This window comes from Novosphingobium sp. (assembly GCF_040079535.1).
Taxonomy (GTDB): Bacteria; Pseudomonadota; Alphaproteobacteria; order Sphingomonadales; family Sphingomonadaceae; genus Novosphingobium.
The window spans coordinates 1-90597 of the sequence record NZ_JBEBKB010000008.1; the positions used below are offsets into that span (position 1 = coordinate 1).

87 protein-coding genes and 3 tRNA genes are annotated in these 90597 nt (G+C 60.6%); 52 read left to right on the forward strand and 38 right to left on the reverse strand.

The features are described 5' to 3' along the window. Positions 1-144: 144 nt before the first annotated feature. On the forward strand, positions 145-1503 hold the full coding sequence (locus tag ABL914_RS04190) for a methyltransferase family protein (RefSeq protein ID WP_391561906.1): 1359 nt from the start codon (positions 145-147) through the stop codon (positions 1501-1503). Here the strand turns inward: ABL914_RS04190 and ABL914_RS04195 are convergent. The 4 genes from ABL914_RS04195 to ABL914_RS04210 form a co-directional block, all read right to left on the reverse strand. Next, the gene (locus ABL914_RS04195; protein WP_391561907.1) at positions 1500-1799 is read right to left on the reverse strand and encodes a putative quinol monooxygenase; all 300 of its coding nucleotides are present in this window, start codon (positions 1797-1799) and stop codon (positions 1500-1502) included. The genes ABL914_RS04190 and ABL914_RS04195 overlap by 4 nt on opposite strands. Further along, entirely contained in the window at positions 1800-3170 is a 1371-nt protein-coding gene (locus ABL914_RS04200) for a glutamate--cysteine ligase (protein WP_391561908.1), read from the reverse strand. 51 nt (positions 3171-3221) lie between these two features. Beyond that, on the reverse strand, positions 3222-5108 hold the full coding sequence (locus tag ABL914_RS04205) for a proprotein convertase P-domain-containing protein (RefSeq protein WP_391561909.1): 1887 nt from the start codon (positions 5106-5108) through the stop codon (positions 3222-3224). Between the two features lie 119 nt (positions 5109-5227). After that, complete coding sequence (locus ABL914_RS04210) at positions 5228-5986, reverse strand: 16S rRNA (uracil(1498)-N(3))-methyltransferase (protein WP_391561910.1); 759 nt, start codon at positions 5984-5986, stop codon at positions 5228-5230. Positions 5987-6030: 44 nt separating this feature from the next. Here ABL914_RS04210 and ubiA point away from each other — a divergent pair, with 44 nt between their 5' ends. The 3 genes from ubiA to ABL914_RS04225 are packed head-to-tail and all read left to right on the forward strand — an operon-like array spanning position 6031 to position 7989. Further along, on the forward strand, positions 6031-6939 hold the full coding sequence (ubiA, locus tag ABL914_RS04215; protein WP_391561911.1) for a 4-hydroxybenzoate octaprenyltransferase: 909 nt from the start codon (positions 6031-6033) through the stop codon (positions 6937-6939). Then, complete coding sequence (locus ABL914_RS04220; RefSeq protein WP_391561912.1) at positions 6932-7381, forward strand: COG3650 family protein; 450 nt, start codon at positions 6932-6934, stop codon at positions 7379-7381. Before ubiA ends, ABL914_RS04220 begins: the two co-directional genes overlap by 8 nt. 2 nt (positions 7382-7383) lie before the next feature. Continuing rightward, positions 7384-7989: an SOS response-associated peptidase gene (locus ABL914_RS04225; protein ID WP_391561913.1), complete on the forward strand. Its 606-nt coding sequence runs from the start codon at positions 7384-7386 to the stop codon at positions 7987-7989. On the opposite strand, the gene ABL914_RS04230 is transcribed toward ABL914_RS04225, so the two are convergent. Beyond that, entirely contained in the window at positions 7986-8789 is an 804-nt protein-coding gene (locus tag ABL914_RS04230) for an inositol monophosphatase family protein (RefSeq protein ID WP_391561914.1), read from the reverse strand. The two genes, ABL914_RS04225 and ABL914_RS04230, sit on opposite strands and share 4 nt — an antisense overlap. Further along, positions 8786-10024, reverse strand: coding sequence for a bifunctional glutamate N-acetyltransferase/amino-acid acetyltransferase ArgJ (gene argJ / locus ABL914_RS04235; RefSeq protein WP_391561915.1), 1239 nt, complete (start codon positions 10022-10024; stop codon positions 8786-8788). The genes ABL914_RS04230 and argJ overlap by 4 nt, the downstream gene beginning before the upstream one ends. A 97-nt stretch (positions 10025-10121) precedes the next feature. Here argJ and ABL914_RS04240 point away from each other — a divergent pair, with 97 nt between their 5' ends. After that, positions 10122-10880: an energy transducer TonB gene (locus ABL914_RS04240; RefSeq protein ID WP_391561916.1), complete on the forward strand. Its 759-nt coding sequence runs from the start codon at positions 10122-10124 to the stop codon at positions 10878-10880. Here ABL914_RS04240 and ABL914_RS04245 read toward each other — a convergent pair whose 3' ends face one another. The 3 genes from ABL914_RS04245 to ABL914_RS04255 form a co-directional block, all read right to left on the reverse strand. After that, on the reverse strand, positions 10881-11759 hold the full coding sequence (locus ABL914_RS04245; RefSeq protein ID WP_391561917.1) for a hypothetical protein: 879 nt from the start codon (positions 11757-11759) through the stop codon (positions 10881-10883). It lies immediately after the preceding gene. A gap of 29 nt (positions 11760-11788) precedes the next feature. Beyond that, positions 11789-12589 carry a 23S rRNA (guanosine(2251)-2'-O)-methyltransferase RlmB gene (rlmB, locus tag ABL914_RS04250; protein WP_391561918.1) on the reverse strand — a complete coding sequence of 267 codons (801 nt, stop codon included), beginning with the start codon at positions 12587-12589 and terminating at the stop codon, positions 11789-11791. A gap of 69 nt (positions 12590-12658) precedes the next feature. Next, a tRNA-Tyr gene (locus ABL914_RS04255) sits at positions 12659-12744 on the reverse strand. Positions 12745-12905: 161 nt separating this feature from the next. Here ABL914_RS04255 and ABL914_RS04260 point away from each other — a divergent pair. Genes ABL914_RS04260 through ABL914_RS04270 form a run of 3 tightly spaced genes read left to right on the forward strand, consistent with a single transcriptional unit; the run spans position 12906 to position 15555 of the window. Continuing rightward, positions 12906-14033, forward strand: coding sequence for a beta-ketoacyl-ACP synthase III (locus ABL914_RS04260; RefSeq protein ID WP_391561919.1), 1128 nt, complete (start codon positions 12906-12908; stop codon positions 14031-14033). Next, complete coding sequence (locus ABL914_RS04265) at positions 14033-14782, forward strand: phosphatidylserine decarboxylase (protein ID WP_391561920.1); 750 nt, start codon at positions 14033-14035, stop codon at positions 14780-14782. Before ABL914_RS04260 ends, ABL914_RS04265 begins: the two co-directional genes overlap by 1 nt. A gap of 41 nt (positions 14783-14823) precedes the next feature. Further along, positions 14824-15555: a CDP-alcohol phosphatidyltransferase family protein gene (locus ABL914_RS04270; RefSeq protein ID WP_391561988.1), complete on the forward strand. Its 732-nt coding sequence runs from the start codon at positions 14824-14826 to the stop codon at positions 15553-15555. Here the strand turns inward: ABL914_RS04270 and ABL914_RS04275 are convergent. Beyond that, positions 15512-15757: a hypothetical protein gene (locus ABL914_RS04275; protein WP_391561921.1), complete on the reverse strand. Its 246-nt coding sequence runs from the start codon at positions 15755-15757 to the stop codon at positions 15512-15514. The two genes, ABL914_RS04270 and ABL914_RS04275, sit on opposite strands and share 44 nt — an antisense overlap. Positions 15758-16080: 323 nt before the next feature. Between ABL914_RS04275 and rpsB the strand changes: the two genes are divergently transcribed. The 12 genes from rpsB (at position 16081) to rpmE (ending at position 27600) form a co-directional block, all read left to right on the forward strand. Then, positions 16081-16974: a 30S ribosomal protein S2 gene (gene rpsB, locus ABL914_RS04280; protein ID WP_391561922.1), complete on the forward strand. Its 894-nt coding sequence runs from the start codon at positions 16081-16083 to the stop codon at positions 16972-16974. Positions 16975-17049: 75 nt separating this feature from the next. Further along, positions 17050-17994 (forward strand): translation elongation factor Ts, encoded by a 945-nt coding sequence (tsf, locus tag ABL914_RS04285; protein ID WP_391561923.1) that lies wholly within the window; start codon positions 17050-17052, stop codon positions 17992-17994. A gap of 139 nt (positions 17995-18133) precedes the next feature. Next, positions 18134-18853, forward strand: a complete 720-nt coding sequence (pyrH, locus tag ABL914_RS04290; RefSeq protein ID WP_391561924.1) for a UMP kinase — start codon at positions 18134-18136, stop codon at positions 18851-18853. 4 nt (positions 18854-18857) lie between these two features. Continuing rightward, a complete protein-coding gene (gene frr / locus ABL914_RS04295; RefSeq protein ID WP_391561925.1) occupies positions 18858-19415 on the forward strand; it encodes a ribosome recycling factor in 558 nt (185 codons plus the stop codon). 44 nt (positions 19416-19459) lie between these two features. Beyond that, positions 19460-20104, forward strand: coding sequence for a polyprenyl diphosphate synthase (gene uppS, locus ABL914_RS04300; protein ID WP_391561989.1), 645 nt, complete (start codon positions 19460-19462; stop codon positions 20102-20104). Continuing rightward, entirely contained in the window at positions 20091-20810 is a 720-nt protein-coding gene (locus ABL914_RS04305) for a phosphatidate cytidylyltransferase (protein ID WP_391561926.1), read from the forward strand. Before uppS ends, ABL914_RS04305 begins: the two co-directional genes overlap by 14 nt. A 9-nt stretch (positions 20811-20819) precedes the next feature. After that, entirely contained in the window at positions 20820-21974 is a 1155-nt protein-coding gene (gene dxr / locus ABL914_RS04310; protein WP_391561990.1) for a 1-deoxy-D-xylulose-5-phosphate reductoisomerase, read from the forward strand. 1 nt (position 21975) lies between these two features. Then, entirely contained in the window at positions 21976-23082 is a 1107-nt protein-coding gene (locus tag ABL914_RS04315) for a M50 family metallopeptidase (RefSeq protein WP_391561927.1), read from the forward strand. Positions 23083-23355: 273 nt separating this feature from the next. Beyond that, the gene (bamA, locus tag ABL914_RS04320) at positions 23356-25986 is read left to right on the forward strand and encodes an outer membrane protein assembly factor BamA (RefSeq protein WP_391561991.1); all 2631 of its coding nucleotides are present in this window, start codon (positions 23356-23358) and stop codon (positions 25984-25986) included. Further along, the gene (locus tag ABL914_RS04325; RefSeq protein WP_391561928.1) at positions 25986-26756 is read left to right on the forward strand and encodes an OmpH family outer membrane protein; all 771 of its coding nucleotides are present in this window, start codon (positions 25986-25988) and stop codon (positions 26754-26756) included. Before bamA ends, ABL914_RS04325 begins: the two co-directional genes overlap by 1 nt. Before the next feature lie 20 nt (positions 26757-26776). Next, a complete protein-coding gene (gene fabZ, locus ABL914_RS04330; protein WP_391561929.1) occupies positions 26777-27250 on the forward strand; it encodes a 3-hydroxyacyl-ACP dehydratase FabZ in 474 nt (157 codons plus the stop codon). Between the two features lie 122 nt (positions 27251-27372). Beyond that, positions 27373-27600: a 50S ribosomal protein L31 gene (rpmE, locus tag ABL914_RS04335; RefSeq protein WP_391561930.1), complete on the forward strand. Its 228-nt coding sequence runs from the start codon at positions 27373-27375 to the stop codon at positions 27598-27600. 89 nt (positions 27601-27689) lie between these two features. Here the strand turns inward: rpmE and ABL914_RS04340 are convergent, their stop codons facing one another. Next, entirely contained in the window at positions 27690-28019 is a 330-nt protein-coding gene (locus tag ABL914_RS04340) for a PilZ domain-containing protein (RefSeq protein ID WP_391561931.1), read from the reverse strand. 204 nt (positions 28020-28223) lie between these two features. Here ABL914_RS04340 and ABL914_RS04345 point away from each other — a divergent pair. From ABL914_RS04345 to ABL914_RS04385, 9 genes are all read left to right on the forward strand, one after another. Further along, positions 28224-28300 (forward strand) — tRNA-His (locus ABL914_RS04345). 84 nt (positions 28301-28384) lie between these two features. Beyond that, the gene (gene ccmC / locus ABL914_RS04350) at positions 28385-29116 is read left to right on the forward strand and encodes a heme ABC transporter permease CcmC (RefSeq protein ID WP_391561932.1); all 732 of its coding nucleotides are present in this window, start codon (positions 28385-28387) and stop codon (positions 29114-29116) included. Next, the gene (locus ABL914_RS04355) at positions 29109-29249 is read left to right on the forward strand and encodes a hypothetical protein (RefSeq protein ID WP_391561933.1); all 141 of its coding nucleotides are present in this window, start codon (positions 29109-29111) and stop codon (positions 29247-29249) included. The genes ccmC and ABL914_RS04355 overlap by 8 nt, the downstream gene beginning before the upstream one ends. Further along, positions 29246-29704: a cytochrome c maturation protein CcmE gene (ccmE, locus tag ABL914_RS04360; RefSeq protein ID WP_391561934.1), complete on the forward strand. Its 459-nt coding sequence runs from the start codon at positions 29246-29248 to the stop codon at positions 29702-29704. The genes ABL914_RS04355 and ccmE overlap by 4 nt, the downstream gene beginning before the upstream one ends. Next, positions 29701-31644 (forward strand): heme lyase CcmF/NrfE family subunit, encoded by a 1944-nt coding sequence (locus ABL914_RS04365; protein ID WP_391561935.1) that lies wholly within the window; start codon positions 29701-29703, stop codon positions 31642-31644. Before ccmE ends, ABL914_RS04365 begins: the two co-directional genes overlap by 4 nt. Beyond that, positions 31641-32198 (forward strand): redoxin family protein, encoded by a 558-nt coding sequence (locus ABL914_RS04370; RefSeq protein WP_391561936.1) that lies wholly within the window; start codon positions 31641-31643, stop codon positions 32196-32198. Before ABL914_RS04365 ends, ABL914_RS04370 begins: the two co-directional genes overlap by 4 nt. Beyond that, entirely contained in the window at positions 32195-32602 is a 408-nt protein-coding gene (locus tag ABL914_RS04375; protein WP_391561937.1) for a cytochrome c-type biogenesis protein CcmH, read from the forward strand. Before ABL914_RS04370 ends, ABL914_RS04375 begins: the two co-directional genes overlap by 4 nt. Beyond that, positions 32602-33249 (forward strand): tetratricopeptide repeat protein, encoded by a 648-nt coding sequence (locus ABL914_RS04380; protein ID WP_391561938.1) that lies wholly within the window; start codon positions 32602-32604, stop codon positions 33247-33249. Before ABL914_RS04375 ends, ABL914_RS04380 begins: the two co-directional genes overlap by 1 nt. Positions 33250-33333: 84 nt before the next feature. Beyond that, complete coding sequence (locus ABL914_RS04385) at positions 33334-35310, forward strand: potassium transporter Kup (RefSeq protein WP_391561939.1); 1977 nt, start codon at positions 33334-33336, stop codon at positions 35308-35310. On the opposite strand, the gene ABL914_RS04390 is transcribed toward ABL914_RS04385, so the two are convergent. The 8 genes from ABL914_RS04390 to ABL914_RS04425 form a co-directional block, all read right to left on the reverse strand. Continuing rightward, complete coding sequence (locus ABL914_RS04390) at positions 35307-36452, reverse strand: pyridoxal phosphate-dependent aminotransferase (RefSeq protein WP_391561940.1); 1146 nt, start codon at positions 36450-36452, stop codon at positions 35307-35309. The two genes, ABL914_RS04385 and ABL914_RS04390, sit on opposite strands and share 4 nt — an antisense overlap. Before the next feature lie 86 nt (positions 36453-36538). Then, positions 36539-37126, reverse strand: coding sequence for a urate hydroxylase PuuD (locus ABL914_RS04395; RefSeq protein WP_391561941.1), 588 nt, complete (start codon positions 37124-37126; stop codon positions 36539-36541). A gap of 120 nt (positions 37127-37246) precedes the next feature. Further along, the gene (locus ABL914_RS04400; RefSeq protein WP_391561942.1) at positions 37247-37915 is read right to left on the reverse strand and encodes an inner membrane-spanning protein YciB; all 669 of its coding nucleotides are present in this window, start codon (positions 37913-37915) and stop codon (positions 37247-37249) included. Beyond that, positions 37915-38838, reverse strand: a complete 924-nt coding sequence (gene ftsY / locus ABL914_RS04405; RefSeq protein ID WP_391561943.1) for a signal recognition particle-docking protein FtsY — start codon at positions 38836-38838, stop codon at positions 37915-37917. The genes ABL914_RS04400 and ftsY overlap by 1 nt, the downstream gene beginning before the upstream one ends. After that, entirely contained in the window at positions 38835-40007 is a 1173-nt protein-coding gene (locus tag ABL914_RS04410) for a MiaB/RimO family radical SAM methylthiotransferase (protein WP_391561944.1), read from the reverse strand. Before ABL914_RS04410 ends, ftsY begins: the two co-directional genes overlap by 4 nt. Beyond that, entirely contained in the window at positions 40004-40822 is an 819-nt protein-coding gene (gene dapF / locus ABL914_RS04415) for a diaminopimelate epimerase (RefSeq protein WP_391561945.1), read from the reverse strand. Before dapF ends, ABL914_RS04410 begins: the two co-directional genes overlap by 4 nt. A gap of 39 nt (positions 40823-40861) precedes the next feature. Beyond that, on the reverse strand, positions 40862-42490 hold the full coding sequence (locus ABL914_RS04420) for a putative bifunctional diguanylate cyclase/phosphodiesterase (RefSeq protein ID WP_391561946.1): 1629 nt from the start codon (positions 42488-42490) through the stop codon (positions 40862-40864). 57 nt (positions 42491-42547) lie between these two features. Further along, the gene (locus ABL914_RS04425; RefSeq protein WP_391561947.1) at positions 42548-43492 is read right to left on the reverse strand and encodes an isopenicillin N synthase family dioxygenase; all 945 of its coding nucleotides are present in this window, start codon (positions 43490-43492) and stop codon (positions 42548-42550) included. A 62-nt stretch (positions 43493-43554) separates the two neighbouring features. Here ABL914_RS04425 and ABL914_RS04430 point away from each other — a divergent pair, with 62 nt between their 5' ends. Continuing rightward, on the forward strand, positions 43555-43974 hold the full coding sequence (locus tag ABL914_RS04430) for an EVE domain-containing protein (protein WP_391561948.1): 420 nt from the start codon (positions 43555-43557) through the stop codon (positions 43972-43974). 23 nt (positions 43975-43997) lie between these two features. Here ABL914_RS04430 and ABL914_RS04435 read toward each other — a convergent pair whose 3' ends face one another. Further along, positions 43998-45668, reverse strand: coding sequence for a thiamine pyrophosphate-binding protein (locus ABL914_RS04435; RefSeq protein ID WP_391561949.1), 1671 nt, complete (start codon positions 45666-45668; stop codon positions 43998-44000). A 147-nt stretch (positions 45669-45815) separates the two neighbouring features. On the opposite strand from ABL914_RS04435, the gene ABL914_RS04440 reads away from it, so the two are divergent. Next, entirely contained in the window at positions 45816-46007 is a 192-nt protein-coding gene (locus tag ABL914_RS04440) for a hypothetical protein (protein ID WP_391561950.1), read from the forward strand. Here the strand turns inward: ABL914_RS04440 and ABL914_RS04445 are convergent. After that, entirely contained in the window at positions 46004-47314 is a 1311-nt protein-coding gene (locus tag ABL914_RS04445; RefSeq protein ID WP_391561951.1) for an MFS transporter, read from the reverse strand. The genes ABL914_RS04440 and ABL914_RS04445 overlap by 4 nt on opposite strands. 110 nt (positions 47315-47424) lie before the next feature. Between ABL914_RS04445 and pgsA the strand changes: the two genes are divergently transcribed. Then, a complete protein-coding gene (gene pgsA, locus ABL914_RS04450) occupies positions 47425-48018 on the forward strand; it encodes a CDP-diacylglycerol--glycerol-3-phosphate 3-phosphatidyltransferase (RefSeq protein ID WP_391561952.1) in 594 nt (197 codons plus the stop codon). Between the two features lie 10 nt (positions 48019-48028). On the opposite strand, the gene ABL914_RS04455 is transcribed toward pgsA, so the two are convergent. From ABL914_RS04455 to rnd, 3 genes are read right to left on the reverse strand one after another with little or no spacing between them, the layout of a single operon-like run. Next, on the reverse strand, positions 48029-48463 hold the full coding sequence (locus ABL914_RS04455; protein WP_391561953.1) for an ester cyclase: 435 nt from the start codon (positions 48461-48463) through the stop codon (positions 48029-48031). Between the two features lie 10 nt (positions 48464-48473). Beyond that, the gene (locus ABL914_RS04460; RefSeq protein ID WP_391561954.1) at positions 48474-49370 is read right to left on the reverse strand and encodes a hydrogen peroxide-inducible genes activator; all 897 of its coding nucleotides are present in this window, start codon (positions 49368-49370) and stop codon (positions 48474-48476) included. A gap of 50 nt (positions 49371-49420) precedes the next feature. Then, positions 49421-50632: a ribonuclease D gene (rnd, locus tag ABL914_RS04465; RefSeq protein ID WP_391561955.1), complete on the reverse strand. Its 1212-nt coding sequence runs from the start codon at positions 50630-50632 to the stop codon at positions 49421-49423. 116 nt (positions 50633-50748) lie between these two features. On the opposite strand from rnd, the gene aspS reads away from it, so the two are divergent. The 5 genes from aspS to mltG all read left to right on the forward strand — a co-directional run bounded on the left by aspS (position 50749) and on the right by mltG (position 56103). Next, complete coding sequence (gene aspS / locus ABL914_RS04470; RefSeq protein WP_391561956.1) at positions 50749-52536, forward strand: aspartate--tRNA ligase; 1788 nt, start codon at positions 50749-50751, stop codon at positions 52534-52536. A gap of 42 nt (positions 52537-52578) precedes the next feature. Then, positions 52579-53391, forward strand: coding sequence for a hypothetical protein (locus tag ABL914_RS04475; RefSeq protein WP_391561957.1), 813 nt, complete (start codon positions 52579-52581; stop codon positions 53389-53391). Positions 53392-53496: 105 nt separating this feature from the next. Beyond that, positions 53497-53733: an acyl carrier protein gene (locus tag ABL914_RS04480; RefSeq protein ID WP_292973230.1), complete on the forward strand. Its 237-nt coding sequence runs from the start codon at positions 53497-53499 to the stop codon at positions 53731-53733. Positions 53734-53866: 133 nt separating this feature from the next. After that, positions 53867-55126, forward strand: a complete 1260-nt coding sequence (gene fabF, locus ABL914_RS04485; protein WP_391561958.1) for a beta-ketoacyl-ACP synthase II — start codon at positions 53867-53869, stop codon at positions 55124-55126. After that, a complete protein-coding gene (gene mltG / locus ABL914_RS04490; protein ID WP_391561959.1) occupies positions 55126-56103 on the forward strand; it encodes an endolytic transglycosylase MltG in 978 nt (325 codons plus the stop codon). The genes fabF and mltG overlap by 1 nt, the downstream gene beginning before the upstream one ends. A gap of 30 nt (positions 56104-56133) precedes the next feature. On the opposite strand, the gene ABL914_RS04495 is transcribed toward mltG, so the two are convergent. Continuing rightward, a complete protein-coding gene (locus ABL914_RS04495) occupies positions 56134-58104 on the reverse strand; it encodes an alkyl/aryl-sulfatase (RefSeq protein ID WP_391561960.1) in 1971 nt (656 codons plus the stop codon). A gap of 159 nt (positions 58105-58263) precedes the next feature. On the opposite strand from ABL914_RS04495, the gene ABL914_RS04500 reads away from it, so the two are divergent. From ABL914_RS04500 to ABL914_RS04510, 3 genes are all read left to right on the forward strand, one after another. Then, positions 58264-58812: a peroxiredoxin gene (locus ABL914_RS04500; RefSeq protein ID WP_391561961.1), complete on the forward strand. Its 549-nt coding sequence runs from the start codon at positions 58264-58266 to the stop codon at positions 58810-58812. A 78-nt stretch (positions 58813-58890) separates the two neighbouring features. Further along, entirely contained in the window at positions 58891-59379 is a 489-nt protein-coding gene (locus ABL914_RS04505; protein ID WP_391561962.1) for a 2'-5' RNA ligase family protein, read from the forward strand. Positions 59380-59444: 65 nt separating this feature from the next. Beyond that, positions 59445-59521, forward strand: a tRNA-Met gene (locus ABL914_RS04510). A gap of 14 nt (positions 59522-59535) precedes the next feature. Here the strand turns inward: ABL914_RS04510 and ABL914_RS04515 are convergent. From ABL914_RS04515 to ABL914_RS04545, 7 genes are all read right to left on the reverse strand, one after another. Continuing rightward, positions 59536-61146 (reverse strand): DHA2 family efflux MFS transporter permease subunit, encoded by a 1611-nt coding sequence (locus ABL914_RS04515; protein ID WP_391561963.1) that lies wholly within the window; start codon positions 61144-61146, stop codon positions 59536-59538. Positions 61147-61282: 136 nt separating this feature from the next. After that, positions 61283-62452 carry an MFS transporter gene (locus ABL914_RS04520; RefSeq protein ID WP_391561964.1) on the reverse strand — a complete coding sequence of 390 codons (1170 nt, stop codon included), beginning with the start codon at positions 62450-62452 and terminating at the stop codon, positions 61283-61285. Continuing rightward, positions 62449-63954: a choline-sulfatase gene (gene betC, locus ABL914_RS04525; protein ID WP_391561965.1), complete on the reverse strand. Its 1506-nt coding sequence runs from the start codon at positions 63952-63954 to the stop codon at positions 62449-62451. The genes ABL914_RS04520 and betC overlap by 4 nt, the downstream gene beginning before the upstream one ends. 34 nt (positions 63955-63988) lie before the next feature. Then, positions 63989-64768: an enoyl-CoA hydratase-related protein gene (locus tag ABL914_RS04530; RefSeq protein ID WP_391561966.1), complete on the reverse strand. Its 780-nt coding sequence runs from the start codon at positions 64766-64768 to the stop codon at positions 63989-63991. Then, positions 64765-66939: an acetate--CoA ligase family protein gene (locus ABL914_RS04535; protein ID WP_391561967.1), complete on the reverse strand. Its 2175-nt coding sequence runs from the start codon at positions 66937-66939 to the stop codon at positions 64765-64767. Before ABL914_RS04535 ends, ABL914_RS04530 begins: the two co-directional genes overlap by 4 nt. Next, positions 66860-68011 carry an acyl-CoA dehydrogenase family protein gene (locus ABL914_RS04540; RefSeq protein WP_391561968.1) on the reverse strand — a complete coding sequence of 384 codons (1152 nt, stop codon included), beginning with the start codon at positions 68009-68011 and terminating at the stop codon, positions 66860-66862. The genes ABL914_RS04535 and ABL914_RS04540 overlap by 80 nt, the downstream gene beginning before the upstream one ends. A 12-nt stretch (positions 68012-68023) precedes the next feature. After that, the gene (locus ABL914_RS04545) at positions 68024-68593 is read right to left on the reverse strand and encodes a thioesterase family protein (RefSeq protein ID WP_391561969.1); all 570 of its coding nucleotides are present in this window, start codon (positions 68591-68593) and stop codon (positions 68024-68026) included. Positions 68594-68910: 317 nt separating this feature from the next. Here ABL914_RS04545 and ABL914_RS04550 point away from each other — a divergent pair, with 317 nt between their 5' ends. Both ABL914_RS04550 and ABL914_RS04555 read left to right on the forward strand, forming a co-directional pair. Next, positions 68911-71433, forward strand: a complete 2523-nt coding sequence (locus ABL914_RS04550; RefSeq protein WP_391561970.1) for a TonB-dependent receptor — start codon at positions 68911-68913, stop codon at positions 71431-71433. Between the two features lie 167 nt (positions 71434-71600). Then, positions 71601-73580 carry a tetratricopeptide repeat-containing sulfotransferase family protein gene (locus ABL914_RS04555; protein WP_391561971.1) on the forward strand — a complete coding sequence of 660 codons (1980 nt, stop codon included), beginning with the start codon at positions 71601-71603 and terminating at the stop codon, positions 73578-73580. On the opposite strand, the gene ABL914_RS04560 is transcribed toward ABL914_RS04555, so the two are convergent. The 4 genes from ABL914_RS04560 to ABL914_RS04575 are packed head-to-tail and all read right to left on the reverse strand — an operon-like array spanning position 73581 to position 78457. Then, entirely contained in the window at positions 73581-74642 is a 1062-nt protein-coding gene (locus tag ABL914_RS04560; RefSeq protein WP_391561972.1) for an alpha/beta fold hydrolase, read from the reverse strand. Then, on the reverse strand, positions 74639-76048 hold the full coding sequence (locus ABL914_RS04565; RefSeq protein ID WP_391561973.1) for a purine-cytosine permease family protein: 1410 nt from the start codon (positions 76046-76048) through the stop codon (positions 74639-74641). The genes ABL914_RS04560 and ABL914_RS04565 overlap by 4 nt, the downstream gene beginning before the upstream one ends. A gap of 38 nt (positions 76049-76086) precedes the next feature. After that, entirely contained in the window at positions 76087-77565 is a 1479-nt protein-coding gene (locus ABL914_RS04570; RefSeq protein ID WP_391561974.1) for a carnitine 3-dehydrogenase, read from the reverse strand. 1 nt (position 77566) lies between these two features. After that, entirely contained in the window at positions 77567-78457 is an 891-nt protein-coding gene (locus tag ABL914_RS04575) for a 3-keto-5-aminohexanoate cleavage protein (RefSeq protein ID WP_391561975.1), read from the reverse strand. 105 nt (positions 78458-78562) lie between these two features. Here ABL914_RS04575 and ABL914_RS04580 point away from each other — a divergent pair, with 105 nt between their 5' ends. The 6 genes from ABL914_RS04580 (at position 78563) to ABL914_RS04605 (ending at position 83856) form a co-directional block, all read left to right on the forward strand. Then, the gene (locus ABL914_RS04580) at positions 78563-79498 is read left to right on the forward strand and encodes a GlxA family transcriptional regulator (protein ID WP_391561976.1); all 936 of its coding nucleotides are present in this window, start codon (positions 78563-78565) and stop codon (positions 79496-79498) included. A 9-nt stretch (positions 79499-79507) separates the two neighbouring features. Further along, entirely contained in the window at positions 79508-80407 is a 900-nt protein-coding gene (locus ABL914_RS04585) for a homocysteine S-methyltransferase family protein (RefSeq protein ID WP_391561977.1), read from the forward strand. Positions 80408-80436: 29 nt separating this feature from the next. Then, the gene (locus tag ABL914_RS04590; protein ID WP_391561978.1) at positions 80437-81519 is read left to right on the forward strand and encodes a CaiB/BaiF CoA transferase family protein; all 1083 of its coding nucleotides are present in this window, start codon (positions 80437-80439) and stop codon (positions 81517-81519) included. Between the two features lie 72 nt (positions 81520-81591). Then, positions 81592-82392 (forward strand): outer membrane protein assembly factor BamD, encoded by an 801-nt coding sequence (locus tag ABL914_RS04595; RefSeq protein WP_391561979.1) that lies wholly within the window; start codon positions 81592-81594, stop codon positions 82390-82392. Positions 82393-82452: 60 nt separating this feature from the next. Continuing rightward, on the forward strand, positions 82453-83346 hold the full coding sequence (locus tag ABL914_RS04600) for a D-2-hydroxyacid dehydrogenase (protein WP_391561980.1): 894 nt from the start codon (positions 82453-82455) through the stop codon (positions 83344-83346). 66 nt (positions 83347-83412) lie between these two features. Beyond that, on the forward strand, positions 83413-83856 hold the full coding sequence (locus ABL914_RS04605; RefSeq protein WP_391561981.1) for an RrF2 family transcriptional regulator: 444 nt from the start codon (positions 83413-83415) through the stop codon (positions 83854-83856). Here ABL914_RS04605 and ABL914_RS04610 read toward each other — a convergent pair. Then, positions 83816-84910: a glycosyltransferase family 4 protein gene (locus ABL914_RS04610; RefSeq protein ID WP_391561982.1), complete on the reverse strand. Its 1095-nt coding sequence runs from the start codon at positions 84908-84910 to the stop codon at positions 83816-83818. The two genes, ABL914_RS04605 and ABL914_RS04610, sit on opposite strands and share 41 nt — an antisense overlap. Continuing rightward, a complete protein-coding gene (locus ABL914_RS04615) occupies positions 84907-85785 on the reverse strand; it encodes a UDP-2,3-diacylglucosamine diphosphatase (RefSeq protein WP_391561983.1) in 879 nt (292 codons plus the stop codon). The genes ABL914_RS04610 and ABL914_RS04615 overlap by 4 nt, the downstream gene beginning before the upstream one ends. Before the next feature lie 149 nt (positions 85786-85934). On the opposite strand from ABL914_RS04615, the gene recN reads away from it, so the two are divergent. The 4 genes from recN to ligA form a co-directional block, all read left to right on the forward strand. Beyond that, positions 85935-87599, forward strand: coding sequence for a DNA repair protein RecN (gene recN, locus ABL914_RS04620; protein WP_391561984.1), 1665 nt, complete (start codon positions 85935-85937; stop codon positions 87597-87599). Continuing rightward, positions 87596-87982, forward strand: a complete 387-nt coding sequence (locus ABL914_RS04625) for a putative quinol monooxygenase (protein WP_391561985.1) — start codon at positions 87596-87598, stop codon at positions 87980-87982. The genes recN and ABL914_RS04625 overlap by 4 nt, the downstream gene beginning before the upstream one ends. After that, positions 87979-88665 carry a GNAT family N-acetyltransferase gene (locus ABL914_RS04630; protein WP_391561986.1) on the forward strand — a complete coding sequence of 229 codons (687 nt, stop codon included), beginning with the start codon at positions 87979-87981 and terminating at the stop codon, positions 88663-88665. Before ABL914_RS04625 ends, ABL914_RS04630 begins: the two co-directional genes overlap by 4 nt. Before the next feature lie 9 nt (positions 88666-88674). After that, the coding region (gene ligA / locus ABL914_RS04635) for an NAD-dependent DNA ligase LigA (protein ID WP_391561987.1) at positions 88675-90597 on the forward strand (1923 nt) is incomplete at its 3' end.

Here is a 90597-nt window from a genome sequence, read left to right on the forward strand (position 1 = left end):
CCTGTGGGCAGCGTTGCGGCCCTTGCAGGGGCAATCAGCCCCTGCTGCGCACCGCGCCTCGCCACAGGGTTCCACAACTCAATCAGGATGGTACAATGTCATGTCTTCACGCTCTAACCACTGTTCGGCTATGGCCCGGTGGTCATGACACCGAGCCAAACCCTGTCCGCACCGCGGCCAACCAGCGACGTTTCCGCAATAACCGGCCTGCTTGGGTTGGCCGCGCTGTCTTGCTGGATACTGATCTGCCACTTCTGGCCCGATCTGGTGCGCAGCTTCGATCTGCCTAGCCGTCCAGAGCGGTTGACCGGGCCAAATGCCGCACTGACAGGTTTGATCGTGTGTGCCGCACCGATGGTGCTGTGGGAAGTGTTGGTCTGCAAGGTTCATCGCCGGGCATCGACCGGGATCGATTGGGATAGTCCGCGCCCCTTGGCCAGTGTGATCGATGTTTCGGTCACCAAGCTGGCGGGGCTGTGGGCTACCTGGGCATTGATCGGCGCGCTCTATGCAATGGCGCGGTGGTATTGGCATCCGCCCTACCTGATTTCGATGCAGGTGCTGGGCAGCGCAATTGTGCCAATGTTCCTGTTTTCAATCCCTTATGTGTTGTGGCTTGACCGTGTTCTGAAAGAGCCGCGCGATGGTTGCTGGCATTTTGGCGCGATGCTGGTCGGGCGTGAGGCATATGATCCTGAGAAGGTCTGGATCCATCTGCGCGCCTGGGCCGTGAAGGGCTTTTTCACAGCCTTCATGATCATGATTGTGCCGGGCGGTTTCCAGAACCTGGTAGAGCCCGATTGGTCAAGCCTGTATCTTTCCTCGTCCGGCCTGCTTAGCCCGGTTGGCGTGGCGACACTGCTGATCACGCTGATGTTCGTGATCGATGAGCAGATCGGCACAGTCGGCTATATCCTGACGGTCAAGCCGCTTGATGCGCATATCCGCTCGGCCAATCCCTATCTTGCTGGCTGGTTGGCCGCGCTGATGTGTTATCCGCCGTTCCAGCAGATGAGCCCTGGTGATCGGCCGCTGTTCTATCAGCATGACAGCCTTAGATTTGGCGATGAAAACTGGGCCCACATCTTGCCCCAGATTCCGGTGCTGCAATGGTTCTGGGCCGGCTTGCTGATAGTGCTGACTGCGATTTATGCCTGGGCAACAATGGCCTTCGGTATCCGGTTCTCAAACCTGACCTACCGCGGAGTTCTGACCAACGGCCCATACAAATACACCCGCCATCCAGCCTATCTTGCGAAGAATGTTTTCTGGTGGTGTGCGGGCATGCCCTTTGTGGTCAATCCGTATTCATTGCTGGAATCAGTCCGCAACGCGTTCTTGCTGGGCTGCGTTAGCGCGATTTATTTCTGGCGCGCCAAGACAGAGGAAAAGCACCTGCTGGCCGAAGACCCCAAGTACCGGGAATATTCTGACTGGATGGACCAACACGGGCTGATCACCAGCCGGCTCAACCGGGCCTGGGCGGCACTGAAGCGGCGCTAAAGCGGAACCCCTGCGTCTGCATCATAGACCATGATCTCGCGCTCACTCAGCCCAAGTGCCGTGCGGTCGCGCTGCCACTGCGCCATGTGCGGCATCTGCATGTGGGCATCCAGCTGCTTGCGGCTTTGCCATAGTTCACTGACCCGGATCAGGCCCGGATCAAGCACGTCTTCGCCATAATTGTACTGCACACAGCCCTGTTCGGCGCGGGTCGCTTCGATCACCTTGCGCATAACGGGGCGGGCGTCATCCATCCGCTCGGCCGGAAAGCGGAACTGGCCAACAACGACAATCATCTAGAAGCTTTCTTCATAGACCCGGGCAATATCGCCGCCCCATTCGCCGTGATATTTATCGAGCAGGCGCTGGGCCGGAACCTTGCCGGTGCGGACAATTTCGTCGAGCGGGTTCAGGAATCCGGCTTCGGTATCGCCCATCGAATTCTGCCGATTGCGCGAATTTAACCCGGCGCGGCTGATCGCCAGCACATCGGCGGCGATGTCTTTCAGTGTGCCGCCGCCCGGGATTGGCGCATCCAGCCCCAGCCGCGGCACCGCCGCGCGCAAGGCTTCGCGACCTTCCATGTCCCAGCCTTTGACCAGATTCCAGGCCGCATCCAGCGCTTGCTGATCATAAAGCAGCCCGACCCAAAATGCCGGCAACGCGCAGATCTTGTTCCACGGACCGCCATCGGCGCCGCGCATTTCAAGAAAGCTTTTGAGCCGCACTTCCGGAAACGCGGTGGACAGATGATCGATCCAATCGCTTTCGATTGGCAGCTCACCGGGGAGGGCGGGGAGTTTACCTTGCAGAAAATCGCGAAAGCTTTGCCCAGCGGCATCGATATATTTGCCGTCACGGAACACAAAATACATCGGCACGTCGAGCATATATTCGACATACCGATCATAGCTGAACCCGTCTTCAAAGACGAACCCCAGCATGCCGGTGCGGTGCGGATCGGTATCGGTCCAGATGTGGCTGCGGTATGAAAGGAAGCCATTGGGCTTGCTCTCGGTAAATGGTGAATTGGCAAACAGCGCTGTGGCAAGCGGCTGTAGCGCAAGCGAGGTGCGGAATTTCTGCACCATGTCAGCCTCGCTGCTGTAATCAAGATTGACCTGGATCGTGCAGGTCCGAAGCATCATATCGAGGCCCATCGAACCCACCCGCGGCATATGCCGCAGCATGATCGCATAGCGGCCCTTGGGCATGATCGGCAGTTCATCGCGGGTCTTGTCGGGCCACATGCCCAAACCTAGAAAACCCTTGCCGGTCTTGCCGCCGATTGCCTTGACCTGATCCAAGTGGCGGCCGGTTTCGGCGCAGGTCTGGTGCAGGGTTTCCAGCGGCGCGCCTGAAAGTTCCAGCTGACCGGCCGGTTCAAGGCTGACGGCGCCATCGCTACCGCTTAACGCAATAACGTTGCCGCCTTCGATTATCGGTTCCCAACCGTACTGGGTCAATGAATTCAGCATATCGCGAATCCCGCCCGGCTCTTCATAACTGGGGGCATGGTGATCGCCGGTACAATAGACCAGCTTTTCATGCTCAGTGCCGATCCGCCACCGTTCCGGCGGTTTTTCGCCCTTGATCATCGGGGCGATCAATTGATCGCGATTCTCGATTATGGGATCGTTGCGATTTGAAACTTGTCTCGTGCTCATGGCCGAGAGGTATCGTTTTGCAGGCGCTTTCGCCAACGAAATTTTCGGATGCTAGTTGATAGTAACGGTATAGGTCAGAACCACGCTGGAACCAGCGTTCAGCGATGGCGCGCTGCCCGAAATGGTGCTGCCGCTGATCGATCCGCCAACCGGATCGCTTTCGTCCGCGCCGGCGGCGTTGTCATCTTCAAGCGTCGCAGCGCCGCCGCAGCTGGTGCCCGATCGCATGCTGCCAGCCACAAAGCTTACATTTCCAGGCAGGCTGTCGCTCAGCGCAATCGTGCTGGCGCTGGAGCTACCATCGTTGGTGATGGTCAAGCAGTAGCGCATGCTGGCTCCAGGCATTGCCTTGGGATTGGTGGTTCCGTTGACCGGGTCGGTAAGGACGGTGCTCATCTTGGTTACGTTGACGTTGGGCACTGGCCGGCACAGGGTGATATCGTGGATCGAAATGGCTTGTGCGCCGGGATTACTTGGGGCCAGCGAATGATTGCCATACTGGATCACGATCTGGTCGACCGGGCTGGTGAAGGTCACCACCACGTTGCCGTTGGCCTGGGGATCGCTGGATGTGCCATCGCCAAAGGCGCTGTTGCCGATCACATAATTGGAGATCCCGTTGGTCAGCGTGGGGATCACAGCTACGCCGTTCAAGTACCCGGTAACGGTGACTTTGTCGGCGAACTGGCCGGCTCCATAGTCGACATCAAACAGGCGAAATTGTGCACCCTGTGCCGCCGTTCCCAGCGAGATTGTGGTGGTCACTACCTGACTGGTGTTGGTCATATCGACGAGCTGGGCCAACGAGAACTGAGCTGGCGAATAGCCGCCTGCAATCACGGACTGCCGGGTTGGTGATTGCCCGCCCAAGGCGCTGTCATTGAGGAAGACTCCTGGGTTGGTGATCCCAAAATTTACGGTGCCGATCCCGGTCAGCGTGTAACTGTTGGAAGTAGCCCCGGCGTTCCATGAAACGCTGTCCCAGTCGAACACGGAGGTGCCAGCGGCGCAGGTCAGTGTCGGTGCACTTCCGGCGGTGCGAGTGGCATTGGCGGTGAAGGTCGCAGTTGCCCGATCATCCTCTCCGTTGACCCCGTTGTTCGGCGTTGAATCGCTATCGACGACCGATGAGCTATAGACTTCGGCCGTATTGGTAACGCTCGTCCCGTTGCTGGCGGTTACGATCGCGGTGATCGTCAGCGATGCATTTGCGCCGATTCCCAAGCTGCCGACTGTCCAGTCTCCGGTGGAGGAATTGTAGCTTCCTGCTGTGGCGGTTGCGCTCACAAACGACAGTCCGCTGGGCAGTGCATCGCGGACTACCACGCTCGCTGGATCGATCGAACTTGCCGAATTGGCGACGGTCAGTGTGTAAGTTACGGTTGAGCCGGCAGCCGGAGCCGTGTTGCTGAGCGACATCGCCAGCGAAAGATCGGCAAAGGTGGTGCCGGTGATGTAAAGATCGGACCGGGTGAAAGTGCCGGTATCAGCGACGGCGCCATCGCAGATTGTCAGCGTCCAGGTTCCTGCCGATGTCTGGCCATTGAAGGCGGAAAGCGGGCTGCTTGGCTGGAATGAGTGTGCGTAGGGGGGAACCGCTGCAACCGAATCATTGCTGAAGGAATTGTGGTTGGTGATCGATTGGAATGCCGCATCGTTGAACAGATCAGACAGATTGTCGCCGTCGCCGGCGGTAAAGTTCATCAGCGAAACCACTGTGCCGGCCGGAGAGGTCAGGGTCACATCCAGATCGGCGCGAAACGTATGGCCAAGCGCTACGCCGATATCCACATCGGTGATGATAAGGTTTCCGGTCACGTTGAAAGTGCGGATCAGCGGCGCGCCGCCGCAGGTCAGATCATCAATCGCACCGCTGACCGAATTGGTGTACTGGTTGGTTACGGCCAGCGCAGCTGTACCCGTGCTGCTTAGCACCATGGCGATAAGCCAAACCAGCGCGCGCGCAATGCAGCGGACCATGCGAGACGGAGCGGCGAAGTTCATCCCGTCCTTTTGCCGCAGTCATGGCTAAGGCAGGGTTGCCGGGGGGCTAAGTGCTAGTCCCTGGTTTTCGTCCAATCGCCGCAGGTTGCCATCCATAATGCAGTTCCCGCAATCGCAGCGGTTTCACCGCGCAGAATTCGCGGGCCAAGGGTAATCGCGTGGGCATGGGACACGGCGCGAATGGCGGTGCGCTCAGCCGCGTCAAAGCCGCCTTCGGGGCCAGTGAGGAGGGCGGCCGGGCCGGGATTTGCGGCGAAGCGCTGCACGGCAGGATCGCCGCCGCTTTCATCAGCAAAGAACAGCGCGCAGGCCGGGTCCCAGTGTTTCAGCATGGCGTCCAGTCTGATCGGCGCGGCGATCTGGGGAAGCGCGGTGCGGGCACATTGTTCGGCGGCCTCGATCAGGATCGCGCGGGCACGGTCAAGGTTGAGCTTGTCCGCCACGCAGCGCCGGGTCAACACCGGCTGGATGGTCCGCACACCCAGTTCGCAGGCCTTTTCCAGCACCAGATCGAACCGATCCTTCTTGAGCAGCGCCGCGCACAATGTGAAATCGGGCACCTGTTCGCGCGGGCGCAGCAATGCCTCGCAAGTAACCTGCACTTCGCGCTTGCCAGCATCGACTACCCGCGCGGCCCATTCACCGGTCAGATCATCGCACAGCACCACTGCATCGCCCGCGGCGATCCGCATGACGCGCGAGAGGTAGTGCGCTTGCGGTCCCTCAATCGTCAGCTGCGCGCCAGCGGCAAGCTCTTGGGCAACAAACAGTCGCGGTGTACTCTTGGGCGGCCAGGCGGGGGTGGCGGGCATGGATATGCTCTAGCGGAATTTCACCGCGCGGCTAGATAGCGAATATGTCTGCACCCGTCGAAATCGTTCCCGATACCGAACATAAAGGACTTGTCGCTGCCTTGCCGCAGCCGCTGCGCGATTATGCCCAGCTGGCCCGGTTTGACCGGCCGATCGGCTGGTGGCTGCTGTTCTGGCCGTGCGCCTGGGGCCTGCTGCTGGCCGGCGGGCAGGGGCAGTGGGCGCTGCTGGCATGGCTGCTGCTCGGCTCCATCGCGATGCGCGGGGCGGGGTGTGTCTATAACGATATCGTCGATGCCGATCTGGACCGGCAGGTTGCGCGCACTGCGCTGCGCCCTGTCGCCAGTGACCGGGTCAGCAAGCGCGCGGCGTGGGGCTGGCTGGTGCTGCTGTGCCTGATCGGGCTGGTGGTCCTACTGCAATTGCGCTGGCAGGCGCAACTGGTGGCGCTGGGCAGTCTGGCCTTGGTGGCGGCCTATCCGTTCATGAAGCGGATCATGGGCTTTCCGCAGGCCTGGCTGGGGCTGGTGTTCACCTGGGGCGTTCCAGTCGGCTGGGTGGCTTTGCGCAGTGACCGGCTGGATGTGATGGCCGCGCTTTATGCCGGGGCAGTGCTGTGGTGCGTGGGCTATGACACGATCTATGCCTGCCAGGACCGCGAGGACGATGCCATGGTCGGGATAGGATCAAGCGCGCTGACTTTGGGCAAGCACCTGCGCGCCGGGGTGGCGGGGTTCTATGCCGGAGCCGTTGCGCTGTGGGCGCTGGCGGTCTGGCTGCTGCGGCCCGATCCACTGGCGCTGCTTGCGCTTTTGCCCGGTGCGGCGCACCTTGGCTGGCAGGTTTTGACGCTGGAGGATGGCGATGCCGATAATGCCCTTGCGCGGTTCCGTTCCAACCGCTCGCTTGGCCTGCTGGTCGCGGCGGCCTGCTGGGTGGTTGGCAATGCGTAGCGCGGTGCTGGCCGGGTTGGTCTTGTTGGCGGGGTGCGACCGCACGGCAAGCGTGCCTGTTGTTGAAGCAACCAGTGATGCAGCCACCGTGCTGGCTTCGCAAGTCGCCGAAGTGACCGCCAAGCCTAGCAGTTTGGTTGTGCCACCTACTCTTAGCGTCCTGCCAAGGCACGCTTTTGGTACTGAGCCCTTCTGGTCATTCGAGATTCGTCCGGACACGTTGCGATATTCAACCCCTGAGGTGATGGACATCGAACTGAAGGCGAACTTGGAGCAGAAGGACGGTATTTTTCGCTTTACGGCGGTGCTTCAGGGCAAGCCGATCGTGCTCAAAATCGAAGCTGGCGAGTGCAGCGATGGGATGAGTGACAATCTCTATCCCTACAAGGCTGAGTTTACTTGGAGAGGTAAGACCGAGCGCGGCTGTGCAAAGCTGACCTAGCAATGTGCAACCTCTACCGCATGACCAAAGGCACCGCCGAGGTGGCCAAGCTATTCGAAGTCGAGCCCGATCTTGCGGCCAACTACGCGGCTGAAGTCTATCCCGGATATCCCGGGCTGGTGATGGCCAATGGCCGGGCGCAGTCGATGAGCTGGGGGTTCCCGCTGGTGCTGAAAGGCAAACAGGGCCAGCCGCTCAAGCCCAAGCCTGTTACCAATGCCCGCGATGACAAACTGCAAACGGGCTTCTGGCGTGACAGCTTTGTCCACCGCCGCTGTCTGATCCCGGTGACGCAGTGGGCTGAGCCACAGGGCGCTGCCGGGCAGATGACCCGCAGCTGGTATTCGCTGCCAGACCGCGAGGTGATTGCGGTCGCCGGGCTATGGCGCAGCACTGCCGAATGGGGCCCGTGCTACACCATGGTTATGGCCGATAGCTCGCCCCAGATGGCCCAGGTGCATGATCGGATGCCGGTTATTCTTGAGCCCGGCGAATGGGACCAATGGGTGAGCGGATCGGCCGATGATGTGCTGGCGCTGGTCCGAACCTGGCCCGGGCCGCTGATTGCCGATCACACTGCGGATCGTTGGGTAACGGGCAGGCCCTAAACCGCCGCCAACCTGAAGGCCAGTTCCTCCCACAACTGCGGGCTGGCCGCGCCGATCAACCCCGGCAGGTGTGCTTCATCTACCCGGTAGGCCCGCCCATCGGGCCGCGCCGCCATGCCGCCGGCTTCATTCACAAACAGCACGCCGGCAGCATGATCCCAGGCCAAAGTGCGTTCAAAGATCGAGCAATCGTTCACCCCCAGCACCAGCCGGGGATATTGTTCTGCGGCGCAGCGCGGAATATCGGTGAGGGTATAGTGCGGGGCGATATGGTCCTTCATTGCCTGGCGTTTTGCAGGGTCCATGAAGACCAGGCTGATCGCGGCGATGGGCGGCTGTGCTCCGGTGGTTTGTGCCGTAATCCGATCTTCGCCGATGAACGCGCCAGCGCCGTGGTGGGCGTGGGCCAACCGCCCGCTCAGCGGATCATAGATCCACCCGGCCACCGTCTCCCCGGCTTGCGATAGCGCAACCATAACCCCGAACGGCGGCTTTCCGGCGGCATAATTGTTGGTTCCGTCGATCGGATCGATGATCCAGCACAGCGCGTCGCCCAGCCGGTTTAGCAGGGCAGGATCGGCATGGGCGGCTTCCTCGCCCACGATTGCCGCTTCGGGCAGCAGACTGGCAAGGCCCTCGGCCAAGATCAGTTCGGCCTCCTTGTCAGCAATTGTTACAACATCATCAGCCGCCTTGGCATCGATCTGATCGGCGCTGAGCGACTGATAGCGCGGCATGATTGCGCGGTTTGACGCTTGCTGCAGGATTGCGGACACCGGCCCGGTCAGCCCAATCGTCAACTCCGGTAATCCGCGTTGATCGAGATATAACCGTGGGTCAGATCGCAGGTCCACACGGTGGCGCGGCCTTCGCCGATGCCCAGATCAACCTCGATGCTGATATCGCGGCCCTGAAGGTGGGCGGCAACCGGGGCTTCGTCATAATCCGCCAGCGGCTGGCCTTCGCGGGCGCACCAGGTGCCGCCAAATCCGATCGAGAGCCGATCACGATCAGCCGGTTCGCCGGCCTTGCCCACGGCCATCACAACCCGGCCCCAATTGGCGTCCTCACCGGCAATCGCGGTTTTGACCAGCGGCGAGTTGGCCACGGCCAGGCCAATTACCCGCGCGCTTTCGTCCGAAACCGCGCCGGTAACTGAAACCGCGATGAACTTTTGCGCGCCTTCACCATCGCGCACTACCAGATGGGCCAGTTGGCGGCAGACATCGTGCAGCGCGGCGGCGAAAGCATCGGCGCCGGGGCTGTCAAACGATCCGAGCACGGCATTGCCAGCCGCGCCGGTGGCAAAGGCCAGCACGCTATCGCTGGTTGAAGTATCGCTATCCACGGTGATGCAGTTGAAAGTGTTCTTGTTGGCCGCGCTCAGCAATTGCTGCAGAAACGCCGGGGCCACTGCGCAATCGGTGAAGATGTAGCCCAGCATGGTCGCCATATCGGGCGCGATCATCCCGCTGCCCTTGATGATTGCGCACAGCGTGATGGTTTTGCCATCAACCACCGCGGTGGCCATGGCGCCCTTGGCAAATGTATCAGTGGTCCCGATGGTGTTTGCGGCATCTTCCCAGCCGCAAGCATCGGCCAGCAGCGCGGCCTTGATCCCGGCCTGCGCCTTGTCCTTGGGCAGGGGCACCCCGATCACCCCGGTGGAGGAGACGAAGACCTGCTCTTGCGGGCAGCCAAGCGCACCCGCCACTTGCCCCATGATCGCTTCCACCGCCTCGCGCCCGCGATAGCCGGTGAAGGCGTTTGAATTGCCGGCATTGACCACCAAGGCCCGCGCCCGGCCCTGCTTGATATTGTCGCGGCCAAGTTCGACCTCGCTGGAACAACAGACATTGCGGGTGAACACCCCGGCCACCGCGGTGCCCTCGGCCAGTTCGGCATAGGTCAGATCACAGCGATCGTGTTCCTTGGCCCAGTCCTTGTAGCCGGCGCGCGCCACACGCAGCGTGACCCCGGCTATCGGCGGCATTGCAGGAAACGGCTGGGCGAGGGGGGAAGAGGTGTCAGACATGGTCTTGCCGCCTTAGGTTTGCCGGGCGCAGCGGACAAGTGCTTGTGCAGCATGAGCGGGGTGCTAGTTTGGAACTATCGCTTGAGGGGAGTCGCGCATGCGTTTGGTAATGGCTGGAATTCTGATCGGTGGCGTTACCGTCACCGCCGCACCAGCGCAGGCCCAGGGCAACTGGACGCCGCAGGCCAGCCCAGTGCCCGCGCCGCCGCCGGTTTACTATCCGCCGCCGGCACCACCGCCGATACCCAAGCCGCCAAGCTCAACCAAAGCGCGCGTGGCGATGCCGGCTGAAAATCCTGGAACCTGGGCTACCAACGACGATTATCCCGCAGAATCGCTGAGGGCGGGTGAGCTGGGCACAACCGCCTTTCGGTTGACAATCGACACGACAGGCAAGGTTTCGCGCTGCGATGTAACTTCATCAAGCGGCCATTCACGCCTTGATGAAACGACGTGCCGCTTGATGGCCGAGCGCGGATTGTTCACGCCCGCTGTTGATGCCAAGGGCAAGCCCACCACAGGATCATGGTCCAGCCGATTCCGGTGGGTCATTCCCGACAATAAGATGCCTGTAAGTCTGGGCGCGCCGTTCAAGCGTGTGCAGTCTTTCATCATCGAAGCCGATGGCACAGTTAGTGAATGCAAGTTTACATTGAATGGGGTGGCCGAGCCGGTCGAATCTCCCGGCAACCCTTGCAGTCATGGCGCTGTATTCGCGCCCTATACCGACGCTGCGGGCAAACCCGTGCGTCGGTTGATGGTGCTTACGATTGAAGCGACTGTCACCGATCCCGATGCCCCGCCGCCGGTTGTTGTCCCTGCCGCTGCGCCTGCTCCAAAGCGGCGCAAGCCTTGATCACTTTGCCAGTTGCAGCAAGGCCATCGGCGCGGCCGGGTTCTGGATGTTCATTTTCCATTCCAGCCGCTGGCCGGCCGGATCGACTTTGGGGCCGTCTTCGGTGTTGTTGGCCAGGATTGCGGCGTCGGAGGTCAGGGTGAAGGTGCCGTCAAATTTTGGGATACCTGGCAGGTTTTTGCCATCATCGCCTGAAGCGGCCATCCCCGCGGCAAGGCTGCCCATGCCAAGGCTTTTTGCGCCCGCGCCGCTGTTGTCTTCCATGATCGGTGAGTTGATCCGGACCGTTCCATCGGCGCGGCGATTGATTACCAGAAACGGCGTAACCGCAGCCATCCGCTCAATCGAAGGGAACGCAAAATCATGATCGAGCCGGGATGAGATCGTAAAATCAACCTCATAGACCCCATCGCCCTTGTAGGTAACAGTGCGCCATCCGGCCTGCTTGCGCAGCCGCGCCGCCAGCTCTTCGCCGGCCTTGGGGTCGTTCGGATCAATCCCGCCCATCAGCATCGTCATCGCATCGCCGCGTTCTTTTTCGCTCTTGGCTGCGTTTTTCTGGTCTTCCTCCCAGACGGCCTTTTGTTCCGCGATTTCAGCCTTGGTGCACTCACGCTCCTCACCCTTCTTCTCATCGAAGCAGGTGGTAGGTTCGAATGCTGGTTGACCCGCTTCGCCCATTTTGGCCATGTCCATCAGCTTGGTCAGCCCCAGCACCAGGATTTCGCCCTTGTAGCTATAGGTAAAGCGGCCGTCCTTGCGCAGATCCAGCGTCTCAGCGAATTTGCCGGGCAAAACAAAACATGCCGCCAGCGCAAGCGAGAGCACGGCGGCAAATCCGGCAGCGGCGATCCGGCGCAGGTTGAGCGGCATGGTCATGAAGCAAATCCCCGATAAGGTAATGGGCGTCAGGTGCGAGTTGCAGCAGCGTATAGCGCGATTGCTGCGGCATTGGAAACGTTGAGACTTTCGATCGCGCTGCTGATCGGCAGGCGGGCAATTGCATCGCAGTGCTGGGTGATATTGTGACGCATCCCATCGCCTTCAGCCCCCAGCACCAGCGCGACCGGCCCGGCTGGCAATGCCTCTGCCAAAGTTGATTTTCCGGTCCCGGCCAGCCCGATCCGCCAATATCCGGCCTCGGCAATTTCTTCGAGTGCGCGGGCCAGGTTGACCACGCGGACCCACGGCACGGTCTCCAGCGCGCCCGATGCGCTTTTGGCCAAGGTGCCCGATTCGGGCGGAGAATGGCGATCCTGGGTGATGATCGCAGCCGCACCAAAGGCCGCCGCAGAACGCATGATCGCGCCAACATTGTGCGGATCGGTAACCTGATCCAGAACCACCAGCGGGCGGGCCGGATCGCCATCCAGCACCTGATCGATGAACACATCTTCCAGCCCATCGCAATCCAGCACCAGCCCCTGGTGCGGCGCATCGCGCGCGACCAGCCGGGCCAGATCGGCTGCCGATGCCCATTCAACCGAAAAATCGCTGGGCAGTTCGCCATCAAGGCTGGCCACGCCTTCGCGGGTCGCCCACAATTTGCGGTGATTGCGCTCAGGGTTGAGCAAAGCGGCTTCTACCGCATGGCGGCCCCACAGCCGCACGGCACCGGTGCTGGCACGGCCAGATCCGCGCCCGCCCTTCATCCGCCCGGCGCGGCCGCGCAGCGCGCGCGATGGTTTGTCTTCGGGGCGGCGGGTCATGAGTGATTGTCCTTGTGCATGGCGCTTCCCTGCCAGCGCGAAGGGCCGGGGGCAAGGGATGAAGCTGGGTGGTGGACAGGGCTGGATTCGAACCAGCGTACGCTCTCGCGGGCAGATTTACAGTCTGCTGCCATTAACCACTCGGCCACCTGTCCACACCAGCTTGCCGGTGTCGGGTTGCCCCGATGTATGCTGCCCACAATAGGGGCATCCGGCCGAGGAAGCGCGCCAATGCCGAAGCGCGCGCGTGGTGTCAATGGGGGAATGGGGGCGAATGGCTTGCGGGCGGGGCTGCCCAGCGGTAGAGCACCCGGCTATGAGCGCTATCACCCCTGTTATTTCCGCCACCGGCCTTTTCACCCCGCCGGATTCGATCAGCAACGAAGAGCTGGTCACCTGCTACAATGCCTATGCGCAAGGCTACAATGCCGATCACGCGGCGCAAATAGCTGAAGGCAGCGTGGCCGAATTGGCGCTCAGCTCGGTTGAATTCATCGAGAAGGCCAGCGGCGTCAAATCGCGTTTCGTGATGAGCAAGGCTTCGCTGCTTGATCCCGAAGTAATGGTTCCGCGTTGGCCAGAGCGGCCGAACGAGGACATTTCGGTGATGGCTGAAATGGGCGTGGCGGCTGCGCGTGATGCGCTGGCGCGGGCCGGGCGCGATCCGAAAGACGTTGATGCAGTGCTGTGTGCAGCATCAAATATGCAGCGGCCTTATCCAGCCATGGCGATTGAAATTCAGGAAGCTCTGGGAATCGAAGGCTTCGCCTTTGACATGAATGTCGCCTGTTCTTCGGCAACGTTCGGGATCCAGACTGCGGCCGATTTTGTCCGATCGGGTAATGCCCGTTCGGTGCTGGTAATCAGCCCTGAGATTTGCACCGGCCACAACAATATGCGCAACCGCGATAGCCATTTCATCTTTGGTGATGTGGCCACGGCCGTTCTGGTGGAGTCCAAGGATATGGCCCCAGCGGCGCACTGGGATATCGTCGGAACCCGGTTGAAGACGGTCTATTCGAACAACATCCGCAACAATTTCGGTTTCCTCAACTGTGCTTCGCCCGAGACTATCGGTGCGCCTGACAAGCTGTTTATCCAGGAAGGCCGCAAGGTTTTCAAGGAAGTGGTGCCGATGGTATCGGCAATGATCGCCGATCATGCCGGGGCGTTGGGGATTGACCCGGCCGGGCTGCGTCGGTTGTGGCTGCATCAGGCCAACCAGGGGATGAACCGGTTGATATCGCAGCGCGTGCTGGGCCATGAAGCCAGCGAGGATGAAAGCCCGACCGTGCTGGATACCTATGGCAATACCTCCAGCGCAGGCTCGATCATCGCATTCCACCAGAACAGCGAAGATCTGGTGGCCGGCGATGTGGGTGTGATCTGTTCCTTCGGTGCGGGCTATTCGGCCGGAACCGTTTTTGTGCGGAAGGCCGCCTGATGGCTGGTGATATTCTTGACAATCGCGGCCGCGGTGAAGCCAGCTGGGGCTGGCCTTCAACGCACCCCGAAGGCCGCAAATTCATGCTGATTGCTGCGATTGTGGCGGCCGGCTGCGCCTGGATGGCGTGGGAAACGCTGGCCTGGCCGCTTGCCGCGCTGGTCCCGGCAATCGGCGCTTTTTTCCGCGATCCAAAGCGGGTTACGCCGCTGGGCGATAATTTGGTGGTTGCCCCGGCCGATGGCCTGATCACGCTGATCCGGCAGGTCGATCCGCCGCGCGAACTGGTCCAGGACGATGGCACTGGCCAGCCCGGCTTGCCCAATGCGCCGATGACCCGGATCTCGATTTTCATGAGCGTGTTCGATGTCCACATCAACCGCGCGCCGATTGGCGGCACGGTACGCAGGGTGGTCTATATTGCCGGAAGTATGGTGAACGCCAGTCTCGACAAAGCCAGTGAAGAAAATGAGCGCCAGCATCTGTTGATCGAACGCGCCGATGGCCGGGCGATTGCCTTTACCCAGATTGCCGGGTTGATTGCGCGGCGGATCGTGCCGTTTGTCAAACCGGGCGATATGGTTGCGGCCGGTCAGCGGATCGGCCTGATCCGGTTTGGCAGCCGGGTTGATGTCTATCTGCCCGCCGGGACAGAGCCCAAGGTGCTGATCGGGCAGCGCACGATTGCCGGTGAAACCGTGCTGGCCGAATTGGGCGCAGCCATGCTGATCGAGGGTGTGCGTCAGTGAGCAATGATGGTCCTCGCGCTGGCGGGCTGACCCTGCGGGCCATGGTGCCCAATGCAATTACGGCTGCGGCACTGTGCGCCGGGCTAACGGGGATCCGGTTCGCGATCACCGGCGATTTTGACAAGGCGGTGCTGGCGATCGTGGTCGCAGGCATGCTTGATGGGCTTGATGGGCGAATAGCGCGGCTGCTCAAGGCGCAATCGCGGTTTGGCGCAGAGCTGGATAGTCTGGCCGACAATGTCTCGTTCGGGGTGGCTCCGGCATTGATCCTGTTTTTGTGGTCGCTGGAACAATTGCCCCGGATCGGCTGGTTTGCAGCGCTGGCCTATGCGATTGCCTGCGCACTGCGGCTGGCCCGGTTCAACGCCCGGATCGATCTGGCGGATGAGCCGCGTAAGGCTGCAGGGTTCTTTACCGGGGTTCCTGCGCCGGCCGGGGCAGGGTTGGTGTTCTTGCCGATGTATTTGTGGATGGTATCGGACAACGCCCAGTTCCGCGATCCATGGCTGGTCAGTCTGTGGTTGGTGGCGATGGCCTTTTTGATGATTTCCAGCCTTGCGACGCTGAGCTGGGGGAAATTGCGCCCACGCAAAAGCCTGCGTCTGGCGCTGATATTGCTGGTTGGATTGACTGCGGCGGGCTTGATCGCCGAACCGTGGTGGACGCTTATCGGGATCAGTGCTGTCTATCTGGCCTTGCTGCCAGTGGGGACAATCCTGTTTGCACGGTTCAAGCGGCAGCGCGCAGCGGCGCCGGGATCCGAGCCGGCCTGATCGGCAGCGCAATTACATTGCTGTTGCGGATCACGATCACTTCACGGATTGTATAGCGCAGCTCGCGGGTTTGCGGCGCGCTATCCAATGCCTGACGGATTGCGGAAACCCGTGGCAAAGCCGCCCTGACCGATCCGATCAGCGATCCAAACGCGATCAATCCCGAAACAGCCAGCAACAGTGCAAATTCAACCGTGAACATCATGCGTTCCTTTTCTGCTGCCTGTGTACAGACTTGTGGATAGACCGTGGATGAACTATACCGTTTCCAGTTTGTTCTCCTGTCGCCATATGTTCTTGATATGTTCCGTATGTCAAGCGGCGAATTAGACCGGCGGCAACTTTTTACCAAAACTCTGCTGGATTTTGCGCAATGGCGCGGCTATGGGCGCGCAGCCTGCATGGTTCAGCACACCGCTGCGCCACAGGCAAATCCACATGGGATGCGACTTGCATACCGGTGCCGCAGCGGGCCAATACCGCACGGTTCCAGCATCCCAGAGGTTGAACCGGAAGGAATTTCTTATGGCGGCTCCCGTCGTAACCATGCAGCAATTGATTGAGGCCGGCGCACACTTCGGCCACCAGACCCACCGCTGGAACCCGCGGATGAAGCCGTACATCTTCGGCGCCCGCAATGGGGTTCACATCCTTGATCTGTCGCAGACCGTGCCGTTGTTCGCCCGCGCGTTGGAATTCATCGACGCCACTGTCCGCGCTGGCGGAAAGGTGTTGTTTGTAGGTACCAAGCGCCAGGCGCAGGAACCGATTGCCCAGTCCGCGCGCCAGTGCGGTCAGCACTTCGTCAACCACCGCTGGCTGGGCGGCATGCTGACCAACTGGAAGACCATTTCGGGTTCGATCAAGCGCATGAAGACGCTGGAAGAACAGCTTTCGGGTGATACTGCCGGCCTGACCAAGAAGGAAGTCCTTCAGCTGACCCGCGAACGCGACAAGCTGGAGCTTTCGCTGGGCGGCATCCGCGATATGGGCGGTATTCCCGACGTGATGTTCGTGATCGATGCCAACAAGGAAGAGCTGGCAATCAAGGAAGCCAACGTGCTGGGTATTCCGGTTGTGGCGATCCTCGATTCGAACGTTTCGCCTGATGGCATTGCCTTCCCGATCCCGGCGAATGACGATGCCAGCCGCGCTGTGCGGCTGTATTGCGATGCCGTTGCCGCTGCTGCGACCAAGGGCCGCCAGGATGGCGTTATCGATTCGGGCGTTGATGTTGGCGCACTGGAAGTTGCTCCGGTTGAAATCGCGCTGGTTGAAGCACCGGTTGCTGAAGAAGCTTCCGCTGTTGAAGCAGCCCCGGTTGCCGAAGAAGCACCTGCCGCTGAGGAAACTCCGGCTGTCGAAGAAGCTCCGGTTGCTGAAGTAGCAGCTGCTGAAGAACCCGCAGCCGAGGCCTGAGGCCTGATAACAAAACTGTTGTGTGCCGGGGCCAATGGCCCTGGCCACCAGTCTAATTCAAGAAGGACAAGTCCGATGGCTTACACTGCCACTGACGTAAAGAACCTGCGTGAGCGCACCGGCGCCGGCATGATGGATTGCAAGAAGGCCTTGGACGAAACCAATGGCGATATGGAAACTGCAGTGGATTTGCTGCGGGCCAAGGGCCTTGCCGCCGTCGCCAAGAAGTCCAGCCGTACAGCGGCTGAAGGCCTGGTTGGCGTGGCCGTTTCCGGGACGAAGGGCGTTGCTGTCGAAGTGAACTCGGAAACCGATTTCGTCGCCAAGAACGATCAGTTTCAGGATTTCGTGCGCAAGACCACCGAAGTCGCGCTCGGCGCCGGCTCGGACGATGTCGATGCGCTGAAGGCATCGGCCTATCCGGGTGGCGGCACCGTGGCTGATACCCTGACCGCCAACGTTGCGACCATCGGTGAAAACCAGCAGGTCCGCCGAATGAAGACTGTTTCGGTTTCTGCCGGTCTGGTCGTGCCCTATATGCACAATGCCGCCGCGCCGATGCTCGGCAAGATTGGCGTGCTGGTTGCGCTTGAATCCGAAGCCGGTGCCGATGTGCTCGAGCCGCTTGGCAAGCAGATCGCGATGCACATCGCCGCGGCTTTCCCGCAGGCGCTTTCGGCTGATGATCTCGATCCCGAAGTGCTGGCGCGTGAGCGCAAGATTGCGCTGGAAAAGGCCGTCGAGGAAGCCACCACGAGCGGCAAGCAGATCCCGGACGACATCCTCGCCAAGCGCGCCGATGGCGCCGCCGCGAAATTCGCCAAGGACAACGCGCTGCTTAGCCAGGTGTTCGTGATGGACAACAAGACCCCGATCGCCCAGGTCGTCGAGCAGGCCGGCAAGGCCGCAGGCACCAAGATCGTGCTGACGGACTATGTCCGCTTTCAGCTGGGCGAAGGCATCGAAAAGGTTGAGACCGATTTCGCGGCCGAAGTTGCAGCGGCCGCCGGCTTGAGCTGAGCTCTTCGCTGTGAATATCGAAAAGGGCGTAGGCAGCGATGCTTGCGCCCTTTCCATATGAATTCGCCGTGCAGTTCTTGGCATTGCCATGCCATCGGTATAAGGCCGCTCAAACCCTTCGAGAGCGATGCAACACCCCATGCCGAAACCCGCCTACAAACGCATCCTTCTAAAGCTTTCGGGCGAAGTGCTGATGGGCAACCAGCAGTTCGGGATCGATCCCGAATTCGTGGCAGAGCTGGCCAAGGAAGTGAAGGCGGCGCAGGAAACCGGGCTGGATATCTGTCTGGTGATTGGCGGCGGTAATATCTTTCGCGGGATGGCCGGCGCGGCCAAGGGGATGGACCGGGCCCAGGCTGATTACATGGGCATGCTGGCCACCGTGATGAATGCGCTGGCAATGCAGAACGCGCTTGAACAGATCGGCGTCCATACCAGGGTGCAAAGCGCGGTTGAGATGGACAAGGTCTGTGAGCCGGTGATCCGCCGCCGGGCCGAACGGCACCTTGAAAAAGGCCGGGTGGTTATCTTTGCCGCAGGCGTTGGCGCGCCCTATTTCACCACCGATAGCGGGGCGGCTTTGCGCGCGGCTGAAATGCAGTGCGATGCGCTGCTCAAGGGCACGTCAGTAGATGGGATTTATGACAGCGATCCCAAAACCAATCCCGCAGCCAAACGTTATGATTCAGTCGATTATGATACGGTTCTGGCACAGAACCTGAAAGTTATGGATGCCAGCGCCGTGGCGCTGTGCCGTGATAACAACATACCGATCGTCGTCTTCTCGATCCGCGAAAAGGGCAACCTGGCCAAGGTGCTGCGCGGCGAGGGAACGCAGACACTTGTGAAAAAGGGGTAAGGGCATGGCCAAATATGACAAGGCCGATCTTGAGCGCAGAATGAAGGGCGCGGTGGATTCGCTCCGCAGCGATCTGAACGGCCTGCGCACCGGCCGGGCCAACACCGGCCTGCTCGATCCGATCACGGTAGAGGTTTACGGCAGCCAGATGCCGCTCAGCCAGGTTGCGACCGTTTCTGCGCCTGAACCGCGCATGCTTTCTGTGCAGGTCTGGGATAAATCGAACGTGACCCCGGTGGAAAAGGCGATCCGTTCGGCCGGGCTTGGGCTCAACCCGATCAACGATGGCAACACTATCCGTCTGCCGATCCCGGATCTTACCGAGGAACGCCGCAAGGAACTGGCCAAGCTGGCGCATTCCTATGCCGAAAAGGCCCGGATCGCGATCCGCAATGTGCGGCGTGACGGGATGGACAACCTCAAGGCCGATGAGAACAAGAAGGAAATTTCCGAGGACGATCGCAAGCGCGGCGAAACCGAGGTGCAGAAGCTGACCGATGATGTGATCAAGGAAGCCGATGCCGTCGCCGCCCAGAAAGAACAGGAAATTCTTGGCAAGTGACGGTTGAGCGCGCCACCCATGGCGCGCGCCATGTCGCCATCATTATGGATGGCAACGGGCGGTGGGCCAAGAAGCGCCATTTGCCGCGCGCGGTGGGCCATCAGCGCGGGGTTGAGGCGGTTCGCAGCGTCAGCCGGGCGGCCCGAGCGATGGGGCTTGAGGCATTGACCCTCTATGCCTTCAGCACCGAAAACTGGAGCCGCCCGGAAGACGAGGTTTCGGCCCTGATGGGGCTTTTGAAGCACTTCATCCAAAGCGATCTTGCAGAATTCGTTCGCGATAACGTGCGGCTGCGGATCCTTGGCGAATGGCGCGCATTGGCCCCCGATCTGGTTGCGCTGATCGAAGACGCTCTGGAACAGACTGCCGCCAACACCGGCCCGGCGCTGGTGGTTGCACTCAACTATGGCGCGCAGGACGAGATTGCCCGCGCTGCGACCAAGGCTGCGGCCAAAGGCGCGGTAACAATCGGCAGCATAGAGGCAGAGCTGGATACAGCCGGCTTGCCGCCACTTGATCTGCTGATCCGCACCTCGGGCGAAGTGCGGCTTTCCAACTTCCTGCTGTGGCAGGCGGCCTATGCCGAAATGATTTTCACCGATGTGCTGTGGCCCGATTTCAGCCCAGCGCATCTGCACGATGCCCTGGCCGAATTTGCCGAGCGGGAGCGGCGCTATGGCGGACGCTGATGCTCCTGCCAAAAGGAGCGACCTTCCAGTTCGCCTGGCCTCGGCCATTGTCATGGCCGCGGTGGCGGGCGGTGCTGTCTGGGCTGGGGGCCTCGTGTTTTCGCTGTTCCTGCTGGCGTTGGCGGGCGGATTGATCTGGGAATGGTGGGGGCTGGTTTCCAGGATTGCCAAGTCCCCGTTTGGGCTGATCGGTGCGATGCTGCTTGGCGTTGGCTATATCGGCTGGGCGCTGAAAGTGGTGCATTGGCTGTGGGTTGCACCGCATGCCAATAGCTTTGCTGCGTTCCTGTTTGTGGTAACGGCAGTGATGGTTGTGGGGGTTGATGTTGGGGCCTATTTCACCGGTCGCACGTTTGGCGGTCCCAAGATTGCACCAAGGATCAGTCCGTCGAAAACCTGGTCCGGGCTGCTGGGCGGGATGCTTGGCGCATCGCTGATCGGGCTTGGTGCGATCAGCTTTCGCAGCACCGCGCCAGATCTGTGGAAGCTGCAGATCCTGGCTGTGATTTTTGCCATACTGGTCGCCGTGATTGCGCAGAGCGGGGATTTTCTGGAAAGCTGGATGAAGCGCAAAGCCGGGGTGAAAGATTCTGGCACCTTGATTCCCGGCCATGGCGGCTTGCTTGATCGGCTGGATGGGCACCTGATGGTCTTCGCGCTGCTGCCCTTCGTTGTCGGGCTTTTGCATGCTGCACCCTGGCTGTAGCGCATGACCATGCCGCATTCCATCTCGATCCTTGGCGCGACCGGTTCAATCGGCGCCTCAACGCTTGATCTGATCCGGCGCGAGCCGGGCAGGTGGCGAGTGGTGGCGTTAACCGCCAATTCCCAGGCCGCAGAACTGGCCAGATTGGCGCGCGAATTTTCGGCCGAAGTGGCGGTGGTTGCCGATGAAAGCTGCCTGGCCGATCTGCGCGCGGTGCTGGCCGGAAGCGGAATTGAAGCCGCGGGCGGGGCAGAGGCCTTGCTTGAGGCTGCGCGGCGCCCGGCGGCGATAACCGTGGCCGCGATTGTCGGCTGTGCAGGGCTGGCCGCTACTATGGCAGCGATCGAGCAAGGCGGAGTGATCGCGCTGGCCAACAAGGAAGCGCTGGTTTCTGCCGGAGAGGTGATGAAAGCCTCGGTTATGCGGCATGGCGCAACCTTGTTGCCGATGGACAGCGAGCATAACGCGATCTTCCAGTGTCTGGCCGGCAATGACATTGCCCATGTCCGCTCGATCACGCTAACCGCCAGCGGCGGCCCGCTCCGCACCTGGAATGCCGCGCAATTGGCCGCTGCCACGCGCGAACAGGCGCTAAGGCATCCCAATTGGGATATGGGCGCGAAGATTACCATCGATAGCGCCACCATGTTCAACAAGGGGCTGGAACTGATCGAGGCGCACCATTTGTTCCCGGTTGGGCTGGATAAGCTGAAAATCGTGGTTCACCCGCAATCGGTGGTTCACTCGATGGTTGAATACCGCGATGGCTCAACGTTGGCACAGCTGGGCCCTTCGGACATGCGGGTGCCGATTGCATCGTGCCTGGGCTGGCCGGCGCGGATGGACACGCCCTGCGCCCCGCTTGACCTTGCGGCGCTGGGCGAGCTGACCTTTTGCGCGCCAAATGAAGAGCTGTTCCCCGCCACGCGCCTGTGCCGCCAGGCTGCCGAAGCGGGCGGGGCAGCGGCCTTGGTGTTGAATGCCGCCAACGAAGTGGCGGTCGCCGCTTTCCTGTCCGGTCAGATCGGGTTCACCCGGATCGCCGTAATGGTTGAAAAGACGATGTCCCGATTTGGACCTGCCGCGCCCACTTCGCTTGAAGCTGTGATTGCGCTAGATGCCGAAGCGCGGGTCCATGCCCGCGCCTTGCTGGAGCTTGCCTGAATTGCTTGAATCCCCCTCTATCCTGCTGACGGTATTCGCCTTTTTGCTGATGATCGGCCCGCTGATCGTGATCCATGAACTGGGACACTATTGGGCTGGGCGGCTGTGCGGGGTGCGCGCGCTGACTTTCTCGGTCGGGTTCGGCAAGGAATTGTGGCACCGGATCGACAAGCGCGGCACCCGCTGGCGGATCGCGGCCTTTCCGCTGGGCGGCTATGTGCAATTTGCGGGCGATGCTGATCCATCAAGCCGGCCTGATCCCAGCCTTGAAGGGGCTTCGCAAGAAACGTTGAAGGGCACGCTGCCCGGGGCCACGCTGTTGCAGCGATCGTTCATCTCGTTCGCCGGGCCACTGGCCAATCTGGTGACAGCGGTACTGATTTTTGCCGGGTTTGCTGCCGTCTATGGTACGCTTTATGCTGCGCCGGTTGTTGGGCGATTTTCTGAAAAATCCGCTGCGCAGGCCGCTGGTATCCAGCTGGGAGACCGGATCGTTGCGATTGACGGGGCCCGGATTGACGAATTTTCCGATATTGCGCCGCGGGTTGCACTCTATCCCGATCAGACCGTGCGCCTTGAGGTGGAGCGGGCCGGGCGCCAGCTGGAAATTCCGGTAAAGGTTGCTTTGGTGACGGAGAAGGACCGGTTCGGTAACGAATACCAGCGCGGGCTGCTGGGGGTTGGCGGAACCAAGGTTGAAGTTCGCAAACTGGGGCCGCTTGCCGCCTTGGGTTTTGGGATTGGTGCCAGTTACGAACAGATCCGCACAACTGCCATTGCGCTGAAGCAAATGGTTGTGGGCCAGCGATCGGTGGCCGATCTTTCCGGACTGCCCCGAACCGCCAAGGTTTCGGGCGAAATGATGGCGCTGGGGTGGTTTGCCTTCGTTCAGTTCGTGGCGTTCGTTTCAATTAATTTGGCATTCATCAACCTGCTGCCAATCCCCACGTTAGACGGTGGGCACCTGGCGATGTATGCCGCGGAAGCAGTCCGCCGCAAACCGCTGGATATCCGCAGTCAGGAATTGGCGTTCCGCATCGGCATGGGCTTTGTCCTCGCGCTTGCGGTATTCGTTAACATGAACGACCTCATCCAGATGTTCCTTTAACGGGACGAACCGGGTGGGGAGGGACCGAAAACTGCGGAAGGTTGCAGCAACTTTGCTTGATCGGATGGTGCGCATGGGGCAGAGGGCGACGCTACGCCTTCAGGTTGCCACGCGGACTGCCCATGCAGACTGCAACAGCCGCAAATATTGACGGGAAATACCGTGCCGAACACTTGCCGCACCGACCACAGTTTTGCTTCAACCCGCCGGAAGCCACGGGTGGTCGTTGCCTTGCTTGCCAGCACCGTTCTGGTCAGCCTTTCCAGCCAGGCCATGGCCCAGATTGCCCCCGCAGCGGCCCCGGTCGCCGTGCCTGCCCCGGCCCCTGCCCAAGGGGTGACAATCAGCGCCGTCAACGTAGTTGGCTCGCAGCGCCTTGAGCCCGATACGATCCGGTCTTACGTCAAATTGCGGGTCGGTCAGCCCTATAGCCAGGCCAGCGCCGATCAGGCGGTGAAAGATCTGTTCGCGACCGAACTGTTCGCCAATGTCGCGATCACCAACGAAAATGGTGTCGTGACGATCGAGGTGAAGGAAAACCCGGTGATCAACCGGATCATCCTTGAAGGCAACAAGCGGATCAAGGATGAAAAGATCCTGCCGGAAATCAAGCTGGCCCCGCGCCAGATATTTACCCGGTCCAAGGTTCGCGCCGACGTTTCGCGGATTATCGAGCTGTACAAGCGCCAGGGCCGTTTCGCCGCTTCGGTTGAGCCCAAGATGGTCATGCTTGAGCAGAACCGCGTCGATATCGTTTTTGAAATCACGGAAGGTCCCAAAAGCAAGGTCCGCCGGATCAACATTCTGGGCAACGAGGCGTTTTCGGACAAAGAGCTGCACAGTGAAATGTACACCAAGCAGGCGGCTTTCTATCGCTTCATGTCATCGGGCACGACCTATGATCCCGATCGGATGGCGTTCGATCAGCAAAAACTGCGGCAGTTCTATCTGACCAAGGGCTATGCCGATTTCCGGGTGGTTTCGGCCGTGGCTGAACTTACGCCGGATAAAAAGGATTTCATCCTCACCTATGTGGTTGAGGAAGGCCCGCGTTACCGCTTTGGCGAGGTAAAGGTTGAAAGCCAGCTGCGCGATTTCGATGGTGATCGGCTGGCCTCCCAGCTGCCGATGAAGAAAGGCGATTGGTACAACGCCAAGCTGGTTGAAGATACGATTGACCGGCTCAACGATACGCTGGGCGCGTTTGGCTATGCCTTTGCCGACGTTCGGCCTGAATATTCGCGCAACAAAGACGATCTGACGATGAGTCTGACGTTCCAGATTGCCGAAGCGCCGCGCGTTTACGTCGAACGGATCGACGTGAACGGCAACACGCTGACCCAGGACAAGGTGATCCGCCGCGAATTTCGCCTTGCCGAAGGTGATGCGTTCAATTCGCTGCAGGTCAAGCGTTCAACTGCGCGGATCAATTCGCTGGGCTATTTCCAGGAACGCTTCGAAGTCGATCAAAAGCCGGGCTCGGCGCCTGACCGGATCGTGCTTGAAGCCAATGTTGAAGAAAAGCCCACTGGGCAGCTGCAACTTTCGGCCGGCTATTCCAGCCTTGAAGGGCTGATCTTCCAGGGTTCGATTGAGCAACGCAACTTCCGCGGCCGGGGGCAGACGATCGGGCTCGATCTGGGCTACTCGCAGTATTCGAAGCAAGCCAATATCAGCTTCACCGAGCCTTACCTGTTCGATCGCAACATCTCGCTGGGCGTGAACATCTATCGCCGCGATCTGAACAGCTTCAACTACTACAACGCCAATCGCAACACGATCTTCCGCCAGTCCACCACCGGGCTGCAGGTTCGGGTCGGGATTCCGGTTACCGAATATGTCTATGCAGTGGGCAGTTACACGCTGAACTATGATGACGTTTCGGTCGATCAGAGCCAGTACTATTCAACCCGCGTCAACGGCGCGCTGCAATGCGATCCGCTGCTCGCCGGGCGCTATCTGTGCGATGCAATCGGCAAGCGGACCAGCTCGATCCTGGGCATGACCCTGATGTACGATACGCTCGACAATCGGGTCCGGCCAACCCGTGGGCGCACGCTGTCGGTTTCAACCGAATTTGCGGGCCTGGGCGGCTCGGTCAAATATACCCGCTTCCGGGGCAATGCGGCTCAGTACTTCACGGTAGGCAAGGGCTTCATCTTTTCGCTGCGCGCTGAAGGCGGGATGATCCTGCCGCTTAATCATCTGGGCGATCCGGCGCTGGGCATCGATGATGTCCGCCTGACTGACCGGTTCCAGCTGGGTGAACCGCAGTTGCGCGGGTTTGACATCCGCGGGGTTGGCCCGCGCGTGATCCGCCAGTTCATCACCGATGATGGCAGCGGCAACCCGCTGGTGATTACCGACCGGGATCAAGTGGTTGACGATGCGCTGGGCGGCCGGTTCTATTACCTTGGCCATGCAGAGCTTGAAATTCCGCTGGGTTCGGGCGCGAAGGAACTTGGCCTGCGTCCGTCAATCTTCATGGATATCGGCGCGGTTTGGGGTGTGCGCAGCCCGCAATTGCAGAACAGTCCGTTCCCGGGCGGGACCTTCATCCAAAGCCGCGATCCCAGCGGCAGTCCGATCTATACCCAGATCGATGCGGCAACGCTGGTGGGCACGATCTGCACCGCAACCGCCACGTCGGTTTCAACCAATGCGGTCAATCCGGCTCCTCCGGGCTGCCTGACCAGCGCCAACAACACACCGATCGGCTCCACCGTTTCGCCGTTCCAGGAAATCTTTGTTGGCAACTCGCCCAAGCCGCGCATCTCGATCGGGATCGGGGTCAACTGGAATTCGCCCTTCGGTCCGTTCCGGATCGACTTCGCCAAAACGCTTACCAAGGTCGAGGGTGATGACACCAAGGCCTTCACATTCAACGTAGGAACCCAATTCTGATGACCAAGACCCTTAAGCATGCTGGTGGCCTGGCCCTGGCTTTCGCTCTGCTGGCACAGCCGCTGAGCGCGCAGACCCGTCCCGCAGCCGCTGCCGCCGCACCGGCCGCGCCGCGCGCCCAGATTGCCCCCGGGGTTGCCGTTGCAAACCTTGATGCGGCGATTGAAAACACCAACGCCTATCGCGCTGGCGTTGCCCAGGCGCAGAACCTCTACAAGCCGGCGATCGATGCCTATCAGGCGAAGGGCGCACAGTATGCAGCCCGCCTGAAGACGATGTACGATCAGCTTAACGCCGATATCACCGCCAAGAAGCCCGAAGCCGTGCTTCAGCAGCAATACAACGAGATCAAGAAGCTTGAAGCTCAGCGCGAAGAAGATCTGGCACAGACCATCAAGCCGCTGGTGTTCTCGATGAATTTCATGCGCGAACAGATCGAAGCCAAGCTCAGCCAGGCGGTTCAGAACGTCGCCAGCAAGCGCGGCATCACCCTGCTGCTGCGCCCTGAAACGATCTATTTCGCGGCCCCGGCCTATGACATTACCGCCGCAGTCGTTCAGGAACTGAACGTGCTGGTCCCCACGGTGCAGATCAGCCCGCCGGCTGGCTGGCTGCCGCGCGAACTGCGCGAACAGCAGGCCCAGCAGCAACCGCAAGCCCAGCAGCCTGCCCAGCCGCGTCCGGCCGGTGCTGCGCCTGCTGCCCCGGCTCCGCGTCCGGCCTCCGCACCGGCTCCGCGCCCGGCCGGCCCACAGCCCGAAGGCCGCTAAGCGCGAACCCGGGGGCAGATATGAGCGAGGAAGCACAGTCGGCGCCTAGCCTGACCTACGATATCCCCAAAATCCTGTCGGCCTTGCCGCATCGCTATCCGATGCTGCTGGTTGACAGGGTGGTGGGCCTGGTCCCCGATGGCGAAATCCACGCGATCAAGGCGGTCAGCTTCAACGAAAGCTTCTTCCAGGGTCATTTCCCCGGACGTCCGATCATGCCCGGCGTGCTTCAGATTGAGGCGCTGGCCCAAGCGGCCGGAATCCTTGCGGTTGAAACGCTCGATCTGGCTGGCAGCGGCAAACTGGTCTATTTCATGGCGATCGAGGAAGCAAAATTCCGCGCGCCTGTAGAACCAGGCGTGCTGCTTAATCTCAAGGCCGGGTTCATCCAGAAGCGCTCACGGGTGTGCAAATTCTGGGGCCGGGCTGAGGTTGAGGGCAAAGTGACTTGCGAAGTCCAATTCACCGCTATGATAGCAGACGCGCCCGCCTGATTTGCGCGAGCGGGCCGCTATTCCGACAAGCCGAAAGGCTGGACAAAACCAAAAAGAGCGGCTAACCGCGCCGCTTCTTATTTCAGGCCGGTCGGAACCGGCCATAGCGAAAGACTGATCCGATGAAGGCCGAAGGACATCCCGACTACCACGCGATCAAGGTCCAGATGACCGATGGCACCGTGTTCGAAACCCGCTCTACCTGGGGCAAGGAAGGCGATACGCTGGTGCTTGAAATCGATCCTACATCGCACCCGGCGTGGACCGGCGGCACCCGCCAGCTCGATCAGGGCGGCCGCGTTGCCCAGTTCAACAAGCGCTTTGGTGGCCTGTCGCTCAAGAAGAGCTGATCTGTCCATCTGGAATCAACAAGGGCGGCCTTTCGGGGCCGCCCTTTTGTTTTGGTAGTGTATTTGCGGAGTTATTCGCAGGCGCCGGATTATTCGCAGGCGATTGCCCGGGCATCGCTGTCGCTGATCGGGCGCAGGAATTCGATCCCGCAGGTCCCATCGCGGGCCCACCGCACCACGGCCTGGATCGACCAGTCGCTGGCAAGTTGAACCGAAACGAACATCCCGGTGCGCAGCCAATCGGCATCGCCGGCAAGGTTACAGCCATAAACCGAAACATCGCGAATCCGGACGCGGCTGCGATCGCCATGGGAGCTGCGAACCGTTCCAACCGCTTCGGCAATGCGGCGCGTTGCACGGCGCGTATTGGGCCGCGGCTGTTCGGATTCCAGTTTGGCCGGCTGACGCTTTGCAGACATTCTTACGGTTCCCCCCGGATTGCGTAACTTTCCGATCCTTTCGTAGCCAAAAAGCGTTAACAATTTCTGCCGATTTGTCAGGCACGTCTGCTGGCCGCAAATGCCCGTTTGCGCCGCGCGGCAGGCAGTTTTCGCTTCCCATCGGCGGCGCCATGTGCAAATGGGCGCGCCGCAGCGATTGGCATCTGGCCCGTTCCTGCCGTGGCGATCGTAGCTCAGTTGGTTAGAGCGCCGGTTTGTGGTACCGGAGGTCGGGGGTTCGAACCCCCTCGATCGCCCCATTTTCTCCCGATTTTACTGCTTGCCGCAGGGGGGAGCTCCTGCCAAAGCAGTTTGCAAGATTTCCCCCAGCGCAGATGGGTCGCATGCACGGTTTCGCCAATCCCGCCCGTTTCCTTCGTCTGGCACGTATGCTGACCGGACCGCTGCTGGTAATCGGGATTACCATGGCGGGGCTGTCGCTTGGCTGGGGCCTGTTTGGCGCACCGGCAGAACAGCTTCAGGGCGATAGTGTGCGGATCCTGTTCATCCACGTTCCCGCCGCCTGGCTGGGAATGGGCGGGTGGAGCGCGATCGCAATCGCCAGCCTGACCGAACTGGTCTGGCGTCACCCGCTGGCCGGCATTGCCGCGCGGGCGGTGGCCTTGCCGGGTGCGGTCTTTGCCTTGATATGTCTGGTCACCGGTTCGCTTTGGGGCCGCCCGGCCTGGGGAACATGGTGGGTCTGGGATGGCCGGCTGACCTCGATGCTGGTGCTGTTTTTCCTCTATTGCGCTTATCTGGCTCTGGCCGATGCAGCCAGCCGCGATGGGGCCAGCGGATCACGGCTGCCGGCAATTTTCGGACTGGTCGGCGCGGTCAATATTCCGATCATCCACTATTCGGTGCTGTGGTGGAACAGCCTGCACCAGCCGCCTTCGATTGGCATGGGCAAGAGCGAGATGGCCCCTGAATTCCTGTGGGGACTACTGGCCGCGACGCTGGGTTTTTCGCTGATTTTCGGCGGGGTTGTGTTGGCCCGAATGCGCGCGATTCTGGCCCATGCGCAGGCCGAGGCCCGGCTGCGCCGCCGGGCGATGGAGCATGGCGATGCGTGAAGGCTTGAACCACTGGCAATTCGTCTATGCCGCCTATGCGTTTGGGGTGGGCGGCACGATTGCGCTGATCTGGCACAGCCTGGCCGCGATGCGCCGGGCCGAAGCACAGCGTGAACGGAGCCGCGAATCATGAGCGGCGCGGTGAAGGCCAAGCATCAGCGACTGGTGCTGGTAATCGTCGCCCTGGCGGCTTTGATCGGGGCCGGCCTGCTGGCCGCCTGGGCGCTGCGATCGCAAGCAAGTTATTTCTATCTGCCAAATGAAATGGTCAGCGCTCCGCCAGCACCAGACCGGGCCGTGCGGCTGGGCGGCATGGTTGAAAAGGGATCGCTGAAAACGGCTGCCGATGGCGTGACGATCACGTTCGTGGTCAGCGATGACAAATCACGCGTTCCGGTGCGTTTCAAAGGTATTGTGCCAGATCTGTTCAAGGAAGGTTCGGGGGTTGTTGCCGAGGGCAAGCGCGCTGCCGATGGCACTTTTGTGGCAGACAATCTGCTGGCCAAGCACGATGAAAAATACGTACCGCGGGAAATGAAGGACATGACTGCCAGCCAGGCTCGGCAGATGGGTGAAGGCGTCAAGTGATCGCAACGCTGGGCTTGGCCGCGTTGTGGCTGGCGGCAGCACTGGCGGCTTTGCAATTGTTGGGCGGTCTGCTTGTCCTGCGGTCGGCGGAAAATCCGCTGGCAGCGGTGTTGCGCGGGCTGGCCGCGGTCCAGGGTGGATTGGTCGCGCTGTCCTTCGCTTGTTTGATCTGGGTGTTTGTTGAAACCGACCTATCGGTGAAGTTGGTTGCGATGAATTCGCATTCGGCCAAACCGATGCTGTTCAAGGTTGCGGCAACCTGGGGCAACCACGAAGGCTCAATGCTGCTGTGGGTGACGATCATGGCGCTGGGTGGGGCCTGTGTGGCGCTGTTTGAAAGGCGGCTGCCCGAGCCTGCGATACGGGCCACATTGGCTGCCCAAGCATTTGTCAGTATTGGGTTTTATGCCTTTTTGCTATTTGCATCAAACCCGTTTGCACGGCTTAATCCGGTTCCTGCGGACGGGCAGGGGCTTAACCCGCTGTTGCAGGACCCTGGCCTCGCGTTCCATCCGCCAACGCTGTATGTCGGATATGTCGGGCTTTCGATCGCCTTCAGCTTTGCGGTGGGCGCGCTGCTGACGCGCGAAGTCTCGCCGGCGTTCGCCCGAGCAATGCGGCCCTGGGTGCTGGGGGCCTGGGTGTTTCTGACACTTGGGATCACTGCTGGATCATACTGGGCCTATTACACACTGGGCTGGGGCGGCTGGTGGTTCTGGGATCCGGTGGAAAATGCCAGCCTGATGCCATGGCTGGCAGCAACGGCCTTGCTTCATTCAGTTTCGGTTTTGGCGGCGCGCAATGCCTTGCGAGCCTGGACGGTGATGCTGGGAGTCGTGGCCTTTTCCATGTCGATGGTTGGCACTTTTCTGGTTCGCTCAGGCGTTCTGGTCAGCGTTCATGCTTTCGCGGTTGATCCGCTGCGCGGCCAATTCATCCTGGCTTTGCTCGCACTCAATATCGGCGCAGCGCTGACCGTATTCGCCTTGCGCGCAGCCAGCGTTACCGAAGGGGAGCGGTTTGCCGCTACCAGCCGGGAATCCGCACTGGTGTTCAACAATGTCATGCTTACCGGCGTGTTGGGGATTGTGTTGGTTGGCACGCTATACCCGCTGCTGGCCGAAGCGATGGGGGCGCGGGTTTCGGTTGGGCCACCCTATTTCAATGCGGCGGGCGCGATCTTTGTTGTGCCGATGCTGCTGGTGCTGATGGCCGGCCCCATGCTTAATTGGCGGCGCGACCGGCTGTCCCGTCATATCCGCAAGCTTGCCGTGCCGGCGGTGCTGCTCTTGCTGATTGGTGCGGCGGCTGCTGCGTTTGGGGTCAAACTGTTGCCTGCACTAGGGCTGGCGCTGGGCCTTGCGCTGATCGCGGCCAGCCTGCTGCCGCTGCTGGGGCGCAGGCTGCGCACGATCAAGCTGGCGCTGTGGGGGATGGCGCTGGCGCATCTGGGCGTGGCGGTGGCACTGATCGGGATGGCATCGGACAGCGCGTTTACCCGCGAAAAACTGATCGCGATGCAGGTGGGGCAATCGGTTGAAGTCGGCCCTTGGAAGGTCGTGCTAAAGCGGATTGATCCGGTTGCAGGGCCCAACTGGACCGCGCTGGAGGCAGGGCTTGAGGCCAGCTATGCCGGCACTGCGGCCTGGCAGCTTGCGCCGCAATCGCGCAGCTTCTGGACTCCGCCGCAGCAAGTAAACCACAGTGCGCTGGCCACCCGCTGGAACGGCCAGCTGTATGCAGTGCTGGGCGAGCAGACCGAGGGAGGGCGATGGCAGCTTCGGCTGTGGTGGAAGCCGTTTGTAACGCTGATCTGGATCGGCGGCCTGCTGGTTGCGCTGGGCGGCTTCCTGGCCCTGCTGGGGCGAGTGGCAAGCGATATTCGGCGACTGGTTGCGATCGACAAGATTGCTGATCGCAGAAAACGGCAGGAACGATGACCGCTGGCGCCACCCAATCGGGCCAGCGCTGGACGTTGTGGTTGCCGCTGGGGTTTTTCACTGTGTTCGTTGCAGTGGTGCTCTATGCCTTGCTGAATCCTGCAGATCGCGAGATCAAGAGCGCGATGATCGGCAAGCCTTTGCCAGAGTTCAATTTGCGCCCTGCCTTTGCTGGTTTGCCAGGATTGTCTCGTGCCGATCTGGCTGCTGGCAAGGTTCATCTGGTCAACATCTTCGCCAGCTGGTGTGTATCTTGCGCCCTGGAAGCACCGCAACTGGCCGCACTCAGGGCAGCTGGGGTAGATGTCGTAGGCATTGCAATTCGTGATCGGCCGCAGGATCAGGCGCTGTTTCTGAAGCGCAATGGCAATCCGTTCAGCCGGATTGGCGCCGATGATGTCAGCCGGATCCAGTTTGAAATAGGATCGTCAGGGGTTCCCGAAAGCTTTGTCATCGATGGTCGGGGCACCATCAGATACCAGCATATCGGCATTATTCAGACCGAGGCTGATATGGCAGCAATTCTTGCAGCGGTGCAGGAGGCGGCGCGATGAAGCGGATTTTTGCGGTGTTTGCGCTGCTGTTTTGCGATCCGGCACTGGCTGATGACCGGATGGCTCCGGCACCCTATGCCAACGTCCAGCTTGAAGACCCGGCGCAAGAGGCACAGGCTCAGAATCTGATGGAGACGCTGCGCTGCGTTCAATGCCAAGGACAGTCGATCGCCGATTCCGATGCTAAGATTGCCGGTGATCTGCGCAATCAGGTTCGCGAAAAAATCAAGGCTGGCCAAGATCCTGATGCGATCCGGGCCTGGCTGATCGAACGCTATGGCGATTACGTCAGCTTCGAACCACGCCTGACCGGGCAGACCTGGCCGCTGTTTGCTGCCCCGCTGCTCATGCTGGGATTTGCCGCACTGTTCCTGCGCCGCCGCATTGCAAGGGGGCAAGTTTGATGGGCTGGATGATCGCAATCGCCGCAGCCGCGGCCGCACTCGCGGTGATGATTGCGGTGTTCAAGGCTCCGCGTAAATCATGGGAAGCAATTGCAGCGGCTCTGGTGTTTGGGCTGGCCGGGTTTGCGCTGCAATCCAGTCCTGGCCAGCCTGGTTCGCCAAAATCTGCCTCGGCCAGCGCAGGCCAGGACGGCAAAGATATGGTCAATGCGCAGCGGCGGCTTTCGACCGGAGGCGTGCTGGCCGGCAGTAGCCTGCTGATTATGGCCGATGCCTTTGCCCGCAAGGGGCAATTTCGCGATGCTGCGGCAATCGCGCTTGCCGCCGCTGAGAAGCAGCCAGGCAACGCTGAAGCCTGGCTAACACTGGCCAACAGCCTGGTCGCCCATGCCGGGGGCAGTCTTACTCCTGCGGCAGAATTTGCCTTTCGCCGGGCAATTGCGGCAGATCCCCAGCACCCTGGCCCGGCATTTTTCCTTGGCCTTGCGCTGGCCCAGAATGGCCAGCTTGACGCTGGCCGCGCCCAGTGGGCCGAGTTGCTGGGCCGCACCCCGCCGCAAGCGCCCTGGCGCGATGATTTGCAAGCCAGGCTGGCAGAATTGGACGCGTTCATTGCCCGCCAGCAAGCCCCATCCGCCGCCCCGTAAGCTGTGCTGGACCGGGGTTAGGCCAAGTGCTAGGCGCGTTCGGTTCTCCGCTCGCCGGGGAAGGGTCACAGGATTTGGGGCATCATGAGCCAAGACGCGGGTAGCAGCATTGCAGAGACTCAATCCGGGCAAGCGGCACAGGAAGATGCCGGGCAGGAACAATCGCACAGCCACCATCCGAAGGGCGGAATTGCGGCCCTTGCGGTAGGCGCTGTTGGCGTGGTGTTTGGCGATATCGGCACCAGTCCGCTCTATGCTTTTCGTGAAACCTTTGCTTCGCACGATGGCGCGCCGGGGATTCAGGTTGATCCGGTTCACATCAACGGTGTGCTTAGCCTGGTGTTCTGGTCGATGATGATCGTGGTGACGTTCAAGTACGTCCTCACCATCATGAAGGCTGACAACAAGGGTGAGGGCGGCAGCCTGGCGCTGTTGGCGTTGATCAACCGCAAGACCGAAGGGGCAAGCTGGACCGCGCCGTTCGTGCTGCTGGGCGTCTTTGCGACCGCGCTGTTCTATGGCGATTCGATGATTACGCCGGCAATGTCGGTGCTCTCGGCAACCGAAGGGCTCACTTATGTCAGCCCCGTTTTCAATGATTTCATCGTGCCGATTGCTTTGGTGATCCTGATTGGCCTGTTTGCAATCCAATCACGCGGCACAGAATCGGTCGGCAAATTGTTCGGGCCGATCATGATCGTCTATTTTGTAGTTCTGGCTGGGCTGGGCCTGCTGCACATCGTCAAGATGCCTGGTGTGGTGCTTGAGATGTTCAACCCGCTCAATGCCCTTAATTTTTTCCTGACCGACGGTTTCCGGGCCTTCGTGGCAATGGGCAGCGTTGTTCTGGCGGTAACCGGCGCCGAAGCGCTCTATGCCGATATGGGCCATTTCGGGCGCAAGCCGATCGGGGTCAGCTGGCTCAGCTTTGTGCTGCCATGCCTGCTGCTTAACTATATGGGCCAAGGCGCCATGGTGATGAGCGTTTCACCGACAGAGGCCGCGGCGCTGATCAAGGATCCGTTCTTCCTGATGGTCCCCGACATGATCCGCATTCCGGTGGTGATCCTTTCGGTGCTCGCCACGATCATCGCCAGCCAGGCGGTGATTTCCGGCGCGTTCTCGCTTACCCAGATGGCAGTGCAGCTAGGCTTTATTCCGCGGGTCAGCATCAAGCACACCAGCGCGGCTGCTGCTGGCCAGATCTATATCCCGGTGGTCAACTGGGCCCTGATGATCGCAGTGATTCTGTTGGTGCTGTTCTTCCGCTCATCCACCAACCTTGCCGCAGCCTATGGCATCGCCGTGACCGGCGCGGTCACAATCGATACGATCTTGCTGACCGTGGTCCTGTTCAGCCTGTGGAAGTGGCCCGCCTGGAAAGCGATCCCGCTGGTCGCGTTGTTCTTCCTGGTCGATCTTACTTATCTGGGCGCAAACCTGATCAAGGTGCCGCAGGGCGGCTGGGTGCCATTGGTGATCGGTCTGGGCATCTTCACGCTGCTGACCACCTGGTCGCGCGGCCGTTCGTTGATGCGCCAATCGATGGCCGAAGGTTCGATCCCGATGGAAGTCTTCGCCAAAAGTGCCCATTCCAGCGCTACCCGCGTGCCGGGTACAGCTATCTTTATGGCCAGCGCGGCATCAGGGGTGCCATCGGCGCTGCTCCACAATATCAAGCACAACAAGGTGCTTCACGAACGAGTGGTGATCCTGACGGTGGCGATCCAGGATGTGCCCTATGTCGATGATGACAAGCGCTGCACGGTCAAGGACCTGGGGCAGGGCTTCTACCGGATGAACCTGCGCTATGGCTTCCTTGAGGAAACCGATGTTCCGGCGGCGCTCAATCGCTCGGACATCTGCGGCGGTCCGTTCGAGATGATGAAGACCAGCTTCTTCCTCTCGCGCCAGACGCTGATCGCTTCGGCCAAACCCGGTATGGCGCTGTGGCGGGAAAAGCTGTTCGCCTGGATGCTGCGCAATGCCGCCAGCGCGATGGAATTTTTCCGCCTGCCCAGCAACCGCGTGGTTGAACTGGGCAGTCAGGTGGAAATCTAGCCGCGCAAACCCCGGTTGCGCATTGCAAACCACGGGATCATCCGGTGGATCGCTTCATCAATCAGCGGGGTTGAAACCGCGAAGCTGAAGCGCATGAAATGGTGGCCGCGCTCTGGATCGAAATCGATCCCTGGGGCGGTGGCGACCCCTGTGTCTTCCAGCAGGGCCTTGCAAAACGCCATGCTATCATCGGTATAGTCTGACACATCGGCATAGACATAGAACGCGCCATCGGGCGGGGCGATCCGCGACAGGCCCATTTGGGGCAACGCTGCCAACAACAGATCGCGGTTGCGGGTATAGGTTGCGACATTGGCTTCAAGATCAGAGGTGCAATCCATCGCCACCAGTCCGGCGTGCTGGGCCAGGCTGGGCGGGGTCAGGAACAGATTGCTCATCCGCGCGCGGGCAGGATCGATCCCGGCAGTGGGCGCAACCAGCCAGCCCAGCCGCCAGCCAGCCATGCTGAAATACTTGGAGAACGAGTTTACCACCCAAGCCTCGGGCATCACCTCAAGGATCGATGGTGTCCCCATGCCATAGGAAATGCCGTGGTAGATTTCGTCGGAGATTACGGTGATGCCGCGCTGGCGGCACACGTCTGCAATCGCGGCCAGTTCCTCGCGCGGGATGATAGTGCCGGTTGGGTTGGCGGGGCTGGCCAGAATTACGCCTTGGGGCGCAGGCTCGATCGCAGCGATCGCCTTGGCCGAAAGCTGATAGCGCTGATCCGGGCAGCATTCGATTTCAACCGGCACCATGTGCAGCGCTTTAAGGTTGTTCCGATAGGCAACATACCCGGGGCGGGCCATCGCGACCCGCGCGCCGGGGGCGAAGCTGCTGCTTAGCGCCAATACCAATGCAGGCGATGCGCCGCAGGTCAGGATGATCTGGGCCGGGAGTACCTGGATATCGTGCTTTTGCGCATAGTGCTGGCAAATCCGCTGCTTCAGCGGCTGACTTTCCCAATAGCCCATGGCATCGGCATCCAGCACCCGGTGCGCTTCGGTGATGGCGGCGGCCGGCGCGCCAGTACTGGGCTGGCCGAATTCCATGTGGATCACGCTGCGCCCCTCAGCCTCAAGCTTGTGGGCCAGGGCGGAAACGAACATGGCTTTGAAAGGATCGATTGGTGCGGTCATACCGGGCGCGGTAGCATGGGCAGTACAAAAGAAAAGCGCGGCGCCTGTTTCCAGACACTGCGCCTCTCGGTGATGGGATGTCTATATCAGCCGATGTTGGCGCTGACCATGCAATAAAGCATGGGAATTGAAAGCAAAGTGTTGGTGCGGCTGGCATAAAGCGCGCGCGGCGCGGCCGCAGCCTTGGCTTCGGGCGTTGCTTCGACCAGGCCAAGGACCTTCTGCTGAGCAGGCCAGATAATGAACCACACATTGAACGCCATAATCAGTGCCAGCCACATGCCGATCCCGATCAGATTTTCAGACGCTGTGGCACCGCCAAGGGTCATCGCGCGGTGCGCGTAGCCTTTGACCACAGCAATGCCGAGGCCGGTCAGCACGGTCAACAGCGCGCCATAGCGGAAGAAGAACAGCACTTTGGGCGCGATATATCCGGTGACGCCGCCTTTCAATTCGGCCGGGATCGACGGCATGGTCGGCACCTGGACGAAGTTGAGGTAATACAGCAGCCCGATCCACACGATCGCGAAGAATACGTGCAGCCAGCTGAGCACTGAACTGGCGTTGAGCGGCAGTGCGCCATCTGACGCGCCGACGAAGTGATATGCCAGCGCGAGCGCCAGCACGAAGCCGGTCAGCAGCACCAGGTGCAGGTTTCCGAAAAACTTGGCCATGATTGTCCCCTAAATCTTGTCAGTTCTGATTTGAATTTTCGACCCAGGCGCTGCCAGCAGCAGCGCGCCAGGCACTATTGCGCGGGTTGCCCGGTTTGTCACGCCTATTGCGAGCACTTCTCACTCATGTGGCGGATCAGCCACCACTTCGCCCTCGGCCTCGGCCAACAAGCCGTGGCGCAGCAGCATCGGTAGCTGGGTGAATGTGAAGAGAAACGAGAGCGGCATGAAGACCCACAGCTTCAGCGCGATCCAGGTGCCAAACCCGCCGTTGCTGGCATTGTAGATTTGGCGCAACACTTCGTTGAGCCCTGCCAGAAACAGGAAGAAAATCGCCCAATTGCGTGAAAGCTTGAGCCAGCCCTCGTCGCTCAATCCTTCGAACGCCGCTTCGAGCAACACCTTGAGATAGGCCTGGCCGCGCCGCCAGCCATAAAGCAGCACCGCGCCGAACATCAGATAGATCGCAGTTGGCTTGATCTGGATGAACAGCGGATCACGCAGCAGTATCGTCAGGCCGCCAAAGCCTACGATCAGCGCGGTAGACAGCCACAGCATCGGCGAAACCTTGCCCAGCCAGATCCGCGAAGCCAGCAGCGCTGCGATGGCTGCAACCATAAAGGCACCCACGCTTTTCACTACAGCCGCGATCTCTCCAATCGCATCATCGTGATTGCTGGGCGAGGCATAGCGATAGACCAAGAAGAACACCACCACCGGGCCGTAATCGACCAAGATGTTGAGCCAGCCGGCCTTGGCCTTTTTTGCGGGTGCATTGTTCGCCTTCATCAAGCCACTCCAGCAATTACGCGCGCAACTAGATCCGGATCGAACGGGCGCAAATCATCCAGTTTTTCGCCCACCCCGATCGCGTGGATCGGCAGGCCGTATTGTTCTGCGGCGGCAACCAGCACGCCGCCGCGCGCGGTGCCATCCAGCTTGGTCATGATCAACCCGGTCACGCCGGCCACTTCCTTGAATGTATCGATCTGCTGCAAGGCGTTCTGGCCATTGGTGGCATCCAGCACCAGCACCACATCATGCGGTGCTTCGGGATTGATCCGGCCAAGCACCCGGCGGATCTTGGCCAGTTCGTCCATCAGTTCACGCTTGTTCTGAAGGCGCCCGGCGGTATCGACGATCAGCGCGTCGATGCCCTTGTCGGTCGCTTCCTTGACAGCATCGAACACCACGGCGGAAGGATCGCCGCCTTCTGGTCCGCGCACGATCGGCACGCCAACCCGGTCTGCCCAAACCGCCAGTTGTTCGATTGCGGCGGCGCGAAAGGTATCACCTGCCGCCAGCATTACGCCATAATCCAGTTCCTGGAAATAGTGCGCCAGCTTGGCAATCGTAGTGGTTTTGCCCGATCCGTTGACGCCGATAACCAGGATTACTTGCGGGCGCGGAAAGGCCACCACGTCGATCGGCTTTGCCACGGGGCGCAGGATCGCCGCAAGTTCCTCGGCAACAGCTTCCTTGATCGCCTGTTCATCCGCGCCGCGTTCAAACCGGGTTTCAGCCAGTTTGTCGCGGATCCGGGACGCTGCACGTGGGCCCAGATCGGACAGGATCAGGGCGTCTTCAATCTCGTCGAGCTGGCCCGGTTCAAGCCGGGTTTTTCCGACTATGCCAGAAAGGTTTTCGGTCAGCCGTTCAGAGGTTTTCTTGAAGCCGCCAAAGACGCGGTCGGTCCAGTTGGGGCCGCTCATGCCAACAGTCCTTCGGCAATGCGGGTGGGCGTAATGGTCACGATGGTTCCGGCATTGGTTTCGGGCGGCAAGATTAGTCTGGCGAAGTTTGGCGCATGGCCCGTTCCGTCGCGCTCTGCAAGCACTTGCAGCGCCTTGCCCACCAGCCCCGCCAGCCACCGGGCCCGCTGATCGGCCACTGCCGCGCGCAATTGTGCAGCCCGAGCCTTGATCGCTGCGTGCGGAACCTGCGGCATCCGTGCTGCGGGCGTGCCGGGGCGGGGTGAATACGGAAAGATGTGTCCGTGGACCACTTCCAGCTCTGCCACAATTGAAAGGTTGGCGGCGTGGGCCGCCTCATCCTCGGTCGGAAAACCTGCGATCAGGTCTGCACCGATTGCCAATTCGGGACGCCGCGCCTTAAGCCGGCCAACCAGATCCACCGCATCACCGCGCAAATGGCGGCGCTTCATCCGTTTGAGGATCAGGTCCTGTCCGTGCTGCAGCGATAGATGCAGGTGCGGCATTACCCGTGCTTCAGCGGCGATCAGATCAAACAGCAGTGGATCAATTTCGATCCCGTCTACCGATGACAGCCGCAGCCGGGGCAGATCCGGGAAAGCGGCAAGGATCGCCTCAACCAATTGGCCGAGCCGCGGGGAACCTGGCAGATCGGCACCCCAACTGGTCAGGTCCACCCCGCTGAGCACGGCCTCGCGCGCACCTTGCGCCAAATGCTGTTCGATATCGCGCAAGACCGCGCTGATCGGTTGTGAGCGACTGGCGCCGCGGCCCTGCGGAATCACGCAGAATGTGCAAGCGTGGTCACAGCCGTTCTGCACCGTAACAAATGCGCGGGTGTGCAAGGCGGTGCCGTGGGCGCGGACAGCGGCGACGTTCCACGAGCGGGGATCGAGTTTGGCAATATTGGCTACCAGCCCGTCCACTTCTGGCATGGCGGCCAGTGCAGCGCGCTCTACCTCAGCGGCGCAGCCGGTTACCAGCAAACGCGCATCTGGCCGCGCCTTGCGGGCGCGGCGGATCGCCTGGCGGGTCTGGCGTACCGCTTCTGCGGTCACCGCGCAGCTGTTGATCACAACCAGGTCTGGTTCGCCCGCCAGCAGCGCGCGCAGTTCCTCGCTTTCGGAAAGGTTCATCCGGCAGCCCAGGGAAATCACTTCGGCGCTCAATCTGCGGCTCCGAAATCGGCAGTTTCAAAGCTGCCGCGAAAGCTTTCGGCGGCGGGGCCGATCATGCGGATGCGGCCTTGCGGGGTCCATTCGATTGTCATGGCCCCGCCTTCAAGGATAACTTCTACTGTCCGATCAACCAGCCCGCGCCGCATCGCAGCAATTGCGGTTGCGCAGGCGCCAGTCCCGCAGGCGCGTGTTTCCCCCACGCCGCGCTCCCACACTCGCAGACCGATCCGGCTTCGACTTTCGATTGCGGCAACATTGACGTTGATCCGGTCTGGGAACAGCGGATCATGCTCTATCTCTGGACCAAGCCGGCCCAGATCGATGGCTGCTTTGTCTTTGACAAAAAAGATCACATGCGGATTTCCAACGTTCACGGCGGCGGGGTTGTCCAGCAATTCCCAGGCGACCGGCATGTGATGGGTATCCATTGGGTAGGCCAATGGGATCTGATCCCATTCAAAGCGCGGTTCGCCCATATCAACCGCGATACCGCCATCTGAAGGATCGACCTGAAGCAACCCGCCGCGGGTTTCGATGCTGGCACTGCAACCCAGCAACAAGCCGATTGCACGGCTGGCGTTACCGCATGATTCCACTTCACCGCCATCGTGATTGTAGATCCGCATCTGCAAATCGGCGGTGTCAGATTTGCCCAGCACTATCAGTTGATCGCAGCCGATCCCGGTGTGCCGATCGGCCAGGGCCAAGGCGAAGCGCGGGGTAATGTCTGGTAAGGCTTCAACGCGCCCATCCAGCACAACGAAATCGTTGCCCAGACCGTGCATCTTGATGAAGGGAACGCGCATGCCACGCGCTTTATGGCCTGGCTTGGCCTGCGTCCAGTGTCAGGCAGTGCCGGTACGTCTTATCGGATCGGATGGCAGAGGCATGGATTCAGGTTGGTCAAGCAGCAAACCAAGCTGGGCAAGCAGTTCTTCGGTTCGCGCGGCACTTTCGGGCTGGCCAAAATGGTATCCTTGACCCTTGAAGTTGCCGTAGCGGCGCAGTTCAGTCAGCACTTCCTCGGTCTCGATCCCTTCGGCCGTTATTGGCAGTCCCAGACCATTGCCAAGCCCGATAATCGATTGCATGATTGTGGCGCTTCCTTGATCTTCCAGCAAACCTATCACGAAGCTTCGGTCTATCTTGATCCGGTCAAATGGCAGGCTGCGCAACTGCGAAAGTGATGAATAGCCGGTTCCGAAATCATCGAGGCTGACCTTAACACCCTGGTTTTTGAGGCTGGTGAGAATCGAACGAACAAGCGCAATATTTTCGTGCAAACAGCTTTCGGTTACTTCGACATCGAACCGGCTAGGCGGGAAGTTGGCCTCGACTAAAAGCTTCAACAGTTTCTGCGCAAACCAGATATCACGCAGCTGGACTGGCGAAATGTTGACCGACAGTGTCAGATGCGGCTTCCACTTGCGAGCATCATTCAATGCCTGCCGGATCAGGCTTTCAGAAAGTTTGCCGATCAATCCGATGTCTTCGGCAATCGGGATGAACATTTCGGGGCTTATCTTGCCTAGCGTAGGCGAAGTCCAGCGCGCCAGCATCTCGAATCCGGTGATCTCGCCGGTCTCCAGGTCAATCTGCTGTTCGTAATGCGGCACGAATTCGCCCGCCGAAATGCCGCTGCGGATTCCCGCTTCGATCGCTGAACGATATTTGAGTTCGCTTTCCATGCTGGGTTCGAACCATGCCAAATTGTTCCGCCCGGAGCGCTTGGCATGGTACATGGCGATATCCGCTTGATGAAGCAGAGCCTGTGGATCCGAGCTGACTCCCTGTTCGCTGCAACTGATGCCGGCTGAAATGGTGGTTTCAAGTTCGATATTCTCGAACCGCACAGGACGAGCCACGGCGCTGATCAAATGGGCGACTAGTCGCTCGATCTGCGCAGGCTGGCTGGTCGTAAACGGTGTTACAACTGCGAATTCGTCACCTCCCAGCCGGGCAAGCAATGAGTTGGCAGGTAGCAACGCTGCGATGCGGTCTGCTGCGGCTTTCAATAATGCGTCTCCGGCGGCGTGTCCATTGGCGTCATTCACCTGCTTGAAGCGATCAAGGTCGAGCATGATTACAGCTACAGATTCACCACGCATACCGGATTCATCGAGCAGCGTCGCACTTGCCGGTCCGATGCTCCGACGGTTCAGGCAGCCGGTCAATGGATCGAGTTCGGCGAGCCCTCGGGCCTGAGCCTCGGCCTTGCGGCGCTCGCTAATTTCTTCCTGAAGATCGCGATAACGCCGCCAACCGAATATAATCAAGGCAACATTGAGCATGAGTGCGGTGCTCAACAAGAGGTCAGGCGCCACTGAATGTCCGGAAAGTGAAGCGATGGCACGCGACAGGGCGGTCCCGCCGGTCTGAATAAACAGCCCAATTGCAGCAAAGGTCACGCCAAGTACGATCGCGTCTCGACCCGGATTGCCCAGACGCGCACGTGCGGTTTCGACGATATTCATTTGGCGTCCCCTTGCCTTCAGGCCAGCAAGGGATCGCATGAAGGCCTGAAAATAGGGTTAAGCTGTCTTTTTCAGCCCGATTTCAATCAGCCGCTGCTGCAGGAACTGATCCGCTGTGATTGGATCGGGGTAGCGATCGGGATTTTGCGGTGTGATGCATTGCTCCAGGGTCTTGATCGCAAAGTCGCTGCGCAAGTGCAGGAAGAATGGCATCGAAAAGCGGCTGAAACGGGCGCGTTCCGGGTTGGGATTGCGGACCCGGTGGATTGTGGATGGCAGATAATGGTTGGTCAGCCGTTCCAGCATATCCCCGCAATTGATCACCATTGCGCCTTCGGGGGGGGAGGCATTCATCCATTGCTTGCCCTGATACAACAGTTCAAGCCCGGCTTCTTCTGCCCCCAGCAGCAGCGTAATCAGATTGATATCGCCGTGGGCTCCGGCGCGGATTGCTTCGCCTTCAAGCTGTTCGATTGGTGGATAGTGCAGCAGGCGCATCACCGAATTGCCGTCTTCAATTGCCGGATCGAACCAATGTTCATCCAGCCCCAGATAGAGTGCAATGGCTGAAAGGATCGCAGCCCCTGCTACATCATACTGGCGGTAAAGCTCGGTAAACAGCGCTTGAAAGCCAGCGGGCTGATCCGGCCAGACGTTGGGCGGCATCGAGGCATCGGCCAATGGGCTTCCCGGCGGCAAATCACGACCGACGTGCCAGAATTCCTTCAAATCGTGCGCCTTGGCATCCTTGGCGATCTCGGTCCCGAAAGGGGTATAGCCGCGTGCGCCAGCAATCGCAGCGTTGTGGTATTTGCGCTTTTGATCGTCTGGCAGGGCGAAGAACTGCTTCGACATTTCCATCGCCTGATCAATCAACGCGCGGTCGATCGGAAAATCTCTGACCATTGCGAAGCCGAAGGTGCGAAAGCTATCGCCAATCGCCGCCGCAAACGCGGCCTTGGGCATGGTCATCGACAGGACCGGTATTTCGGTGAGTGACATTTGTGGACGCTTTCGAGATTCTAAGGCAATGGCCCGGCATACCCCGTTTGGCGAGTTCTGGCATGACCAAAATCAAATCCTATTGGCTGATGAAAAGCGAACCCGATGTCTATGGCTGGGATGATCTGATCGCGGAGGGCGAGGGCACCTGGGATGGGGTGCGCAACTACACCGCGCGGCTGCATCTGCGGGCGATGCAAGTGGGTGATGAAGTGTTCTTCTATCACTCTAACATTGGCGTCGAAATCGTTGGAATTGCGCAGATTACCAAAGCAGGTTTTCAAGATCCGACTGATGAGACCGGGCGCTGGACTTCGGTTAAGGTCAAGCCTGTTCGCAAGCTTGAACGGCCGGTGACGTTGAAGGAAATCAAGGCCGATCCTGCGCTGGCACAGATGGATTTGTTGACGAAGTTTCGGCTCTCCGTCTCATCGGTAAAACCCCAGGAATGGGACCATATTGTTCGGCTAGCAAAAAACTGAACTTGCCAATGGCAGTGGCTGGCTCAACTTCTTGGCCTGGCGCGCAATCCTGAAATCGTCGCGCCACCGGCACTAAGCTGTTCGGGTTCAATCAGCAGGTGCAACAGCCGCAGGCCTTTCAGGTCTTTGGCTTCGGCCAGTGCCGCAACGAATTCTTCAGTCGATTCGATCCGCCGGGACCATCCGCCATAGGCGATTGCCAGCGCCGCAAAATCTGGATTGACCAGTGTGGTGCCGCTGACCCGTTCGGGGAACTCGCGCTCCTGATGCATCCGGATTGTGCCGTAAACGCCGTTATCAACCAGCACCACCAGCAGATCGCAGCCATATTGCACGGCCGTAGCCAGCTCCTGCCCGTTCATCAGGAAATCGCCGTCGCCAGCAAGCGCTATCGCCTGGCGTTCGGGGTGGCGCAGTGCTGCGGCCACTGCGGCTGGAACGCCGTATCCCATTGCGCCGGCTGTGGGGGCCAGCTGGGTCGGGAAGCCATTGTAGTGCCAATAGCGGTGCCACCAGCCTGAAAAATTGCCCGCGCCGTTGCAGATGATGCTGTCATCCGGAAACGTTTCGCGCATTGCCGTGACGCAGGCGGCCATATCAAGCGCGTAGGGCGCTGGCTTAGCCGTCGTCCAGTCAAGCCATTCGTTGTGGGCCTCTTCGCCCGCATCAAACGGGACGATATCATCATCCCAATAGTCTGCCGCTTCGGCAAATTCAGCCATGTCAGCGCAGATCGCCAGATCGGGCCGATAGACCCGGCCAAGCTCCTCAGGATCGGGGTGGATGTGGACCAGCAGCTGGCCGGGGTGCTCGGGCGTAATCAGCGTGTAACTGTCTGTCGTTGCTTCCCCCAGCCGCGCGCCGATCGCGATCACAAGATCAGCCTTTTTGATTCGCTGGGCCAGCTTTGGCCCGGGGCCATAGCCAAGATTACCGGCCCAGACCTTGCTGGCGTTGGAGATCGCATCCTGACGGCGAAACGCCCCTGCCACCGGCAATCCGATCCGCTCGGCAAACCGGGTGAAATGCTCACGCGCCTTGGCGTGCCAGCCAGCTCCGCCAATGATCGCAACCGGGCTGGCGGCATCTTCGATCATCCGCATCAACACGCCCATCGCATCGGGGCACATCGCCTGCGCAGCACGGTGAACGGCGGGGCGGGGAACGCCGCCGCTGACGTCCTCAAGCAGCATGTCCTCGGGCAGTGCGATTACCACCGGTCCGGGCCGGCCTGATTGGGCAACAGACCAGGCGCGGGCAATATATTCCGGGATCCGCTTTGGATCGTCGATCCGCAACACCAGCTTGGCCAGCGGGGCGAACATCTGCCCGAAATCAACCTCTTGAAAGCCTTCACGATCCTTCATGCCGCGATCGACATCGCCGATAAACAGCAGCATTGGTTGCGAATCCTGCATCGCAACATGCACGCCGATACTGGCATTGGTTGCACCTGGGCCGCGGGTTACGAAGCAAATTCCGGGTCGCCCGGTCATCGCCCCATCGGCGCAGGCCATGAAAGCGGCGCCGCCTTCCTGGCGGCAAACCACGGTCTGCACTTCTGGCGAATCGTGCAGAGCATCAAGCACCGCCAAAAAGCTTTCGCCCGGAACCGTGAATATCCGGTCAGCACCTTGCGCGATCAGGCAATCGACGAGCAGCCGCCCGCCATTAACTTTGGAAGTATCGGTCATTACTGGGCTTTAGCGAGAGGCAGATCGGACCGCAACGCACCTTGGCATATTCATACCTTGCCACGCAGCTGTGCCATTGCGGGAAGGGGGCCGTTAACCGCAATTTCCGGCTGGCGTGATGGTTTCCAAAAACTTAACCCGGCTGACATGAGAAGGTCGCTTGTTCTTACCGATGAAAAGGCCCGCCATCGCTTTTTGGCCAGCCTCCCGCCCCACGTTCGCAGTGACGGGGAGCCGATTGCGGTTCCGCGAGCGCGGCCATCCTGGTTCAAGGACCTGCGCGATTTTTTGATCGCCTATGGAGCCTGCTTCATCGCGGTCAGCCTGTATATCGCCTAGACTTGGGCCGCCCCGATGCGCTCTGCCTTGACCAGGAGCCCGCCAAGATAGGCGGAAAACAGACACATCACCGCGCTAAGCAGCAGTTGGTTGATGATCGCAACCCCGGCGATGGATAGCCCGGTGGCGATCAGCGATCCGATTACCATCGCGAACGAATTGACGATATTGTTGGCGGCGATCGTTCGCGAGGTCTGTGATTTTTCGACGAACGTGGTGAGGAACGCATACAGCGGCACCACGAACATGCCGCCCGCCACGGCAATCCCCAGCAGGCACAGCAACAGTGGAATGGCAAGCGGTTCAGCCAGGAAACTGGCAACATCGTGCAACCCTTCATGGTGGGTGGGCCAGGCCTGGCAGACCAGGAAGAACCCAACCACAAACAGGCCCATCACCAAGACCGATCCGGGCGAATAGCGCGCAGAAACGGTGCCCTTGAGCAGCGCATTGACCGAGATTGAGCCAAGCGCGACTCCGATCGAGAAAATCACCAGAAACAGGCTGGCTACTTCCTTGCTGGCCGTCAGGACGTTCTTGGCCAGCGGCGGGAACTGCACGAACAGCACGGTGCCGATGGTCCAGAAAAAGCTGATCGCCATGATCGCCAGAAACACCCGGCGATCATGGCTGGTGTTGCGGACCAGCCTGATCGAGGCGCGGATCAGGTGGAAATCAAGCGGCTCAGGCTCATGATGCGGCGGTGCATCGGGGACCTGGCGACTGGTAAAATAGCCGATGATTGCAGTTATCACCACACCCACAGCGGCCCATTGCACCGGGATCCAGCCTGCCAGAATCGTGCCGGCCAGGATTGCGATATAGGTTCCGGCCTCAACCAGTCCGGTGCCGGCCAGCACTTCATCCTTGTGCAGGTGCTGCGGCAGGATTGCGTATTTGATCGGACCAAAGAAAGTCGAGTGGATCCCCATCCCCAGCAGTGCCAGCAACATCAGCGGGATTGCAACGCTGGTCACCATATAGCCCTGCCAGGCCATCAGCAGGCCGGCGGCACCGACCAGCATGATCCCGATTTCGGCTATCTTGACGGTCCGGATAATCCGCGCCTTGTCACGCATGTCGGCCAATTGCCCGGATACTGCGGAAAGCACAAAAAACGGCAGGATAAACACAGCTGATGCGATCGCGCTGAACTGCCCTTCAGCGGCTTCTGATTTGTACACCTCATAAACCACGAACAGCACCATCGCGTTCTTGAACAGGTTATCGTTGAAGGCATTGAGCAGTTGGGTCACGAACAGCGGCAGAAAGCGCCGAGAGTGGATCAGGTGGGTCTGGGTTGTCATGAATTCGCTTGCAGCTGTCCCGGTTGACGGGGACCCTAGCGGCTAGCCCATTGCGGACAAGCTTAAAGTCCCTCTTTTGCACGAGCGCCTTCGCCGCTATTCATTTCAGGATGATGTCACTTCCCAACATCCTGACGCTTTCGCGGATCGTCGCTTTGCCGTTGCTGGCCTTCCTGCTGTGGTGGCCGGATTGGCAGTGGGGCTATCTGATGGCCTTTGTGCTCTATTGCTTGATGGGAATCACCGATTATTTCGATGGTTACATCGCGCGTTCCAGCGGCGCCGTAAGCAAGCTCGGGCAGTTTCTTGATCCGATTGCCGACAAGATCATGGTCGCCACGGTGATTCTGGTTCTGGCGGCGCAAGGCGTGCTGCGCGGGCCGTATGTGGGCGATATGCATGTGATCGCCGGCGGGATCATCCTGGTCCGCGAAATCGCCGTATCTGGCTTGCGAGAGTTTCTGGGTGGGCTGCAAGTTTCGGTTCCGGTCAGCCGTCTGGCCAAATGGAAAACCACGTTCCAGATGGCTTGCCTGGGTGCGCTGATTCTGGGCAAGGCCTTGCCGATCTGGACGATGTCACTGGGCGGGGATTCGATCAACGTGCCGCACACCGTGGGCCTGACCACACTGTGGGCCGCAGCGGTGCTGACGGTGATTACCGGGTGGGACTATTTGCGCGTGGGACTGAAGCACATGGATTGAGCCTGCTGGCTCACCCCAGTCCCAACTGCTGTGCGATCATTGTCTGGTCAAAAAACGGCCGCTCAACCAGAATCTTGTCGCGGCCCGTCGCGAACTCAAAGCTGGCGGCCATCCGCACACGAAACGCCTTGCCCGTGGGCTCGATCACAGTTCCGCCCAGTTTGATCGGGCCCAAATGTGTACCGGTCAGCCAGAATTCCACCAGCACAGTGTCGTCTGCGTGGGCAATCGCGATCACTTCGTTGGCCTGATCGGGAAAAGGCACGCGCGACATATGGAAATAGCCGCGCACCGCTTCCTCACCATCGAACACGGTGCCGGTGCCATAAAGTTCGTAGCGCGGATGGCCATCGAAAGTGGCGATCACCGCGTCCCAATCATGCGGGATTTCCAGTGCCATGTGATCGAGCACGCATTGGATGCGGCGTTGGGCAAGGTCATGCATGTTTTCGTTCCTATCCCGCCCGCAATTCTTCAGCCAGCAAGCGGAATTCCTCCGCGCGCGGCGAATTCTTGCGCCAGATCAGCGCGATTTCGCGGTTGGCGTTACCAGACTTGAGCGGGCGTGCGACCACATCGGTGCCGTTCAAAATCCCCGCATCCAGGGCCATTTCAGGCAGCATAGTAAGCCCCAAGCCGTTATCGACCATCTGCACCAGCGTGTGCAGCGAAGTACCGATCATGGTCGCCGATGCGCGCAGTTCGGGCCGGTTGCAGGCGGCCAGCGCATGTTCCTTAAGACAGTGGCCGTCTTCCAGCAGCAGCAGGCGGTTCTCGTCGATCATATCGGGTGACACTTCTTCGGGCGGATCGCGCGGATCGTCCTTGGGAAAGGCCACCCACAGCGCATCCAGCTCAATCACTTCACATTCGACCTCACCGGTCGGGAAGGGCAGCGCCAACAGCACGCAATCAGAGCGGCCGTGGTGCAGGCTTTCGATCGCGGCCTGGCTGGTTTCCTCGCGCAGATACAGCTTCAGCGCAGGGCGTTCACGGCGCAGGCGCGGCAGCATCCGCGGCAGCAGGAACGGCGCAATTGTGGGGATAACGCTCATCCGCACTTCACCGGAAAGCGGCTGTCCGGCGCTTTGCACCATATCGGAAAGCTCTTCAGCTTCGCGCAGCAGGCGGTGCGCCTTGGCCACCACCGCGTTGCCCAGCGGAGTAAACCGCACAGCACGCTTGGTTCGTTCTACCAACACCACACCCAGCAGCGTTTCCAGATCGCGCAGCCCGGCGGAAAGCGTTGATTGCGAAACAAAGCAAGCATCCGCCGCGCGGCCAAAGTGGCCATGCTCGTGCAGTGCCACCAGGTATTGCAGCTGTTTCAACGTGGGCAGATAGCTTGACATGGGGTCAGGCTATCGCACGGGTAGCGACGCGAAGCCAAGCGGCGAAAAAATTACTCCGCTTCAATCACGATCTCGGCTTCGGCTGTATCCTCAACCACATCATCAACATGGGTCATCTTGAGCCTGCCGTTCACCACAGCGAAGGCCATCTTGCCTTCGACCAGATCGAGTGCGTCCTTGCCGAAAACTTCAAAGCGCCAGCCTTGGAGCAGCGGAAGTTCGCGGATTCCGGCGGCCAGCAGCTCCAGATCTTCGCTGCGCGCCAGCAACCGCGAAGCAACATCGATTTCGCGGCTGCGAATCTTGAGCAGCAGCTTGAGCAGATCGGCAACCAGCGCGCCTTCCTTGCCCAGCGGAGCGCCGCGCGGGGTCCGGGCGGGAAGCTCGTCGTCGCTCAGCGGTTTTGAATTTTCTATTGCAGCCATCATCCGCCGGCCAATCTCGTTGTCCTTCCATGCTGCGGAAAGTCCGCGCACCTTGGCAAGATCAGCCTGGTTCTTGGGCGGGTGGCTGGCGATATCGGCCACGGTTTCGTCGCGGGCGATCCGGCCACGCGGGATGTTCTTGTCTTGCGCTTCCAGTTCGCGCCAATGGGCCAGCGCCTTAAGCCGCCCCAGCATCGCCGGATTGCGGCCCGCAGCCTTGATCCGGTGCCAAGCCAAATCGGGATCGTTCTTGTAACCGGCTGGATCGGCCAGCTTTTCCATCTCGATATTAAGCCACACCCCGCGTCCGGTCTTGATCAGGCGACCAAGCAGTTTGGGAAAAATCTTGGCGAGGTGCGTTACATCGCCGATCGCATATTCGATCTGGCGTTCGGTTAACGGACGGCGCGACCAATCGGTAAAGCGCGCGCCCTTGTCGATCTGCAGGCCCAGCCAGCTTTCGACCAGATTGGAATAACCGATCTGTTCGCTTTGGCTGACCGCCATCATCGCGATCTGGGTATCGAAGATCGGGTGCGGGGTCTTGCCGGTCAGGTTGTAGATGATTTCCACATCCTGTCCGCCGGCATGGAAAATCTTGAGCACGTCTTCGTTGTCGACCAGCAGATCAAGCAGGGGTGACATATCGATACCCTTGGCCAGAGGATCGATCGCGGCTGCTTCTTCGCTATCGGCGATCTGGATCAGGCACAATTCAGGCCAATACGTGTTCTCACGCATGAATTCGGTGTCAACGCACACGAAATCAGCTTTCGAAAGCCGCGCGCAAAGGTCCGCAAGAGCATCGGACGTCGTAATCAGTGGGTGTATTTTCATCGTTCTTTTCTGTAGGTGGCCCCGGGTGGGACCTCGGCTTGACAAAAGCACGGGATTCGCCTGTTAGCCCGCGTTTTGGGCCCTGCCTTAAACCGGGCCGCTTGGAAAGAGTTTCGATGCATATTTATCGTTCGCACACCTGCGGCGCGCTTGGCGCCAGTGATGTTGGCCAGACCGTTCGCCTTTCAGGCTGGGTCCACCGCAAACGCGATCATGGCGGCGTGCTGTTTGTTGATCTGCGCGATCACTATGGCCTGACCCAGATCGTGGCCGATGTCGATAGCCCGGCGCTGGCGGTGCTTGAAGCCTGCCGGCCGGAATCGGTGGTCACCATCGATGGCGATGTAAAGGCGCGCAGCCAAAGCACGGTCAACACTGGCCTGCCAACCGGCGCGATCGAAGTCTATGCCCGCAGCGCCGCGGTGCTGAGCCGGGCCGAGGAACTTCCGCTGCCGGTAGCCGGTGAGCAGGAATATCCCGAGGATGTGCGGCTGAAATACCGCTTCCTCGATCTTCGGCGCGAAACGCTGCACGCCAACATCATGACCCGCACCGCGATGATCCGCGAAACCCGCCGGGCGATGGAGGACATCGGCTTTACCGAGTTTTCGACCCCGATCCTGACCGCATCTTCGCCCGAAGGCGCGCGTGATTTTCTGGTCCCCAGCCGGATCCACAACGGCAAGTTCTTTGCCCTGCCGCAGGCCCCGCAGCAGTACAAGCAGCTGCTGATGGTGGCGGGGTTCGATCGCTATTTCCAGATCGCCCCGTGCTTTCGCGATGAAGATCCCCGGGCAGACCGGCTGCCGGGCGAATTCTATCAGCTCGACCTGGAAATGAGCTTTGTCACCCAGGAGGAAGTCTGGGACACGATGGAGCCGGTGATGGCCGGTATCTTTGAAAAGTTCGCGAATGGCAAAACGGTTACCCCCGCCGGCGAGTTTCCGCGGATTCCCTATGCCCAGGCGATGCTCGATTACGGGACTGACAAGCCCGATTTGCGCAATCCGTTGATCATCCGCGATGTCACCAGCGAGTTCACCGCGTCGGGCTTTGGTCTGTTTGAAAAGATCGTTGGCGAGGGCGGAGTGGTCCGGCTGATCCCGGCGCCGAACACCGCTGAAAAGAGCCGCAAATTCTTTGACGAGATGAACGAATGGGCCCGCAGCGAAGGCCATGCCGGGCTGGGCTATGCGACCCGTAAGGCTGGCGTATTTGGCGGTCCGATCGCCAAGAACCACGGCGAGGACAAGATGGCTACGCTGTGGGACAGCCTTGGACTTGGCCCCGATGACGGCGCGTTCTTTGCGGCTGGAAAGGCCGATCAGGCCGCCAAGCTGGCCGGCGCCGCGCGGGCAAGGGCGGGTGAGCAGCTTGAACTGATCGATACCGAAGCTTTCAAGTTTTGCTGGATCATCGATTTCCCGTTCTATGAATGGGACGATGAAAACAAGAAGGTCGATTTCGCGCACAACCCGTTTTCGATGCCGCAGGGCGGGATGGAGGCGCTGCAAACTCAGGACCCGCTGACGATCAAGGCCTATCAGTACGATATGGTCTGCAACGGCTATGAACTGGCCTCGGGTTCGATCCGCAACCAGCACCCCGATCTGATGGTCAAGGCATTCGAGCTGACTGGCCTCACCCAGCAAGACGTGGAAGACCGTTTCGGCGGCATGTACCGCGCGTTCCAGTATGGCGCGCCGCCGCACGGCGGGATGGCAGCCGGGGTTGACCGGATGGTGATGCTGATCTGCGGCGTGCAGAACCTGCGCGAGATTACCCTGTTCCCGATGAACCAGCGCGCCGAAGACCTCTTGATGGGCGCACCAAGCCCAGCCGAACCGCGCCAGCTGCGCGAACTGGCGCTGCGGGTGGTGGAGCCGCCCAAGCCGCAGGGGTGACTTGGGCTGCCGCTTGTGGTTTGATCGCGGCAGGAGGCTGCAATGATCAAATCCAAGGCGGTCCAGATGGTTGCAGTGGCGCTGGCTGCCGGCGTGTTAATCGGCGCGGCAGCTGACAGGGCGATTTCGCGGGCCGATGTACGCGGCATGTCGGATGCGGAAAAGAACAGGCAGGTGCGAAAGGATCTGTTGTCGATTCTGCTGCCCAGCAAGTCACTCTATGCATCCAATCAGCTTGGCCTTGAAGGCGATGTGTGGTTGCACACCAGGGCATCAGCGACCGCGTACAAGTCGCTGTGCCAGCGCGATACGCTGCTGCTCTATTACACCGCAATGGACAGGGTAGGGCCCCATGCAGACCGGCTTTCGCGGCCCTATGCGATAACGGCTAATCGCAGCTACCGCTTCGCCGCGCCGCCCAAACCGGAATACGTGACTGCAGCCGAAGATGCCGAACAGGCTCGCTCACCCTTTTCTGGCGAATGCCGTAAGCTTGACCCAGCGAGCCGCGATGAGGAATGGACCGGCTGGTTCAAGGCATCATCGCCAGAGAAGGCCATGGAGGCAGGCTTTGCCATGCTGGCGCTGGAGTCTTGGTTGGCGCATAGCACCAACCAGTTCGAAAACTGCCGCAACGATAAGGACGCTGCGGCTTGCCGATCGAATGGTGACTACGTGTCTCTGGACACCATCGGCGAGGTAGAGGATTGCATTCCCGACTCGCCGGACCGGGTCTGCGTGCAAATGGGGCACTATGGCTCGATCTACACCATTCAGGCTCACAAGACTGGCAAGCCGATGCAGGCGGCCGATATTATCTCGGTCAATCACGAAATCATGATCATCGTCACTTGATCCCCAACCGTATCAGGAATCGGTGCACCCTCTTGCCTTCCCGCGCGCCGTTCTCTAGGGGCTTGAACCGTAAGTTTTCATCTGCCGTTCACGAAGGGACATACCATGAGCGACACCGCCGATCGGGTTAAGAAGATCGTTGTCGAACACCTCGGGGTCGAGGCCGACAAGGTTACCGAAGATGCCAGCTTTATCGATGATCTGGGCGCTGATTCGCTCGACATCGTTGAGCTGGTGATGGCCTTCGAAGAAGAATTTGGCGTTGAAATCCCTGATGATGCTGCCGAAAAGATCAGCACCGTTTCGGATGCCATCAAATATATCAACGACCACAAGGGCTGATCGCCTTTGGGTAACAGACCGGCGCGGATCGATCCGGCATCGTTTGGTGCCGTTTGACCCTCGTCATGGTCTCTGACAGGCTCAGTCCCTAAACGGGCTGGGCCTGTTGTGTTTTAGAAGTTTGGAGATTCGCATGCGCCGTGTTGTCGTCACCGGTCTTGGTCTGGTTACCCCGTTGGGTGGCGATGTCGAGACGACCTGGGCCAACCTGATTGCCGGCAAAAGCGGGGCAGGACCGATCACGCGCTTCGATACCGAAGGGCACAAGTGCACCATCGCCTGCGAAGTGAAGGGGCCGGATCACGAATATGGCTTTGATCCCAACCTTCGCGTCGATCACAAGGTCCAGCGCCAGGTTGATCCGTTCATCATCTATGGCATCGATGCCGCCGGACAAGCGCTGGAAGACGCGGGCCTGGTCGATATGGACGAGGCGTTGAAACTGCGCACAGGCTGTTCGATCGGTTCAGGGATCGGGGGCCTTCCGGGGATCGAAGCCGAATCAATCGTGTTGTATGAAAAAGGTCCGGGCCGGGTTAGCCCGCACTTCGTTCACGGCCGCCTGATCAACCTGATTTCGGGCCAGGTCAGCATCAAATACGGCCTGATGGGCCCCAACCATGCGGTGGTTACTGCGTGCTCAACTGGCGCGCACTCAATCGGCGATGCGGCGCGGATGATCCGCGATGATGATGCCGATGTGATGTTGGCGGGCGGAGCGGAAGGCACCGTTAATCCGTTGGGCGTAGCCGGCTTTGCCCAGGCCCGTGCCCTAAATTGCAGCTTCAACGATCGCCCGACCGAGGCCAGCCGCCCCTATGACAAGGGCCGCGACGGCTTTGTAATGGGCGAAGGCGCCGGAGTGGTAGTGCTTGAAGAGTACGAGCACGCCAAGGCCCGCGGCGCGAAGATCTATGCCGAAGTGGTAGGCTATGGCCTGTCTGGCGATGCCTACCACGTCACCGCGCCGCACCCCGAAGGCAAGGGCGCCGAGCTATCGATGCGGATGGCGATGAAGAAGGCCGGGATGCAGCCGGGCGATATTGACTATGTCAACGCCCACGGCACGTCGACCATGGCCGATACGCTTGAACTGGGCGCGGTAAAGCGCGTTCTGGGCGATGATCTGACCGGCGCTTCGATGAGCAGCACCAAAAGCGCAATTGGCCACTTGCTGGGCGGCGCTGGCGCAGTGGAAACGATCTTCTGCATTCTGGCGATCCGCGATCAGATCTTACCGCCCACGCTTAATCTTGATGATCCGGATGAAGGCACCGAAGGCGTCGATCTGGTGCCGCATGTCGCCAAGAAGCGGGTGGTGCGCGCCGCACTCAACAATTCGTTCGGGTTTGGCGGAACCAACGCCAGCGTGATCGTCAAGGCTATCGATTGATGCTGGGTTCGCGCCGCGGGCCGCTGCCATTCTATCTTGCTGCCGCGCTGGTTGTAGCGCTGCTGGGCTGGCTGGGTGGCGGCTGGGTCTGGGCCGGGCCTTTGGCCAAGGATGCAGCCTTCATCGTGCCCGATGGCGCCAGCCTTTCAGCAGTTGCAGCCAAGCTGGAAAAAGAAGGCGCAATCGAATCCGCCGCCGCATTCAAATTGCGTGCGCGGGTGTTTGGCCTGGGCAAAACGATCAAGGCCGGCGAATTCAAATTGCCAGCCCGAGCCAGCATGCGCCAGATTCTGGGGGTGGTCGCCTCAGACGATATCATGCGGCGCTTTGTTACCATTCCTGAAGGCATGCCTTCGGTAATGGTATTTGATAAATTGATGGCCAATCAGGATCTTACAGGCACGATCGAAGTTCCTGCTGAAGGATCGGTACTGCCCAACACCTATGAAATCACCAAAGGGGAAAGCCGGCAGGCGGTGCTGCTGAGAATGCAGGCGCCGATGCAGCGCACGCTGGCCGAACTATGGGAAAAGCGCGACGGCAAATGCCCGGTCCAGACCATGCAGGAGGCTTTGGTCCTGGCCTCCATCGTTGAAAAGGAAACCGGCAAGGCCAGCGAGCGGCCGATGGTTGCCGGGCTCTATTGCAACCGGTTGCGGGGCGGAATGATGCTGCAGGCTGATCCTACGATCATTTATCCGATCACCAAGGGCAAGCCGCTGGGCCGGCGGATCCGCCAATCGGAAATCAACGCGGTCAACGAATACAACACCTATTCGATGGTCGGCCTGCCAAAGGGTCCGATCACCAACCCAGGCCGCGCCTCGATCGAGGCCGTGCTGCATCCCGGAACCACGGATGCGCTGTTTATGGTGGCCGATGGCACCGGCGGCCACGCCTTTGCCGCAACCTATCAGGAACACAACGCAAACGTCGAAAAGTGGTATCTGATCCGCAAGGAACGCGGGGATTTTTGAAGTCGCCCCGAAACAAATCCGGGACGACGATCAAGGTTCTACAATTGTAAATCCGGGGCTGACCGGATCGAGCGCGGCCTGCAAAGCGGCAACTGCATCGGGATCCCCTTCAACCTCAAGCCCCGCAGCTTCAAGCTGGGCAAGCGGCAGTTTCAGGAACAGCAAACCCAGGATCAGGCGGCGCGGACCTCTGAGGATCACCGCCGGGTTGGCCACAGGTTGCCCAACCCGCGCCACCAGCACCGTTTTGCCGGCTTCAATTCCGATCACTTCCTTGCGGTCGGTCAGCTCGATATTGAGATCGACCCGCGGCCAGGAAAGCCGAGCCGGATCATAGCGTGTTGCGACCGAATCCATCAGCAGTTGGCTGGGCACTGCGGCGATCATATCCTGGCCCTGTGAATTGACCCCGCCCGGCTTGTATCCCTGGCGCAGATCGCGCGCGGCAGAGAGGTATTGATTGCGCCAGATCGCGCTTTCTGCCTGATAGCCCTGCTGTTCATAGCTATCGGCCAGCAGCGCACGAGCCTCTGCATTGGCGGGATCAGCGAAGACCACGTGGTTTAGCAGTTCTGATGACCAGCGGTAGTCGCCCGCCGCCATTGCCTTGCGGGCCAAGGCGATTACCTTCTTCGGCCCGCCGATCGCCGAAACATAACGCTTGGCACGCTCTTGCGGCGGCCATGGATTGAGGTTGGATGGATTGCCGTCATACCAGCCCAGATAGAACTGATAGACCGCTTTCGAATTGTGGCTGTAGGTGCCGTAATAGCCGTGGTTGAACCATTGCCCGGCAAGTTCGGGTGGCTGGACCAGACCTTCGGCTATTTCCGGCGCAGTCTGGCCCTGGTTCATCCGGCGGACAGTCTGATCGTGCAGAAAAGCATAGTTGTCACGCTGGCTGGCGAGCATCCCGGCAACCTCACCCTGGCCGAAACGCGGCCAGCAATGGCTTGAAATCACCGCGTCGCTACGCCCGCCATAGAGCGTCAGTGCCTCGTCAAGATAACCGGCCCAGGCATGGGTATCACGCACTTTGGCTCCACGCGGGGTCAGGATATTGTGGAGTGAGCAGGTGGACATTTCGGCCGAGAGAAACACCCGCGGCGCAGCAATGAAGACATTCAACTCGCTGGGGGCTTCGCTGCCCGACACCATCTGGAATTCAAGCGCGATGCCATCAACAGTGCGGGTATCGCCGGTTTTGGCGATGGTGTCGGTCGGTGCGATCAGGGTGATTTCGCCGGCGGGCAAGCCCATCCCGATCCCGCTGCCCATCTGGCCTTGCGCACCAGGCAGGATGCCGGTGCCGAACTGGTAGCCCGCACGGCGGCCCATCGCTGGCCCGGCCAGTACGCTTTCCGATGCGGTTTCCTTCATGAAATGATCTGGTGCGATGATCGCAACCTTGCCGGCGGTAACATCGGCTTCGCTCACAATCCCGCGCACCCCGCCATAGTGATCGCCGTGGCTGTGGCTGTAGATGACCGCGGTTACCGGCCGCCCACCCAACTGCTGATTGACCAGTTCGAGCGCGGCAGCGGCCGTTTCACGGGTCGTCAGTGGATCAACCACGATCCAGCCGGTCTTCCCTGCGATAATCGTCATGTTTGAAACATCAAAGCCGCGTACTTGCCAGACGCCGTCCGCAACCTTGAACAGCCCGTGGATCCGCAGCAGGCCAACCTCGCGCCACAGCGAAGGGTTGACCGTATCGGGAGCAGGGCCGCTGACCCATTGATACGCATCAAGGTTCCAGACTGGCTTGCCTTTGGCATCACGGATGATCGGATCGGCGCGGGTGGCGATAAAGCCGCGATTTGCAAATTCGGCATCGCGGCCGTCCTCAACCGGAAGCGCAGCGCCCTGGCGGGTCTGGGCAGCGCGGGTTGCTGCGCTGGCTGGTTTGGGGTTCAGATCGGGGGCGGGGGCCCCGGCAGCAAGCGCCGTTGATGTGAGCAACAGCGCAAGTGCACCTAGGCGCAGGGCAGGACGGGGCATGAATGTGTTCTCCTCACCAGACTTTCGCAGCGTGGCCCCCAAAGCCGGGAAATTCAAGCAATCGATTAATCTGAAAATACGATCACAATTTCCAGTATTGGCGGTTTCACCAATTTATTGAGGCCCGGTATAACGCCACCAACACAGGAGACTACCACAATGCTAGGACGCCAGATTCCCGATATCACCCTGAAAACCCGTGTGCGCGACGATGCGGTGGACGGGCCTAACCCGTTCCGTTGGCAAGACTTTGCCGTTCGCAGCGAATTTGCCGGTAAGAAGGTGGTGGTCTTTTCATTGCCGGGGGCCTTCACGCCAACCTGCAGCAACGAGCAATGCCCCAACTTTGAGCGCCTTCATGATCTTTTCAAGGCGGCCGGCGTGGACGCGGTTTATTGCCTGTCGGTCAACGATGCCTTTGTGATGTATCAATGGGGCAAGCAGCTAGGCCTCAGCAAGATCAAGCTACTTCCCGATGGATCGGGGCACTTCACTCGGCGGATGGGCATGCTGATCGACAAGGACCATCTTGGCTTTGGCATGCGCAGCTGGCGCTATGCGATGATCGTGGAAGACAATGCGATCACCCATTGGTTTGAAGAGCCGGGCATCAATGATGTGGGATCGGATGCCGATCCCTACGGCGAAACTGCGCCTGAAAAGCTATTGGCTGCCTTGACCGCAGAGCCGGTGGCACAGGCCGCATAATTCCGTTAGGTGCGGGCGGTGGACCCCTCTCCAGCCCCCTCCCGGACGCCGTCCGCACCGTTTATCGTTACGGCCCAATTGCCTGCCGATATTTTTTCATGGGCCAACAGTTTGCGCAGCCAGCATTTCCCGCAATCGCGCAATTGGCTTAAAGCGCACGTCACCTTGTTCCACAGCTTTGCACCCAGCCTGCGAGATGAATTGCCGCGTATGCTGGCGCGGATTGCGGGCGAATTTTCCGCACCTGCGGCAGAGCAATCAGGTTTGATGGATCTGGGCGGCGGTACGGCATTGGCAATTCGTTCACCGGGCATGCTGGCAATTCGCGATCGGATCGCCGAACATTTCTGGCATATGCTGACCAGCCAGGATCAGGGCGGCAAAAAACTGCACATCACGGTTCAGAACAAGGTTTCGCGCGATGCCGCGCTGGCGCTTCAGGCAGAGCTTGGGGCAAGGCTTCAGCCGCGCTATTTCGCCTTTACCGGGCTGGGGCTGCATCTGTACCGAAATCCTGAATGGGAAGAGGTGGGGGTATGGAAATTTCGCGGCAAAGAGCGCGCTTGACCAAGCCTAACCCGCATCCTATGTGCGCCGCCTGCCCCGCCTTTCGCGGGGCGCTGCCATGGTAAGGCGGAGTAGCTCAGCTGGTTAGAGCAGCGGAATCATAATCCGCGTGTCGGGGGTTCGAGTCCCTCCTCCGCTACCAATACTTTCAAAACATCAGTGGGGGATGTCGGCGGCTGGCTGTTGGCCGGGTCGGGGCTGGCTGAGATTGGCACGGCGCATCAACAAGGTGAGCGGGACGACGGCGAAGCTCATCCACATCATCATGTAAAAATCGTTGATATAGGCAATCATGGCCGCCTGGCGGGTTACCTCGGCATCGAGCGCCCGCAGGCCCGCTTCGCCCAGCGCCTGGAACCGATCGAGCGCCGAAAAATCGACAATTTGGCTAAATGATGCGGTGATGTGGGTTCCCAGATCGGTGTGCGAAGTCTGGATATTGCGGGCCAGCATGGTGGTGACGATCGATATGCCAACCGATGATCCGATCGAGCGCGACAGGTTTAGCAGGCTGGAACCATCGGTGCGCATCGCCGGCGGCAGGGTGGCAAAAGCGCTGGCGTTGATCGGGATGAAGACCATGCCGATCCCGATGCCCTGAATGAAGCCCGAACTGGCAAAATGCCAGGAATCGGATTCCAGCGACCAGCCTGCCATCTGCCACATTGAGATGCCGGCAATTACAAACCCGCTCGCCAAAAGTATCCTGGGATCGAAGCCACGGCGGATCGCAATCCCGCTAAGCTGCATCGAGATCAGCGTGCCAATTCCGCGCGGCACCAGCAGTTCCCCGGTTCCGATCACGTCATAGCCGAACAGGTGCTGCAACATCGGCGGCAGCAGTGCCATATTGGCGAACATCACCAGCCCGATCACCAGGCTGAAGACCATTCCGAAGATGAAATTGGGATCGGCAAACAGCTGGCGATCAAACAACGGATTTCGCGCGGTCGATAGGTGTATTACCGCGATCCAGCCGCTTGAAAGCGCAAGCACGGCATAGAGCCAGGCCTCGGCGGAATCGAACCAATCGATGTGGTTGCCGCGATCAAGCAGCAATTGCACCGAAGTCAGGGCCAGCGCGATCATCGAGAAACCGACCAGATCAAATTTGCGCCTGATGATGGCCCGCGATGGCAGCGCGGCGGCCATGATTGCCAGCGAAATCGCGCCAAGCGGCACGTTGACATAGAAGACTGCGCGCCAGTTCCAGTTTTCGGTCAGCCAGCCGCCCAGGATTGGCCCCATGATCGGGCCAACCATAATCCCCATGCCCCAGATCGCCATCATCTGCGATTGCCGCGAAGGCCGGTTGGTATCAATCATCGCGGCCTGGCTTAGCGGCGAGATGAACGCGCCGGTTATCCCTTGCAGCGCTCTGAACACTACCATTTCCGTGATGTTCTGGGCCATCCCGCAAAGCATCGAGCTGAGCACGAAACCCGATACCGAAACCAGAAACAGCCGCCGGGATCCAACCCGATCCGCAAGCCAGCCCGTGATCGGCATCGCCACCGCCGTGGCCACGATATAGCTGGTCAGCACCCAGCTGATCTCATCGCTGGTTGCGCCCAGCGCAGATTGCATGTGCGGAATGGCAACATTGGCGATCGTGGTATCAAGCACTTGCAGCAGCGAAGCCAGCATGACCCCGATGGTCAGCAGCATCGGGTTGGCGACCGGCAGAGTGGGGGAATCGTCAAAAAGCAGCGCAGCATCGCCCTGCGTTACCGCTGGTGATCCAGGCACGGCCTTTGCCTCAGCCATCGTTCGATGGCTTGACCAGAACGATGGGGGCCAGACGGGCGGGCCTGCCACAAAAATATATAGAGGCGGTCATTAGTGACAGCCATATAATATACCTGCTTAGTAAATCAAGCGAGGCTGGGCCTTGGCAGCGCGATCAGGATCTGGGCTGGGTTTGATCGAGCCGCCGGGCAACGGGCAAGGCAAACAGGATCGCGCCGGCACAGATTGCTCCGCCCAGCGGGCCGATCATGGTATAACCGCCCAGGATCTGGGCAATTGCGCCTGCCGCCAGTGATCCCACGCTGGTCGATAGCAGCCATGTGCCGGTGGTCATCACGGCCAGCCGGCCGCTATCGTCGTGGGCATAGGTCAGCCCCAGCAGCAACGGATAGGTCAGGAACCAGCTCGCCATGAAGGCGATAAAGGCGGCGGCAAAAGCACCCTCACTGCTGACGGTGGTAAGCATTGCGCAGCACACTGCGCAGGCCCCTAGCGCGGCTGATAACGGCCAGGCACGCGGAAGCCGATCAATCACCAGCGCCAGGCCGGCATTGCCCAGTGCGCTCGCCAGCACGGCCAGGCTTTGATAAACGCCAAATTGTGTGGCCGGGATGCCGATGACATTCGCGGTCCGCTCGATAAATGGCCAGATCGCCAGCGATCCGAACGAGAACAGTGCCATCGCCGCCAGGATGCGCCAGCCTTCAGGCCCAATCGGCCGATTCGGCAGCACAGCGGCATTATCGGAGTGCAGCCCGGTGCCGCCGGGCAGCAACATCGCCATTGCGCCCAGCAACACGGCCAGCCCGGCCAGCGCCTGAAACATGCCCTCAACCCCGTGGCTCTCGCCCAATTTGGGCAGACCAATTGCCACTGCGGCATAGAGCACAGTCTGAAATGAAATCCCCAGCGAGATCCAGCGCGCCGGATGCGCGGTGCGCCCGGCAGCAAGGTTGACCGCGCTGTTCATCAGCCCAAAGCCAAGTCCCGTTCCGATCCGCCCCAGAAACAGCAGGCCATAGCTTGCTGTGAAGGCCGATCCCAACTGCGCCGCGATCACCAGCGCGCTGGCCAGCAATGCCAGCACTCGGGCGTCCATCGCGCGCGCGCGGGGGGCAACCAAAAACATCGCGGCGGCATAGCTTAGCGTTTCGGCCATGTTCCAGGCACCCATCTGAAAGGGCGAAAACCCGAACCGGTCAATCAGTCCGCCCACCAGATAGGTGGTGAAATTATTGCCGATATGGGCCGCCGCCGTGGCCGCGCCAATCCCGATCAGCGTGAAAGCGAACGGGCGACTTTTTCCACCAGTGCCGCCGCTCATGACCGCACCCTGGGATAGCGGGCCTTGGCCTCCAGATCTTCAAGATCCATATGTGGGCGGACATATTCCTGCGTGGCATCGCGCCGGGGCTGATAGTCCCACGGAGAGCGAAGGCCGGTCGCATTGGCGTCTCCAACAAGCCGCCGGCAGCTTTGGCTGGCCAGCACCGCTTGCGTAATTTCCGCAAAATTCCAGCGCACTGCCACCTCCGCTTTCAGCGCAGCCATGCGTTCTGATTGGTCTGCGCTTTCAGCAAGATTGTGCAACTCGTCGGGATCATCGGCCAGATTGTACAGCAAGTCCGGATCGGTTGGGGTGTGGATGAATTTCCAAGGCCCGCGGCGGATCATCACCATCGGAGCAACGACGCCTTCGCCCATATATTCGCCAATCACCTCGTCATGCCCGGAACCATTTTCGAGATGCGGAACCAGGCTGGTGCCGTCAAGCGGGGTGGCAGGCTCAGCCGTCAGTCCAGCCAATTCGATCAGGGTCGGCACCAGATCGACCAGTGAAACGCAGGCATCGATCTTGCGCGGGGCATACCGCTTTGGAGCGTGAACGATCAGCGGGATGCGGGCCGCGCCTTCGTGGAAGTTCATCTTGTACCACAGTCCTCGCTCACCCAGCATATCGCCATGATCGCCGCAAACGATAACGATGGTATCATCGCGCAGCCCGGTTTCCTCCAGGGTTTCAAGGACCCGCGCAAACTGATCGTCAACAAAGCTCATAGAGCCGAAGTAGGCTCTGCGGGCATCGCGGATCTGCGCGTCGGTGATGGTATCAAGATGCTGGCCGCACACGTGGCGCAGGCGCTGGGCATGGGGATCGGACTGATCAGGAACGCGCGGCATGGGAATTTCGACGCCATCATAGCGCTGCCAGTGGCTTTCATGGCAAGCATAGGGATCGTGCGGGTGCGTTAGCGAAAGGGTGATGAAGAACGGCCGGCCATCATCTTCGCGAACAATATCGTAAAGCTTGCGGCGGGTGGCAAAGACTGCCTCCTCGTCAAAATCGATCTGGTTGGTGCGCCGGGTTGGCCCAGCGGTCAGCACTGAATCCATCGAATGATACCAGCTGGGGCGGTGATCGAAATCGGTCCAGTCTGGAGTCCACCCAAAATCGGCCGGATAGATGTCGGTCGTCAGCCGTTCCTCAAAACCGTGAAGCTGGTCCGGCCCGACAAAATGCATCTTGCCGGCCAGCACCGTGCGATAACCGCCCAACCGCAGGTAATGGGCCATGGTCGGGGTCATCGCGGTCAGTTCGCAAGCGTTGTCATAAGCCCCAGTCCGCGAAGGCAACTGGCCCGCCTGCAAAGTGTATCGGGCCGGGCCGCACAGCGGACTGTTTGAATAGGCTGCGTTGAACAGCACACCTTCATCCGCCAACCGGGATAGTGTTGGCAATTGCGCCGGACTTTCCGCATAAAACGGCAGAAACGGGGCGGACATCTGATCGGCCATCAGGATCAGGATGTTGGGCTTGCTCGGCATGATTGTTTCTCCCCGGTTCAATGTGTTGGCGGGCCTATTTGCCAAGCCAGATGGCGGCGCGCCCCTCGGCAAATGCAGCAGGACCCTCAAGCGCGTCTTCTGAACCGAGCATCGCCTGGTACGCGGGCAGGGCGCCGCTGCGCATCAGGCGATAACCTTCTGATACTTCGAGGCCGCTGGTGGCGCGCAAGATGTCACGCGCGGCCTTGATCGACAGCGGTGCGCTGGCGGCAATGCTGGCGGCAAGATCCAGTGCGGTATCAAGCAGTGCACCGGGTTCACAGACTCGGCTGGCCAGGCCATGCTGAAGGGCTTCGGCGGCCGAAAGGCGTCGTCCGGTCAGGATCATTTCGGCTGCTAGGCGCTGCGGCAGGCATTTGGGCAGGCGCAGCAGACCACCCGAATCCGGCAAGATGCCAAGCTGCGCTTCGGGCAGCCAGAACTGCGCGGCGCTGCTGGCAACAATCAGATCGGCGGCCAGGGCGAGCTCAAACCCGCCGCCCACCGCCAGGCCATTGACGGCAGCAATTACCGGCTTTGACAGATCGAAATATTCGGTCAGCCCGGCGAACCCGCCGGGGCTGTGGACGGCATCAACGGCCTCTCCCTCATTCGCTGCATTAAGATCCCAGCCGGCTGAAAAGAACCGTCCGGTGCCGGTGATGATGCCCACTCGCAGCCCAGGATCAGCGTCTAACGCCTTGAATGCGGCGTAGAGTTCCTGGCTAGTGGCGACATCGATCGCATTGGCTTTGGGCCGATCGATCGTGATGACCAGCACCTCGCCCTGGCGATCGCATCGAACGGCGCTCATTGCACACACTCCTCCATCCGGATCAGGGCATCAACTGCCATTGCGCCCTTCGCCAGTGCGAGCACCGGGTTGACGTCAAGTTCTTCCAGACGGTCCGCATGGGCCATGGCAAAGCGGGCAACTGCCTCGATCGTATCGAGCAGCGCTGGCATATCGCAGCCCGGCTTGCCGCGATAGCCGGCCAACACGTGGTAGATTGGCAGGCGCGCCAGCGCGGCTTCGATTTCTGCCCGGCTGGCAGGCAGCGGCACCTGCTCGCTCTGGCGGATCAGTTCGACGAAAATTCCGCCCACGCCAAGCGTCATGAACAGCCCGAACTGCGGATCACGCCCCACTCCAACGATCAATTCGGCAATCGCGCCGCCAACCATTTCCTCAACCAGCAGTGCTTCGCCAAGCGGCGCCATACGCCGCGCCTCGGCCAGCAAACGCGTGCGGCTTTCGATTCCCAAGGCTACGCCGCCAAGTTCAGTTTTATGGGCAAGAGCCGCGCCTACAGCTTTCAAAACAAGCGGAAATGCTGCGGGAAAGGGCATGTCTTCACCGGTGCATAAGGCCTCGATTTCCTCCATTGAGAACACCTGGCCTTGCGGCACCGCTACGCCAAATTCGCGCAGCGCACCTTTCGATCTAACCTCATCCCACATGGCCGCATCACCGCCAACGGTTGGCGCGGGATCGGGCAAAGGCGGCGGGGCGGGCAGGGCCCAGGCCGCGCCGATTTTTGCTGCGGCCGCGATGGCGCAAAGCGCTTCACCAAGGCCTGCAATGGGCACGATGCCATCGCCCAGAAGCTTGGTGGCGATCGCCTCGGGCAAGCCTTCGGGCAGGGAACTGACCACCATCCGCACCGCGCCCTTGGTGGGCGCGATCGAACAGTGGGCGGCAACAAAAGCATCCAGCGTTACCTGCCAATCATGGCTATTGCAGCGGTCGGCGCGCGGGAAATCGAGGATCAGGATCGAGGCTTGGAAGCCGGCTCCGATCATCGCGGTGAAACAGGTTTGCGACGCTGCGGGATCGCCCCAGATATAGGTGTGGTAATCAAGCGGGTTGGCAACATGGACCCTGGTGCCCAGCACTGCTTCCAGCGCGGTCTGTGCCGCGGGCGGAAAATCAGGGGTTTCAAGCCCGGCGCGTTCGGCCAGATCGGCGGTGAGTGACGCTTCGCCGCCTGAGCAACTGGCGCTGGTAATCTGCGTTCCGGCCAAAGGTCCGGCGACATGCAGCAGCTTGAGCGTTTCGATAAACCTGGCCGGATCGTAGACCCGCGCCACGCCGTACCGTTCAAACATGGCATCGCACAGCGCATCAGCCCCTGCGAGCGAGCTGGTGTGCGAAAGGGTCAGCGCCGCGCCTTTGGCCGATGCGCCGGTCTTTAACGCAACCAACGGCACGCCGGCCGCCCGCGCGGCAAGGCAGGCCTCGCTGAACCGCCGGATCGATCCCAATCCTTCCAGGTGCAATCCGATTGCGCTCACGCGTGGGTCAGCAATCAGCGCCTCGATCAGATCGGCCGGGGTAATATCAGCGCAATTGCCCACGCTGATTACGTATCCGATTGGCAGGCCGCGCGCCTGCATGGTTAGGTTGAGCGCCAGATTGCCGCTTTGGCTGATGATCGCAACGCCGCGGCCCTGATCGATGGGAATGCAGCCGTGCTGATCAGGCCACAAGGCGGCCCGATCGAACAGATTGAGCATGCCATAGCAGTTGGGGCCGATTAGCGGCATACCATTTGCCGCGTCCAGCAACTGGGCCTGGTGCAGACCGCCTTCCGCACCGGTTTCGGCAAAGCCCGAAGCATAGCAGATCGTGCCGCCAGCACCGATTGCTGCCAGATCGCCGGCCAATGCGGTGCTGGGCTGGGCCGGGGCCGCCAGAAATACGGCATCGGGGGCTTCGGGCAGTGCAGCAAGGTTTGCAAGGCAAGGCACACCGGCCATATCGGCGCGCTTGGGGTTGATTGGCCAAAGCGGCCCGGCAAAGCCAAGCGCCAGGCTTTGCCGCACGGCTTCCTCGGCCGCCTTGCCGCCGATGAAGGCCAGACTGCGCGGGCGCAGCAGGCGCGAAAGATCACGCGCGCTTATATCACCCGCCGTGCGGACGCAGCAGCGCGCGGCTGATGATATGGCGCTGGATTTCGCTGGTGCCGTCCCAGATCCGTTCAACCCGGGCATCGCGCCAGAACCGCTCGATCGGCAATTCGTCCATTAGGCCCATGCCGCCAAAGATTTGCAGGGCATTGTCGGTGGCGCGGGCCAGCGCCTCACTGGCAAACAGCTTGGCCATCGCCGCATCGGTATCGGTCATGGTCCCCTGATCGTCCTTCCAGGCTGCGCGCAGGGTCAAAAGCTCGGCCGCTTCCAGCTCGGTCTTCATGTCAGCCAGCTTGAAGCCGGTGCCCTGAAACTTGCCGATTGTCTGGCCGAACTGCTTGCGTGTGGCGGCCCACTGAGTGGCCATTTCCAGCACACGGTAGCCGCGTCCGACCGAAGTGGTTGCCACCTGCAGCCGGGTTGATCCCAGCCACTGGCCCATCAGATCAAAACCCCCGTCAAGATCGCCCAGCAGGTTGCGGGCGGGAATACGGCAATTGTCGAACACCAGCTCGCACTGATGATAGCCGCGGTGCGACACGCATTTGGGGCCGCGCCGCCGCTCTAGCCCAGGGGTATCGAAATCGACCAGGAAGCAGCTGATCGATTTACGGCCGCTACCCAGATCGCCGGTTGCCGCGCACAGGATCACATAATCGGCCATGTCAGCATGGCTGATGAAATGCTTGGTCCCGTTGATGATGAAATCACCGCCGGCGGCCTGCGCGAAGGTGCGCATCGAACGCACGTCTGATCCTGCATCGGGCTCGGTCATGGCGAGGCAATCGTGACGTTCGCCCCGGATTGTGGGGAGCAGATAGTCCTCGATCTGGCTCCCTGTGCAGCCGCGCAGGATATTGCTGGGCCGGGCTACCAGCATCTGCAGGCCATAGCCGGCCCGGCCAAGTTCGCGTTCCATCAAGGTTGTATCGAATGTGCCCAGCCCGCCGCCGCCAAGTTCGGCCGGCATGTTGACGGCATAAAGCCCCAGCGCGATCGCCTTGCGGCGGATTTCTGTGACCAGATCGGCGGGAATTTCGTCAGTTTTCTCAACCAGATCCTCGTGCGGGTAAAGCTCGGTCTCGGCGAATTTGCGGACCGTTTGGGTCAGCATTTCCTGTTCGTGGGTAAGGGCAAAGTGCATTGCGGGCCTCTGTCAGCTGCGCCGGATCGCGATATTTCGCCCGGCCTGGAGCGGTACGGGCAGGGTGCTGTGCGCAGCACGGATCAACGCTATCCGGCGCTGGATTTTGGGCGGCATCGGGCAGCTTTTTCCCGCAGCCATGCTGACATGGACCAGCATCTGTTCGCCGGTCGCCAGCAGCACGCCGGTATCGGCATTGTGCATGGCGTGGAAAATGTGGAGCCGCTTTTCATCGGCATCGATCAGTTGCAGGCTCAGCTCCAGCCGGTCTCCCAGATGAGCCTCGGCCAGATTGAAGACCATGGTTTGCACCGTGTAGAGCGATTGTCCCGCGGCGCGGTAATCCTCGTCGATCCCGATCAGCCGAAAGAACGCATCAGACTGATCTCCAAACACCAGCAGATAGCAACTTTCGCTCATGTGCCCGTTATAATCGACCCAGTCTTGCCCGACGCTTGGCGCAATCAGCCTTAGCGGGGCCGCGATCTGGGCAGTATCATCCCACGGCGGGGCGCCAGTCCCCTCAAGCGGTGTTTGAAGGCCGTGGGTGCGGGGATCACCGGGCTCGGTCTTCGTGGCCATAGTGGGCAACCTCTTTCAAACCGGCGGCGGTGCAATCTTGTGCCGACGTGCATGCAGACGGGCAGAGCCAGCTTGCAAGTGCGGCATTCCATCAATTCGCATCTAATGCTTTCCATCAGTGCGGCTAATGGCAGCCTCGCGCGATTGACTTGCTGCGCCAGCTTGCCACGGTCTGATCCGTGGGCATTCTGGCGCCGGCTATAGCCAATTGGCTTGGCCCCAAGCTAGGTTGCCGATGGAGACGGAATTTTGCGGTGAGGGCCGCATGGCATTATCGGCGCGAACAGGTTCGTGCTTCGATATTCAGGGAGGGAAACATGAAGCAACAATTGTTTACCAGCACGGCAGCCGCGGTTGTCCTGGCTTCGATTTGGGCCGCACCGGCCATGGCGCAGGATAGCGATGCGCCGCAGGCCGATACCGGCGGAATTGCCGATATCGTTGTTACCGCCACCCGCCGCAGCGAAAAGATGCAGGATGTGCCGGTTACGGTTCAGGCTCTGGGGGCTGAACAACTGGCCGAACGCGGCATCACCAATTTCGATCAGTTGCTGACCGAACTTCCGCAGGTTCATGCCGGTGGGCGCGGTCCGGGGCAGAAGACGATTTCGATCCGCGGCCTTTCGCTGTCGCAAGTAGCAATCCAGACATCGGCAGTGGCCGGGGCCAGCCCAACCGTTGCCCTGTATCTGGATGATGCTTCGGTTTCGGTTCCGGGCCGCAACCTTGATGTCTACGTGACCGATCTTGAGCGCGTCGAAGTTCTGGAAGGTCCGCAAGGAACGCTGTTTGGTGCCAGTGCAGAAGGCGGCGCGATCCGCTATATCACCAACAAGCCCAACCTTTCCAAGTTCCAGGCCGGCTTCACGCTGACCGGCGCAACTACGCCGGGTCATGCGTTTAGCGGAGCGGCCAATGGCTACGTCAACATTCCGATCATTGAAGATACGCTGGCGCTTCGTGCCTCGGCATTCGTTGATCGGCAGGGCGGCTATATCGACAACGTCTATGGTACCTTCCAGATGCCGCTGGAATTGACCAATGCTGACGGCACTGCTGCCATCTGTCTTCCCGGTGCCCCTGCAACACCGGCCTGCATCGCACGGCACGGCGCCGCAGGCGCAGCGGCGCGCGCTGCCCTGCCGGCCGCCACCCGCCCGACAATCAACAATGCAGCCTTCGCGCGAGACGATTTCAACTCGGCCACTTATACCGGCGGACGCATTGCATTGCGCTGGGCCCCTTCGCCTGACTGGACGATCACGGTGCAGGACATGTACCAGACTCTCGATGCCGAAGGCGTGTTCCAATACGATCCGGCCTTGGGCGATCTCAAGGTTATGCGGTTCTCGCCCGACACCAACCACGATGAATTCAATCAGGTCCAATGGTCGGTTGAAGGCAAAATGGGCGGGCTCGATCTGGTTTACACCGGTTCCTACCTGAGCCGCAGGGTTGACCAGAAGTTTGACTATACCCGCTATGCCGCAGTTGGGCCCTATGCGCCTTACTACATCTGCTCCTATCCGGGCTATGCCACCTGCGCCACACCGCGGATGACCTATCTTGACAAGTCGCGGTCTAACCGCTTCACGCAGGAGTTCCGGATCGCCACTCCTTCCGATAAGCGCATCCGTATGCAGGCCGGGGTCTATTTTGACCGCGCCAAGGTCTTCGCCGATGGTGTCTGGTACTATGAAGGCGCTGCGGTTCAGGGCTTCAATGGACAGATTCCGGGCGGCAACGACAAGATCAACAACTATGTCCGGCCTGCTGGCGGCGTCTACTTCAATGACGCGGAACGCGGTGAAAGTCAGTTTGCGTTGTTTGGCGAAGCCAGCGTTGACATCACGTCGAAGCTTACGCTGACGGCGGGAATACGCTGGTACAGCCAAGAAACGTCGCTGCGCGGTTCGGTCAACTGTGGTTTCCGCGGGGCAACAGCACCCAACGGTAATACCTGCGGCGGCGGCAACTATGCCGTTTCGCTGGCTGGAATCAGCCCGTCGACCGAGAAGGGCACTACCCCCAAGGTTACGCTCAGCTACAAGCCGAACGACGACATGCTGTTCTACGCGACCTTCTCGGAGGGCTACCGGCCGGGCGGATTCAATCGCCGCGGCGGAGCAACCAATGACCCGAACTTCTTTATCCCCAAAACCTATCAGTCGGACGGGGTGAAGAACTATGAATTTGGTTGGAAGCTGCAAATGGCCAACAACCGGATTCGCTGGAACGGAGCTGCGTTCTTGATCGATTGGACCGGAATCCCGGTTTCGATCTATTCGCCGGCGATCAGCAATTCGACGTTTGTGCTCAATGGGCCGAATGCCCGGATCAAGGGGATCACCACCGATCTGGTCTGGCGGGCCACTCCTGACTTCACAATCACAGCCAACCTGGCGTTCAATGATTCTGAGTTGACCGACTATGCCAGCACTCCGGCAGGCTTCCGGCCGCAGCCGGGCGATGGGCCGCTGGCGCTTACCTTCGTTCCGCTGGGTAGCCCACTGGCGCTTGCTCCGAGTTGGCAAGGCGGGATGCGCATGCGCTATGAACATGAAGGCACTTCGGGCACGACCTTCTTTGCCCAGGCGGGTGGCCAATTTGTTGGCACCTCGTTTACGTCGACGATCAAGCCGCAGAACTTCAAGCTTCCGGCCTATGCCCAGTTCGATCTGTCGGCTGGGTTCAAGCGCGAAAGCTGGACTGCTGAAATGTTCGTTTCCAACCTGACCGACAAGCGCGCGACCACGTTTGAGTCGAATAGCGACAACATCAGGCTTAATTCGACGATCCGTCCGCGGACGATCGGGCTGCGGTTGGGCTACACTTATTGATTGCGGGCCGGGCTGGGCCCGGATCCACTTGAAGTGAGATACAGGATCCCGGCGGGTTGAATGCTTCAACCCGCCGGGATTTTGATTTCGGGGCCCGTGCCCGCTTGTCGGCTTGCGCAGATGCCGCCATGGTGCCGGGCCCACCAAACTTAAAGAATTCGCTGAACGTGCAAAACGATCCCCTAGTTGAAGCAAAGCTGGCCCTAGCCCGCGGCGATATGGCGCAGGCCAGTGTGCTGCTGGCCGGTTTGATGGCAACGCGCGGCGATGATCCCGAAGTGCTCTATCTTGCGGCTGTGATTGCGCGGGCTCGGGGTGATTTCGATGCGGCGCACCGCTTGTTGGACCAGTTGATGACTTTGCAGCCGCAACTGGGCCGGGCGCATCAGGAACGCGGCCATTGCTTTCGCCAGCAAGGCCAGCGCGATGCCGCGATCGCGGCCTATGAACAGGCGGTAGAATGCAATCCGCTGCTAACCGCGTCGATCAAGCTGCTGGCGGTGCATTACCAGCAGGCCGATCCGGTCAGGGCCAAAGCGCTGCAGGATCGGCTGGACGATGTTGAAGGCCATCCGCCTGAAGTGTTGGCTGCGCTCTCAGCCTATTACGATCAGGATTACACGCTGGCCGAAGCGCGGGTGCGCGCGTTTCTGCTCAAGGTGCCGGATGAACCGGTGGCGATGCGGTTGCTGGCCGAATTGGGCACGCGGCTGGGCGAATATGAGGATGCAGAGCTGATCCTTTCGAAGTGCAAGCAGTTCAGCCCAGACTATCTGCATGCCCGGTTTGACTATGCCGAGGTGCTGAGCAAGCGGTTCAAATACGATGCAGCGCTGCGCGAGGCTGAGGAACTGCTGGCGCTGGAACCAGCCAATCCGCAATTCCTGATGCAACGCGCCAACCTGATGCTGCACACTGGCCGGACCGAGGATGCTGCCGCGCAATATGCGCTACTGCAACAATCCAGCCCTGATAATGCAACCGTCAGCCTGACCTATGGGCACGCGCTCAAAACCCTGAGCCGGATCGATGAAGCGGTTGCGGCTTACCGCCAGGCCTATGCGGTGCGGTCTGATTTTGGTGATGCCTATTGGAGTCTTGCAAACCTTAAGACCTACCGTTTCACCGCAGCCGAAATGGCGGCGATGGCGGCCGAGGAGGCGCGCGAGGGGATTGCGGTGGATGATCGGATCCACCTTTGCTTTGCGCTGGGCAAGGCACTGGAAGATGCGCAGGACCATGCTCGCAGTTTTGAATACTACCAGCGCGGCAATCAGTTGCGGCAGGGGGTGGTGGGCTATCGGCCCAAAGCGATCACCGCAGAGTTTGATCGACAGATCCAGCATTGCAATGCGGCCCTGTTTTCCGGCACTGTCGGCGCTGGGTGCCCGGCCGATGATCCGATATTCATCCTGGGCTTGCCGCGCGCGGGATCAACGTTGCTTGAGCAGATCCTGGCCTCGCACAGCCAGGTTGAAGGGACCACCGAACTGCCCGATATCATGGCGATCGCCAGCCGGCTCAACGGGCGTTTGGGGCAGGACGATGCGGATCGCTATCCCGATAATCTTGGCGAACTTTCGCGCGATCAGCTGGCCGAACTGGGGCAGGGCTATATCGATTCCACCCGGGTTCATCGCACCGAAGGCAAGGTGCGGTTTATCGACAAGATGCCCAACAATTTCCGCCATATCGGTCTGATCCATCTGATCCTGCCCAATGCCCGGATTATCGATGCCCGGCGCGAGCCGCTGGCCTGCGGGTTTTCGGTGTTCAAGCAGCTATTCGCAGCCGGGCAGGACTTCTCGTATGATCTTGGTCACATTGGGCGCTACTATGCAGACTATCTGCGGTTGATGGCGCACTGGGATGCGGTTCTGCCGCCCGGCCGCGTGCTGAAAGTGCAGCATGAGGATGTGCTGGACGATCTGGAAGGCCAGGTCCGCAGGATCCTTGATTATTGCGCGTTGCCGTTCGAGCCGGCCTGCCTTGAATTCCACAAGACGTCGCGCGCTGTGCGCACCCCCAGCAGCGAACAGGTCCGCCGCCCGATCAACCGCGACGGGACCGACGTGTGGAAGGCCTATGATCCTTGGCTTGGCCCGCTGAAGCAGGCGCTGGCCGCGCGGCCCGAACTGCCGGGCTAATCAGCCGCCGTTTTGCCAGGCGCAAACGCCCAGTGTGCGGCCCTTGGCCAGCCGGTTTGGATCGAGCTGGCCTTTGACCAGGTGGGCGCGGCCTGAATCGCAAACCAATGTGCTGGCCCCGTAACCCGCAACATCAAGCATCACCTGATCCCAATGCCGGTACTGCACATCATGCCCTTCGCCAGGGTATGATCGAAATGTGACAGCACCTTTGACCTTGCTGGCCCAATACTGCCCATGGCTGGGCGGCACCGCCGGATCGGCCTCTCCATAATAGAAAAAGGCCGGGGCGCTAAGCGCAGAAACATCGGCGGGCGGGGCGCAGAACCGCTTGTATTCGCGGGCCACGCCGCGCGGATCACCGTTTTGTCCGGCCATAAAGAATGCCCGCGCGCCTTCATCGGCCGTGCGATCGGTGAAGCCGCGAACGTGGGCTGATACACCGTCTTTGGGCATTTCCCACCAGACCCGCGGCGCGGCTATTTGCGGGCCAAGCTGCGCAGCAAAGGTGGCCTCGTCTTGCTGGCACCGTTCAACATTGGCCTGCGCCGATGAAACAGCCGCCAGCATGTGCCACGATGAAATCCGCGTTGGCATGGCCTGGACAATATGGCCAGCATAGGCCCCGCCGCCCGATATCGCGACCAGCGAAAAATTGCCTATCCCCAGCTGGCCCAGCACCTGGGCGACCTCGCTGTTGTAATCGGCAAAAGTCCATTTGGGATCGAACGCGGTATCGCCCAGCCCATTGCGTTCTACCGCCACGATCCGCAGCTTCAGCCGTTTGCGCATGGTATCAAGAAAGGCGACCAGTTCGGGCGCGCGGCCACTGGTGCCAACCCCGCCGATGAACAGGATTGGCCGCCAGCCCTTTTCCCCGGTGTCTGTAAAGTGAACCTTGCGGCCTTCCTTGCTTACCAGGCTTTGCACCGGGGTGCCGATTGAATCGAACCGATCTGGAAATGCGATCGGATTTGCCGCCGTTGCTTTGGCCGCAGGTGGCTTGGCCAGGACCGGCGAGGCCAAGGCCGCCAGCGCGGCCAATGTTGCTAGACGTTTCATCGTACCGGCTCCGTTTCAAGATTGCGGTCAAGCGCTTCGATCTGCTCCAGCTCTGCAGGCAGGTTCAGATCGCGGCACAGCCACAAATAGACTGCGGCCGAAACTGGCAGGCCGATCAGCATCGAAATATCGGCTTTGCCCAGTGCCTGGGCGATCGGTCCAACATAAAGCCCGGTTTTGAAGAACGGGATCATCGCTGCAAAGCCCACCGCATATGCTGTCAGCCCGCGCCAGTTCCATTTGCCATATAGTCCATCGGCCATGAACATCGCCCGGATCGAATAGCGCCCTTTGCGCACAAAGAAGAAATCGACCAGATTGATCGCGGTCCACGGCGTGAATAGATAGCCCAGCACACCCAGGAACGATTCAAAACCGTGCAGAACGTTGCCGCTGACCACCAGCGACAATGATAGCGCCATGGCGAATACCGCCAGCAACGAAGCTATCCGCGCCTTCACCCCAAGCTTAAGCGTGGTCAGGCTGTCGACTACACTCAGCAAGGTCAGCGATGCGCCATAGAAATTGAGCGATGTGATGGTGATCAGGCCCAAAAAGCTGGTCACCAGCATCACCACGCCGAACCCGGGATAGATCGCGTCTGAACTGTCACGCAGCGCAGCAACGATGCCATCCGGGCTGGCAAAAGCGGCGGCGGCAAATGTGCCAACCAGCATCATCCATGCTCCGCCCACGAAAGCGCCCCAGAACGTCCAGAAGAAGCTTTCGCGAATGCCAACGTCCTTGGGCAGATAGCGCGAATAGTCTGAAACATAGATTGACCAGCTGAGCTGATAGGCAGCAGCAGCGAAGAACTGCACCAGGAACGGGGTCGGCTGGAATTCGCCCGGCACCAGCAGCGTGCCCAGATCAACGATCCCGAAAGCGCCGATGGTATAGACCGCCAGCACCGCCAGCATGGCATAGGCCAGCCAGCGCTGGGCCTTGTGGATCAGATCATAGCCGATCACGGCCACCGCAACCGCGATCAGCGAAAAGACGATCACGGTCGGTCCATGGGGGAAACCGGCCAGCTCCTTCAGCGTATCGGCGGCCAGCGTCTGGTTCAGGGCATTGAAGCCGATGTAGGTAACCAGGGCCACAACCCAGACCAGCAGCGCACCCAGATAGCCAAATTGCGGGCGTGACTGGATCATTTGCGGCAGGCCAAGGTGCGGCCCCTGGGTGCAGTGGAAGGCCATCAGCACGGTGCCCAGGATGCACCCGCCGGTTACCGCAATGGCCGACCAGAACAGGCTGAGCCCGGCTGCAACGCTGATCGCGCCGGTGGCCAGCGTGGCCAGGTGCGCATCACCTGTGAACCATACCGGCCACAAGTGCCAGACCTTGCCGTGACGCTCCGCCAGGGGGACGTAGTCGATAGATCTCGTTTCGATCAATGCCACTGGTTTGCTCCCCCCGTGTTGTTGTTGCTGCGCCAGGCTTACCCCGGCATACGGATACTTCGGCCCGCGCCTTCGGGTGGTGCCAGATGTTGCTGGGCTGCGGCAAGCCCTTGCATGGCCTGCGTGATGTGATCCGGGGCAGGTGCCGATTTTTCGGCCTTGGCATCAACGTGGACCAGCATGTGTTCCGCAGTTGCGATCAGCGCGCCGGTTTCAAGGTTGGTCATCGCGTGAAACAGGTGGAGCCGCTTGCCATCCGTGCCCAGCACGCGGCTGCGCAGCTCCACTTTCTGACCCAGCCGGGCCTGGCCCAGATGCCGGATATGGGTTTCCACTGTGTAAAAGCTGAACCCGCTGGATACGTAATCCGGCCCGGCACCAGTCCGCGCCAGCACCACATCGGTCGCATCACCGAACAGCTTGAGGTAGCAATGTTCGGTCAGGTGATCGTTGTAATCGATCCATTCGGGCAACACGGGCGTGTGCCCGGTCAGCACGTGCCCATCGCCGCAATCGCTGCCCAGTTTGACAGCTTCCTTGCCTGTCAGGCTTTCGCGATAGGCCTTGGCCACCGCGCCCGCGGCGAAATCGTTGCGTTCCAGCGCATGCATGATGTCCACCAGGCAGGAATCGCGCAGCGCCTCGTATTCACGCAGACCAATTCCTGCGGCCTGTTCGTCTGATTGGTCGGAAACCTTGTCGATCAGCTCGCCCGTCAACTTGGGGCCAACCAGCTTGGTCCAGGGCCATTCCATCGAAGGGCCGAACTGGTGCAGGAAGTGCCGCATCCCGGCTTCTCCGCCAGCCAGCCGGTAGGTCAGGAAGGTGCCCATGAACGACCAGCGCAGCCCTGCGCCAAATCGGATCGCGTCATCGATTTCAGCCGCGGTGGCGATGCCATCATTGATCAGCCACAACGCTTCGCGCCACACCGCTTCAAGCAGGCGATCGGCGATGAACCCATCGATCTCGTGCCGCACATGCAGCACCTTCATGCCAACGCGGGTATAGAGCGCGCTGGCAATCTCGATCGTTTCGGCGCTGGTCTGATCACCGCCGCACACCTCCACCAGCGGCAGCAGATAGACCGGATTGAACGGGTGGCCCACGACCAGCCGATCAGGCCGGCGCATTGCGCTTTGCAGCTTGCTGGGCAGCAAACCTGATGTCGATGATCCGATGATAGCATGCGCAGGCATGGCGGCATCGATATCGGCCAGCACGCGCTGTTTCAGGTCTTCGCGTTCGGGCAGGCTTTCCTGGATAAAATCGGCGTCTCTGGCCGCTTCCTCCATGCTGACGGCAAATGTCAGATTGCCTTCGATCGGCAAGGCCGCACCGTGCAGGCGGATCTGCGCGCGGCGCGCATTGGCGATCACTTCCTGCGTTTTGCGCTCTACCTCGGGATCAAGATCAAACACCGAAACATCGATCCCGCCCAGCAGGAACCGCGCCGCCCAGGCCGCGCCGATCACCCCGCCGCCAACGATCGCTACCTTGCGTATTTCGCTTGCCATATCAGCGCTTCACCAGTTTGAGTTTGGCGCGGACAGCTTCGGGGCCCATGATCTTCGCGCCCATCCCGGTCAGGATCTGGACCGCGCGTTCAACCAGCTGGCCGTTCGATGCGAATTGGCCCTTGCCAAGGTAAAGGTTGTCTTCCAGCCCAACCCGCACGTTTCCGCCTGCAAGCGCGGCCATCGCAACAAATGGCAGTTGGTTGCGGCTGATCGAAAATCCGCTGAAAACGGCTCCTGGCGGGATCTGGTGAACCATTGCCATTGTGGTCAGTGGATCGTCCGGCGCGCCATAGGGGATGCCCAAGCACAGCTGGATCATCACCGGATCATCCAGCAAGCCGTCGCGGATCATTTCCTTCACGAACACCAGGTGCCCGGTATCGAACACCTCCAGCTCTGGCCGCACCCCCAGGCGCTGCACTTCGGCGGCCATGGTCCGCAGCATGCCGGGCGTGTTGGTCATCACGTAATCGGCTTCGGCAAAATTCATCGTGCCGCAATCGAGCGTGCAAATCTCGGGCAGCAGCGCCTGTACGTGGAGCAGCCGTTCCATCGGCCCAACCATGTCGGTTCCGGCGGGATCGAGGGGGAGGGGGCTTTCACCCTGGCCAAACACCATATCGCCGCCCATTCCAGCGGTGAAATTGATGATCACATCGACATCGCTGGCGCGGATCCGCTCCTTTACTTCGCGATAGAGTGCAACATCGCGGCAGCCTTTACCAGTTTCGGGATCGCGCACATGGATGTGGGCAATCGCCGCGCCAGCCCTGGCGGCCTCGATCGCGGCATTGGCGATCTGTTCGGGGGTTACCGGCAGATCGGGGTGGATCCCGGCCGTATTGCCTGATCCAGTGACGGCGCATGTGATGAACGGTTCGAAATTCATGGGTTCTCTCCCTGGGACAAAGCTTAGCACGGGCTTAGCTGCTCAAAACAGCATATTGCGGCAATTCATTGCATTTTACGACATGGTGCGCTATCGCCGCTGCCAATGCAAAAGTTCGCGTTTCTGCTGCTTCCGGGTTTTTCGGCGATCGCCTTTTTTTCGGCGATTGAGCCGCTGCGGATCGCCAATCGGCTTACCGGGAAGGCGCTGTTTGGCTGGAGCATCCACACCCCCGCCGGCGACCACGCCGAAGCATCGAACGGGATGCAAATCCGGGCTGATGGACCGCTTGATGAACGCGCCGAAACGCTGGTGGTTTGTGCAGGGTTTGATCCGCTGCGGTTGGCCGATCCGCGCCTGCTGGCTGCATTGCGGCGGGTCTGGCGTTTGGGCGGCAGTGTTGGCGCGATTGATACCGGTGCATTTTTGCTCGCTGAGGCGGGTATCCTGGGGCGCGAGGCGATTACGCTGCACTGGGAGGCCGCCGACGCCTTTGCCCGGCGCTATCCGCAGATCCCGGTTTCGGGCGAATTGTTTGAACGCCATGCCAGGCTGTTCACCTGTGCGGGCGGCACCGCGGCGATGGATCTGATGCTGGAAACGATCGCAGCCAGTCACGGGCAGGCCCTGGCCCGGTCTGTTTCAGATCAGTTGATCCACGAACGGATCCGCGGCCCCAGCGATCCGCAGCGCGGCGACGATCCGGCATTGGCCGGGCATCCGCTGATTGCCCGCGTGGTGCGGATCATGAAGCAGCATCTGGCTGAACCGCTCTCGCTTGAACAGATTGCCGCCCTGGCCGGGCTCGACCGGCGAAGGATAGAACGTCAGTTCCGCTCCGCGCTCGGTTGTTCTCCGGCCTGGCATTACCGCGATCTGAGGCTGCGTTTCGCCGTTTCGTTGATTCAGCAGCAAGGGCTTTCGGTCCAGGCGGCGGCCTTGGCCTGCGGCTATTCTTCGCAAGCTGTATTCAGCCGGGCCTGCAAGCAACACTTCGGGGCCAGCCCCCGCACGGTTGCCCAGCGATCCGGCAGCAGCTAGGCAGCGAGCATGATAACGATCCTTGATGGCGGCATGGGCCGCGAACTGCAACGCAGCGGTGCGCCATTCCGCCAGCCCGAATGGTCGGCGCTGGCCTTGATCGAGGCACCCGATACTGTTGCCGAAGTCCACCGGGCCTATGCCCGCGCCGGGGCGCAAATCATCACCACCAACAGCTATGCCCTGGTTCCCTTTCACCTGGGCCAAGAACGCTTTACCAGTGAAGGACGCAGGCTTGCTGCCCTGGCCGGAGAGATGGCGCTGCAGGCCAAAGCTGATTTCCCCGGCACGCAGATCGCCGGCAGCTTGCCCCCGGTTTGCGGATCCTATCGGCCCGATCTGGTGGACGAAGCCGCAGCAGCCCCGATCCTTGCCGAACTGGTCGCAGGACTATCTCCGTATGCCGATTTGTGGCTGGCCGAAACGCTGTCATCGTTGACTGAAGCCCGATTGGTTGCCCGGCAGTTGGCGGGTGATCCGCGTCCGCTGTGGCTCTCGTTCACACTGGCAGACGGTCTGGGCGAGCGGGCGGAGCCGGGCAATTTGCGTTCGGGTGAAAGCATCGAGGCTGCGGTTGCAGTTGCAAATGATCTAGGCGCGGCGGCCCTGCTGTTCAATTGCAGCCAGCCCGAAGTGATGGAACAGGCGCTGCACCGGGCGTCATTGGCGGCAAGCCATCTGAATGCAGCGTTTGAGCTGGGCGTCTATGCAAATGCTTTTCCGCCCCAGGCAGAGGATGCCGCGGCCAACGATGGCCTATCGCCGTTGCGGTCTGATCTGGATCCGCCAGGCTATCTGGGTTGGGCGCAAAACTGGGTTGATGCCGGCGCCAGGATCATCGGTGGGTGCTGCGGTATCGGCCCCGAACACATCGCTGTTCTGGCCGAGCGACTGCGCTGCGATAACTGACCCGAACCAAACAAAGGGCGAAACGACGGATGGGCAAACTCAGCGGAATTAAAGTGGTCGATCTCTCGGTATTTCTGCCGGGCCCGATGATGACCATGATGATGGCCGATCAGGGCGCTGAGGTATGGAAGATCGAAAGCCCGGCCGGTGACCCGGCGCGAAGCCAGGAGCCTTCGGAGGCCGGGCAATCGGTGTGGTTCCGCAATCTCAATCGCGGCAAGAAGAGTGTTGTGCTCGATCTCAAGACCGATTCAGGCAAGGCGCGGCTGTGGGATCTGATCGAACAGGCCGATGTTTTTGTGGAAGGCTTTCGCCCGGGTGTGATGAAGCGGCTTGGGTTCGATTACCTGGCGGTTTCTGCCCGTAATCCGGGTATCGTCTATTGTTCGATTTCCGCTTTCGGGCAGGAGGGCGAATTGGCGCACCATCCGGCGCATGATCTGGCCACCCAGGCACTGGCCGGGTTTCTTTCGGTCAATGACGGGACCGATGGGACGCCCGTGGTGCCGGGCGTGGCCGCCAGCGATATGGCAGCCGGCCTGACCGCGCTTTCGGCAACGCTGATGGCGCTGATCGGCCGCGAAAAAAGCGGTCGCGGCGATTACATCGATTGCGCAATGTTTGACAGCCTGCTGCCGTGGTGTGCCCATACCATGGGGCTATCGATCGCCGGGGCAGAGCCGCCACGTTCTGCCACGCAGCGCTCACTGGGCGGGGCGGCATTCTATCAAGTTTATGAAACCAAAGACAAACGTCACGTAGTATTGGGTGCGAGAGAGCTTAAGTTTGCCAGCACCTTGCTGACCGCGCTGGGCCGGATGGACCTGTATCCGATTGCCGAGCTCCCCGCTGGCGAGCAAAACGTGCTGATCGCATTTCTGCGCCAAACTTTCGCCACCAGATCGCGCGACGATTGGGTAAGTTGGTTCGCCGACAAGGATGTAGCGTTCGCGCCGATCCTTGATTTTCGCGAGGCTTTTGCCCAGCCGCACGTAGCCGAGCGCGGGCTGTTGGTAGAGTTCGAAGGCGGGCACATGATCGCGCCGGCGATCCGCTTTGTCGGAGAGAGCTGGCAGGCTTGCTCTGCCCCGATGTTGGATGCCGATCAATAGAGCGGCAATCCAGAGCAAAACAGGTGCAACTTCACTTGGCGTTCAGGCAAGCTCTGGTTATAGGCGTCGACCATGGCTGAACGTTCCCCGTCTAAGATCGCCCTTTGCGCTGCCGCTGTTGCTGCGCTGATGCTCACCGCCGGCTGCGCCGGAGGGCGGGGCGGGCCCAAGGATACGGCCTTCATCGCGCGCGATGTCGATACGCTTTATGCGGCGGCCAAGGAACGCCTTGATCGCGGCCAGCCGATGATCGCGGCCGCCCTGTTTGACGAGGTGGAGCGCCAGCATCCCTATTCACCCTGGGCCCGCCGCGCCCAGTTGATGAGCTCGTTTTCGTATTATCTGGCCAAGGATTACAACAAATCGATCCAGGCTGGGCAACGCTTCCTTTCGATCAATCCGGGCAACCGCGATGCGCCCTATGCCTACTATCTGATCGCGCTATGCTATTATGAGCAGATCAGCGATGTTGATCGCGATCAGAAGATCACCTTGCAGGCCAAGTCCGCGCTCAACGAAGTGGTTCGCAGATTCCCCAACACCCGTTATGCCGCCGATGCGCAGATCAAGCTTGATCTGGTCAACGATCATCTTGCGGGCAAGGAAATGCAAATCGGCCGGTACTATGAAAAGACGGGCAGATGGCTGGCCGCCTCGCTGCGCTTCCGCAATGTGGTGCAGAATTATCAGACCACCAGCCATACTGCCGAAGCCCTGTTCCGGTTGGTTGAAACCAGCCTGGCGCTGGGCGTGCCGGATGAAGCGCTGAAGTATGCCGCAGTTTTGGGTGCAAATTATCCGGGCAGCAAATGGTACGAAAAGGCCTATGAGCTGCTCCAACGCAAGGCCCCGGCCGCTGTTGGCGCCAAATAGGACTTGGTAACAGATCCGTTGCTTGTCCAAACCGTTCTTCCTGATCTGCTGCGGCCATTGGTGGAAAGCCGGCTGCCCGGCTGGGTAGCGCCGCACTGGTATGCCAACCGCCATCAGGCGGTTGAACTGGCCGATCAGGCCGAAATCGGCTGGTTTGATTTTTTTGATCGGCAGGCGATGCGCAGTGCAATCGAGGCTGCGACCCGGCTGAAGTGGCTCAATTCGCTGTTCGCCGGGGTTGAGCAATTTCCGCTTGGTCTGCTGCAGGAACGCGCGGTGATGCTGACAAACGGTGCCGGGATCAACGCGATTCCGATTGCCGAATATGTGGTGATGATGATGCTCAGCCACGCCAAGGGCTATCGCGATGTGGTGCGCGCGCAGGATCGGCATGAATGGCTCCAGGATTCGCCCGGCAAGCGCGAGCTTTACGCCAGCAAGGCCCTGATCCTTGGCTATGGTGCGATCGGCAAGGAAATCGCGGTCCGGCTGGAAGCCTTTGGGGTGGAGATCACCCGGGTCAGTCGCAGCGCGGCACCTGGCACACTGGGCCCGGATCAATGGCGCGGCCAGCTCGCCGAATTTGACTGGATCGTTCTGGCAGTGCCTGCCACTCTCGAAACCAACGGCTTGATCGGCGCCGCCGAGCTTGCCGCGATGGGGCCGCAGGCGGTGGTGGTCAACATCGCGCGCGGCAGTGTGATCGATCAACCGTCGCTGGTTGCGGCGCTCGCCGAAGGGCGGATTGCCGGCGCACTGCTTGATGTCACCACCCCCGAACCTTTGCCGCAACTGGATCCGCTGTGGGATCATGCTGAAGTGACCATGCATCTGTCGGGTCGGGCGCAAAGCATGGCCTTGCACCGCGCCGCCGATCGGTTTGTGGCCAATCTGGCTCGTTATGAAGCGGGTGAATTGCTTGAACCGCTAGTCGATTACACATGCGGCTATTGATCCGGGCGAGATTTCTACTCCCCAGGTTGACATTTCGTTCAGGGCAGGGCTCTATGAGTGCTACCCATGCTTTCGCAAAAGACCCGATATTCGATCCGCGCGCTCCAGCACCTTGCCGATATGTGGCGGCAGGGGCCGCAACGGCTCGATTCAATCGCCGAAGCGCAAAACATTCCGCGCAAGTTCCTGACTGTCATCCTTTCGGAAATGGTTCGCGGCGGATTGGTCAATTCTACCCGCGGGCGCGATGGCGGGTATGAGCTGGCGCTTAGCCCGATTGATATCCGCTATGGCGATATTATCCGATTGACCCGCGGCAGCCTGGCACTGGTTCCCTGCGCCAGCCGCAATGCGCATGAGCATTGCCAGAACTGCCTGCCCGAAACCGAGTGCCGGCTGCGCGGACTGATGCTGACCCTGCGCGACGAAATGGCTGCCATGCTCGACAAGGTCACCCTTGCCGATCCGATTATGCTGGAACCGCCGTTCGCTGATCCTGCTGGCGGATAGCCTCGTGCGCGGCCCAGGTGGTCGCGTCATCCAGTGCGGCAACGAATTGATCGGTGGCGCGGTCCCATGAATAGCTCGCGCCGATTACTGCTGCGGCCAGCGGATCAAGCCGAAGCGCCTTGCGAATCGCCAGCCCCAGATCGTGTTCCAGCGCGCCAATAGCCGCGGGAAGCGTGTTATCTGGCCCGCGGCCATTGATCCCGATGATATCGAGCGGCCCCTGAACCGGCAGCGCGGCAACCGGCAACCCGCAGGCCAAGGCCTCAATCAGCACCAGTCCGAATGTATCGGTGCGGCTGGGGAATACGAAAACATCGGCCGAACAATAGGCCTGGGCAAGCCGCTCGCCCGAAAGCGCGCCCAAAAACGTGACATCGGGAAAGCGGGCCTTTAGCTTGTCCAGATCCGGGCCATCGCCAACAACGACCTTTTGCCCCGGAACATCTGCCGAAAGAAATTCGGGCAAGTTCTTTTCAGCGGCAACCCGGCCAACATACAGCAAGACCGGTCCAGCCATCGCGGCCAATTGCGGCAGCGGCGCATGACCGGGGCGGAACAGATCGTTATCAATCCCGCGCGACCATAGCCGCCATTGCGGCAATCCCCGATCGGCCAGCTCTGCGCCCAGCGTTGGGGTGGATACCAGTACAGCACGGGCCGGTGCGTGAAAGCGCCGCATCAGTGGCCAGAACCGCTCCGCACTCAGCCCGGTACGGATTGAGGCATAGTCGGGAAAGCGGGTGTGGAACGCGGTGGTAAAGGGCATTTGATTGGCCAGGCACCAGCTTCTTGCGCTCCAGCCGATCGGCCCCTCGGTGGCGATATGAACAATATCGGGCGCAAATTCGCCAAGCGTCCGCCGGGTGCCATTGCGCGGGGCCAGGGCCAGACGAATCTCGCTGTAGCCCGGCATCGGAATCGTCCGAAATTGCTGCGGGGTAACCAGTTCAACCTCGTGGCCGCGCTCTGTAAGCTTTGCCACCGTGGTTGAAAGTGAACGAACCACGCCATTTATCTGCGGGTGCCAGGCATCAGTGCAAATTGCTATTCTCATGCCGGTTCCTTTTCCTCAGGCTGGGGTTGCAAAATAACGCCGGGTTGGTTTCGGGCTGCGTCAACGCGGCATTCCTCAGCCCAGTCAACCAACGACATCGCACCGTCAGCGGCTTCGACCAGCGCAGTGCAGCTTTCCACCCAATCACCATCGTTGTAATAGGTTATGGAGCCGATCTGGCGGATTTCGGCTGAATGGATGTGGCCGCAAACCACACCGTCAACGCCGCGTTCGCGCGCGGCGTGGGCCACGGCCTCTTCAAATTCACCGATAAATGCAACCGCGTTCTTGACCCGCTTCTTCAGGTATGAAGACAGCGACCAATAGGGCATGTGCAGCCGCCGCCGCACCCGGTTCAGCACTACATTCAGCCCCAGCAGGAATGAATAGGCCGCATCGCCCAGGAAAGCGAGCCAGCGGTGATACAGCACTACCACGTCGAAGGCATCGCCGTGCGTCACCAGCAGCCTGCGACCATCGGCGGTCTGGTGGATCGCCTCAAGCGCAACCTCAACTCCGCCAAAAGTCATTCCGGCATAAGGCCGCAGCATCTCATCATGGTTGCCTGCAACCAGCACCACCCGGGTACCGCGGTGGGCCAATTTGAGCACGCGGCGGACCACTTCGTTGTGCGCATCGGGCCAGTACCAGCCTTTGCGAAGCCGCCATCCATCAACCACGTCGCCAACCAGATAGAGCGTGTCGCATTCTATGGCCCGCAGGAAATCAAGCAACAAAACCGCGTTGCAACCGCGCGTGCCAAGATGGATGTCGGAAATCCAGACGGTCCGATATTTACGCTTGGGCCGGAATGCGCGCGGCTCTGGCAGGTTGAGCCAATCGGGCAATTTTCCTTCGATCGATCTGTCGCTCATTGCCCAAATCCTTGCAGCTCCATTGCCGCCGCAAATAGGCTTGGCACGTTGCACCCGTGTGGCGATCTGGCGACAGTTTGGTTACGGTGGGAACATCGCGCACAAAGGGGTGACTTCGCCCGGCGCGCACGATAGAACAGTGCGCGAACATGCTTACTTCGCTCGCCATTCGCAACATCGTGCTGATCGAAGCACTGGACCTGTCGTTCGGCGATGGGCTGGGTGTGCTGACGGGTGAAACCGGGGCCGGCAAATCAATCCTGCTCGATGCGCTGGGACTGGTGCTGGGCGCGCGCGCCGATAGCGGTCTGGTGCGCGGCGGGGCCGATCTGGCCAGCGTTATCGCCACGTTTGAATTTGAAAAATTGCCGGCCGCAATCCAGTCCGCCCTGACCGAGGCTGAGCTTGATATTGATCCGGGTGAACCGCTTATCATCAAACGCCGGGTCAAGGCAGATGGCGGATCAAAAGCCTTCATCAACGATCAGCCGGTTGGCGCGGCTTTGCTGCGCGAACTGGGGGCATCGCTGGTTGAATTGCACGGCCAGCATGATGATCGCGGGCTGGTAAATCCGCGTGGCCACCGGCTGTTGCTCGATCGGTTTGCCCGATCAGACAGCGATGGCCTGGCTGGGGTCTGGGCGGAATGGCGCGCCGCGCTTGACCGGCTGGATGCTGCACGCGCGGCGATTGCCCAGGCAGCGGCCGATCAGGATTTGCTGATGGCGCATCTGGCCGAGCTGGCCGTCCTGGCGCCGGTTGAAGGGGAGGAGGCAGACCTCGCCGAAACCCGCGCCGTGATGCAAAAGGGGGAACGGCTGACCGGCGATCTGGAGGAACTGCGCAAGCTTTGGGCTGGTTCCGATTCGGTGCTGGCTGGCCTGCGCAGTGCGGCGCGGCGGCTTGACCGGATTGCCGCCGAGCACCCGCTTTTGGCAGATGCGCTTGCCTCGCTTGACCGGGCGGTGATTGAGGCGGCCGAGGCTGAAGACAAATTGGAGCGCGCCGGCGCAGCCCTGACCCACGATCCCGTGCGGCTTGATACAATCGAAACCCGATTGTTCGAACTGCGCGCAATAGCCCGAAAGCATCATTGCCAGGTTGATGATCTGCCGCAGACCATGCGAACAATGCGCGCCCAGCTTGATGCGATTGAAGGGGGCGAGGCGAATGTTTCTGCGCTGGAGAAAGCCGCAGCTCAGGCGGGTGCGGCTTTTCGTGTGCAAGCCGAGGCCTTGTCCAAGGCCCGTAGCGAAGCGGCCTTGCGGCTGGACCGGGCGGTGGCAGCCGAGCTTGCGCCGCTGAAGCTTGATGCCGCACGCTTTCGCACCGCAGTCACCCGGCTTCCAGAAGAGCAGTGGGGCCCTGCCGGGATCGACCGGGCCGAATTTCTGATCTCAACCAATCCCGGTGCAGATTTTGCGCCACTCAACAAGATTGCCTCTGGCGGCGAACTTTCGCGGTTCATTCTGGCGCTCAAGGTTGCACTGGCCGAAGAAGGCGGTGCGGCGACCGTGATTTTCGACGAGATTGATCGCGGTGTGGGCGGGGCCGTGGCCAGCGCGATCGGTGAGCGGCTGGCGCGGCTGGCGAGCGGCGGGCAATTGCTGGCAGTCACCCACAGTCCGCAGGTGGCGGCGCGCGGGCATACCCATTATGTCATCGCCAAAAGCAGTGAAGGCACGGTTACCCGAACTTCGGTTCACCGGCTGGACGCGGCCGGCCGACAGGAAGAGATCGCCCGGATGCTGTCAGGCGCAGAAGTAACGCCAGAGGCGCGTGCGCAGGCTGATAGACTCCTGGAGGGAGTGTGAGCTGTGCCCGCCGTGAATTTATCGGCAGTGCTGCGCTGGCGCTGCTTGTGCAAGGATGCGTAACCCCGATGGAAGAAATTGATACCGCCCAGCCGCTCTATGGCTTGATTGGCCAGATGAAGGCCGCACCGGGCACGCGTGATGAATTGATCGGCTATCTCCAGGCCGGAACGCGCGGCATGCCAGGCAATCTGGTCTATCTGATCGCCAAGGATGCCGGCGATCCGGATTCAATCTGGATTACCGAAGTATGGAAGGATCAGGCTTCGCATCAGGCCAGTTTGGCGCTTCCCGATGTGCAAGCGGCGATCGCCAAGGCGCGGCCAATTCTGGCCGGATTTGGCACTCGGGTAGAGACTGTTCCGTTGTGGAACCCGGCTTGAACCTAGCCGCGCTTGATCGTCCGGCCTGGGCAATGCTTACCGGACGGCAGGCGCATCTGGCGCTGGGGGATGATCGTGCGGTGCGAATTGAGCCGAGTTACGGGCCGTTTGCTGCGGCCCGTGATGGATCGGTTCTGGCTCAGGCGGCGCTTGCGGCATTGGTCCAGCCTGGTGAGCAAATCTGGCTGATCGAACCTGAAGCGGTTTGCGCACCGCCGGGGCTGGCTGTGGTTCGCACTGCACCGCTGCTGCAGATGATCGCACAAAAGCCAATGCCGCTGCAAGGCGGTGATGAAGAATGCCAGGTGCTGAGCGAGGAGGATGCCGGGGCGATGCGCGAATTGGCATTGGCGACCGAGCCGGGCCCCTGGGGGGACAAGACCCGGCATTACGGGGGATTCTATGGTATTTTCCGGGAAGGGCAGCTGGCCGCAATGGCCGGCACACGGATGCGGCCTGCGCCCGGAATTGCAGAAGTTTCGGCCGTGTGCACCTGGCCGGAACACCGCGGGCAAGGGCTTGCTGCGCGGCTGATCCGCCGGGTTATGGCCGATTTTACCCAGGCCGGTGAAACCCCCTTCCTCCACTCCTATGCCGGCAATGCAAAGGCGATCGGGCTTTACGAAACTCTCGGGTTTCTGGGCCGTCGCAGCATGGTGGTGACTGTGCTTGAGAGGCGCTAGGAACGGAATATGGGATTCGAACTTTCCGAAGCGGACGCGGCCAATGAACTGATGCGCCTGGCCAAAGCCATTGCCCATCACAACCGGCGCTATCATGCCGACGATGCGCCCGAAATTTCCGATGCCGAATTTGATCTTCTGGTGCGGCGCAATGCTGAACTGGAAGCGGCATTTCCGCGCCTGATCCGCGATGACAGCCCCAGCCGCAGTGTCGGTCATGAGGTTGCCGCTTCGCCGCTGGCCAAAGTAACGCATGAGCAGCGGATGATGAGCCTCGACAATGCGTTTTCGGATGACGACCTGACCGATTTCTTCGCGCGGGTGCGGCGTTTTCTGGCATTGGACGAAGGCGCGCCATTGGCTTTCACGGCCGAAGACAAGATCGACGGGCTATCGTGCTCGCTGCGCTATGAGCATGGAAAACTGGTCCGCGCAGCCACGCGCGGCGATGGGCAGGTGGGCGAGGACGTTACCGCGAACGTTGCCACGATCGCCGACATTCCCCAGCAGCTAAGCGGAAATGTCCCTGATTTGTTTGAGATACGCGGCGAAGTTTACATGTCGAAGCAAGATTTTGCCGCGCTCAATTGTGCGCAGGAAGCAAAATCTGACAAGGTCTTTGCCAACCCGCGCAATGCTGCGGCCGGATCGCTGCGGCAAAAGGATCCGAACGTCACCGCCAGCCGGCCGCTGCGGTTTCTGGCGCACGGCTGGGGCGCCACTGCGGCGCTGCCCGAAGCAACGCAGGCGGCGATGATGGAGCGGATTGCCGGATGGGGCGTACCTGTTTCACCGTGGCTGGCACGGTTTGGTGATCCGGCAGCCTTGCAGGACCATTATCGCCGGATCGAAGCGGAACGGGCCGATCTGCCCTATGATATCGATGGTGTGGTCTACAAGGTTGACGATCTGGCGTTGCAAGACCGGTTGGGTTTTGTTGCCAAGGCCCCGCGCTGGGCAATCGCCCGCAAGTTTCCGGCGGAACGCGCCGAGACGACACTGGTAGGGATCGACATCCAGCTGGGCCGGACCGGCAAGTTGACCCCGGTTGGGCGGTTGACCCCGGTGACCGTAGGCGGCGTGGTGGTCTCCAACGTCACGCTCCACAATCGTGACGAGATTGCGCGGTTGGGGGTTCGCCCGGGTGATCGGGTGGTGATCCAGCGGGCCGGTGATGTGATCCCGCAAGTTGTCGAAAACCTGACCCGCAACGTGCCGCGCGATGCCTATCTGTTTCCCGATCACTGCCCAGACTGCGGCAGCGAGGCGGTGGCTGAAGACGGCGAAGTTGATGTGCGCTGCACTGGCGGGCTGATTTGCCCGGCACAGCGGACCGAACGGCTGAAGCACTTCGTTTCCCGGGCCGCGCTTGATATTGAGGGGCTGGGCGAGAAGACCATCGACGAATTTTTTGCAGCTGGCTGGCTGGAAAGTCCGGCCGATATCTTTCGGCTGAAGGCCCGGCGCGATGCGATTTTGGGGCGCGAGGGCTGGAAGGAAAAATCGGCCGATAATCTGCTGGCCGCGATCGAGGCGAAGCGCACGCCAGATGCGGCGCGGTTGCTGTTTGGCCTTGGCATCCGGCATGTCGGCGCGGTGACAGCGCGTGATCTGCTCAAGCGGTTTGTCACATTGCAGGGCGTGCGCCAAGCCGCGGTGGACGGCGCGCGTGAAGCCCTGACCAGCATTGATGGCATTGGCCCGGCAGTGGCCGATGCTCTGGGTGATTTCTTTCACGAGCCGCACAATGTTGCGGTGTGGGAAGACCTGCTGAGCGAAGTTGCACCGCCGCCCTATATCGTTGAAACCAGGGACAGTGCCGTGGCGGGCAAGACCGTGGTTTTCACCGGCGCGTTTGAAACGATGAGCCGCGATGAGGCCAAAGCCCAGGCCGAACGGCTGGGCGCCCGCGCAGCCGGAACGGTCAGCGCC

Coding starts and splice junctions, on each gene's coding strand:
- ABL914_RS04190 (WP_391561906.1), top strand. CDS start 145: ATGACACCGAGCCAAACCCTGTCCGCACCGCGGCCAACCAGCGACGTT.
- ABL914_RS04195 (WP_391561907.1), bottom strand. CDS start 1,799: ATGATTGTCGTTGTTGGCCAGTTCCGCTTTCCGGCCGAGCGGATGGAT.
- ABL914_RS04200 (WP_391561908.1), bottom strand. CDS start 3,170: ATGAGCACGAGACAAGTTTCAAATCGCAACGATCCCATAATCGAGAAT.
- ABL914_RS04205 (WP_391561909.1), bottom strand. CDS start 5,108: ATGGTGCTAAGCAGCACGGGTACAGCTGCGCTGGCCGTAACCAACCAG.
- ABL914_RS04210 (WP_391561910.1), bottom strand. CDS start 5,986: ATGCCCGCCACCCCCGCCTGGCCGCCCAAGAGTACACCGCGACTGTTT.
- ubiA (WP_391561911.1), top strand. CDS start 6,031: ATGTCTGCACCCGTCGAAATCGTTCCCGATACCGAACATAAAGGACTT.
- ABL914_RS04220 (WP_391561912.1), top strand. CDS start 6,932: ATGCGTAGCGCGGTGCTGGCCGGGTTGGTCTTGTTGGCGGGGTGCGAC.
- ABL914_RS04225 (WP_391561913.1), top strand. CDS start 7,384: ATGTGCAACCTCTACCGCATGACCAAAGGCACCGCCGAGGTGGCCAAG.
- argJ (WP_391561915.1), bottom strand. CDS start 10,024: ATGTCTGACACCTCTTCCCCCCTCGCCCAGCCGTTTCCTGCAATGCCG.
- ABL914_RS04240 (WP_391561916.1), top strand. CDS start 10,122: ATGCGTTTGGTAATGGCTGGAATTCTGATCGGTGGCGTTACCGTCACC.
- ABL914_RS04245 (WP_391561917.1), bottom strand. CDS start 11,759: ATGACCATGCCGCTCAACCTGCGCCGGATCGCCGCTGCCGGATTTGCC.
- rlmB (WP_391561918.1), bottom strand. CDS start 12,589: ATGACCCGCCGCCCCGAAGACAAACCATCGCGCGCGCTGCGCGGCCGC.
- ABL914_RS04260 (WP_391561919.1), top strand. CDS start 12,906: ATGAGCGCTATCACCCCTGTTATTTCCGCCACCGGCCTTTTCACCCCG.
- ABL914_RS04265 (WP_391561920.1), top strand. CDS start 14,033: ATGGCTGGTGATATTCTTGACAATCGCGGCCGCGGTGAAGCCAGCTGG.
- ABL914_RS04270 (WP_391561988.1), top strand. CDS start 14,824: ATGGTGCCCAATGCAATTACGGCTGCGGCACTGTGCGCCGGGCTAACG.
- ABL914_RS04275 (WP_391561921.1), bottom strand. CDS start 15,757: ATGTTCACGGTTGAATTTGCACTGTTGCTGGCTGTTTCGGGATTGATC.
- rpsB (WP_391561922.1), top strand. CDS start 16,081: ATGGCGGCTCCCGTCGTAACCATGCAGCAATTGATTGAGGCCGGCGCA.
- tsf (WP_391561923.1), top strand. CDS start 17,050: ATGGCTTACACTGCCACTGACGTAAAGAACCTGCGTGAGCGCACCGGC.
- pyrH (WP_391561924.1), top strand. CDS start 18,134: ATGCCGAAACCCGCCTACAAACGCATCCTTCTAAAGCTTTCGGGCGAA.
- frr (WP_391561925.1), top strand. CDS start 18,858: ATGGCCAAATATGACAAGGCCGATCTTGAGCGCAGAATGAAGGGCGCG.
- uppS (WP_391561989.1), top strand. CDS start 19,460: ATGGATGGCAACGGGCGGTGGGCCAAGAAGCGCCATTTGCCGCGCGCG.
- ABL914_RS04305 (WP_391561926.1), top strand. CDS start 20,091: ATGGCGGACGCTGATGCTCCTGCCAAAAGGAGCGACCTTCCAGTTCGC.
- dxr (WP_391561990.1), top strand. CDS start 20,820: ATGCCGCATTCCATCTCGATCCTTGGCGCGACCGGTTCAATCGGCGCC.
- bamA (WP_391561991.1), top strand. CDS start 23,356: ATGGCCCAGATTGCCCCCGCAGCGGCCCCGGTCGCCGTGCCTGCCCCG.
- ABL914_RS04325 (WP_391561928.1), top strand. CDS start 25,986: ATGACCAAGACCCTTAAGCATGCTGGTGGCCTGGCCCTGGCTTTCGCT.
- fabZ (WP_391561929.1), top strand. CDS start 26,777: ATGAGCGAGGAAGCACAGTCGGCGCCTAGCCTGACCTACGATATCCCC.
- rpmE (WP_391561930.1), top strand. CDS start 27,373: ATGAAGGCCGAAGGACATCCCGACTACCACGCGATCAAGGTCCAGATG.
- ABL914_RS04340 (WP_391561931.1), bottom strand. CDS start 28,019: ATGTCTGCAAAGCGTCAGCCGGCCAAACTGGAATCCGAACAGCCGCGG.
- ccmC (WP_391561932.1), top strand. CDS start 28,385: ATGCACGGTTTCGCCAATCCCGCCCGTTTCCTTCGTCTGGCACGTATG.
- ABL914_RS04355 (WP_391561933.1), top strand. CDS start 29,109: ATGCGTGAAGGCTTGAACCACTGGCAATTCGTCTATGCCGCCTATGCG.
- ccmE (WP_391561934.1), top strand. CDS start 29,246: ATGAGCGGCGCGGTGAAGGCCAAGCATCAGCGACTGGTGCTGGTAATC.
- ABL914_RS04370 (WP_391561936.1), top strand. CDS start 31,641: ATGACCGCTGGCGCCACCCAATCGGGCCAGCGCTGGACGTTGTGGTTG.
- ABL914_RS04375 (WP_391561937.1), top strand. CDS start 32,195: ATGAAGCGGATTTTTGCGGTGTTTGCGCTGCTGTTTTGCGATCCGGCA.
- ABL914_RS04380 (WP_391561938.1), top strand. CDS start 32,602: ATGGGCTGGATGATCGCAATCGCCGCAGCCGCGGCCGCACTCGCGGTG.
- ABL914_RS04385 (WP_391561939.1), top strand. CDS start 33,334: ATGAGCCAAGACGCGGGTAGCAGCATTGCAGAGACTCAATCCGGGCAA.
- ABL914_RS04390 (WP_391561940.1), bottom strand. CDS start 36,452: ATGACCGCACCAATCGATCCTTTCAAAGCCATGTTCGTTTCCGCCCTG.
- ABL914_RS04395 (WP_391561941.1), bottom strand. CDS start 37,126: ATGGCCAAGTTTTTCGGAAACCTGCACCTGGTGCTGCTGACCGGCTTC.
- ABL914_RS04400 (WP_391561942.1), bottom strand. CDS start 37,915: ATGAAGGCGAACAATGCACCCGCAAAAAAGGCCAAGGCCGGCTGGCTC.
- ftsY (WP_391561943.1), bottom strand. CDS start 38,838: ATGAGCGGCCCCAACTGGACCGACCGCGTCTTTGGCGGCTTCAAGAAA.
- dapF (WP_391561945.1), bottom strand. CDS start 40,822: ATGCGCGTTCCCTTCATCAAGATGCACGGTCTGGGCAACGATTTCGTT.
- ABL914_RS04420 (WP_391561946.1), bottom strand. CDS start 42,490: ATGAATATCGTCGAAACCGCACGTGCGCGTCTGGGCAATCCGGGTCGA.
- ABL914_RS04425 (WP_391561947.1), bottom strand. CDS start 43,492: ATGTCACTCACCGAAATACCGGTCCTGTCGATGACCATGCCCAAGGCC.
- ABL914_RS04430 (WP_391561948.1), top strand. CDS start 43,555: ATGACCAAAATCAAATCCTATTGGCTGATGAAAAGCGAACCCGATGTC.
- ABL914_RS04435 (WP_391561949.1), bottom strand. CDS start 45,668: ATGACCGATACTTCCAAAGTTAATGGCGGGCGGCTGCTCGTCGATTGC.
- ABL914_RS04440 (WP_391561950.1), top strand. CDS start 45,816: ATGAGAAGGTCGCTTGTTCTTACCGATGAAAAGGCCCGCCATCGCTTT.
- ABL914_RS04445 (WP_391561951.1), bottom strand. CDS start 47,314: ATGACAACCCAGACCCACCTGATCCACTCTCGGCGCTTTCTGCCGCTG.
- pgsA (WP_391561952.1), top strand. CDS start 47,425: ATGATGTCACTTCCCAACATCCTGACGCTTTCGCGGATCGTCGCTTTG.
- ABL914_RS04455 (WP_391561953.1), bottom strand. CDS start 48,463: ATGCATGACCTTGCCCAACGCCGCATCCAATGCGTGCTCGATCACATG.
- ABL914_RS04460 (WP_391561954.1), bottom strand. CDS start 49,370: ATGTCAAGCTATCTGCCCACGTTGAAACAGCTGCAATACCTGGTGGCA.
- rnd (WP_391561955.1), bottom strand. CDS start 50,632: ATGAAAATACACCCACTGATTACGACGTCCGATGCTCTTGCGGACCTT.
- aspS (WP_391561956.1), top strand. CDS start 50,749: ATGCATATTTATCGTTCGCACACCTGCGGCGCGCTTGGCGCCAGTGAT.
- ABL914_RS04475 (WP_391561957.1), top strand. CDS start 52,579: ATGATCAAATCCAAGGCGGTCCAGATGGTTGCAGTGGCGCTGGCTGCC.
- ABL914_RS04480 (WP_292973230.1), top strand. CDS start 53,497: ATGAGCGACACCGCCGATCGGGTTAAGAAGATCGTTGTCGAACACCTC.
- fabF (WP_391561958.1), top strand. CDS start 53,867: ATGCGCCGTGTTGTCGTCACCGGTCTTGGTCTGGTTACCCCGTTGGGT.
- mltG (WP_391561959.1), top strand. CDS start 55,126: ATGCTGGGTTCGCGCCGCGGGCCGCTGCCATTCTATCTTGCTGCCGCG.
- ABL914_RS04495 (WP_391561960.1), bottom strand. CDS start 58,104: ATGCCCCGTCCTGCCCTGCGCCTAGGTGCACTTGCGCTGTTGCTCACA.
- ABL914_RS04500 (WP_391561961.1), top strand. CDS start 58,264: ATGCTAGGACGCCAGATTCCCGATATCACCCTGAAAACCCGTGTGCGC.
- ABL914_RS04515 (WP_391561963.1), bottom strand. CDS start 61,146: ATGGCTGAGGCAAAGGCCGTGCCTGGATCACCAGCGGTAACGCAGGGC.
- ABL914_RS04520 (WP_391561964.1), bottom strand. CDS start 62,452: ATGAGCGGCGGCACTGGTGGAAAAAGTCGCCCGTTCGCTTTCACGCTG.
- betC (WP_391561965.1), bottom strand. CDS start 63,954: ATGCCGAGCAAGCCCAACATCCTGATCCTGATGGCCGATCAGATGTCC.
- ABL914_RS04530 (WP_391561966.1), bottom strand. CDS start 64,768: ATGAGCGCCGTTCGATGCGATCGCCAGGGCGAGGTGCTGGTCATCACG.
- ABL914_RS04540 (WP_391561968.1), bottom strand. CDS start 68,011: ATGCACTTTGCCCTTACCCACGAACAGGAAATGCTGACCCAAACGGTC.
- ABL914_RS04545 (WP_391561969.1), bottom strand. CDS start 68,593: ATGGCCACGAAGACCGAGCCCGGTGATCCCCGCACCCACGGCCTTCAA.
- ABL914_RS04550 (WP_391561970.1), top strand. CDS start 68,911: ATGAAGCAACAATTGTTTACCAGCACGGCAGCCGCGGTTGTCCTGGCT.
- ABL914_RS04560 (WP_391561972.1), bottom strand. CDS start 74,642: ATGAAACGTCTAGCAACATTGGCCGCGCTGGCGGCCTTGGCCTCGCCG.
- ABL914_RS04570 (WP_391561974.1), bottom strand. CDS start 77,565: ATGGCAAGCGAAATACGCAAGGTAGCGATCGTTGGCGGCGGGGTGATC.
- ABL914_RS04575 (WP_391561975.1), bottom strand. CDS start 78,457: ATGAATTTCGAACCGTTCATCACATGCGCCGTCACTGGATCAGGCAAT.
- ABL914_RS04580 (WP_391561976.1), top strand. CDS start 78,563: ATGCAAAAGTTCGCGTTTCTGCTGCTTCCGGGTTTTTCGGCGATCGCC.
- ABL914_RS04585 (WP_391561977.1), top strand. CDS start 79,508: ATGATAACGATCCTTGATGGCGGCATGGGCCGCGAACTGCAACGCAGC.
- ABL914_RS04590 (WP_391561978.1), top strand. CDS start 80,437: ATGGGCAAACTCAGCGGAATTAAAGTGGTCGATCTCTCGGTATTTCTG.
- ABL914_RS04595 (WP_391561979.1), top strand. CDS start 81,592: ATGGCTGAACGTTCCCCGTCTAAGATCGCCCTTTGCGCTGCCGCTGTT.
- ABL914_RS04605 (WP_391561981.1), top strand. CDS start 83,413: ATGCTTTCGCAAAAGACCCGATATTCGATCCGCGCGCTCCAGCACCTT.
- ABL914_RS04610 (WP_391561982.1), bottom strand. CDS start 84,910: ATGAGAATAGCAATTTGCACTGATGCCTGGCACCCGCAGATAAATGGC.
- ABL914_RS04615 (WP_391561983.1), bottom strand. CDS start 85,785: ATGAGCGACAGATCGATCGAAGGAAAATTGCCCGATTGGCTCAACCTG.
- recN (WP_391561984.1), top strand. CDS start 85,935: ATGCTTACTTCGCTCGCCATTCGCAACATCGTGCTGATCGAAGCACTG.